This is a genomic window from Paraburkholderia caledonica NBRC 102488 (assembly GCF_000685095.1).
GTDB lineage: Bacteria > Pseudomonadota > Gammaproteobacteria > Burkholderiales > Burkholderiaceae > Paraburkholderia > Paraburkholderia caledonica.
On the sequence record NZ_BAYE01000002.1, the window covers coordinates 56889 to 170132 of the forward strand.

Sequence of the window (113244 nt, forward strand, 5' to 3'; positions counted from 1 at the left end):
ATCCACGCATCAGCCAATACCATGCAACCGACCCGCAAGCCGCGCAGCGTTTGATGCGTATGGCAATGCTTGCCGTGTTCTCGACTTCGATCAGCCTCTTTATCGGTATCGAATTGCTCGCGGCGTGGGGCATCGAAACGTGGATTGGGCCGCAGTTTCACGCGTCGATTCCTCTGCTGAGGCTCGAGGCCGTGTTGCCGCCGATCATCAGCGTGGCAGTCGTATTCGGCGACCTGGGACTGCTCGCTCAAGGACGGGCGCGCTCACTGACCAATGTGTTTGTCGGCGCAACGGTTCTGCATCTTCTCTATGTCGTGCCACTCACTCGCTACGGCGGCGCCAAAGGGACGATCGTGGCCGTGATCGTGACCGAAGTGGTCGGCGCAGTGGCCTTCGTGTGGCTGTATTTTCGCGGCGTCGCTCCCACTTCGCGCGGTGCGGGTCTGTTGCCCGGTGCGCCGTCAGCGGGCCAGGAGCCACGCGGCGCAGATGCGGGTTGAGTGCGGTTCTGGTTCATCAAACAAACAAGGTGCCCTATGTCAGCTTTTTCCATCATCGTGCCGGCTTATAACGTGCAGGCCTATCTCGACGATGCGCTCGCAAGCATCGCCGGCCAGTCCTTCACGGATTTCGAAGCGATCATCGTGGATGACGGCTCCACGGATGGCACCGCCGCGATTGCGCAGCGCTATTGCGATAGCGACCCGCGTTTCACCTATGTCTATCAGCCCAACCGTGGGCAATCCGCGGCGCGCAATCTGGGCACCTCGCTCGCGACCGGCTCCTATGTGTACTACATGGACAGCGACGACATTATCGACACCGACACGTTGAGCGTGTGCCATCGGGAATTCAGCAATCCCCAGATCGACGCCGTCATGTTCGAGGCTGCTGTGTTCCCGAACGACGCGCCCATGTACAAGCAGGAAGTGAATGGTTACCGGCGGCCGCTGGGAACCGCGACGTTCTGGTCGGATGAGTTCGTCGTCGAGTCGTTGCGGCAAGGACGCTATTTCGTATCGCCATGCTGCTTCATTACGCGACGTTCGGCGATCGGAAGCCTCCGCTTTCTGGAAGGCATCGTGTACGAAGACAATCACTTCTTCGCGGCATTGCTGCTGCAACAACGGATCAAGCTGGCCGTGCTGAATCAGGCGCTATTCAAAAGACGCCTGCGAATGGATTCGACAATGTTCACGACGAAAACGCTGCACCATTACAACAGCATGTACCGGCTGCTTCACGAAATGTCGGAGCTGTCGTTCATTGCGCTCGATCCGCCGGCGCGCGCGAGGATCAAGCAGGAGATCATCGGCAAGACGCTGGGCGATCTGCATTTCGCAAGCGCGATGGTCGGCCCCGATTTCAAACTGCGAAGCATGAACGTGGCAGCGACATGGTACGTCGCCACTCATATCTCGCCGCGCCTCTTCTCCGCGAAGCGTCTTTTGCTCGCGCTCGTGCCGGAGCTATATCGGCTGAAGCCGGAACTTTGATCGATCGTGGATTGGTGTGCGCCGCAATTGCCTTAACGGCGCACAGCCAGACGCCCCGAGAAAAACATGTTGTGATGCCTGTTGATGGCGAATGCCTGCGTTAAAGTCTGAATCGTTGCCGCAGCGTGGTTGCGAGGAGTTCCATTGCCTCCGTTGTGCGGCCCCTATCGCCGCGCATCAGGACCACGTCGTGGTCTTCAATCTGCGGCAGGCCGTCGAGCACCCGCATATCGGCGCTGACCCGTGCACGGTCGAGAAGCGTCACGGCCAGACCGGATTCGACACAAGCCTTGATCACCTGTGTCGACCCGCTATCAAGGATCACCCGCCACTTCCGTCCTGCTGACTGCAGTGAGCCCGTCATCGCTGCACGATAAGGACACGGCTCCGCATAAAGCGCCAATGGAAGCGGACGGGTGTCGTCGACCACATAGCTCGGGCTGCCGACCCAAACCGGCGTTGTCACGGTCAGTACATCCGCAGACCTGCTTTCCTTTGCTGGCTGAACGACTATCGCCAGATCGAGCTTGCCGCGACTGATCTGATCGCGAAGCTTGAAGCTCGGAGCAGTCTTGACTTCGAGAACCACGTTGGGCCAACTGGTCGCGAAGCCCGGCAAGATATCGCGGATCACATGCGCAGCGTATTCATCCGGTATGCCGAATATGACCCGGCCGGCCAGTCTCTTTCCTTTGATGTCTTCGACAACGCGATCGTGCGCCGCAAGCACCTCGCCCGTACTGGACAGAAGCCGCTTGCCGAGCGCCGTCAACGTGACCGACTGATTGTCCCGCTCGAGGAGCCTCCCGCCCGCGATAGCCTCGAGGCGCTGGATCTGGATGCTCACGGCCGCGGGGCTCCTGTTGACCAGCTCTGCCGCCGCGCGGAAGCGTCCTAGCCGGGCGACAGCGTGAAATGTGCGCAGCAGATCGATGTCGAGAACGGTGGTCATGGTTTAACTTCGTTAAATGACTGAGTCAGTATATTTCAATTTTCGAATCTATCCCGGCAGACTAATCTGCATGAATGGAGAGCACATCGACACACAATCCAAGCTTGCCCCCCGATTCGCGCGGCGCGAACCGCGTGCCGCTGCCCATACTCGAGGCGGGTATGGTCCTGACGTGGAGTTCCGGCTTTGTCGGAATGCGGTTCTCCGCAGATTACGCTCCAGTACTTCTGGTGCTGCTGTGGCGGTTCATAACACTTTCGGTCTGTCTTTTTCCCTTCGTCGCTCGCGAGATTCGGAGAACGCCTTTGCCCGTATTGATCCGGCAGTCGATCATCGGGGTATTCGCGACGGCGGGTTATCTCGCCGGGGTCGCGCGAGGAATCGAGCTCGGTGTTCCGACCGGTCTCGCCGCCCTCATTGCAGACCTGCTACCAGTGGGCGTAGTGATCATTTCGACCTGCGTCTTCCGTGAGCGCAGCCCGAAGAGTGTGTGGGCCGGATTGGCGCTTGGCCTTGCGGGGATGCTGATTGTCTGTCGCGACGCGGTCACGCTCGGAACAGCGCCGGCATGGGCATACGCTCTACCGGTTGCAGGTATGGTTTCACTCGCAGCGGCTACGGTTTGGCAGCAACGATCAACGGCTCGCGCGGGAAGTTTGAGTCCGCTGGGCATGCTTTGGCTGCAAAGCGTTGTCTCCTGCCCGGTCTTTCTATGGCTGCAGGCATCGCACGGCAACGTCATGCCGATCGCAACCGTGGGGTTTGCCGCCAGCGTCGCCTGGACTGCCATTCTGGCGACGCTTGGCGGATGGGGGCTTTACTGGACGTGTCTACGGCGCTCCTCGTCTGCTCGTGTCACGAGCGTACTCTTTCTGAGTCCTCCGATCACCCTGATCTGGGCATGGGCGATGTTTCGCGAGCCACTGTCATGGCCCATGGCCATCGGAACGGGGATTTCCGGCCTTGGAGTCCTGCTCGTTGTGCGACGCGACCGTGCCGAAGGCAGACGGTTCGACGACAGACTTCGGTGAGCCGAACGATTGCAGCCGCGCCGGCCACGCTTCGGGTTGTATCGATTGCGACCAGTACAGCGCGAACCCAACGCCGTTCGCTAGGCCGCGAAGAGACGGCGATGCACGTTGCGCAAATGCGCCCGCATCGCGGTCTTCGCGGCGCGTGCATCGCGATTGAGAATGGCCTCGCCTATCCTGCGGTGATCCGCGTTCATCGCCAGCGTAATCTGCTTGTCGGCGTAAAAGGCTTCGAGGTGCGTGAACACGGGGCTATAGCGCTTGTCCCATAGCATTGTCATCACCTCGGTGAGTAGCGGGTTGCCAGTCATCTCGCTGATGAGAAGATGGAAGCGCCTGTCTTCTTCGAGAAACGCGGCGTCATTCACCGACTGCGCCTCCAGATTGCCGATGATGCGTGTGAGCAAGCGCCGATGCTTGCCGGTGCCGTTCTTTGCCGCAAGCGCCGCGATCTCGCCTTCTATCATCGCGCGTGCGGAAAGCAGATCGGCAACGCTGAACGCTGCGTCTTGCACGGGCGCCTGCTCGCGTGACGCGTCGAGCTGTCGCACGAAAACGCCGGTACCCGTGCGTATCTCCACTCGCCCCGCGATTTCGAGCGCAATCAATGCCTCGCGCACGGAAGAACGCCCCACGCCGAGCTGCCGGGCCAAATCCCGTTCGGCAGGCAACGCCTGTCCCGGCTCGTAAGTTCCGTCTTCGATGAGCCCGATGATCAGGCTCGAGATTCTCTGATACAGACGCTCGGGTTTGAGAGTGGGCAGGTCCATTGGCAGGTTCATTCGCGCTCCTCTACCCGTTTCGTTGATCGAATTGCATCACTCAAAGACAGTCGCTATACTGCCTCGGCGGTCCGGTGGCCTGACCACTCGTATGGCCTGACCGCAATGAAATTGAAGGCAGTCCCTGGAAGCAACCGTTTGAAAGCATAGCATCGGCGATTTCGCGGATGCGCTCAAAAAAGGCGTGCTCATGACGATGTCATTTCAGTGCTTCAGCACCGGCGCTTGCCGCCTTGCCCGCATGCGGTCCGCTCGCGTCACGCGTGTACCCGCCTCTTCCCGCTTTTCGTCCACCTTTCAATCAGCGCCGCCTTCAAGGCCCTTGCGCGCGCATTGAATCGACGAAGCCGACCCGAGCAGTCCGAGCAGTCAGCACAACAACAAGGAGACATCATGTTCCGCTCAGCAAAGCAGGCGACGATGACGCTCGCCGCAGCGTCATGCATGTTCGCGGGCGCAGTGCACGCGCAAGTCGCCACCGGCGATACGTCGCAAAAGAAGATCGCGCTGTCGAATAGCTTCGCGGGCAACTCCTGGCGGCAGTCGATGTTGAAGAGCTGGAACGCGGTCTCGCAACAGGCCGTTGCGGACAAGAAAATCGGCGCGGCTCCCGCATTTACCACTGCCGAAAACCAGGTGACGGAGCAGGCGCAGCAGGTGCAGAACCTGATCCTGCAAGGCTATAACGCGATCGTCATCGACGCAGTGTCGCCAACCGCGCTCAACGGCACCATCAAGAAGGCTTGCGCAGCGGGTGTGGTCGTCGTGTCTTTCGACGGTATCGTCGACGAGCCGTGTGCGTATCGAGTGAACTTCGATTTCAAGGGCTGGGCTGAGCAGGGTGTGGACTATCTCGCGCAACGGCTGAACGGCAAGGGGAACATTCTCGAAGTGCGGGGCGTGGCGGGCATTTCCGTCGACAACCTCATGCATGAAGGTGTGCTCGATGCGATGAAAAAGCATCCGGGCATGAAGCTCGTGGGATCGGTGAACGGCGACTGGACGCAATCGGTCGCGCAAAAAGCCGTTGCGGGCATCTTGCCGACGCTGCCGCAAGTCGATGGTGTCGCGACAGAGGGCGAGATGTCGTTCGGCATCGCGCAGGCTTTCAAGGCCGCCAATCGCACCACGCCGCCGATGATCATTGGCAGCACGTATCCCGAACTCAACTGGTGGAACGAGCAGACGAAGAGCGGCTATCAGTCGCGGTCGCTGTCCAATCCGCCAGGCGCCGTCACATTCGCGTTCTGGGTCGCGCAGCAGGTTCTCGCAGGAAAGAAAATCCCGAAGGACGTGACCATCAACGTGCCGCTGCTCGAAATTTCGCAGCAGGAGTTGCCGGCAAAGCTGGCGGCGACACCGCCGGGCGGCATCTGCGACGTCACCTATACGCTGCCTCAGACGGTCGCGCTTCTGGACAAGAAGAAATAAATCTTTGAATCGAAGTATCGCCACGCATGGAGCATGTGAATGGGCGGAACAGGAGACACGATTGCCCGACGTGAGGCGCTGATTCGCTTCGAAGGCATTGGTAAGAACTTCGGGCGCGTGCGCGCGCTCAACGACATAGACTTCACCTTCATGCAGGGCGAATGCGTCGGCATCGCCGGACATAACGGCGCGGGAAAATCCACGCTGACGGCCGTGCTGGCGGGCGTCCATGCCCCGACGCAAGGGCGCATCGAAGTCGAAGGCAAAGACGCGCCGCATTACGACGCCAACGCCGCACGCGATGCCGGCGTACGCTGCGTGTTTCAGGAGTTGTCGCTATGCGCAAACCTGACGGTCGCCGAGAACATGTGCATCGTGCATCCGCAACTGCGTGGGCGCGGATGGCGCCGCACGGCCACGAAGCTGATGCGCGAGAAGCTCGATGAGATCTTCCCGCACAACGGGTTGAAGGGCAACGAACTGGTCTCCGACCTCACGCTGACGCAACAGCAGATGGTCGAGATCGCGCGCGGCTTTACCGTCACCGACACGCCCGTGCGTCTCGTGATTCTCGACGAGCCGACGTCATCGCTCGATGCGCATACCGCCGAACAGTTGCTCGCGTTCGTGCGCAAGGCGGCGGCAAGCGGCGTCACTTGCCTGCTCATCACGCATATGCTCGGCGAGATCGAGCGCGTGGCCGACCGCGTGATGGTAATGCGTGACGGCAGCATCGTCAGCGTGCTTTCGCGTGAACAGTCGAGCCGCGAGTCGATCATCCAGGCGATGGGGCAGCATCTCGAAGCCGACAAGGCGTCTGTCGTAACTCGCGTCCAGGCGGATCGCGGACGGGAGCGGCACTTCATATGGAACGTCGGCGCAAAGCGCCATACGTCGATTGAAGCGTCGCGCGGTGAAGTGATCGGCTTTGCGGGACTGGCGGGTCAGGGGCAAACCGAGGCGCTTATTGCGATCTACGAAGCCGCGACGAGGCGCGGAGCGAGCCGCGCGAAAGTGGCTTTCGTCGCCGGCGATCGCGGGCGCGACGGCGTCTTCCCGATCTGGTCCATCGCTCAGAATCTCGACTTGCGCTGGCTCGCAGGCGGTGCGCCGCGCAAGCGCGGTCTCGTCGATTTCGCGGCGGCGCGGGCCATCGTCGAGGAGTGGCGCGCGAAGATCGGCATACGCGGCGCGGCGATGAGCGCGGGTATTCTGTCGCTCTCGGGCGGCAATCAGCAAAAGGTACTCTTCGCGCGCGCGCTTGCATCGGACGCGGATCTGATCCTGATGGACGATCCCACGCGCGGCGTCGATGTCGGCACCAAGCGCGATATCTATCAACTGGTTCACGACGAAGCCGCGAAGGGCCGCACGTTCATCTGGTACACCACGGAAAACGAGGAGTTGTCGCACTGCGACCGCACTTACGTGTTTCGCTCGGCCGCCGTCACGCGCATGCTTCATGCCGACGAATGCACGGAAGAAGCATTGCTCGCGGCCAGCTTCGAGGAGCAGGCCGCATGACACTCGCCATCACGCAAGCGCGTTTGCGCGCGATGCTTCCCGCCATATCGCTCGTCGCGGTGCTGATACCGATCCTCGTCATGCAGCCCGCGGTAATGAGCTACTTCGGTTCGAGCCTGCTGCTGAATCTTGCGGTGCCGATCGTCCTCGCGACGCTCGCGCAACTCGCGATCATCACCGTCAACGATCTCGATCTGTCGATTGGGCCGTTCGTGAGTCTCGTCGCATGCATTGGCGCGACGCTGCTCGTGAAGACACCCTGGCTCGGCGCCCTCGCGCTCGTCGGCTGCGTGCTCACTTATGCGGCCGTCGGCGCGTTGATCGAGTTGCGCCAGATTCCGTCGATCGTCGTGACGCTCGGGCTGTCGTTCGTGTGGAGCGGCCTCGCCATTGTGCTGCTCCCTTCTCCGGGCGGCACGAGCCCGACGTGGCTCGGCACGGCGATGAACTATCAGACGCCGTTCATCGCGGCGCCCATCGTGTGGTCGGTGCTGATTGCGATCGTCGGGCATCTGCTCCTGATGCGCTCGTCGGCGGGCGTGCGCGTGCGCGGTGCAGGCGGCAATCCGCGCGCGATGCGCCGCTTCGGCTGGTCGCTCGTGCGCAGCAAGGCGACGCTCTATGGCGTCGCGGGCGTGTTCGGCGTGCTATCGGGTTTATCGCTGCTCGGCCTCACCACATCCGCCGATGCAAACCTCGCGTTGCGCTACACCCTGCTCTCGATTGCCGCCGTGATACTGGGCGGCGGGGAATTCATGGGCGGTCGCGTGTCGGTGATCGGCGCGGTGCTCGGCGCGATCACGCTGACGCTCGCGGCATCGTTCCTTGCGTTTCTGAATATTTCGTCGGACTGGCAGGTCGGCATGCAGGGCGCGATTCTGATCGTGGTCTTGTCACTACGCGTGCTGTTGCAACGCGGAGAGCGCCGATGAATACCCTCGCTGAAAACAATACGAGTGCATGGTCGCGCATCAAGGCCATTCAGGCGCCGTGGGTCTGGTCCTTTATCGGTGCGGTGCTGGTATGGCTTGCCATCGTCGCGATCTTCGGCTTCGGCATCGCGAGCAATGTCGCGCAAACGGCGCTCACATATGGCGTATTCATGGTGCTGGTGGGTCTGGGGCAAATGCTCGTCATCACATCGGGCGTGGGCAACATCGACTTGTCGGTGCCGTCGACGATCGCGCTTGCCGGCGTGGTCGGCATGCATACGATGGGCGGCGCGAACGGTCAGATCGCGGCGGGTATCGCGGCGGCGCTCGGCGTGGGCGTCGCGATCGGGCTCTTGAATTACGCGCTCATTCGCATGCTACGCATTCCGCCGATCATCGCGACGCTGTCTTCGAGTTTCATTATTCAGTCGATCGCAATCACGCAAGGCAGACAGCTTCCGCCGCCACCGCCCGCTCTCGGTGCATTCGCGACCGGCCGCTTGCTGAGCGTGCCGTACATCGCGCTGCTCGCGCTCGCGTTGTCGATCGCGCTCGCCGTGCTGCTGCATCGCGCGGTCTATGGACGCAGGCTGTCGGCCATCGGACAGAATGCGCGGGCCGCCTGGCTTGCGGGCGTGGACGTGCATCGCACGCGATGCCTCGCGTATGTCATGTCGTCGATGATCGCATCGCTGACTGCGTTGCTCATATCGGCGACGTCCGGCGGGGCATCGCTCGACATGGGCGTCGAATACATGCTGATTTCGATTGCGGTCGTCGTGATCGGCGGCACCCTCGTAGCCGGCGGGAAGGCGACGATCGCGGGCGTCTGGGGCGCATCGATGTTCCTCTTTCTCACCAACGCCGTGCTCAACGCGGTCGGCGCAGACGCGGGCGTGCGCTCCATCGTATATGGCGCGCTCATCATCGCCGTGACGGTGGCGGCGGGCGGCAAGGTTGTGCGCTGAGTCCAAACAGCAAAAAGGAAAAGGAGACATGAAAAACAACGAATACGAAGTGCATGATCCACGCTTCAGGCTGCTGCTTCAGCCGAACGCGTCGATGGACAAGCTAACCGGCGAATGCCTGTGGGCCGAAGGTCCCGTGTATTTTCCGGCGACCGATCTGCTCATCTGGAGCGACATTCCGAACAACCGCATGCTGCGCTGGGCGCCGGGAATGGGCGTCGGCGTGTACCGCGCGCCGTCGAACTACAGCAACGGCAATACGCGCGATCGCGAAGGCAGGCTCGTGAGTTGCGAGCACGGCACTCGGCGTGTCACACGCACCGAGCATGACGGCAGCATCACCGTCATCGCCTCGCATTTCGAAGGCAAGCAGTTGAACTCGCCAAACGACGTGATCGTCGATTCGGAAGGTGCGATCTGGTTCACCGATCCCGACTACGGAATTATTAGCGACTACGAAGGATATCGCGCGGACAGCGAGGTCGGGCGATGCAACGTGTATCGCGTGTCGCCCGGCGATACGCAGGTGCGTCTCGTTTCTGACGACTTTGTGAAGCCGAACGGCCTCGCGTTTTCGCCGGATGAATCCAAGCTTTATATCGCCGACTCGGCCGCATCGCACGACGACAATGCGCCACGTCACATACGCGTATTCGATGTCGCAAGCAACGGCGAATTGCGCAATGGCCGCGTGTTCGTGGAGATGCAAAGCGGCGTGCCCGACGGCATGCGCGTCGACGATCACGGCAACGTATGGACGAGCGCCGAAGACGGCGTGCATTGCTATGCGCCGGACGGTGCGCTGCTCGGCAAGATCCTGATTCCCGAAGTCGTTGCGAACCTGACCTTCGGCGGGCCGCGGCGCAATCGGCTTTTCATAACCGCGACTTCATCCGTATATGCGCTGCATGTAGGCGTGCGGGGCGCGGCGCGCTGATCAATAACAAAGGAGACGGTACGTGCAGACTTTCATCAAGGTAGTGACGGCGGCATGCATGGCATTGGCGGCTGCATCGGCATCGGCGCAAATCGCAACCGGCGATACATCGTCGACGAAGATAGCGCTGTCGAACAATTACGCCGGCAATAGCTGGCGTCAGCAGATGCTCAAGAGCTGGTCCAACGTCGCGGACGCCGCGGTCAAACAGAAGGTCGTCGCGGCTGCGCCCAGCTTCACGACCGCGGAAAGCCAGGCGACCGAGCAGGTCCAGCAGATACAAAACCTCATCCTGCAAGGCTTCAAGGCGATTGCCGTCGACGCCGTATCGCCGACCGCGCTCAACGGCGTCATCAAGCAGGCGTGCGGCGCAGGCGTGACCGTCGTATCGTTCGATGGCATCGCCACCGAACCGTGCGCGTATCGCATTGCGGTGGACTTTCAGGGCATGGGCAGGATGCAGGTCGACTATCTGGCGAAGCGCCTGAACGGCAAGGGTAATCTGCTGGAGATTCGCGGGCTTGCAGGCGTCTCTGTCGATGACGAGATTCATCAGGGCATCGTCGACGAAATGAAAAAGTATCCGGGCATGAAGATCGTCGGCTCGGTGCATGGCGACTGGACGCAGACCGTTGCGCAAAAACAGGTCGCGGGCATCCTGCCGACACTGCCGAAGATCGATGGCGTCGTCACGCAAGGCGGCGATGGCTACGGTGCCGCGCAGGCAATCAAGGCGGCTGGGCGGCCTACGCCGATCATCATCCTCGGCAATCGTCAGGAAGAGCTAGCGTGGTGGGCGGAGCAGCGCAAGAGCGGCTATGAAACGATGTCGGTGACGATTCCGCCAGGCGCGTCGTCGCTCGCGTTCTGGGTCACGCAGCAAGTTCTCGCGGGCAAGAAGGTGCCGCACGACATTCGCATGCCGGTGCTGGAAGTGAAGCCCGACGAGCTCGATGCGGTTCTCGCGAAAACGCCGAGCGGCGCACTTGCGAACAAGGAGTACACGCGCGACGAAGTGGTCGCAATAGTGGACGGCAAAAAATAGCGCGCTCCGACAGTTGCGTCCGGCTCTCCGTGCGGGGGCCGCGCGGTCTTCGTAACGAGCGGCCGCCCCGATCGGCTCACCACCGAACGGCGCGGCCGCGATAATCGAGAAATTCCAGGCCGGGGCGTCCACGTTTGGCCAGCAGTACATCCACGACCCCGGGAACGCTCTCTTCGACCGACAACCGCCCCTCGGGCCCACCGAGGTCTGTGCGTACCCAGCCCGGCGCCATCAGCACCATCGCACGCGGCGGTTCCGCGCGACGCGCTGCAAAGCTGCGCATGAACTGGTTCAGCGCCGATTTGCTGCCGCGATAAACCTCGCGCTGACCCGACTCATTGTCGGCGATGCTGCCCTGCCCCGACGACATCACACCGATCAGGCCCGTTGCATCAACGAGGTCGCACAAGGTTTCGACTACCCGCATGGGACTGAGCGCATTCGTGATCATCAAATTCACAAAATCCTCGGTCGACACCTCGCCGATTGTTTGAGTCGGATCCGGATTGGTCGTGCCGGCATTCACGAACAGCGCGTCGAACGTGCGGCCCGCGAGGCGCTCGCGCAGCGCCCGAATCTGGTCTGGCCGGGTGATGTCCAGCGTTTCGATCTCGACCTGGCCCGGATGCGCATCGGCTAGTTCATGCAGCAACGTACGCCCGCCACGTACAGTGCCCATGACGTGCCAGCCTCGTTTGAGAAATTCCGCGGCCATTGCGTAACCGAGGCCACGAGAGGCGCCGATCAGCAGGATGGAGGGAGCATGAGCAGGTGGGGCGGCTTGAGGCATAGCGCTTTCCTTCTTCGTCGGTTGGTCTCAGGAATTGTGATCGCGGCGTCAGCTTTGCAAATCGAAGCTTCGTCGTGCGCGCGGGCGACGGTTTCATCGACCTGCTCGGCGCGGCCTTGATGGACAGGATTCACCGGGCAGCGCCCGGTGTGCAGCTTCGATTCACGTCCAAGCCGAACTGGGCTGCGCAGCCGCTGCGGGAAGGCGCGATCAATCTGAAGATCGGCACGGTGAGCCTTCGCTCCAGACCGTTGACGCTTTGGCTGACGAACGGTTGGCTCCCTCCTAACATGTTTGCCTCAGCGGTGAAGCCCCCGGCCTCCACGACCGCCTCGAAGACGCGCGTCTCCAGCAAGCTTTCATCTTTCATGTGTCGGACCCCTGTGCAGCAGTGGGCTCTGCAGCTCACCCGGATTGGCATCGATCCCTTCCGCGCCTGCCTGCTCCGCTCGTTCCGTAATGTTGCTCTTCACAATGGCCGCCTCTGTTGCCAGGCCGCCGTTGCAGTCATGGCGAATGTAAGGCAGCTTGTGGCCCGACCTCTGCCTCACGCCTCCGGCTGAGTATGGCGCGAGGGCGAATCTCAGCGCGCAACAACGAACGATGTGTGCATGCCCATCTCATAGTGCCCCGGCCGGTTGCAAATCAGCACATAGCGTCCTGGCGCAAGTTTCAATGACAAGCGCTTGGTCGAACCCTGCGCAAGGTCCTCCACCTCGCCCATCTTCCTGAACCGGCTTTCCGTGACCAGGCCTTTATCAACAGGCAGATGCGCGTCGTCCAGGTCTGTCCTCAGTACCACGAACTCATGTTCCGTTTTGCCGTTCGCTGCGTTGTTCACCTCGAACGTGACGCGCCCGGCCTTCGCTGTGCCGGGATCGAGTTGAATCATGTTGTCCGAGAGTTTGACGTGGATCGTTTGGTCCGCATAACTGCTCAGCGGCACAACGCCGAGCGCAACCGCCGCCAGAACAAAAACGGTATGGCTTCTGTCGTTCATGATGTTTCTCCGCGAAAGGGCCGCGTTGCCGCGAGACGCGTCGACCCACGGCGCCGGGTCCGACGGCCCCGAAGGCTAGTCCATCAAGTGTTCTCTCGATGATCGTCGCGCGTCAGACACGTTCGCCCATATGCATCGTTAGGAACCCTCGCCGTCGTGACCGCTGGAGACCACTTTCGCGGCGCACATCGCTTCGCCTTCACGCCACGGCGCAAGCAGGTTTGCACGCGTTGCGCGCGTGAATTGATCGCGGATGAGGACCGTGCTCGCCAGTGCAGGCGAACCTCGGTAGTAGAACGTGAGCGGGCTTCGAAATATTCCGTCCGATGTCGCGCGCGAAGCCGCTTTCTGGCGCGCGCCGTGCCGGAGACGCGAGGCGGCGAGCTTTACCGCCGTTCCGCGAAGCCTCGCTGCAGCGCTCGCGCCCACCCTTTCGGGGATATTGCTGGACCTTGAATGGCTTGGCGCTCCGCTAGTCGCGTGCGGTGTGCTGAGAATTGCCTATGATCTCTCGGTACTCGCCGCATTTCGTCATGCCAGGCCCGGCGGAGATTCGTAATGAAAGATCGTATCCTCTCGAACCGTCGCTGCATTGCGAAGTTGCTCGGCGTTCTTTTGATGATCGGACTTGCGGCAATGGCCATCCATGACAGCGCGACCGCCGCTGGCACTCCACTCACGGTCGAACTACCCTTGACGCACGTCGCCGACATCCCGCTGCCAGGTCGCGCCACCCGGCTCGACTACGAAAGCTACGATCCTGATAGACATCTGCTGTTCATCGCGCACCTGGGCGACAGGAAGTAATCGTTTTCGACACGCAAAACTCACGTGTTGTCGCCCGAATTGGCAACATCGCCGCAGTTCACGGCGTCCTCGTAGTACGTGAGCAGTCGCGCGTGTACGCGTCCGCGACCGGCACGAACGAAGTAGTTGCCATCGACGAGACCACCCTGAAAATCACAGCACGTATGCCGGGAGGCGTCTATCCGGACGGAATGGCATATGCACCGGACACCCGAAAACTCTATGTATCGGACGAGACAGGTGGGACTGAAACTGTAATCGATACCCAATCCAATCGCCGCACCAACTCGATCCAGTTGGGCGGCGAAGTCGGCAACACCCAGTACGATCCAGTGTCCCGTCATATCTTCGTCAATGTCCAGTCACGAGGACAACTCGTCGAGATCGATCCATCGACCGACGCAATCGTCGCGCGGATCGATCTGCCGGGCGCGCGAGGCAACCACGGCCTCTATATTGTTGCGCAGCCAAACTTCGCGTTCGTCGCGTGCGAAGGCAACGACAGACTGCTGACGGTGAACCTGCTCACCAGGCAGGTCGTCCAGTCATTCGACGTTGGCGGTGATCCCGATGTTCTCGCATTCGATCCCGGTGCCGGCACGCTTTATATCGCCGGCGAGGCAGGCATCGTGTCGATGTTTGCCGTCGGGTACTCAAGCGTGTCGAAAATCGGCGAAGGCCGTATCGGACCCAATGCGCATGTGGTTGCTGTCGATCCATCAACCCACCGTGCGTATTTCCCGCTGAAGAACGTCGACGGACGTCCGGTGCTGCGCGTCATGGTGCCCCGGGGGATTCTGCCGTCTCCGTGAAACGATGACCCACAGGAAGCTGGACACGAAAGCGCTCTTGATAATCGCGGGACTTCTGACAACGAGGACCTCGGCCCTCGCTGCTGCCCCGGCGTAGGCGAGCGCATGCTGGGCGACCACAGACCATGACGTTATATGTGTCAGACCGAAAGGGATGCCTGACCCACCCCTGATGAGTTATAGATTTGAACGTAAGAGGCTATCAGTCCAGCGGGTACGGTCGCCATCAGATGCGTCAGTGCGCCGCCAGGCGTTCTGTCGTATGACCTTAAAGGCGCACCAATCCCCGCGGTCATCGGCAAACATGAGCGGCACTACGTCATCGACCATCACCATTGGCCTTGGCGAGGTTGCGCTCGCAGTAATCGATGCACTGCTGATTACCCGCATGCTGACGCGTGCGCTTGGGGCGGAACCTCGCGATCTCAGCGAGGTCACGCGCCGCGTTGCAGCCGGCGACCTGAGCAGCGTGCCCGGCGCAGCAGAGGCCCCGCGGGGCAGCGTGCTGGCCTCCATGGGCGACATGCAAACGAGCCTCGTGCGCCTCATCGCGCAGGTCCGCACGGCAGCGGACAGACCTGCGTAACGCCGAGTGGCGCATTGCAGGGCAAGCGTCCGGGACATAGACATGCTGTGCCTCCCCCGCCGTGACGGCTCGCACTGCGATGGCGCAAACACCGGCGACGACCACGGCAGCCGCCCTCGAGGCAGCGCGAGACTGGGAGAGATTCGGAATTACCCCTCCAGATATTTGACAAACTATCTTTAGATATATATCTTACGACACATCTTAAGACACAAATGGAGTGTGCGAGATGCGTCATCATCATCGTTCAGGCCGCCCGCACGGCGGGGACTATCCCTCCGGCGCGGGTTTCGAGCGCCGGTTGCTGCACGCATGGTGGCATGCGTTCGGCCATCATCGTGAAGCTCACGACAAGGGTCCCGGCGAACACGCCGATGCGGGCCATCGTTTCTCGCCCCATGCGCTCTGGCATGCGATTGGACGCCACCATGACCACCGCGGCGGGCGCGGTCATTTCGGCGGCGGGCCGGGCGGCTTCGGCGGCGAAGGCGACGGGTTTCCGCGCGGCCGTAAATTCAGCTCCGACGATCTGCAACTGCTGTTGCTCTCGCTGATCGACGCGCAACCGAGCCACGGCTACGAACTCATCAAGGCGCTGGAAACACGCTCGAACGGCTTCTACAGTCCGAGCCCCGGCATGGTCTATCCGGCGCTCACGTATCTGGAAGAACTCGGCTACGTCACCGTGCAGCTCGAAGGCAATCGCAAGCGCTATGAACTGGCGCAAGCGGGGCGCGACTATCTCGCGGCCAACCGCGACCGCGTCGAGCTGATGTTTGCGAAGCTAAGCCACATCGCGCGCAAGATGGATTCGGTGCGCCGCGCGTTTGCCGGCGAAGAGCCGGCCGACATCAGCGAAGGCGGTTGGGCGCCCGAGTTGAACGAAGCGCGCCGCGCGCTGAAAAATGCGCTGCTGCGTCGTGACAATGCGCCGGCCGACGAACAGCGCCGCATTGCCGCGATCCTGATGCGCGCGGTGAAGGCGATCGAAGGCGAGCGCAATCCGGGCAGCGGTCATAGCGACGACGCATCCACCGCGTGACATCGCAAACGCCGGCGCCTCACGCCCGGCTCTTCACTGCACGCACGCCGCGCTAACGCGCACTACGCGGCTCACCGAACCTACCGCTTTGCATCGGACCAGCTCAATGACGACTTCAGAAAACCGACCCGACCTCGCCGTGCATCGCGTGCGGCACCCGCTCAAATTCCGCCTGCTGCAAGTCAGCAAAGTGCAGGCGCGGACACCGCATCTCATCCGCGTGACCTTTACCGGCGAAGACTTGCACGACTTCGTGTCCGCTTCGTTCGACGATCACATCAAGGTGTTCTTCCCCGAACCTGGCGCGGACAAACCCGTGCTGCCGCAAGCCGGCCCCGACGGCCCGGTCTTTCCCGAAGGACGGCGCCCCACCGCACGCGACTTCACGCCGCGCCGCTTCGATCGCGAAGCACGCGAACTCGACATCGAATTCGCCATGCACGAAGCCGGTCCGGCAGCCACATGGGCTGCGCAAGCGCAGGTCGGGCAGTATCTGGACATCGGCGGGCCGCGTGGCTCACTCGTGATTGCCGCCGCTTTCGACTGGCATTTTCTGATCGGCGACGACACCGCGCTGCCCGCAATCGCGCGCCGACTCCAGGAACTGCCGGCGGGCAAGCGCGTGGCCGCCGTGATCGAAGTGGCCGACCCGTCGGCTCGCATCGAGTTCGAGACTCAAGCCGAGTTGCATCTGGTGTGGCGTTATCGCAGCGAAGCCGGCGTGCGCGGCGAGGCTTTGCTGCAAGCGGTCCGCGAAACGTATCTGCCCGAAGACGGCGAAGGTTATGTGTGGGCTGCGGGCGAGTCGGCGACCATCCGCGCGATTCGTCATCACCTGTGCACGGAACGTGGCCTCGACAAAGCGCGTATTCGCGCGGCGAGCTACTGGAAGCAGGGCGCGGCGGCCGTGCATGAAACGATAGACGACTGAGCGCCTAGCGAGCATCCGGCTTATGCGATGAGCGGCCAGACGCGTGCAAGCGGCGCGTTTATAACAACAACAAGGAACCTTGCCAATGTATTCAATTGACGCAAAGCACGAGCGCCGTTTGCTCTGGCTGCTTGCGCTGACCCAGTTCACCATCATCATGGACTTCATGGTGATGATGCCGCTCGGTCCACAGATCATGCACGCGTTCGGCATTGCGCCGGCCGGTTTTGCCACCGCGGTGTCGGCGTATTCGTGGTGCTCGGGCCTGTCCGGACTTTTCGCGGCCACCTACATCGACCGCTTCGACAGGCGCCGTCTGCTGCTCACCATGTATGCGCTGTTCGCGATGTCGAATCTCGCGTGCGCGCTGGCGAGCAGCTTCGCGTTGCTGCTGGCCGCGCGGGCTTTCGCAGGGATAACGGGGGGCGTGCTGGCATCGGTGATCATGGCGATCGTCGCCGACGTGATTCCCGTGCAACGACGTGGCGCCGCAACCGGCACGATCATGACGGCCTTCTCTCTCGCCGCAATCGCCGGCGTGCCGGCCGGCGTGATGCTGGGCGCGCATTTCAGTTGGGCCGCGCCATTCTTCCTGCTGGTCGGACTGTCGTTCGCCGTGTGGGTGGCGGGCTGGCAACTGGTGCCGTCGCTGGCCGGACATCTCAGCCGGCGCCAACCGCCGCTCGCCGAAATACTGCCCGATCTGATGCGGCTTCTCGGCAACCCGCGGCATATGGCGGCCTTTGCACTGACCTTCGTGATGATGGTCGCGCATATGCTGGTCATTCCGTTCATTTCGCCGGTGCTGGTTGCCAATCATGGCGTGTCGCCCGAGCAACTGTCGTGGCTATATATGGCCGGTGGAGCAGCAACGTTCTTCACCTCGCGGCGGGTCGGCAGACTCGCAGACCGGTTCGGTGCACGGCGCGTCTTCCGTATCACGGCGCTGCTTGCCTGTCTGCCAGTCCTTTTCGTCACTCACCTGCCGGACCTGCCGTTCTTTGCGCTGCTTCTGTTCTTCCCGGTTTTCATGGTGCTGATGTCGGGGCGAATGGTGCCGATGCAGGCCCTCTTGACCACCGTGCCGCAGCCCGATCGGCGCGGCGCCTTTCTCAGCGCAAACAGCGCGCTCCAGGCGCTCGGCACAGGATGCGGCGCGTGGATCGGCGGTCTCATGCTCGGCAGTTCGTCCGCCGGCCAGATAGTCGGCTATGGAACCGTCGGATGGGTGTCGGTTGCGGTCGCGCTCACCGGCATTCTGTGGGTTTCGCGAGTTCGAGGCGCTCAGAGCGATAGCGCCACAGCGGCACCCGCGGTCGTGCATGGTGAGGTCGTCGGCGAAAGCTGAGACTCACGGCCCCGACCGCACGGCCTCGTCGCGATCATCAGACCGGTTCCGCGCCGAGATCCGCCAACGGATGCGCCTCCTGCTTCCACGGCGAACTCAGAAAGTGCCTGACACGCTCGGGCCGCACTTCTGCGAGCGTGGCAGGCGCCCAGCGTCCTTTGCGATCTTTATCGATCAACTGCGCGCGCACGCCTTCGCAGAAGTCGCCCTCCTCGATTGCGCGCTTGACGATGCCCAGTTCCATCCGGAAACACTCGGCGAGCGTCATCTGCCGGCCACGCAACAGCGCCTCACGTGTGACGTAAAGCATGGTGGGTGAATGCGCGGCGAGCGCATCGCAAGTGGACTGCAGCCACTGCCTGACTTCGCGCGGCGGGTCGCGTTCGAGATCGTGCCGCAACGTCGCCATGATTCTGTCGACGCCCGAACGCCGGTCGAAGTGCCGCTGGATCAGTTGCGCAAATGGCGTGATCGCGGCGTGCGGCACGATGTTGCACGGCGGCTCGACGACCCCGCGCAATGCGCTCAGCAGATCGCCCTCGTGCGACATGTGCTGCAATCGCTGTTCGCAAGAAGCCAGCCAGTCGGCAGGAACACATTGATCAGCCAGTTGCAGCCGCAACGCATCGGCACCGGACAATGTCGCGCCCGTCAGGCCCAAGTACAACTCGAGCTCCGCGGGCATCACGCTCAGAAAACGCGTTGCGCCGACGTCCGGCAGGAAGCCGATGCGCGTCTCCGGCATCGCAATCTTGCTGCGCTCGGTGACGACGCGCAAACGCGCCGCCTGTCCGAGGCCCATGCCGCCGCCCATCGCGATACCGTCGAGTATCGCCACCACCGGCTTCGGAAACGTGTGCAATGCGTAGTCGAGCCGGTATTCGTCGACGAAAAACGCGAGCCAGCGGCTGTCGCCGTTTGTGGCGAGCCGGTGCACTTCGCGCACATCGCCGCCCGCACAAAAGCCCTTGTTTCCAGCCCCTTTCAATGCGATCGCGACAATGCTGTCGTCATTGCGGCAATGCTCGACGAGCACGGCGAGCTCGCGAATCATCGCGTGCGACAGTGCATTGAGCGCTGCCGGCCGGTTCAGCGTGATGACCGCGACACGGTTGATCACACGAAACTGGATTTCTCGTTGAGCTTCGCCGACTGTAACGGACGCGTGCTCGGGCACGACGCTCTGCAAGGCGCTCATCGTTGCGTCTCCCCGTGAGCGTGTGCTGCTTGCGTCGAGCTCGTTGTGTGTTCACCTTGCGCGATCTGCCAGCGCGGCGTGCGTTTTTCGAGGAACGCATTGACGCCCTCGCGCTGATCGGCGCCGTCAAACAGATCGACAAAACGCTCGCGCTCCAGTGCAAGCGCGGCTGAGCGCGGCACGCCATTGCGCGCCTGATGAATCAGCGTCTTGCTGAAGCCGACAGCCTGCGGGCTCAGTGCCGCGACGCGCGCCGCCATGCTCAACGCAGCCTCGCGCGCGGCGCCCTTCTCCACGACTTCTTCAACGAGACCGATGCGCAGCGCGGTCGCCGCATCCACGCGTTCGCCGGTGAGAATCATGCGCTTCGCCCAGCCTTCGCCAACGAGCCACGGCAGCGTTTGCGTTCCGCAACCGCAAGGCAGCAAGCCAACTGCGGTTTCGGGCAGCGCCATCACCGCGTGCTGTTCGGCGATCCGTATGTCGCACGCCAACGCGCATTCCAGCCCGCCGCCCATCGCAAAGCCGTTGATCGCAGCGATCACCACGGGCCGCGCATTCTGCAACGCTTCAAAGGCCGCGCCGAAGCGCGCTGCCGCGACGCGCGCCATTTCGCGATTGCCGTCGGCGAAAGCGTTGAGGTCGGCGCCCGCACTGAAGAACTTCGGACCTTCGCCGGTAATGACTATTGCCCGGACACGAGTCTCGCCGTTCAGGCGCTCCACCGTCTGCTGCAATTGCAACAGACCGTCCGGTGTGAATGCGTTCGCAGGGGGACGCTTCAGCGTGAGTTGCGCGACGGCGCCCTCATGTGCGTAGTCGAGTTCGATCATCGCGCATCTCCATTGCCGGTGGCTTTGGCGGTGTTTCCCGCGGTCTCGTGACGATAGAGCTTGATGACTGCGGAAAAGTCCAGACGACCCGCGCCCTTTGCGCTCATCGTTTGATAAAGCTGCTGCGCGAGCGCGCCGAGGTAGACCGGTTGACGCGCGAACCTGGCGGCGTCGGCGGCTAGCCCGAGATCTTTCAGCATCAGATCCGTGCCGAAGCCGCCGCTGTATTCCCGCGACGACGGCGCACTATCGATTACGCCGGGCATCGGGTTATACGTGTCGGAACTCCAGCAGCGCCCCGTCGACGTATTGATAATGCCGGCCAGCACTTTCACGTCGATGCCGAGCGCTTCACCCAGCGACATGGCTTCCGCCACGCCCGCCATCGTGATGCCGAGCACGAGGTTGTTGCAGATCTTCGCGACCTGGCCGGTGCCGGTATCGCCGCAATGCACGATATTCCTGCCCATCGCCGACAACACCGGCTTGACCTTCTCGTACGCACTGGCACTGCCGCCGACCATGAACGTCAACGTGCCCGCAGCCGCACCGCCGGTTCCGCCCGACACGGGCGCATCGACAAACGTGTTGCCCCGTTGCTGCGCAAGTTCGGCAAACGCCTTCACGCTGGCCGGATCGATCGTGCTCGAATCGACGATGGTCACGCCTTGCGGGATGCCGGCCAACACGCCGTCGTCCGCGGTCAGCACGCTGCGCACATGTGCTGCCGCAGGCAACATCGTGATCACGCATTCGACGTCGGCCACCGCCGCTTTCGGCGAAGCGGCAGCGTGAGCGCCCGCGTTGACGAGCGCCTGCACCGCTTGCGCATTGAGGTCGAATACATTGACCGCGTGGCCGGCCTTCAGCAGGTTGTGCGCCATCGGCGCGCCCATGTTGCCGAGCCCGATAAAGCCTATTTTCATGATGTCGTCTCCGTTCTCGCGGCGTCGTTCAGCGCAGGCCGATGGTCGTGTTCACGCCGTCGTTGACCGTGTCGTCGTCGAACCAGCGCGCGGTGACGGTCTTGGTTTGCGTGTAGAACTGCACGACCTGCTTGCCATAGGGTCCGAGGTCGCCGAGCTTCGAGCCGCGCGAACCCGTAAAGCTGAAGAACGGCACGGGAACCGGAATCGGAATGTTGATGCCGACCTGGCCCACGTCGATTTCGCTCTGGAACTTGCGCGCCGCCGCGCCGCTCTGCGTGAAGAGGCCGACGCCATTGCCGAACGGATTGCGGTTGACGAGCGCGATTGCGTCGTCGAGCGTCGCCGCGTTCAGCACGAGCAGGACCGGCCCGAAAATCTCCGTGCGATAGATCTCCATCTCCGTGCTGACGTCCGAGAAAATCGTCGGGCCAATGAAATTGCCTTGCTCATAACCGGGCACCGTCACGCCGCGGCCGTCGAGTGCGAGCGTAGCGCCTTCTTTCACACCGGCTTCGATCAAGCCGAGAATGCGCTCTTTCGCCGCGCGCGAGACAACGGGGCCGATATCGGTGTTCGGCTCGTTACCCGCGTTCACCTTCAGCGTCTTCGCCTTGGCGACGATGTCCGGCAGCCATTGCTGCGCGGCGCCCACCAGCACCACGACCGAAGTCGCCATGCAGCGCTGCCCAGCCGCGCCAAAGCCCGCACCCGCAAGCGCGTTCAAGGTCTGCTCGCGGTTTGCGTCGGGCAGCACGACGGCATGATTCTTTGCGCCCATCATCGATTGCACGCGTTTGCCGTGCTCGCTGCCGAGGCGGTACACATGTGTGCCGACCGCCGTCGAGCCAACGAACGAGACCGCTTTTACCAGTTCATGCGTGCAGAGTGCATCGACCACGTCCTTGCCGCCGTGCACCACGTTCAGCACGCCTTTCGGCACGCCCGCCTCCAGCGCGAGTTCGACCAGCTGCATTGTCGACATGGGATCCTGCTCAGAAGGCTTCAGCACGAACGTATTGCCGCATACGATCGCCATCGGGAACATCCATAGCGGGATCATCGCGGGGAAGTTGAACGGCGTGATGCCGGCGCACACGCCGAGCGGCTGGCGCAGCGTGTAGGTGTCGACTCCACCGGCGACGTTCTCCGCGAATTCGCCTTGTTGCAAGGTGCCGATAGAACAGGCATGTTCGACCACTTCGAGTCCGCGGAAGATGTCGCCTTCTGCATCGGGAATCGTTTTGCCCTGCTCCGCGCTCAGCGTCTTCGCGATGCGCGGCATGTGTTCGCGGATCAACGCCTGGTACTTGAGCATGATGCGCATGCGCGCGCCGATCGGCGTGTCCTTCCACGTTGTGAACGCGGCATGCGCCGAGCGGATGGCTTCGTCGACTTCACCGGCGGTAGCGAACGGCACGCGCGCCAGCACCTGTTGCGTCGCCGGGTTGACGACGTCGCGCCATTCGGTCGTCCTGGATTCGACGAACTCGCCGTTGATCAGCAGCTTGACGGTATTCGAAGCAATTGCGCTCATGCTGAAACTCCTGTGCGTTGGCCGCGTGACGGCCGGACAGTGACTGGAAACAGAAAATGTTCGGTAACGCTCTGCGCGACTCAGCGCAGGTCCGGGAAATCTTCTTCCCAGTATTCGTCCGGCAAGCGCGCCGGTTCCGCCTGGCGCTCCATTTCACGGCGCCGCAACTCGACGCGGCGAATCTTTCCGGAGATGGTCTTCGGCAACTCGCTGAATTGCAGACGGCGAATACGCTTATACGGTGCGAGTTTTTCGCGCGAGAACGCGAACACGGCGCGCGCGAGCTCGGGCCCCGCCTGATAGCCGTGGCGCACCGTGACGAATGCCTTGGGCACCGACAGGCGCAGCGCATCGGCGCTCGGCACAACAGCCGCCTCGCCGATGGCCTCGTGTTCGATCAGTACGCTTTCGAGTTCGAACGGGCTGAGCCGGTAATCGGACGATTTGAAGACGTCGTCTGCACGACCGACATACACGTAGTAGCCGTCCTCGCGGCGCAGCGCCACGTCTGACGTGCGGTAAAAGCCGTTGCGCATCGCCTGGGCAGTCGCTTTCTCGCTGTTCGCATAGCCTGTCATCAGACCGAGGGGCCGCTGCTTGCCATCGGGTCCAATCGGCAACGCGATCTCGCCTTCGGTCACGGGCTGATCGTCGGCGTCGAGCAGCTCGATTCTGTAGCCCGGCAGCGGACGGCCCATCGAACCGGCAACGACCGGTTGCCCCGGCGAATTGCCGATCTGGCAAGTGGTCTCGGTCTGCCCGAAACCGTCGCGAATCGTAATGCCCCAAGCGTGCTTCACGCGCTCGATGATCTCCGGATTCAACGGCTCGCCCGCGCCGACGATCTCGCGCAGCTTCACCGGATAATCGGTAAGGTGCTCCTGCACGAGCATGCGCCACACAGTGGGCGGCGCGCACACCGTGGTGACGTTGAAGCGCACCAGCACATCCAGCGTGTCTTTCGGCACGAAGCGCGCAAAGTTGAAAACGAATACACAGGCCTGCGCATTCCACGGCGCGAAGAAGCAGCTCCAAGCGTGCTTGGCCCAGCCAGGGGAACTGATATTCCAATGGATGTCGCCCGGTTGCAGACCGATCCAGTACATCGTCGACAGGTGGCCAACTGGATAGCTTTGATGCGTATGCTCCACGAGCTTCGGCTTGGAGGTCGTGCCGGACGTGAAGTAAAGCAGCAGCGGATCGGTGGCGCGCGTCACGCCGTCGGGCGTGAATTGCGGCGATGCGTCATATGCCGCCGCAAGATCGGTCCAGCCGTCGCGCGGTGTGCCCACTGAAAGACGCGTCAACGGCACGTCGAGCGAATCGAACTTGGATAGCTCTGCGCTGTCGACCAACACGAAGTTCGCGCCGCCGATCTGCACGCGGTCGCGCACGTCGTCGGCGGAAAGCTGGGTCGTGGCCGGCAGGACGATCGCGCCGAGCTTCATCGCGGCGAGCATCACGTCCCACAGTTCGACGCGATTGGGCAGCATCAGCAGCACGCGGTCACCGCGTTTCACCCCGACGCTGCGCAGGAAGTTCGCCATGCGCGCGGAGCGCTCCGACATTTGCGCATACGAGAGACGCAGCCCTTCGCTGGCCGGGTCGTCGACGATCCACAACGCGGTGTTGTGGTTGTCGCGTGCGATGACGTCGAAGTAGTCTAGCGCCCAATTGAACTGGTCCAACGCGGGCCATGCGAATTCGCGGTAAGCGCGCTCGTAATCGGTTCGATGGCGCAATAACAGGTCACGCGCGTCGAAAAAGGCTTTCGCTGCAGTCATGGTCGTCTCCTGATGGGCGCGGTATGAATCCGCGTTTGCTCGGGTTTAATTTTTGTCCGCAAGCTATTTTGCACTCAAACGCCGTTCGCGCAGCGTTCAAACGTGACGCGCGATCACCATGCGCTGCACTTCGCTGGTGCCTTCATAAATCTGCGTGATGCGGGCGTCGCGGTAGTGGCGCTCCACCGCGTAATCCTCCAGATAGCCATAGCCGCCGTGAATCTGGATCGCGTCCGAGCAGACCTCTTCTGCGACCTCGGACGCGAACAGTTTCGCCTGCGATGCCTCCGACAAGCACGGCTCGCCCGCCGAGCGCAGGCGCGCCGCGTGGTGCACGAGCAGACGCGCGGCGTTCAGGCGCGTGGCCATGTCGGCAAGCATGTTCGCGATGGTCTGGTGGTCTTTCAGCGCCTTGCCGAATTGCATGCGCTCGCTCGCATAGGCCCGCGCGGCGTCGAACGCGGCTCGTGCAATACCCACGGCCTGCGCGGCGATACCGATGCGCCCGCCTTCGAGATTCGACAGCGCGATGCGCAAGCCCTCGCCCGGTTCGCCGAGCAGATTCGCTTGCGGCACCGCGCAGTCGTCGAGGGAAATCGGACACGTGTCGGAGGCGCGAATGCCGAGCTTGTGTTCGGGCTTGCCGACGTTGAAACCCGGCGTATCCGTCGGCACGATGAACGCGGACAGGCCACGCTTGCCGCGGTCGGGGTCCGTGACCGCGAATACGATCGCGATGTCGGCTCGCGCGCCGTTGGTCACGAACTGCTTGCTGCCGTTGAGTATCCATTTGTCGTCGCGTAGAACCGCACGCGAGCGCAGATTGTTCGCTTCGGAGCCCGCCTGCGGCTCGGTCAGGCAGAACGCGCCGATGCGCCGTCCGGTCGCAAGGTCGTGCAAATAGCGGTCTTTTTGCGCGTCGCTGCCGAAGTTCAGGATCGGCCCACAGCCGACCGAGTTATGCACGCTCATCAGCGTCGCACACGCGGCGCAGCCCGCGGCGATTTCCTCCAGGGCGAGCGCGTAGGCCACGTAGTCGGTGTACGAGCCGCCCCACTGCGACGGCACGATCATGCCGAGAAAGCCTAGATCGCCCATTTGCCTGACCACGTCCGCCGGCAGTTGCGCGTCGCGATCCCATTGGGCAGCGTTCGGCGCGAGGCGCTCGGTCGCGAAGTCGCGCGCGGCGTCGCGGATCATGCGTTGTTCTTCGGTGTAGAAGCTGTCCATGGGTCCGAGTCCTTTGCTTGCGTTCGAGGCCAAGTGTAGGCAAGCCGCCCGCCGGCTTCGATGCTCAGCCCGATCATTGTGTGTGAGCGCGTTTGCCATACTGGTACGATGCAGTATTGCTCACGCGGCCACTCTCTCGTCCCATGTCGAGTCACCATAGGGAAAACGTTGAGCGCGATTGCCACTCTGCCACGCTTGCGAACAAACGCCGATGAAGACCGATAAAGGCACGATCTCCGTGAGTCTCGTCGAGGAAACACTCGCGCTTGCCAGGGCCCGCGGTTTCGACGCGCTCCCGCTCGCCGAAGCCGCGGGCATCGCTGCGCCCATGCTGGCATCGCCGAAAAGCCGCGTGTCGTCCGCGCAATACGGCGCGCTGTGGGCGGGCATAGCACGCGCGCTCGACGACGAGTTCTTCGGTCAGGACTCGCATCGCATGAAATGCGGCAGCTTCATCGCGATGACGCAGACGGCGCTCACGGCGCGCAACGGCGCGCAGGCGCTGGCGCGAGCGGTCGGCTTTATGCGGCTCGTGCTGGACGACCTGGGCGCGTGCATCGAGACGGACGCCCAGCGCGTGCGGCTGCGCTTCGTCGAACGCAAAGGCGCAAAGCCGCCGACAATGTTCGCTTACGCGACGTATTTCATCGTCGTCTACGGGCTCCTGTGCTGGCTCGTCGGACGCCGCATACCGTTGATCGAGGCGCGCTTTCGCTGCGCGGAGCCTCCCGCCGCGCACGAGTACCGGCTCATGTTCTGCGACGACATGGCATTCGGGCAACCGGAGTCGTACGTGGATCTCTCACCGGTGTTCGCCGAGCTACCCGTGATCCAGACGGCGAAGTCGGCCAAGCCGTTCCTGCGGGACGCGCCGGCAAGCTTCATCGTCAAGTACCGTAATCCCGGCTCGTTCGCCGCGCGCGTTCGCAAGACGCTGCGCGCGCTGCCCATGATGAACTGGCCCGCGGCTGACCAGATGGCCGCGCGCCTGCACGTCGCCGAGGCGACGATGCGGCGGCGGCTGAAACAGGAGGGTCATACCTATCAGTCGATCAAGGACGACCTGCGGCGCGACATTGCAATCGGCGAACTGCAGCAATCCGGGCGCACGATCGCGGACATCGCCGCCTCGGTAGGCTTCGCCGAGCCCAGCGCATTTCATCGCGCATTCCGCAAATGGACAGGCATGCGGCCCACCGACTACCGGCCAGTGCGTGCGGAGTTCACGCGGCGCGCGGAATCGGACTAAGCTGTAAGCAGCAGGCCAGTCTTACTGGAGTGTCGGCCCGCGCCGGTCGATACCCGTCGACGGCGCGCGGCGCCCTTAGCGATGAGCACGTATCCGCGTCGCCCGTTCCGGCAATCCGGCGCGCATCGGCCGTTTATCCACGGCGGTGTTGTGCGCCGGCTCATGCGCGGCATGACCGCGCGAGGGATGCTTTTGACGTTCGTATTCGGGGGCGCGGTTGCGTTCGTATGCGGCTTGCTGTTCGCGTCGTGCGAATACCCGTTGGCGCCCGCGGCCCAGGCGGCGCCAGTCACTACACAGGCCGCCACCGGGCATGCGTCCAATAGCGTCGTTGTGATTCCTGTGAGCGGCGCGATCGGTCCGGCAAGCGCCGACTTCATCGTGCGCAGCCTGCAGCGCGCCGCCGACGATCACGCCCAGCTCGCGGTGCTGCAACTGGATACGCCGGGCGGGCTCGATACGTCCATGCGGCAGATCATCAAGGCAATACTCGGCTCGCCGGTTCCGGTCGCGACGTTCATCGCCCCGAGCGGCGCGCGGGCGGCGAGCGCTGGCACCTACATCGTCTATGCGAGCCACATTGCGGCGATGGCGCCGGGCACCAATCTCGGTGCGGCGACGCCGATCCAGATGGGCATTGGCGGCGCGGAGCCGCCAGGCCGCGAAAAGCCGGGCTTGCCCGGTTTGCCCGGCACGGACGACCGGGAGCCGAAGGCGCCGGCCGGTTCAGCGGGCGCTGCTTCTGGGGCTGCATCCGCCGGCGCTTCCGGCAACGCTTCGCGCGGCGCGGCGAGTGACGCCGCTACCAGCGCCGCAAGCGCGCTCCCGCTCGACACTCAATCGACAGAATTGCGCAAGCAGGTCCACGACGCGGCTGCCTACATCCGCGGCCTCGCGCAAATGCGCGGGCGCAACGCCGATTGGGCCGAACGCGCGGTGCGCGAAGCGGTGAGCCTGAGCGCAAGCGACGCGCTGGCGCAACATGTCGTGGATCTGAACGCGCGCGATGTGCCTGACCTGCTGCGCCAGCTCAATGGCCGCACGGTCACGACGAGCACGGGCAACGTCAAGCTCGCGACAGCCCAAGCCCCCGTCGTGATGCTCGAAGCCGACTGGCGCAGCCATTTCCTCGCGGTGATCACCGATCCGAACGTCGCGCTGATGTTGCTGATGCTGGGCATGTACGGCCTCTTCTTCGAGTTTGCCAATCCTGGCTTCGTGCTGCCGGGCGTAGTCGGCGCAATCAGCTTGCTGATCGGCCTGTTTGCCATGCAGATGCTGCCGATCAGCTACGTCGGCCTCGGTTTGATCTTTCTCGGCATTGCGTTTCTGATCGGCGAGGCGTTCCTGCCGACGTTCGGTTCGCTTGGCTTCGGCGGCATTGTCGCGTTCGTGATCGGCGCGTTGATGCTGATGGACACCGATGTGCCCGGTTACGGCATCCCGTTGCCGATGATTGCCGCCGTCGTCGTATTCAGCGTGCTGTTCGTGCTGGGCGTGTCGAGGCTCGCGCTGCGCGCGCGGCGCAGGCCGGTCGTGACCGGTTCGGAAGGGTTGATCGGCAGCGTGGGCGTGGTGCTCGAAGGCGGTCTGCCCGCCGGCGCCGCCGCGGCCAACGGCATGCTGGGCGGCTGGGCGCAGGTCAAAGGCGAGCGCTGGCAGGTGTCGAGCGCTGTTCCCGTCGCGGCGGGCCAGGCGGTGCGCGTTACCGCGCGCAACGGGCTCACGCTAACGGTTGTGCCCGTGGCGCCAGTCGAGGGCATGGTGGAGCAAAGGGTGGGACCAGAGTAAGCGCTGAAGCGCCAACTCTGGTCGACCGCTTTGCATGGGACCAGAGTAAGCGCTGAAGCGCCAACTCTGGTCGACCGCTTTGCATGGGACCAGAGTAAGCGCTGAAGCGCCAACTCTGGTCGACAGGAGACAATTCATGATTGGGTTTACTTTTGGTTTCACCAGCATCCTGATCCTGATGGCGGCCGCGCTCATCGCTTCGTCAATCAGGATCTTTCGCGAGTACGAACGCGGCGTCGTGTTCATGCTCGGGCGCTTCTGGAAGGTCAAGGGGCCGGGGCTCGTGCTCATCATTCCGGTCGTCCAGCAGGTTGTGCGCATGGATCTACGCACCGTCGTATTCGACGTGCCACCGCAGGATGTCATCACGCGCGACAACGTCTCGGTGAAGGTCAACGCCGTCGTGTACTTCCGCGTCGTCGATCCGGAAAAAGCCGTGATCCAGGTGGCGCGCTATTTCGAGGCGACCAGCCAGCTATCGCAAACAACGCTACGCGCAGTGCTCGGCAAACATGAACTCGATGAACTGCTCGCGGACCGCGAGCAACTGAACGCCGACATCCAGAAAGTGCTCGACACGCAGACCGATGCGTGGGGCATCAAGGTCGCGATCGTCGAAATCAAACATGTCGACATCAACGAAACCATGATCCGCGCGATTGCCCGTCAAGCCGAAGCGGAGCGCGAACGGCGCGCCAAGGTGATTCACGCGGAAGGCGAGTTGCAGGCCTCGCAGCATCTGCTGCAAGCAGCGCAGACGCTCGCGCGCGAGCCGCAGGCGATGCAGTTGCGCTATCTGCAAACCCTCACGACGATCGCCGCCGACAAGAACTCGACAATCGTATTCCCGTTACCGGTCGATCTGCTGAACGCGGTGGTCGAGCGTCTCACCAGACCGCCGTCACCTTGATCCCGGACACCGCTTTCGCTCGCCGGATGAAACGGTGCATTGCCTCGCAACGCCTTATTCCGGATACCTGCGAAATTTAAAATGTTTGAATCGTCTATCACCGCTCCCAGGGAGCCTGTCATGAAAGTGTTCTTTCGATTTGTACTCGGCGCGCTATTGGCCGCTGCCAGCATGAGCGCCGCGTTTGCGCAGTCGTCAACACGGCCTTACGACCCCTCCGCGCCGAAGACGCGCGCCGAGGTCAAGGCCGATCTGGTCGAGTGGCTCGCCGCCGGCTACGACCCGCTCGACTGGATCAGTTACCCGTACAACGCGCAGCGCGCCGCGCGCATCGTCGCCGAACGGCGCGCGCAGCAACCGGCGCCGAGCGTCACGCAATAAGCGTCTTGCTGCCGAACGGCAGGCTGCACTGTCCGCGCCCGCGATTGCAACGGTCGCGAGCGCTGGCGGCTCGAACGCGGTCTGCCGCTTTTCGTTTGACTCCGGCTTCGGCCATCTCGGCGCGACATCGTAAATTCGCTTGCGGCTGCGACGGGGGCGCTGGCAAGGTATCATCTCGCCCCTACGACGAGAGACCCGCCATATGGATTCCATAAAACGCTACTTTGGCCTCGACGCGGCCGGCACAAACCTGCGCACGGAAGTGCTGGCCGGCCTGACGACTTTTCTGACCATGGCTTACATCATCTTCGTCAACCCGGCAATTCTGGGCGACGCGGGGATGCCGAAAGACGCCGTGTTCGTTGCGACCTGTCTGGTCGCGGCGCTGGCCTCGCTGATCATGGGCCTTTATGCGAACTACCCAATAGCGCTCGCACCCGGCATGGGCCTGAACGCGTACTTCGCGTACACCGTGGTCAAGGGCATGGGTTTCACGTGGCAAGCCGCGCTCGGCGCAGTATTCATTTCCGGTTGCCTGTTCCTCGTGGTCACGCTGTTTCGCGTGCGCGAAGTGATCGTCACCGGCATTCCGCACTCCATACGCATTGCCATTACCGGCGGCATCGGCCTCTTTCTCGCGATCATTTCGCTGAAGACGGCGGGCGTGGTGGTCGGCAATCCGGCCACGCTCGTCACGCTCGGCGATCTGCATAACCCGCATGTGGTGCTCGCGGTCATCGGCTTCTTTGCCATCGTCACGCTCGACTATCTGCGCGTGCGCGGCGCAATTCTGATCGGCATTGTCGGCGTGACGGTGCTGAGCTTTTTCTTTGGCGGCAACCAGTTTCACGGCATCGTCTCGGCGCCGCCGTCAATTTCGCCGACACTCTTTCAGCTCGACATTCGCGGCGCATTGTCTACGGGTGTGCTGAACGTGATTCTGGTGTTCTTCCTCGTCGAACTGTTCGATGCAACCGGCACGCTAATGGGCGTGGCCAATCGCGCGGGCTTGCTGGTGGAAGGCAAGATGCACCGCCTGAACCGCGCGCTGCTCGCTGACAGCACTGCCATTCTGGCCGGCTCGATGCTGGGCACATCGTCCACCACTGCTTACATCGAGAGCGCGTCGGGCGTCCAGGCAGGCGGGCGCACCGGCATCACCGCCATTACCGTGGCCGTGCTGTTCCTCGCGGCGCTCTTTTTCGCGCCGCTCGCGGGCGTGGTGCCCGGTTACGCGACGGCGCCAGCGCTGCTCTATGTGTCGTGCCTGATGCTGCGCGAAATGCTCGACCTGCCGTGGGACGACGCAACCGAAGTCGTACCGGCCGCGCTCACCGCATTGCTGATGCCGTTCACCTATTCCATCGCCAATGGCGTCGCGTTCGGTTTCATCTCGTATGCGGGGCTGAAGCTGCTCACGGGCCGCGCGCGTCAGGTGAAGCTGGTGGTGTGGATCATCGCCGCGATTTTTCTGTTCCGCTATTTCTATCTCGGCAGCGAGTAAGCTCACACCGGGCCCGGCGTGCCGCTCGCCTCAGCCACGCCAGTTCGCTTCATAAAAGCGCACATAGCCGCTTCGCAGCACGACGCACTGCGCGCTCGTTTCCGACAGGAGACGCCGCGTGGCTGCTTCGATCCGCTCACGGTGCGTGTCGAAAGCGCCCACCATGTCTTCGAGACGCGGTGAGGCGGCGCCAAAATGATCTTCCAGCGCTTCCGCAGTGATCATGCACTCGACCCTCTGCCCATCGACCAGCGCCGGAAACGCCAGGGTGAGTTCGCGACCTGAATATTCAGGACTTTCGTTCGGGAAAAGGATCTGCATGGGAGTCACCTGGAAGTTGGGCACTGCGCATGATTCGCATGGGTAATGCGCACGCCGGTTGCAGCTGGTCGCGCCTTCAGCTTTTTCCTCCTTGTCTAATGCTGGCGACGCGGGCTCGTCATCCGTTGCATGCGGACGCAGTTCGCGCCCCGCGAGGATGATTTGATTCACTTTAGACGAGTTCGCGCGCGGCGCAAGTTTTCATTTTTGTTTGCGTGATCGCGGTGCGGCGCGCGCACAGATTGTGCACGGTGCGTCGTGCCGCCGCGGTATTTTCCCTGCCGCGCACAACCGTTGACGTCCTGTACTATCGGTGTTGGGCCGCAAGCGCGCATGCTGCGCTGCGGCATCGAAAGGCTGGCAATGTACCCGCCTGTCCGATTACCGGAGACATGCCTTGACCCATCGCACTGCAACGCCGCCCACCGTGGGTCGGCCCGACGTCATCGCGCAAGCTCACGCGCGCTCGGTCGAACTCGGGTTGCGCGCATCGGAAACGCCGGATTTTCATCCGCTGAACCGGCTTGCACTGCGCGAACTGGTGGATCGCAATCAGTCGCTTTATACGCACGCATTGCCGGTCATGGAAACGCTGCACGCGCAGATTGTCGATACGCAAAGCATGGTGCTGCTTACCGACAGCCGCGGCGTGATCCTGCACAGTCTCGGCGACAGCGACTTCGTCGAGAAGGCGAACCGTGTCGCGCTCTGTCCGGGTGTGTCGTGGGCGGAGGCCGATCGCGGCACGAATGCTATCGGCACTGCGCTCGTCGACGCGCAGCCGACCGTCGTTCACGCAGATGAACACTTTCTGCACGCTAACCGTATTCTCACCTGTTCTTGCGCGCCAATTGTGGATCCGTTCGGGCACACCATCGGCGCACTCGACGTCAGCGGCGACACGCGCGGCTTTCACAAACACACGCTCGCGCTCGTGCGCATGTCCGCGCAGATGATCGAGAATCATCTGTTCTCCAATCAATTCGCCGATGCGGTCCGCGTGCACTTCCACGCGCGCGCCGAATTCATCGGTACGCTCTTCGAAGGACTTGCCGCGTTCGGCGCGGACGGTACATTCCTCTCGGCAAACAGGAGCGCGCTGTTCCAGTTCGGCCAGCCGCTCGCCGCTTTGCAGAGACAACCGTTCCACGCGCTTTTCGGCGTCCCATTCGCCCACTTGCTGCAGCAGATCGCTCGCGCGCCCGGCGAGAATACCGTGCTCACGTTGCCGAGCGGCGTGCGGGTCGTCGCGCGCGGCGAATATTCCGCGCAGCGTTATGTGACGCCGTCAATCGGCGAGACGCAAGGGTCGCGCAGCGTTGCGTCGAAAAGTGCGCGTGGTGTGCCGCATACCGCCGATCCGGCGCCGCTCGCTACGCTTGAAACGCTCGACACCGGCGACGCGAAAGTGGCCGCGATTCTGGCCCGCGTGGCCAAGGTTCGCGGCCGCGACATTCCGATCCTGATCCTCGGGAAAACAGGCACCGGCAAGGAGTGGCTCGCGCGCGCGATCCATCACGATTCACCGCGGCGCGCGGCGCCGTTCGTCGCGTTGAATTGCGCATCGCTGCCCGATACGTTGATCGAAGCGGAATTGTTCGGCTATGAGGACGGCGCGTTCACCGGCGCTAAAAAGCGGGGCAGCGTCGGCAAGATCGTGCAGGCCGACGGCGGGACGCTGTTTCTCGACGAAATCGGCGATATGCCTCTCGCCCAGCAAGTGCGGCTGATGCGCGTGCTGCAGGAACGCACGGTGCTGCCGCTCGGCGGTACTCGCGCGATTCCGGTGGACCTGCGGATCGTGTGCGCGACGCACCGCAATCTGCGCGCAATGATCGCCGAAGGCACCTTCCGCGAAGATCTGTACTACCGGATCAATGGACTCGTAGTGACCTTGCCCGCACTGGGCGAGCGCACGGATCTCGCCGCGCTGGTCGAGCGGATGCTCGAACTCCAGCCCGAGGCCGACGGCTTGCCGCGCCGCGTTTCTGCGGCGGTTCTCGAGCGCTTCATGCAATGCCGCTGGCCCGGCAATCTGCGGCAACTGGCAAATGTACTGCGCACCGCAAGCATCATGGCAGAGGGCACGGATAAGATCGAGCTCGACGATCTACCCGAAGACTTTCTGCACGATTGCGACGATGCGGCGGCCGACGACAACGCGCCGTCAACTGTCGAGGCCGTCGATGATGGGACAGGCGATGCAGGTAGCGGGCATACGCCTCAGCCTTCGCGAATGGACGACTGGCAAGCCGCGCTGATCGCGCAGACGTTGGCGCGCCTCGACGGCAACGTGTCGGCCGCGGCACGAGAACTGGGGCTCGCGCGCAATACGGTGTACCGGTATTTGCGGCGCGGTGGGGCGGCTCATTAGGTGTTGTTGCTGCGGTGTTGTTGGTAAGTGCTTTCGCTGCGACTGTGTCACCTCGTGCCACCAGCCGCGTGCTGCTAGCCGAGTGCTCGCCTCATTCACCACCGCACTGCGGTCGGCAACCGCGTGGCGGCCGGTTCACGGCGCCGCCCGCCTATTGGCCCCGCGCATTATCCATCCGCCGTGTAAAGTGTGACGCGTCCAGCCCCACATTCTCACGATGTCCGATCACAACCGCCCGCCTCTCGTTCGCGTGGAGCCGCTCGGCTGCAGCTTCGAAGCACCCGATACGCTGACGATTCTCGAAGCCGCCGGCTTTGCGAACCTGCGTCTGCCCCGCTCGTGCCGCAACGGTACTTGCCGCACATGTCTGTGCAAAATGACGGCCGGACGCGTGCGCTATACGATTGAATGGCCTGGACTGAGCCGTGACGAAAAACAGGAAGGCTACATCTTGCCGTGCGTTGCGATCGCCGAAACTGACGTAGTGATTGAAGCGCCGGAAGCGATAGAAGCCCCGCCATCACGCTAAACAGTGCGGCGAGAGGTCGCCGATGCGGGTGCGTCCGGTGTGCGCGCGTTCACTCTATCGCAGCAAAGCGCGGCACCTTCGCGCCCTCATGCTCCACATGCTCGAAGAACACCGATGCCGGGCGCGTCCAGATCGTGCCGTTGGCCGCCCTGTAGACGATCATCGTGACAGCCGGATCCGACTCCAGCGTCGCCTCGCATATCAACTCGTAAATACCGCCTTTGTAATGCCGGTAACGTGTGGTCTGCACCATTGAATAGTCCTTGTGAGGAAGCGGCAGATTCAGCCGCCCTCTTTCATCTGCTTCAGAATTTTATAGACGGTCGCGCGCCCCATCGTCAACACGGCGGCTACGTAATTCGCCGAACTGCGTCCGCGAAACGCGCCCTGCGCATGCAGCGCCTCGACGATTTCACGTTTATGCTCGCGCGTGAGCGCGTTGATGCCGATTTGCCGCTCGCGCAGCCACGTGTGCAGGTAAGTATTGATCCGGTCCTGCCAGTCGTCGCGAAAGAGGTCCTCGGCAGGAGCATCGGTCAGATTGCCACCGCGGATAAAGAGATCGAGCGTGGAGCGCACGTCCTCGAACACCGCAATATTGAAGTTGATGCACAGCATGCCGGCAGGCTTGCCGTTGTCGTCGAACAGAATGTTGCTCACGCAACGCATGCGCCGGCCGTCCCAATTGAGCTTCTCGTAAGGGCCGATGGTGCGGCCGCGCGCCGCATAGTGCACTTCGTCCAGCACCGAGGGGCCGCCTACTTCCAGCTTCGACAGATTGTTCACGAGGTAGGCGATGGTCTGATCCCGCAAGTCGTGAATCACAACCTCCGCGCACGGGTAGAAAAGCGCCGCGATGCCGTCGGCGATGGGAGCGTAACGCTCGAGCAGCAGGTCTTTCACAGGAGACACGGTTGTCTGGCGCATTGAAAATGGCAGCGGTCGAGGGCGCTGTGTTGAAGGCGAATGATCGAAAATCGGGCAGTTCCAGCGATGTGCGGCCCGCCCGGCAACTCGCCATTGTAGCCACCCGCATGGCCGGCGGAGCGCGGCGAATTTTGTCCTCGTGGCAAGCGCTATTTTTTCGTGCGATAAAAGGCGATCTACTTCACGGAGCAGCAGATGGCAACGCTCGAAGCATTTCGCGCCGTGCTCGACGACAAGAGAACGCCGGAAATCATTCGCAACCACATCATCGATTCGCTGCAATACGCGCTGCGCAATCACGGACAGATTTTTACGTCGAAGGAAGTCGAATGGCTCGCCGCGTGGGACGACGCGCGCATTCCGCTCGCGGCGTCCCGCGAATTACAGAAACGCATTGCCGAAACCTCCGGCTAACTGGCTTTCCGGTCTTTCCCGGCCTTTTCCGCTCTTTCGAGCTTTCTGACGTCCCGCCGGATGCCCGCCGACCGGGCGGTCGGTTCGTGCGGGGAACTTTTTGCTATCCAATTAGCCCTATTTAGTGCATCATATTGGAATAGTCGTATTCCGCATTTGCAGCACTGGCAGTCTCAACCCGGCATTTTTCGCGGCATCTCCGCAACATCCCCGACTGTTCGGCCGCCGCCCGCCGGCGATCCCGTCACTCCGGCAATGCGCCGCCTGCATTAGCCGTCGCGAGTTGTGCAGCTGTGTTGTTCAACGGGTTTCCGCTTCCCGCCCGCTGTCCGCGCGACATCAGCGTGTTTTTTCTCCATCGAATCCGCGACTTTGCGCGGCGCGCTCAAGCCCTTCCCATTGGGCCTGTGCCAACCTTTTTCCATGGCGGCGCGCCTCAAGGTGCTGCGCTGCCCGGCCAGTGGTGCCGCGCGTAACACGCGTGACACACCGGCCACGTAATACAGGATACTTATATGCTTATGAACTCAGCAGTCAAGACGTACAAGGGTTATGAGATTCACCCGCTCGTCTATCCGCGCCGTCCGACAGACGGTCAGACGAGCCGCAACCCGGACGCAGGCTACGACGCGTCGGTGCGCATCTGCCGTGTCGGCGCCAATGCGGCGGCCGAGGGCCGGGTGTTCCGCCTGCAGTATCTGTTTCCGTTCGACGGCACGGGCAAGGCGCGCATTGCGTGCATGGCTCACGCCGAACAACTGATCGACGGCCGCGTGGATGGCCAGTCGGTCGCCGATCTTTGAGCGGCACGAGCCGCGGCAACACGCGCGGCACTAGTATCGGCGCATAAATCGGCGCATAAGCCGGTGCCGCAGGCAGCGGGCCTGAACCCGCTGGCAACCGTATCAGATGCAGCGCCGCCACAAGGCGTCGCGCAACCCATATCCCATCGACCAGGAGTTATGCATGGCGAAAGAAGAACTGCTTGAACTTGACGGTATCGTCGACGAAGTACTTCCGGACAGTCGTTACCGCGTGACGCTCGACAACGGCGTCGTAGTTGGCGCTTACGCGTCCGGACGCATGCGCAAGAACCATATTCGTATTCTCGCGGGCGACCGCGTGACGCTGGAACTGTCGGTCTACGACCTGACCAAAGGACGGATCAACTTCCGTCACAAAGACGAGCGCGCAGGCGGTGGCGGCGCTGCCCGTAGCAACTCGCAATTCCGTCGCCGTTAAGGCGAACGGCACGCGGCCCCATTCGGGCTAGCTGGCGTGCCACTGCAGCAACGTTGTTCGCGAAGCCTTTCGCGCGCCTTCTCCGGTTCGGCTCCAGTCAAATCTGAGCGGCGCGCAGCGGCGGCGCTTTATCTCAGCAGTTCGTCGCGACGATCGTTGCGATGTCAATCGCGCTTCATGCGCTCTCGCCGTTCGGCTGTACTCACATGATCGCTCTTTCTCGCGCCGCTTCGGTGCATGGGTCGTGCACGCCCTTTCATGGTGCATGACTTCAGTCATCAAGCTTGCGTTGAGTCCCCGAGTGCCCGCAGACAAAGGCTTAGCGGTTATTGGCATAGACTTTGCTTCAACAATGGTCAGTCGTCGATTGCCACTACTCCATGCTGCGTGTTCTCCTCGTCACCGATACCGACAAGCCAATAGGCGACCTGCGTGACGCGCTCGCCCGCCTCGGCTACGAGATGCTCGCCAGCACCGCGACGCCGCACGCGTTGCATAGTGTGGTTCAGAGCGAGCGGCCGGACGTCATCATCATCGATACCGACTCGCCTTCGCGCGATACGCTCGAACAGCTCGCGGTGATGAACGCGACCGCGCCGCGCCCGGTCCTGATGTTCAGTCACGACGCCAACCAGCAGTTGATCCGCGACGCCGTCGGCGCGGGCGTGACCGCCTATCTCGTCGAAGGGCTCGAAACCGAAAGGCTTGCGCCGATTCTCGAAGTCGCGCTTGCGCGGTTCGCGCAGGAATCGCAGCTGCGCGAACGCCTTGCGCAAGTCGAGAACGAACTTGCGGAGCGCAAGCTGATCGACCGCGCCAAACGCCTGCTGATGGATCAGCAGAAAATCACCGAGCACGCCGCCTACGCCACGCTGCGCAAACGCGCGATGAATCAGGGCGTCAAGCTCGCCGAGGTCGCGCGCGCGGTCGTCGCGTCGGCTGAATCGCTCAAGTGAAGCACGTCCATGAACACTCCCAGTCACCTCGCATCGTCAGCATTAGCGCCGTTGGAGAAGACCCACTTGCGGCTTGGCTTCGTGGCGCTCGCCGATGCCGCGCCGCTCGTCGCCGCGAAGCTGCTTGAATTCGGTCACGCGCACGGTCTCACGCTCGAACTGTCGCGCCAGCCTTCGTGGGCTGCCGTGCGCGACAAGCTGCTATCCGGCGATCTCGACGCGGCGCACACGCTTTATGGCCTCGTCTACGGGGTGCAACTCGGGCTGGGCGGTCCGCAAACCAACATGGCTGTGTTGATGGTACTCAACCGCAACGGCCAGGCGGTCACACTGTCGAGCCGTCTCGCGGATGCACTCGCCGAACATGGCAACTTGCCCAAGGCGCTCGCTACACTCGGGCGCAAGCCGGTATTCGCGCAGACGTTTCCGACCGGTACGCACGCGATGTGGCTGTACTACTGGCTCGCTGCGCAAGGTGTGCACCCGTTGCGCGACATCGAAAGCGTGGTGATTCCGCCGCCGCAAATGGTCGCAGCGCTCGCGGAAGACAAGCTCGACGGCCTGTGTGTCGGCGAGCCGTGGAACGCGATGGCCGAAGCGGAAGGCGTCGGCAGAACGGTCGCGTATACGAGCGAGGTGTGGCCCGACCACCCAGAGAAAGTGCTCGCGTGCCGGCGCGATTTTGTGAGCGCGTATCCGAATACGGCGCGCGCGCTCGTACAGACGATGCTCGAAGCGTGCCGCTGGCTCGACGGCCCCGGTCATCGCACTGAAATCGCGCGCTGGCTTGCCCGGCCGGACTATATCGGCATCGACGAGGCCCTGATCGCCGCGCGCTTCGGCGACAGGATTCCGGCCTCCGTGCCGCGCGGTTTGCCGATGCGCTTCTTCGACAACGGAGAGGTGAACTACCCACACGCATTCGAAGGCGCGTGGTTCCTGACGCAGTTCGAGCGCTGGGGCATGATCGACGCACGCAGCGATTACACGCAGATCGCAGAGAGCATCAACCAGACGCAGCTTTATCGCGAAGCCGCCGCGAAGGTGAAGGTGGCGGTGCCCGCGCAAGAGAACGCGCGAACGTTCATGGACGGCAAGGTGTGGGACAGCGCGACGCCGTCCGCTGGTTTTGCTCGTGCATTCGAGGTTCGACGATAAGCTTGCATGTGCCGGGCTCGGACTTCGCTCCGGGGCAAGGTGAAGGCGATAGACGCGGATGCTCAGGTCGGAGTCATCAAACAATGCGCGAGGCGCACCAGCGGTGTATCGCACCGCGCCCTGCGCACCTCGCCCTTCGCCCGAACGCCGCGCCCCAGGAGCGCAGCCCCGCGCTCAGAAATTAAACTTGTCGATATTGCTCGCATCGAACGTTGTCGGCGGTCCGAGAATGATCTCGCCTTGCGGACCGATGGTGCGCTTGCCGAGCTTACCTGCATCGAACGATTCGCCCTCCTTACCGTTGATCGTTCCCGACGCGAGCGCTGCCGCCGCGTAGCCGGCGAGATAGCCTAACTCGTTCGGATCCCACAACTGGAATGCCTTGACCGTGCCGTTTTTCACGAACGCGCGCATCTGATTCGGCGTACCGAGACCCGTTACCGCGACCTTGCCCTTGCTCGACGACGACGAGATGTAACGCGCCGCCGCCGCAATGCCGACCGTGGTGGGCGCGACAATAGCCTTCAGGTTCGGATATGCCTGCAGCAAACCCTGCGTTTCGACAAACGACTTCTGATCGTCGTCGTTGCCGTAAGCGATCTTTACCAGTTTGATCTTCGAGTACTCAGGCTTTTTCAACTCCTCCTGCATCCACTTGATCCACGTGTTCTGATTAGTCGCGTTCGGCGTCGCGGACAGCACCGCGAATTCGCCCTCGCCGCCCATCAGTTTCGACACGAGTTGAATCTGACCACGGCCGATGCCTTCCGCGTTCGCCTGATTCACGAACAGTTGACGACCCTCGGGTGCCGTGTCCGAATCGAAGGTGACGACCTTGATGCCTTGCGACATCGCCTTCTTCAGATACGGCACGACCGCGTTGGCGTCGTTGGCGGCAATCACGATTGCATCCTGACGCTGGGTGATCAGCGTGTTGATGTACTGCACCTGCGACGACGCCCCGGCATCCGACGGCCCCACCACCTTGCCCACGCCTCCGAATTCCTTGATTGCGGCGAGGCCGCCGTCGTCGGCAATCACTTCGTATGGGTTGTTGATCTGCTTCGGCACGAATGCGATCTTCAGGCCGTTTTTCAGGCCCGCAGCGGGCGCCGCGCAACTGATCGCGAGCAACGCAACGCAGAGCGCCGCCGCGCCGGTGTGACGTAGTGGTTTGAACATGAAGTGTCTCCTGCCGTGTAGTTGGACGTTGTACTGTCCGGGTTTGATGATGACGTTATTGAGAAGAAGCGGACCTCGCGATGAAGCGCCGGTCACGCGCCGCGCGCCAGCGCGCAACCAGGTTGGGTATCAGCACCGATGCAAGCAGCAATACGCCGGTGACGATGGTGAGCGTCTCGCTCGAAACGTCGTCGAGCGTCAATGCGTTCTTGAGCACACCGATAATCAGCAGCGACAGCAGCACGCCGATCATCGAGCCTCGCCCACCGAAAATGCTCACCCCGCCGAACAGCACCGCTGCGATCACCGACAACTCGAAGCCCTCGCCGTTGTCGCCTCGCGCGCTGGTGAAACGCAGCGTGTAGACCACGCCCGCGAGCGCGCTCATCAGACCGGACAGCACGAACAGGCGCAACCTGATCTTCGTGACTTCGATGCCGGAGAACGCGGCGGCAGTTGGATTGGCGCCGATTGCGTAAAGGCTGCGGCCAAACGCGGTGGATTGCAGCAATACGGTGAACAGCACTGCGCCGACAATCACGATCGCAAACGGCAACGGGATAAATGTCCCGCCGAGCGTATCCATGCCGAACGCCGTATAGGCCGGGGGAAAATCGGCGACGGCCTGGTCGCCGAGAAGCACGTAGGCGAGCCCGCGAAAGAGCGCGAGCGTGCCGATGGTTACCGCGAGCGAAGGCAGGTTCAGCTTGACGATCACGAGCCCGTTCAGCAGGCCCGCCAAGGCGCCGGCAACCAGTACGAGCGCGATCACTACGGGCATCGGCAAGCCTGTGTGCCACAGCACACCCATCAATGCACTGGAGGCACCGAGTACCGAAGCCACCGACAGATCGATTTCAGCGGCAACGATAATCAACGTCATCGGCAGTGCCATCAACGCGATCTCGGTCAGATCCGCCAGCACGTTGCTGAGGTTCGCACCGGTCAGAAAGACCGGCGACAGCACTCGCCCGAGCGCGATCGACAGAATCAGCACGATCACGAGCAATACTTCCCATTGCAGCGGCGTTTCGCGTTTGCGCGTGAGCAGCGCGGAATCGGGTTTAGCCATGATCGCGTTTCCTCATCATGCGTTTGGCGACGGAGCGGGCGAGCAACGTATCGGCGGTAATGGCCGCGACGATCAGCGCGCCTTCGATCGCCTGTTCCCAGAAAGGAGAGACGTGCAGCACGACTAGCGCAATGCTGATCACGCCCAGCACGAGCGCGCCGAGCGTCGCGCCGAGTATCGTGCCGACGCCGCCCGTGATCGCGACGCTGCCGACCACGGCAGCCGCGACGACCTGTAGTTCGATGCCCTTTGCGGTGCTGGCGTCGACGGTGCCGAAACGCGCAAGCCACAGTGCGCCCGCGAAACCCGCAATCGCACCGGACAGCAGAAAACCCGCCATGACCCGCCGTTCGACGTTGACGCCCGCGAGACGCGCCGCCTCGGGATTCGAGCCGATCGCGTAATGCTCACGGCCGCCGCGAAACTGCTTCAGGTAAATAGCGAGAGCAAGCAGCACGACGAGCGCGATGAGCGCAAGCGTCGGTATGCCGAAGAAGGTGCCGGTCGCAAGCCGCGAAAAGGTATCGGGCAGACTGGTGGCGTTGATCTGTCCGCCGTGCACCCACGCATAATCTGCACCTCGAAATATATAGAGTGTGGACAGCGTCGCAACGAGCGAAGGCACGCGCCCCACCGCCACGAGCAGCGCGTTGATGCCGCCCGCCACGAGACCGATGCCGAGCCCCGCCGCGAGCGCGAGGACCACCGGCATCTGCGGAAACGCGACGTACAGGCTGCCCACTGCATAGGCGCTGATGCCGACCGTCGAGCCCACCGACAGATCGATATGACGCATGAGGATAACCACCGTCATGCCCGCGGTCAGCAGGCTGATGATCGACACATTGAGCAACACGTCGCGCAGATTCTGCAGATTCAGGAACTGCGGCCTCGCGAGAGCGGTGCCCACGATCAATAGAATCAGCACGACGAAAAGCGTCGTTTCGCGGCTCTTTGCGAGGTTCGCTGCGAAGCCGCCCGCTGTGGCCGGCGGGCGCTTCGAAGGCGGCGGCGCCTGGACCGGCGCGGGATGAGTCGAAGAATGGCGCATCATGCCGCGTTCCCTAACGGTGGAATCGGTTGTCCCAGCGCCGCGGCCATGATGCGTTCTTCGTCGGCCCCGGCACGTGCAATGTCCGCACTGATACGCCCCTCGTGCATGACCAGTACCCGGTCGGCCATGCCCAGTACCTCCGGCAATTCGCTCGAAATCATCAGCACTGCCATGCCGTCGCGCACCAGCTCGGCAAGCGCGCTATATACCTCCGCTTTCGCGCCGACGTCTATACCGCGAGTGGGTTCGTCGATGATCAAAACTTTCGGGTTGGTGGCGAGCCACTTGCCCAGCACGACTTTCTGCTGATTGCCGCCCGACAGCGTGCCGACCGGCGCGTTGGAATCGCCCGCTTTCAGCCGTAGACGCGTGCCCCAGTGGTTCGCGAGTTGCGTCTCGCTGCGCGTCGTGATGAGACCGTGTCTGACGAGACGGCCGAGCACTGTCATCGACGCGTTGCGCGCAATGCTCAACTCCAGCGCGAGCCCTTGCTGCCGGCGGTCTTCCGGTACGAGCGCGAGTCCTGCGCGCACGGCGGCAGCAGGACTGCCAGCCGCGAGCGGTTTGCCGCCTATCTGGATGTGGCCGTCGTCGAGCGGGTCGATGCCGAAAATCGCACGCGCGACTTCGCTGCGACCCGCGCCGACCAGCCCCGCCAGCGCCACGATTTCGCCTGCCCGCACGTCGAAAGAAATGTCCTTGAAAACGCCCACGCGCGTGAGCCCTCGCACCGACAGACGCACTTCGCCAGGCGGCCTCTCCGCTTTCGGATAGAACGTCTCCAGATCGCGGCCGACCATTTTTGACACGATGGCGTCGGTGTTCAGATCGGCGGTCATACCGTCGAACACCTTCGCGCCGTCGCGCATGATGGTGACGCGTTGCGTCAGCGCGAAGACTTCGTCGAGACGGTGCGTGATGAAGAGTATCGCCACGTCGCGCTCGCGCAGCTTGCGCACGATTGCAAAAAGACGTTCCACTTCCGTCAGCGACAAGGCCGCTGTCGGTTCGTCCATGATCAGTACATTGGCGTTCAGCGACAACGCCTTTGCGATTTCGATGACTTGCTGATCTGCAATGGACAAGCCGCGCACCAGTTGATCCGCGCGCAGATCCACGCCGAGCGAGGCGAGCAGTCCGTCTACCTCACGGCGCATCGCGTCGTATTGAATGCGCCCGAACCGGTCGACCGGTTGCCGTCCCATGAAAATGTTTTCGGCGATCGAGAGGTCGAAGAACAGTGTCGGTTCCTGATAGATCACCGCGAGCCCGGCATCGCGCGCTTGAGCAGGCGTGGCGAAACGGCGCGACACGCCGTCCACCAGAAGTTCGCCGCTATCCGGCTGATGCACGCCTGCAAGGATCTTCACGAGAGTCGACTTACCCGCGCCGTTCTCGCCGAGCAGCGCATGCACTTCACCCGGCCACAGCGAGAGATCGCCGTCCGATAGCGCGCGGACCCGGCCGAACGATTTGCTCGCATGCCGCAATTCGAGCCTCGGCACAGCGGATATAGGTTGCTGCACTGCGTGTCTCCCTCTTTTACGTTACGGCGTGCGCGGCCTGCTTGTGTCCACGCGACCCGCTTCAGATGCGATAGAAACGCTCGGCGTTACCGCAAAAGAGCGCCTCTTTCTCTGCAGCGCTCGCACCTTCGACAATCGTTGCATACGCATGCCACAAACCCGCGTAGGAGCCGAACAAACGATCGACGGGAAAGTTCGACGCGAACATTGCGCGCTCGACTCCGAACGTGTCGATCGTTTCGAGCACGTAGGGCCGCAAGCTTTCCACAGTCCACTGATGATCGAACATCGCAAGTCCGCTGATCTTCACGCAGACGTTCTCGCAATCCGCCAGCATGCGCATGCCGTCGCGCCATGCCCGATAGCCGGCGACGCTGTCGCGATCGACGAACATGCCTGCGTGGTTGACGGCGAAGCGCGTGTCGCGATGCGCGCGCGCCAACGCCGCGGCCTCTTCCATTTGCGACGGATAAAGTTGGAGGTCGAACGACATGTCGTAACGGCGCAGCAACGCAAAGTTCTCACGCCATTGCGGCTCGCGCATGAAATGGCGGCCCACATAGTCGAACAGCCTGTTCTCGTGCACGTTGAGAATCTGCCGGACGCCACGCGTATTGGCGAACGACGCATGCGCTTCGAGCAACGCGGGCGCATCCGCTGAAGACAGATCCAGCGCGGCGACAATCGCGTTCGGCATGCCGCGCGATTCTTGACGATCCGCAATGCCTTGCAGCCAGCGCGTTTCCTCGACGGGGTCGGCGGGATCGTGATTCGCTTCCACATGCACGACTTTCTTCACATCGATATCCCCGGCTTCGCCGAGCAGATCGGCGAGCAGATAGTCGTGCTTCAGGTCGCGCGCATCGCCAACAAACGACACGCCAGGATTTTCCAGCCACAGATAGCGATGCGTCTTCAGGTCCCACAAGTGAATATGCGAATCGACAACCTGCATGCGATGCCTCCGTCGTTTCAAGCGTGGAATTCAGCGCGAACGTCAGCCCGAATGTCGGCCCGAACTTCAGCCGAGCGAACTCAGACGAAACACCTGCTCGAGCGGTTGCTGATGCGGCGTGTGGTCCGGCGCTGTATGCATGATGTCGGCCATGTAATCCCACCATTTGCGCATGACTTCGAGTTCAGAGAGCGCGTCCATCGTGTGATGCGTGGTTCGCGTGAGCACGGCGAATAGATGATCGGTGCCTGGATCGAAGAAAATCCGGTACTCGCGCACGCCCGCGTTGTGCAACGCGTCAACGAGTTCTGGCCAGATCTGGGCGTGACGGCGCTCGTACTCCTCGCGCATGCCGGGGTTGAGCACCATCCGGAAAGCGATTGTCTCCATTGCGGCTGTCTCGTCGTTATTGGCGCCTTCGCGGCGAAGCGCCTGCAAAGACTATAATTCGTGCGTCGATAGCATCTCAATCCGTAGTTGGGATTGGGCGATCCACAAACCGAATCGCACGGCAACCATGAGCCCACTCTCAGCAACCGTCGCACTCGTCAATCGGCTCAAGTTCAAGCACCTCGCGCTGCTCGTCGCGCTCGACGACGCGCGCAACCTCCACCAGGCTGCCGAAGCGGTGAACGTTGCACAGCCGAGCGCCAGCCGCATGTTGGGCGATATCGAAGAAGCGTTCGGCTTTCTGCTGTTCGAGCGCAACGCGCGCGGCATGACGCCCACGCCGCTTGGCGTCGTCACGTTGGCCTACGCACGGCGTGCGCTCGCCGAACTCACGCGTTTCGCCGAAGACCTGGAAGTCAAACGGCGCGGCGGACATGGACAGTTGACCGTTGGCGCGATCATGGGCGCGGCGCCCGACCTGATGGCAATGGCCGTCGCCGCGTTGAAAACCGAAAGCCCGTTGCTGAACGTCCGCATTCTCGGCGAAACCAGCGACCAGGTCGTGCAATTGCTGCATCGCCGCGAAGTCGACCTTGCGCTTGGACGACTGACGAGTCCGTTGCAACACAACGATTTCAGTTTCGAGCCGCTCGCGCGCGAGACCTTGCTGCTCGTCGTGCGCTCGGTGCATCCACTTGCGAGCCGCGCGCGCATGACGTTGCGCGAACTGATCGACTGGCCTTGGGTTGCGCAGCCGGTGAGCAGTCCGGCGCGCGTGCTGTTCGAGGAAGAACTCGCGCGCGCGGGACTTGCCACGCCGGTCAATCTCACCGAATGCGCGTCGATCTTCGCCACACTGCAGTTGCTGGAAAATTACGATGCGGTGGCAATGCTGCCCGAGTCGGTAGTGCGCGATCATTTGCGCGGCAAGCTGCTCGTCGCGCTGCCGCTCGAGATCGGCAAGAGCCTTGCGGGCTTCGGCATTCTCACGCGCAAGGAAGAAACGCTCGCCGAACCCGCGCTGCGCTTCATCGAACTGCTGCGCGGCTTCTCGCGGCTTCTCGCACGCGAAGATACCGCTGCGTCCGCGCAAGCCGCTGTTGCTTCCGCTCCGGTCAGTTAATGTCAGCATCGCGCGTCATTGCAGATTGACGAACAGGCCGCCGTCCACCAATAACGCCGCGCCCGTCACATAACGCGCGCGGTCGGACGCGAGGAACACCACGCATTCGGCCACGTCTTCGGGACGGCCCAGCCGGCCCAGCGGAATGCGCTTTTCGAAGTAGGCCTTCTTCGCTTCGTCGGCGAGATCTTCGGCGTTCAAGTCTGTTGCGATCGTGCCGGGCATGACCGAATTGCAGCGGATGCCGTACGGTCCTAACGCAACCGCGCATGACTGCATCAGCGAATGAACGCCTGCTTTGGTCGGCGTGTAATGGGTCTGCATGCCGCCGCCCACCAGCGCGCTGATCGAACTGGTCGCCACAATCGCCCCGCCGGTGCCTTGCGCTTTCATCTGCTGCGCGGCCGCTTGCGTGATGTAGAACGCGCCGTTCAGATTGACCGCGACTGTGGACTCCAGCACCTCCGCCGGCATGTCCAGAAACGCATGGAACGGACAAATACCTGCGTTGCTCGCGAGCACGTCGACCTTGCCGAATGCTTCGACGGTCTGACGCACGAGTAGCTGACCCGTTTCGCGCGCGGCAACGTTGCCTTCCACTGCGATCACGCGCCGGCCGAGCGCTTCGATCTGCTCGACCACTTCCGCGACCGCGGAACGCCGTCCGTACGACGCGTCGTTATCGCCCCAGTAGTTGATTGCCACATCCGCGCCTTCCGTTGCGCACGCGACGGCAATCGCGCGGCCAATGCCGCGTGAGCCGCCGGTGACGATCACGACCTTGTCCTTGAGAAGCACGTCACTCTCCTTTGCTGGGTGATCCTGACTACGGCAGCCATTAACGCGGATATGGCCGCACCAGCGCACATTCCGGATTGAGCCTCACGCCAAAGCCCGGTGTGTCCGGCACCTTCATTCGTCCATTGACGGGCACGGGTTCGTCGAGCAGAAGCGGCGTGAACATGGGCACCACTTCGTCGGCCTTGGGAGCCATCATCAGGAACTCGGAGAAAGGCGAGTTATGACGCGTGACGACAAAATGGTAGCTATACACGGACGAACCATGCGGCACCACCATCACGTTATGAGCATCCGCAAGTGCCGATATCTTGATCAACTCGGTAATGCCGCCGCACCAGCCGACGTCCGGCTGGATCAGATCGCAGCATTGCATTTCGAGCAGCATGCGAAAGCCCCAACGCGTCGCCTCGTGTTCGCCCGTGGACACCATCATGCCGCGCGGCACGTTGCGGCGCAGTTCGGCGTAACCCCAGTAGTCGTCGGGCGACAGGCACTCTTCGATCCATTTGAGTCCGTACTCGTGCGCGGCTTGCGCAAGGCGCGTTGCATACGGCACGTCGAGACTCATCCAGCAGTCGTACATCAGCCAGAAGTCGTCGCCCACGCGACTGCGCATGTCCGCGAGCTTTTCGAGGTTGAGTTTGAGCCCGGCTTCCCCTTCGGCCGGGCTATGCTGCAACGGCAATTTTCCGCCGATAAAACCCATCTCCTTCGCAAGGTCGGGACGTGCGCCGGTCGCATAGAACACGAGTTCGTCGCGCACGGGACCGCCCAATAGCTGATACACAGGCTCCTTACGCACCTTCGCGAGCAGATCCCACAAGGCGAGATCGACGCCGGAGATCGTATTGAGAACCACGCCTTTGCGCCCGTAGTAAAGCGTGGCGTAGTACATCTGATCCCACATCTTCTCGATGTCGGTCACGAGCTGACCTTCAAGAAAACGCGCAAGGTGTTTCTCGACGATGAACGCGCCAATTTCGCCGCCCGTCGTCACTGCGAAGCCGACCGTGCCGTCGCTTGCTTCTATTTCGACCACGAGCGTGCCCAGCACATTGATGCCGAACGACTGGCGGCTCTGGCGATACTCGGGATAGCGCGCCATCGGCGTGGAGATGTGATCGTCGATCCAGTGTCCGCCGGGCTGATCGTGGTAGTCCGCGCCGCCGCCGCGGACGATGAAGGCACGCACGTGCCGGATGGTAGGCATGGCCATGAGAGAGGGGCTCCGTGATAGGCGTCGAACGTGTCGCCGGAAATGTGCCCTTAGCGGGCGCGGTGCAGCAAGTCGTGGGTTTTGCCGGGTGCCTGTGCGTGACCACGCAGCAGCGTGCCGATCAGCAGCGCGGCGATGAGACTCGACGCGCCCAGCACGACCAGTCCCGCAGATGTCGAGGAAAACGCGTGTTCCGCAGCCGTGCGCAAGCTGGGCGCAATAAAGCCGCCAAGGCTGCCCAGCGAGTTGATCAGCGCGATGCCGCCCGCGGCGGCCGCACCGGTGAGCAGGCGTGTCGGGAACGTCCAGAAGAGCGGTTGAGCCGCGATGAAGCCGCTCGCCGCGCAACACAACGCAACGAGCCCGATCGCGGGGTCATGAGCGAGGCCCGACACGCCGATGCCAAGACCCGCGACGACAAGCAATGCCGACGCCCAGAGGCGGTGTCCGCCCGTGCGATCCGCGCGGCGCGGCACGTACCAGGTCACCACGAGCGCGCACAGCCAGGGCAACGCCGCGACGAGGCCGACATGAAATCCCACCGTCGTGCCGAGCAGAGCCGCGACTTGTTGCGGCAGATAAAAGATCACGCCGTACACGCTCATTTGAATCAGCAGATAGATCAGCGAGAGCAGCAGCACGCGACGATCCACCAGTGCGGCGAGAAGGCGATGCGGCCCATGCACGGACGCCGCACGCGCGTCTTCGTCGAGAGCCGAGCGCAGGGTTGTGCGCTCCTGCTCGTTAAGCCAGCGGGCGTTTTCCGGACGATTGTCGAGATACCAGAACGCCCAGACGCCGACGAGCGTTGCCAGAATGCCTTCGACGAGAAAAAGCCACTGCCAGCCCGCGAGACCAAACGCGCCATTCAGTTCGAGCAGCAAGCCCGACAATGGACTGCCGAAAATAAACGCCAACGGTGCGCCGAAATAAAACATGCCGACGGCCCGGGCACGCGCACGCTGCGGAAACCAGTGCGTCAGGTAATAGATCACGCCGGGGAAAAAGCCTGCCTCCGCAACGCCCAGCAAGAAGCGCAGCGTGTAGAACGTGGTGGCGGTATGAGCGAGACACATTGCTGCCGATACGAGTCCCCATGTCACCATGATGCGGCACATCCACGCACGCGCGCCGACACGATGTAGCAGCAGATTACTTGGCACTTCGAACAATGCATAGCCAACAAAGAACACGCCCGCGCCGAATGCGAACGCCGCGTTCGAGAGCCCCGTGTCGTGTTGCAACGCTTTTTGCGCGAAGCCAATGTTCGCGCGGTCGAGAAACGCCAGCACGTACATCAGCAGCAGGAACGGCAACAGCCGGCGCATTACCTTGCTGTTGATCGCCTCGAGTGAAGCGCTCGGATGCGGGTCCATGTCGTCTCCTTCGCGCAACTCGCGTTAGCGGCTGCGCGGTTCTTGTATATCGTGCTGCTTGCGGCTCGTATATTCCGTGGCGCCGTATATCCACGCCACGCCCGCGCGAATGCTCAGTAAGTCGCGCGTCCGCCCGACAGGTCGAATACCGAGCCGGTGCTGAACGCGCAGTCTTCGGATGCGAGCCAAAGAATCAGCGACGCCGCTTCCTCGGGCAACAGGAAACGGTTCATCGGAATCTTCGAGAGCATGTAGTCGATGTGCTGCTGCGACATCGAATCGAAAATCTCGGTCTTGGCCGCAGCGGGCGTGACCGCGTTGACGAGAATGTTCTTCGTCGCAAGCTCTTTGCCGAGCGATTTCGTGAGGCCGATCAGCCCCGCCTTCGAAGCGCTGTAATGCGAGGCGTTCGGGTTGCCCTCCTTGCCCGCCACCGACGCGATGTTCACGATCCGTCCATAGCCCTGCTTCAGCATCTGCGGAACGACCGCGCGGCACGTGAGGTACGGGCCGATCAGATTTACGTCGATCACGCGGCGCCAGACGTCCGGCTCCAGTTCCCACGTGGTGCCGTTGCCGCCAGTAATGCCCGCACAGTTGACCAGTACGTCGATCGCGCCGTGATCGGCGAGGGTCCGTTCGACAGCTTGCGCCACCGCCGATTCCTGTGTGAGTTCGACGGTCACTGCCGTCACCTTGCCGAGTTCGCTGAGCTCGCGCTCACTGCGCGCGAGACGTTCGGCGTCGACGTCCCAAAGCGCGACCGACGCGCCCGATTGCAGCGCCCGTTGCGCTACCGCGTAGCCGATGCCGCGAGCGCCACCGGTAATGGCGACAACGCGTCCGTCCAGATCGATTCGATTCATTTGTGTCTCCTGTCGCACGGTTCACGCGCGCCCAAGTTGTTGTAGCCGTTAGCGTCCGTGTTGCGCTTCACGTCAATATACGAGCGACGCGATGCCTCGACAATCCGAGAATGGGAAAGGTCGATAACAAAAGCGGATCGGAGCGCGGCGTCGCAAAAGGCACCAATGCGAGAAGACTTCGGGGAACGGACTGCGAGAAGGGTTGCTGCAACTGCGATGCCTGGCCGCGACTAGCCTCGGTCCCGACCGTACATCAATAAGGCCACATTAGAGCGCTTCCTGGCAAAGCGCCATCATTCGCTGAACCATCGTGCTCGCTTCGTTCAGTTCCATTTCGCTAGTGAAGAGCGCCTGTACATTCGACAGTCGCACGGCAACGCCCGCGTCCCTCAGATCCCGGCTCGCGATCTTCAAAGCGAGTTGCCCGATGTTCACGCGCTCGAGCCAGTCCATGCTCATGTCGTTTTTCGCAAGCCACTGGCGGCAGCATTGGACGACGTGATCCACACGCCATTCCGCACTGAGTGCATAGGAGGCCGCTGCGATCGCTACGAGAAAGCACAGCAGTTCTGCGCGAGTGGCAGAGGGTTGTGTCGATTCCGTGTGTTTCATCCGCTTGTCTTTTGCGTGGGTGGCGTCGGGCTTTCGCCTGGCTTGCGGCTCGTGCTTCATTCATCAGCACTCGCCGGGCGTGTCAAATGTATAGATAGTCAGCAAACGAAATTGCGGGCGCGCGCCTGAAAATCAATACCGCGTCGACGCCCGCAGACCTGATTGCGTGACTAGTCTCCACACGCCGCACTGCACTCCGCGCAAGCTACCGCTTTCGGCGCGAGTTTGCCCGCGCCGCTTCGGCCGAAGCTCACGAGCGCCGCCAGGCCGAGCAACGCGAGGCCGCTGCCGAATAGAAAGTCGGTGGAAATGCCGACCTGATCGACCACGATACCGCCGACTAGCGAGCCCACCGCGATCGCCACCTGAATGATGCTCACAAAAAGCGCAGAGCCGGCTTCCGGCGAATCGGGCGTTGCCTGCTGAATCCAGATGCTGAAGCACAGCGGCAACGCGCCGAAAGAAACGCCCCATGCGAGCACGAGCGCGACGACGCCGATCGACGAATGCTGCAACATGGGCAGCAGGATGAGCGCGAACATCAGCAGCGAGATCATTGCGCCGAGCGAGATTTTCAGGTTGCGCGTGACCGTCGACGAAACCGCAAAGTTCGAGAAGAACCCGATGATGCCGAAGCCGAGCAACAGCCAGGTGACAGTCACCATCGAAAGATTCGCATTGCGCAGCAGGAACGGCGTGATGTACGTGTACGACGAGAAATGCGCGCCGAACACAAGACCGACCATCAACATGCTCCGGCGCGGATAGGGCCTGCGCAGCAGCGAGACCAGATCGTTCAGCCGCAATGCGGCGCTCGACGGCAACGACGGCACGAATAGGAACTGCGCGATGAGCGCCGCCGCGACGAGACCGCCCGTTGCCATAAACGACGCGCGCCACGACGCGAAGCTTGCAATGAAGGTTCCGAGCGGCACGCCGATCACCGTTGCACAGGTAACGCCGGTGAGAATGGTGGCCATTGCGCGGGCCGAATCTTTCGGCTGCACGAGACGCCCGGACGCCGCAGTCGCGAGTGTCCAGAAACCGCCCAGCGCGGCGCCGAGCAGTGCGCGGCCCACCAGCATCAAACCGAAGTTCGGCGCAAATGCGGAAATCAGATTTGACGCAAGCAATAAGGCCGTGAGTAACAGAAACACGAGCCGCCGATCCATTCGACCGGCGACCAGCATCAAGCCGGGCGCCGAGATCGCGGCGATAACGCCGGGCACCGTGACCATTAAACCGGCCGTACCGGCAGACACGCCGAGATCCGCGGCGATGCGCGGCAATAGGCCAACCGGCAAAAACTCCGTGGTGACGAACGCGAAGGCGCCGATCGCAACGGCCACGACTGCGAGCCACGAACGTAGCGACGACGATGGCGCATCGCCGGGCGCGACGGCGCTCGCCAGCAGATTATCTTCTCTTAACATAGTATTGTTTGCGAGTTATTAACAACGAATGGGATTGGAGCGACTGCACATTGCTAATCACCTTCGAAGATCGACTCGCAGGCTGTACGGCACGAGTAAAAAAGCAGGCCATATTGGCCTGCTCTGAAATTCGATCGACGAAGTGGTGGGTGCATGCTGGACGGAACACACCTTAACATCGTATTAAATCGTTCGCTGAGCCCTGCGAAAAATTGCAGTTGTTGGTGGGGTTATTCGAGCGATTCTGGCGTCGTTGTGCGCTCACCCTTCCTGCGACGGCGACGCACCGCAGCGTTGGGCATGGTGCTTGCTGAATGCGCGGACAGCATCCAGTGCACTCATCGCTCACTCAAAGGAATTCGAACATGGTTAGCACCCGCCCCTGCACCGCGACCTGCGTCATCGACGGCATGCCGGTCACCCTGACCTTTTATCCCGACAGCGGCATACTGCGGATCGCCGATCCGTCGGGTACATGTATCAAGGAGACGCGCTGGCATGCGTCGTGGCGTTCGCTGCTCGACGAATTCCGCCGCTTTGGCGAGCGGGCCGCGATGCAAGGGCCGGGAGTCGAGGCGATGGTGAGCCGCATCGTCGAAAGCGAAGACGCCAGCGCGCAACCCGCGCTGGCATGAACGGAAACGCGAGGCGGTGCGCCAGCTGAGAGCGCGCCACCTCGACGCATTGCGCGGATTACTGGCCGAAGTAAATCCTGCATTGCGGGCCGCCCGAACAGGGCATATTTTGCCGGGTTCCCGATTCTGATCGCCCTGCCGCCGTCCCGCCATAAGAGACATTCTGCACGGACTGCGAAGCCGTTCCCGCGGGTTCTATCAACGACATGTCGGTCGTTGCCTGTGCCGATTCGTTCGCGTGCTGCATCAGCCTGTGGCCGGACGTTGTGCCTGCGCCCGGCTGAGTTGGCGCGTCATCGGCGTTTGCGGCTCGCGGCGCGAGCATAAGAACGGCGCTTACCACCGCCATCAATAAACGAAGTTTCATGGTCCAGACTCCTTGAATCCGGCGCAGCAGTATCGTCCCTCCTCAATAATCGATCTGCGTAAAAACCTTCTGGCCGATGGAGGCCGACGCAAGTGCCAACAGCGACGCGGGCCCGCTGCGTCGACCCGTCGAATGCAACCGGCAACGGGTCGCCCGCGCCCTGGCCGGCACCGGATACGCGAGTACGATGCGGAATCAGGCGCCTCAGGCTGGAAAACACGGATTGTTCTCTCCGCTATTCTTTTATAGTTCGGCCGCCAAGGAATTCAAATTGGCGCACGGGACCCGTGAGCAATACTGGGGGCGGAGCGAACAACCTTCGCATGAGCGTTCAAATGCGACAAAATCAGTTAAAACGGTGCGTGCATTGCGCGCGCAGTGCGTTATGATGCTGTCATAACCACAAGAAAGGGCCGCGCGCGAAACGCCGTCGTAAGACAGTGCGTTGACGCGAGACCAGCCGCCCAAATCAGTGCATCGTCATCATCGTTGTTTCCAATTTCGATCAATAACCTCACCGCGGACCGGCGCCATTTAAATGGACTCGAAGCTCTCGCGGGTTTTCCTCGCAATCTGCATTTGACAGAACGCTGGACGCTTTAGAAGGACTAATATCTTATGGACGAAAGGAAGCGAGATAGCATGATTGCGTATCTCCGCCATCGCATGGAAGAGTTTGGCATCAAACCGGAAGACCTTGCCGCCCTGCTAGCATCCGAACCTGCCGCGCAAAAGAACGCCCGCTACCGCAGCGCGACAGGAGATAGCTGGGACGGCCAGGGAGAAATGCCCCAATGGCTCAAGCAGGCAATCAGCGCAGGCCAATCAATCGACCATTTTGAATTATCGGCTCCGCCCGCACCCGCGCCGCAGCCGAAAAAACGCGTCGACTGGAAAAACGATCCATTTGCAGGCAGTCCGCTCGCGCGCTCGAACGAGCACTGAGCGGCCGGCGCCGCGCTATCGCTAGACGTTACAGGTTGGGCAAACTGGCAGGAGCACGAGTGCGTGCACCGCGGGCCGACGTCGCTCGCGACAGCAGCGCATCTTGCGGCGCTTCAATAAAGGCGCTTAACTGACGCACGATTTGCCAGAACACCTTTTGAAACAGGCGAACGCGCTCTGACTCGGATATACCGTCGGCGAGCGGATCGGCGAAATGCCAGGCAGCGAATTCGGGGTCTCCCGGAAAGGCGGGCGCATGCGGAACCGCAACGCTCGCGTCGAGCGCGACCACAAGGTCCATGCGGGGCGCCCATTCGCCGGTGAATTCAAGCCAGCTTTTCGGGCATAGCACGCCGAGGTCCGACACGCCGGGCCGCAATTGCGCGACCGTCAATGGATGGACCCGCAAGGCCGGCTCCGGCCCTGCGCTGAATGCCTCAAACCGGTGCCCAGCCAGTTCCCGAAGCAAAGCTTCTGCCATGATGCTGCGTGCTGAATTCTCACGGCAGAGAAACAGCACTTTATATTTCCTCGTCACGCGTACCCCGTACTCTGTTTTTGTATCTTCTATGTGCGATTGTGCCCGCTGAGTCTTGCGCCCCCGTGACAGTACGATGTCTTTAATCCGCGCGCTACGGGAATTTGCCCCTGGAAACGCCCTGAAGTGGGCGAGCGAGGCCAGATACTCAGAACTTCAGCCCATTGAGGAACTGAAACCACAGCCCGCCCAAGCCTCCGGGCGGGTTCACTTCGCCTGCGGCTTCCTCGCGTTTGCCGTGGGCTGCGCGAGCGGCATGCGCGTCGCGATCGGCAGTTTCTTCCCTATGAGAGCCCGCCGTTGCCGGTTCAAATGACCTGTCGGCGCTCGCTTCGCCGGGCGCTGCCTGAGTAGCAGTTGCGTTCACTGCGGTCTCGCGCCGCGAAGCTTGCAACGCCGCCACGCTATCCGCGATCTGCGCGGCGCGCGCGGGATCGCATTCCCGCCCGAGCAGTACGCCGAACACGACATCGCGGTTATGGCCTTCGTCGGCGAAACGCATTGCAACTGCGACCATTCTGGCGTAAGCCGCCTCTTCTGCCGCACGTGCCGCCGCCTCGCGCTCCGCTTGTGCCTGTTGATGGCGCGAGCGCTGTCTCTCCCATTCCCGCATCTGCTCGGCGTAGACGGCGTCGTACACCTTGCGTTGCTGCGCGTCGGACAGAATCGCGTAGGCGTCGCTGATCTCCTGGAAGGTGGCGCGCGCAACTTCCTCGGAGCCCACGTTGCGGTCGGGATGCCACTTCATCGCGGCCTTGCGGTACGCGCGTTTGATTTCTTCGCCGGTGGCGTGCATGGGCACGCCGAGGGTGTCATAGAGGGTTGCCATTTGCCTGCTCGAGCTCGCCGGATAACGTGTCGCGAACCATCGTAGCACGCGATAAACGGCTGGACCGTGAACGCGCGGCGTCTGCATGTCGTGCAAACCGGCGCACAAAAAAAAGCCCCGCCACTAACGTGGCGAGGCCGAGTCCCATGTCAAGGAGTGTCATGGAGGAGACGCTTCGATCATAGCGGCCACCACTTGCGCTCCCAACCAATTGTTCGCCATATGCTTATCGGGCCCGGTCAAGTGCGGACAATCAGGCGCGATCGGCGCAAATCAACGCGGGCACAGCCACCCACGCCTCGCGGTTATATGGTTAGAACAAAAAGTCGCTTCGTGCGGGGCCTCGCGCTCATTAAGATGGTGCTTCAAAGTCCGGTTTAGCCGGGCCCGCCTCAGCGCGGACTCGCGCAAAAGCGCCGTGATCCGCTACAGAAGGAGCATTTCGTTGACCAGTTTCGACCAAAACCGCCGGCCGCTCGTTGTCGGCATTGGCGGCACGACGCGGGCCGCCTCGTCGACCGAGCGAGCGCTCGGCTTTGCGCTGCGCGGCGCTCAGGCGGCGGGTGCCACTACCCGGCTGTTCGGCGGCACGTTCCTGCATAGCCTGCCGCACTACGCGCCGGAACACAGCGAACGCACCGACGAACAACTCGAACTGATCGAAGCGGTGCGCCACGCCGACGCGCTGATCATCGCGACGCCGGGCTATCACGGCGGCGTGTCCGGCCTCGTCAAGAACGCGCTCGATACGCTGGAGGAACTACGCGCCGACGAGCGTCCGTATCTGGACGGCCGCGCGGTCGGCTGCATCGTGACCGCCTATGGCTGGCAAGCCGCGGGTTCTGTGCTGACTTCTCTGCGCTCGATCGTGCACGCGTTGCGCGGCTGGCCGACGCCATTCGGGGCCGGCATCAACACGCTCGAAACGCGCTTCGATAATGTCGACACCTGTTCCGACCCAAAGGTGGTCGATCAACTCGCTACTGTCGGCCAGCAAGCCGCGCAATTCGCGCTGGCCTTCAACCCGCATCGCACTGCCAGCCCGAATGCATCGGGCACCTCACAGCAGCACGCGCAACCCGCGCGTCTGCTGCACGCGGTTTAATCCCCTCGCCTACGACGCCCCCCGGCCGCATTCGCGGGCCGGGGCACTCGCGCTTGTACGAACCGTGCGCCACATAACAGACTAATAACGTTGCGCGCGGGATAGTGTGTCCGAACCCGGCAAACATGTCGTTACCCGGTCTTCTGACAAGCGTTCCGGACCTCCGCTAATTTGCTTTCGAAGAAAGATTGGTTCACGGGCCCTTCAGTGCGGCCTACGCTTGAGCCTGCCCGCCGACTCATCCGCCGCCTGATGCCTACGCAAACGCGTGGCGTCATATGCACCGGCTCCTTGCAACATAAGCGGGCATCTTCACTGCCACAACTATGAATTCACATATCCGCTACAAGGGCTACGAAGTTGCACCGGCCGTGCAACGTTTGCCCAATGGGCTGTTCGCCGCCAACCTGACCATCGAAAAAGCCAGCGCGAGCCACAGCCAGGCATATTGTTTCGACGCGCTCGATTATTTCTTCGACGAAGAACACGCGCTCGACTACGCGTTTCGCTGGGGACGCATGTGGGTCGATAATCAGCAGTGACCGTGCAGTGATCGCCCGGTGACCACGATCATCAGGCGCCGGCAGTGCAGCGCAGGCGCCGTATCCCGGGGCAATGTGACAGAATAGGCGACACATCGAGTTCGCTCTCTGTACGCTTGCCATGTCCGACACATTGATAGATGTAGCCGAAGACCACAGTCTGCGCCACTGGACGTTCACCGGCACCGCCCGCGTGAAGATCGGCTCGGAGGCGCACAAGCACATGTTCTGCCGCATGTTGCTCGAGACTCACGATCCTTATAAACCCGCCGTGATCGACTGGCCCGCGCTGTCGCCCGATGCGCTCGAGCGGCTGTGCTCGCTGCCCATCTGGGACATTGCGGTGCAGACCGAAGGCCGCGCGTCGATCAACGTTCACACTTACGCGGAGCGACTGAGCGACCCACTGCTTCGCGAAGCCATCACGATGGACGGCGACGAAGAGGCCCGTCACAAACGCGTGCTTGCAAAACTGATTGCGGCATACGGCATCGAGATCGCGCCCGAACCGCACTATCCGCCGCCGCGCGATCCCGAATGGGCATGGATGCGGACGGGCTACAGCGAGTGCATCGACAGCTTCTTCGCGTTCGGCCTGTTTCGCGCCGCGCAGCAGTCAGGCTATTTTCCCGAAGCGCTCGTCGAAACTTTCGAGCCCGTGATCCAGGAAGAAGCGCGCCACATTCTGTTCTTCGTCAACTGGGTCGCGTGGCATCGACATAATATGCCGCTGTGGCGCAGGCCGTGGCACGCGTTGCGTGTGGCCGCGATCTGGGCCGTGCTGATCTGGGAGCGCGTGGCGATCGCGAGAGGCATCGATGCGAACGGCGTCGCGCACGACTCGAACTTTCTGCCCGCCAACAGTAGTGTGATCGGCAAAGGGCTCGAAACGCCCGAACTCATCGAGCTATGCCTCGCGGAGAACGAGCGCCGCATGAGCGGCTACGACGTGCGGCTGCTGCGTCCGCGGCTCGTGCCCGCGCTCGCGCGATTCGCGTTGCGCTTCATCAAACGTTCGGCTCGAACAAACACTGCATGATAAGGAGCACGTCCATGGCATGGACCGTCGATGAACAGCTTGCGTTGAGTGCAACCGACGCAGTCGCCGCGATCCAGTCGGGCAGGCTCAAGGCAACAGATTACGTCGCGACGCTTCTCGCGCGAGCAGCGGCGCTCGGCACGCTCAACGCGCTGACCGTGATCGATCTCGACGGCGCGCTCGCCGCCGGCCGGCGCATCGACGCGCTGCCCGCGTCGGCGAGAGCGCAACTGCCGCTTGCCGGACTGCCGATCGTCGTCAAGGACAACATCAATACCGCGGGACTGCAGACCTCCGCAGGCACGCCTGCTCTGGAAGGTTTTGTCCCGGGCACCAACGCGCGTTCGGCGCAACGTCTCATCGACGCCGGGGCGATCATTCTCGGCAAGGCCAACATGCACGAGCTCGCGTTCGGCATCACGAGTACCAACCTCGCGACGCATGCCCGGCCGGTGCGCAATCCGTACGATCCCAAGCTGATTCCCGGAGGCTCGTCGGGCGGCACGGCGGTGGCAATCGCTGCACGCATCGCGCCCGCGGGCCTCGGCACCGACACCGGCGGCTCGACACGCATCCCCGCCGCGTTGACCGGTACCGCGGGCTTTCGTCCGTCGGTTGGCAATGGCGGCGCCGAGCGGCGCTATCACGACCCCGACGCCGTGGTGCCGATCAGCCATACCCGCGACACCGTCGGACCGATGGCGCGCAGCGTGGCCGATATCGCGCTGCTCGACGGCGTGATTACCGGCGAGGGTCCGTTGCCCACCGTCGCGCTGAACGGCTTGCGCATCGGCTTGCCGGCGCCGCTGTGGGAAGGTCTCGCGCAGCAGGTCGAGGACGTGGCGCGCGCCGCGTTGAAACGGCTCGAAGCAGCGGGCGTCGTTTTCGTGCCGGTGGCGATGAGCGAACTGAACGACCTGAACGGCATGGTCGGCGGCCCGATCGCTATTCACGAAGCGCGCGGCGATGTGAACGCCTGGCTCGTCGCCAACCAGGCGCCGGTGCAGACCGTCAGCGAACTGGCGGCTCGCATCGCGAGCCCCGATGTCCGTGCGATTTACGACGCGGTGATCGCGGGCTCGCTCGACGCGCACTACGAGGCGGCGCTGAATCACTGGCGGCCATTGCTGCAGGCCTATATCGCCGCGACTTTCGCCGATGAACGTCTCGATGCGCTGCTGTTTCCCACCACACGGCTCACTGCGGTGCCAATCGACGAGATCAACGGTTCATCGACCGTCTCCATCGATGGCGCGCCGCCCATCGATACGATGGAAGCGTTCCTGCGCAATACCGATCCGGCCAGCACGTCGGGCATTCCCGGACTGTCCTTGCCCGCGGGAATGAGCGCGCACGGTTTGCCGGTCGGTCTCGAACTGGATGGGCCGCTTGGCAGTGACAGGCGTCTGCTCGCAATCGGCGTGGCATTCGAACAGTTATTGGGCCCATTGCCACCGCCCGTGCTTTAAGCAAGATAAAACATGCCGATAGAAATAACCCGCGCTCAGGCTCATGCCCACATTCACCTTCACGCATCGATAAAAACGCCTCCAGACACGCCTCGACTTTCCGGATCCGATGGTCGCCGACCAACAGAGAAACGCACGCATTACTTCCGGCGCGTCGTCGCGGCGCTGGGCATCGCGCTTGCCGCCGCCGGATGCGCGCGTATTGCGGCCGTCGATTCCAATGCGTTATGGAAGATCGTCGATATGCGCTGCGTGCCTTCGCAACAGGCGACCGGCACGCCCGGTCAATGCACGTTCGTGGACCTCGATAAACGCTATGCAATCCTGAAGGATATCGTCGGCCGCTCGCAGTATCTGCTGATTCCAACGGACCGTATCACCGGCATTGAAAGTCCGCTCGTGCTCGCGCCACATGCGCAGGGCTATTGGGCCGACGCGTGGGGCTCACGCGACTACGTGAATCGCTCGGTCAAGCGGACGCTGCGCGACGATCAGTTGGGGCTCGAAATCAACTCTCAATTCCGCCGCTCGCAAAACCAGTTGCATATTCATATCGATTGCATGCGCCGCGATATCAGCGACGCGCTCGCGCGCCACGCGAAAGACGCGCCCGGCGAGTGGCATTGGGACACGCTCGACGGCAACCGTTACCGGGTCATGCGAATTACCGCGCTGAGCGGCACGAGCGATCCGTTTCGCCTCGTTTCGCGCGACAACCGTAACGCCGATGCAATGGCGATGCAAACCATCCTTGTGACGGGTGCGGGACCATCGGCAGAGAAAGACGGCTGGCTAGTCGTGAATAGCGGCCTCGATGCGGACAATGGCAGCGGCTCCGCCGAAGATCTACTCGATCACTCATGCCACGTCGCCGACGCCTCATAGCGGCAGCACATTCGAGAGGCGATCCCGTGCGCGCGCAGGATACGAGCGAGAACGACCTCACCATGGCCGGCGCACGGAGTCCTGATAGCGCGTCAGAATGAAATGCGCTACATCGTTCGAGTGATAGGCCGACACCAGTTGCGCGACCCACGGCTCGCCCCGCTCGGCCTCGCGCACCGCCAGCACGCCCGCGTACGGTGAGCGGGCGTCCTCAATGCCGATGCTGTCGCGTGCAGGATAAAGTCCCGCCCGTTGCGCGCTCTGGCTGTCGATCACGACAATCGTTGCCGCATTCAACGCCGCGATGAGCCGGTCGCGGGGCAGCGCACGCAGCGACAGATTCAGGCGATTACCCGTGACATCCCGCAACGTCGCGTGGAGGCCGGCGCGGTCGTCGAAAGTTAGCAGTGTGTAGTTCTGCAGCAGGACTAGCGCTCGCGCCATGCCTTCCCGGTCGTCAGGAATGACGACGCTCGCGCCACGCCGGATTTGCGCGAGGTTCGTCAGTTGGCGCGAATAGAGCGCCATGGGCAGGGTGACCGTCGTCGCCACCTCATAAAGCGGATAGCCGTGTTTTTTGCGCGACGCTTCAAAGCCTGGGCCGTCTTCGAAGCTCGCGGCGTCGATACGATGCGCGGCAAGCGCCGCGTCGATCTGCGCACCGCTATCGAACGTCACCACTTCGATGTCGAGTCCGCGAGCGGTTGCGACGCGCCGCACTTCGTTCATGATTTCGGCGTGCGTGCCGCGCGTGACGCCGACTTTCACACGCGGTTGCGCGGCATCCGCGAAAACTGTTGCTCCCCACATGGCCGCCGAGCCGATCAATATCGCGCTAATCGCTGCGTGCACAACACGTCGCGGATTCATCCTTTGGTGTCCCGCGAGATGGTCCTAAAACCGATATGCGATGCCGGCAGGTCCGCTTCCTGTTGCTCGCGCGACGACGCCCGGTAGCGCACGCAGTAATCTCGCGAGCAGAGGAAGGAGCCGCCCTTGATGACCATCGGCGTGTCGTGTCTGCGCGTGGGCGGTGCGATTGCCGCGGTATCGCCATTCGTATGCGATTGGTGTTCGCCCGTGTAGACGTCCCTCGTCCACTCCCATGCATTGCCGATCATGTCGTACAGCTTGAATCCGTTGGCCGCATAACAGCCGACGGGCGACAGACCCACATGCTTGTCCTCGTTGGTATTGAGAACGGGGAACACGCCTTGCCAGTAATTTGCGGCGGGCTTGCCGTGCGCATCGCGCGGTGCCGTGTCGAGGTCCGCGCCCTCCTGCCCGCCCTTCGCCGCGTATTCCCATTCGGCCTCGGTCGGCAAGTCGCGGCCGAGCCACCGTGCATACGCGAACGCATCGGCTTGGGTGACGAGCGTCACCGGTTGACTCATCTGCGCGTCGATGTTGCTGCGTTCGCCCGTCGGATGCCGCCACGATGCCCCCTTGACCCAGGTCCACCACGCAAGGTCGCGTGCGTTCATTTCTTCCCGCGTCGGAACGTGGAAGACTGCCGCGCCGCCCTGCTTTTCGGCGTCGGTGACGTAGCCGGTCGCGCGGACGAACGCGGCGAATTGCGCATTCGTCACGTCGGTCTGATCGATCCAGAAACCACCGACGCGCGTAAGGCCGTCGCCCGCAGGCCGCTCGTTTGCATAACCGCGTGTGCTGCCGAGCACGAAGGTGCCGCCGTGCAGATGCACCATGCCGGCCTTCGCGTCGTCGCGCCAGCCGGTGGGCAGACCCGCGTAGCGCTCGCACTGCGCTTCTGAGCCGAGCGGCGCAAGCGGGCGCGCGCGGTTCAGATCGTCGAAACCGGCCGTTCGCGCAGGCCACGCCGCGACCGCGAACGCCACGCAGAAAACGGCGGCGAACAGGCCGCCAAAGCCGGCAAGCGTTCTTGCTCCGATTCTCATGACAGTGGCAATTCCGCTCAGTAGTAGCCGCGCGGCCGCAGCGGTTCGACGCCGCCGACAGTGGACATGTATGCGTTCCACTGTTGCACGAGTCCGTCTATGATCGACGGATTCTGCGCCGCCACGTCTGTTGTCTCGCCTCTGTCCGACGTCATGTCGTACAGCTGCCAGTGGCCATCGACGGGACCGAGCGGCGGCTCCGTCCACAACGCCTTCCATTTGCCGTCGGCGCTGCGCAGATAGCCGCGGCCGTACGCTTCATCGCCGAACGACGCGGTATGCACGGCGCTATTCGACTGGTCGTTCAGAACCGCCAGCAACGACTGCCCCGTAACGGGATACACGTAGCGGTTGTTGTAAACGACCTTGCCCTTGTTCTGATCGACGCCCGTCAGAGAGTTGATCAGCGGCGGCGCCGGTTGCGTCGGCGGCGTGACACCCGCGACGGCGAGGAACGTGGCTGTGTTGTCGGTGACGTGCGTGAAGACACGCAAGGTCGGTTTCTGCACGGTCTGCCCGGGCAAATGCACGATCAACGGCGTCGATACGCCGCCCTCGCCGGAATAGCCCTTGGTCAGACGGAACGGCGCCGCGCTGACTTCGGCCCAGCGCAATCCGTACTGCAAGCGCTTCGCGTTCTGCAGCCCGTTGTCGGTGCCGAGAGTCGAATAGACCGGCTCCGCCGCGTTCGCCGTATCTGTCGCCGTCGGGTCCGCGCCGGAGTCGATCGGCCAGCCTTCGGCCCCGTTGTCCGACTGGAACATGATGAACGTGTTGTCGTACTCGCCGATGTCTTTCAGATGCTGGATCAGCAGGCCGATGTTGTGATCGAGGTTGTCGACCATGCCGGCATAGATTTCCATGTAGCGCGCCTGCGCTTTCTTTTCATCGGCTGACAAACTGGCCCACGACTTGTTCACATTGCCCGGACCGTAGTCGCTATAACCTTGCGCGGCGCTATGGACGGCACTGACGTATTTCGCGTTGACGGTGCCGTTGCCGGCGGTTGCCGGCGTAGCCGCGAGCGTTTCGGGCGCGCCCGCATACGGGTTGAAATCGGCGGGAATGATGCCGAGCGCCTTTTGCCGCGCGATGCGCGCCGCCCGAACCGCGTCGTAGCCGGCGTCGTATTTGCCTGCATACTTGTGCAGGTACGGTTCAGGCACCTGCAACGGCCAATGCGGCGACGTGTACGCCGCATACGCAAAAAACGGCTTGCCGTCGCCTCTGTGCGAATCGATGTACGAGATCAGTCTTTGCGTATAGAAATCGGTCGAATAGAACACGGCCGGGCTGCCGCCCGCGCCGCCCGGTTGTCCCGGCTGACCGGGTTGAACGTACTGCCCGTCTTCGGTGTAGTTCTTCGAGCCGGCAGGCTCGTGTGCAAAGTGATTCGTCGCCGCGCCGCCGAGCAGCGCGTAACTATGCTCGAAGCCCCATTGGTCCGGCGTCTGTCCACTGCCCGTCGCGCTGCCCACAATGCCCGAGCCGATATGCCACTTGCCCGCCATGTACGTGTGATAGCCGGCGTCCTTGAGTAGTTGTGCGACCGATAGCGCGCGATCGTTCAGATAGCCTTCGTAGCCGGGCAGACCTTTGCGTTCGTCCGTGGGCGCACCCATCGTGCCCTCGCCGACCAGGTGGTGGTCGGTGCCGGAAATCAGCATCGCTCGCGTGATCGCGCAAACCGTGCCCGTGTGATGGTTCGTCAGAATGCGCCCGGATTGCACGAGCGCATCGAGATTCGGCGTGTCGACGTCGCCGCCGAACGCATGGATGTCCGAGTAGCCCAGATCGTCCGCCATGATGTACAAAATATTCGGGCGTTTCGCGGCGACCGGCGTGACAGCCGGCGGTGTTGGAGAAACCTCGCCGGAACACGATGCAAACGCAACGATACTGGCAACGGCGGCACCGAGTGCCCGCAGCCTGGGAATGGTGGTGAACGCCGCCGGATGCGAACTCGAGCTTTTCATTGTTGTATCGGCCGTGGTTGTCTGAGCGCGAGATGGTAGCAACCGGTAATTCGCCGTCCAACCAAGGTTTAGTGAAAAGCTAGAGACGTTCTGTGCTAAAGGATCGTTGTGTGTTTGCGGCTGTGTATAGCGGCTGTGTTGCTTGCGACTGCGGGTATCAGTGGTAAGTAGTCGTGGACGACTGCAGTTTCGTCAGCACGCCGCGTCTGAACGCGAACCAGCCTTGTGAACCTTGCATCACGACTTCCTCGCCTTGCCAGAACACGCGTTTGACCGTCATACGCGCGGCAACGCGCTGCACAAGTGCAGGACGGTGGCGAAAGTCGTATAGCACCGGACCCGAATCGGTCTGCACGAGCATGCGTCTGACCGCATCATTTGCGTTGCCCACGTCGTCGAAATGCGTGAGCGTATTCGCGCCGAAACGATCGAACACTTCGGTGTCGAGCATCGCCGTGAAATCATGCCCTGCGCGAACGAATTGCAGTTTGCCCGACGGCGTATCGAGCGGACCCGAATCGTTGCTTTGCGCATGAACGCCAGTCGCTAAAGAGGTGGCTGCGAGCGCAGCAACTAGTAGTCGTCTCATGTTGCCTTTGTCCAGAGTGACAGCACTCATCGGTCAGCCAGATCGCCAACCGCGCTATCGCCGCTGCGGATGTTCAAGAAAGAATCGCAGCATTTCCGCGCTCGCGTCGGGACCCGCGGGATCTGTATAGCTGCCCCGCGCATTGCCGCCGGCCCATGCGTGCGGGGCGCCGTGAATGGTCCACAGTTCTGCGTCGATACCGTCCGCTGACACGAGTCGCGAGACGGTACACGCGCGTCCGCCTGCATCGGTCCGACGCTGTTCGCCGTCGCCATGCGGCCGCGCGGAGAAGCCGTCGACGAGTTGCGCCGCATTGCGTATGTTAACCGTGGAGTCGGCGTCTCCATGAAAGACGATCAGCGGCCGCTTCGGTAACGAGGCGGTACCGTGCGCGGCGCGCCGTGCCTGTACCGGACGCTTGCCGCCTTTCATCGCTGCGAGTGCGGACGGAAGATCGTGCGCGCATCGTGCCGGAAGACCTGAATGCACGCCGGCCGCCGCATAGAGTTCCGGATATTCGGCAACCATGATCGCCGCCATTGCGCCACCGGCCGAGAGCCCCGCAACGTACACGCGCGCGGGATCGACGTTCTGCTCCGCAATGATCTCGCGCGTGATGCCAGCGATCAACGAGGGCTCGCCGCGTTCGCATTGCTGGTCAGCAGGCTTGAACCAGTTCCAGCATTTCGACGGATTGGCCTGCTGCGGCTGCTCCGGATAAGCGACCAAAAATCGATGCCGCTCCGCAAGAGCGTTCATCTGTGTGCCCGCGGCGAAGTCGTCGGCGTTCTGTGTGCAACCGTGCAGCATGACGATCAACGGAAGCGGCTCGCCCTGGCTTTCCGCCGGCACATACAGCCGATATTGCCGGCGACCGGCGGCGTTCGAAAACGCGTGCGTGCTGAAGTGTCCCCGGTCCTGGATATCGGCGCGGGCTTCGCGCGCATTGAACGTCTCGGCGTGCTTTGTCGCCGGTCGCTCGAACGGAACGGTGAACGCTTCCGGCGTGGCATGCCAGGGCGCTGATCCATGCGTAGAGCCCTCGGCGTTGCCGCCCAGAGCACGTTGTATTGCTTCAGTAGCTTCGGCGGGTCCACGGGTGCGCAGCAAGGTCATTGCTTCGCGCATCGAGGTCAAAAAACCTTCATCGAGTTTCATTTGTTTTGTCCGGTAATCGTGTTTGAGTGTCGTGCGTCGGGCAGTTAGCGGATTCTGCCGGCGAGCGCCGTCTTGACCGCAGCGGATGCGTGAAACGCTCCGAGCACGACAACGCTGTCAATGGTGGCGAGCGCGAGTTCGGGGGTGACATCGGCAGCAATGCTCGCCAGTCCGAGCACCTGGATCGTGAGACGCTGATGCGCCGCACGCACCGCCTCGAGATCCTCTCGCGAAAAATGCTGTAGCCCGAGCACCAGCGCGCGGCGGCTCACGGTCTCCTGAACAACCTGCGCGTGCAGCGCAAGCTGGTTGCGGATAGCCGTGCGGATCAGGTCGGTCCGGTTGGAATAGAAGCCTTCCTGCACCAGCAGGTCGATTTGCCCCAAGTCAACGGGGCCGAGGTTGATCGTGATTTTTTCCGACTCGCCGCCCTTCGGGCGACTCGCGAGATTCGCTACAGAGTTTTCCATGTTTCCATCCCTTCACCATCCAATGGGATGGTTATAGACTTCTTTTAAGTGCGCCGCAACATGAAAATTGGGGGCCATTACGTTCGTGGCGGCCACGCGCGGTCGTTGCGCGGCGCTGTGTAGACCAGCGTTACGCGCCGCGTTTAGATGATCAGTGGGGAATTTGCTTCGACGTCTTACCCTGCGAAACACGCAGGCCGTGCACGGGTCAACTGAAAAACCGCGCCCAAGCCGCGCGGATGCGCCGCCCGCGATCTTCGAAGAGATATGAGCCGCCCAGCGCGAACAGACCCGAGACGACGCCCGTCAACACGTGCTCGACGACGGGGATGCGGTAACGACTCGGATGCGAATACGCGTCGCCGATCGCTGTCAGGCAGCCGACGACCAGTGCATTGCCGTATCGGTGCGCATAGAGTTTCCTCGCCGGTGTGAAAGTCAGCAGTACGGCGAGCACGCCGGTGAATAGTCCCGTCTGCAGTGCAATCGCCCAATGCGCGAGGCTCAGCAGATTGCCCAAACTCCCGGGCATGCACGTCATACATGCGCTGGTCGGCTGCCAGAATCGCCGGACGAAGAGCCTGAGTCGTTGCTTCCATTCGACTAACATGATGTGTTTCCGATCGATGCCCCGTCGCGGACGCTAGCTGCCTATCATCGGCACTCTCTTCACACGTTTTGGCTCCGCCCATTCGCCGGATGAGCAGCAGGCGGCGTACCGCTCATGACGATTCGCTTGCCTGCCGCCGAACTGACACAGTAACCAGAATACGGCCGAAAGAATATGCCGGGAGGCGGGGGCTCGGTGGCGAACGCGTGTCCATCACATAACGATATGCGCTGTGCGACCGGTTCGCTAACGCGTTTCGCCACTACCCGCCCCTTCACCGTTCCGCCGCCCACGCATCACTCTCCGTCAACCGCCGACTACTGACTCAAGCCAAGCATCTCGTGCACGGCATCACGATAGGTCCGCAACGGCCGTCCCAGCATCTTCGAGAGCTCGTCCACTGCATTGTCGCCCGCGCGCATACCGTGGCGCTGGATGCCAGCCATCATCAGGCGCATGTCGTAGGCCAGCCAGTCGGGCCCATTTCCCGCCAGTTGCTGCTCGAAACCGTCCAGGTCGTCGCCCGCGTAGCGGATTTCGCGCTGCAACGCTTCGCTCCAGATGCGCGCGACCGAGTCGCCGGTCAACGCTTCAGGGCCGACAACTTCGAGCGTGCGGCCGGGCAGTGCATCGGGTGCGCGGTGCCGCGCCAGCAGTTCGGCGGCGGCGGTGTCGGCGATGTCCCGCACGTCGACCATGTTCACGCCAGCGTGGCCGATAGGCATCGGATAAATGCCGTGGCTCTCGACGACGGATTTGATGCGCTCGTCGTTCTGTATGAAGTAGGCGGGACGCAGGATGGTCGCGGGCATGTCGAGGCTTTGGATCATCCGCTCGACGGTGTGCTTGCCTGTGAAATGAGGCACATTGGTATAGAGGTCGGCGTGAATCACTGACAGATAGACGATGCGCTCGATGCCCGCATCTCGCGCCAGGTTCAACGTGACGAGTGCCTGCGTGACTTCATCCGGGACGACCGCGTTGAGCAGAAACAGCGTGCGCACCGACGACAAGGCCGCGCGCATCGAACTCACACTGCTCATGTCCCCGACGACTTCCGCCACGCCCGACGGAAGCGCCGTCTTACCCGGCGCTCGAACCAGCGCTTTGACTTCGACGCCGCTTGAAGCGAGGCGCTGGACGATCTGCATACCTACGGTGCCCGATGCACCGGTGACGAGAATACTCATGATTTGCTCCAATTCTGGAAAGTCGATTTAAAGGAAAAAATCCGCCACGGCTTTGCCGACCTGTGGCTGGGTCCGATTGCGTTCGATCGCCGTGGGAAGTTCTTCGAAGCGCACGACGGCGCCGACCTTCGACTGCAAACGCCCGTGCGTCACGTCGTCGGCGATCTCTTGCAGCCGCGCGGCATCCGGCGTGTTCACGAACCACAAGCCGCGACGGCCGGCCGGTGTGCTCGCCAGAATGTCCGGCGACGCGGTGCTCACGACGACCCCATCTGCCGCAAGCACGGACCACGAGCGGGCAAGCACGTCGCCGCCGACATAGTCGAGAACAAGGTCGACGCTGCTTACCGCAGTTTCGAACTGCTGCTGGTCGTAGGCGATTACGCGGTCCGCGCCGAGGCTACGGACGTAGTCCACATCGCTGTTCAGGGCGGTCGCAAACACCTCGGCGCCGGCCTGATGCGCGTACTGCACCGCGAATCCGCCCAGACCGCCGGCCGCGCCCTGAATCAGGATGCGCTGTCCGGCACGTATCGGTCCGGCGAAGTTAAGGCTTTGCCACGCGGCCACCGCTGCGACCGGTAACGCTGCCGCCTCCACGAAGCTCATCGAGTCGGGCATCGTGGCGAGGTTGGCCGCGTTCACCGCCACCAGTTCGGCGTAGGCGCCCAGCGCGCCCGGCGCACCCATTACGCGGTCGCCTTTGCGCAACCGGGTGACGCCGGGGCCCACTTCTTCCACGACGCCCGCCAGTTCAATGCCGAGAACGGTCGGCAACTCCAGCGGAAAAGCGTCCCTCACATAACCCTCCCGAACCTTCCAATCCAGTCCATTGACACCGGCCGCATGCACGCGGACGAGAACCTGGCCCGCTTCCGCCAGCGGTGCGGCGACGGAAGAAATCGTGATGGCGTCGGGGCCGCCGTATCCAGTCAGGACGACTGCGCGAACGTTGTTCATAAGAAACTCCTTTGAGCGTTTGGTTGGCTACACCCCAACAATAAGGAGTTTCACATTCAAAACAAAGATCATAAAATAGAGACTAGCCGCATCACTATTGAGACACTATGGACCTGAACGCGCTGGACGACTTTCAACTCGTGGCCGCTCACGGCGGTTTTGGCAAAGCGAGCCGCGCCAGCGGCCGTTCCAAAGCCACGCTGTCGCGCCGCGTCGCCGATCTCGAAGAAGCGTTGGGCGTTCGGCTCATCGAGCGAGGCACTCGTAGTCTGGAGTTGACCGAGGCCGGCCAGTTGCTGCTGACCCGAACCGAAGGGCCGATGCACGAGGTAGCCGAAGCAGTCGCGGCGGCACGAGACGGGCTCGCCACGCCGCGAGGCCGCCTACGCGTCGCGGCACCGCTACTGTTTTCGCAGATGGCGCTCGGGCGGCTCGCCGCTCAGTTCCTTGCCAGCTATCCCGAAGTGCAGCTCGAAGTGGTCGCAGACGACCGCCCCGTCGATCTCGTCGACGAACATTTCGACGCGGCCATCCGCATCAATCCACATAGCGACAGCACATTGGTCGGCAGGTGCTTCGCCAAGGACCGGCTGGTACTTGCCGCCGCGCCATCGGTTCAAATGCCGCAGGGCAGCGGCGATAAACCGTTTCCGGTTCCCGCCGTCGTCATGCCGAGCTATCGCGACGGAGATGTCTGGTCTGTCCGCAATGGTCAATTCACTGTCGAGCCGCAACCTGTTCTACGGCTGTCTTCACTGTTGATGGTTCGCGACGCCATAGCCGCCGGAGCCGGGGCGGCCATGTTGCCGGAGTCGATCATCGGCGGTCTGCTTGAGGACGGCAAACTGGTGACATGGGGAATCGCGGGCAACGACGTCGAGCTTTGGGTCCTGCACACGTCCCGTCGTTTGCAGAGCCCCAAAGTGCGGGCCTTCGTGGAGTTCATGTGCAGCCAGTATCCAGAAGGATCGTTCACCATTCCGACAACGTGAATTTGCCCGGGTCGTTGCCCCGTCGCAGTTAGGCCGGATCCTGGCCGCCCTTACCCGTTGCGGCGAAAATGCAATCCTGAACAAATTGGTTCTGACGCGGCGCATGGCTCGGTAGGATCGCTTCAAACATGCATCCGACCGACTCAGCCGATGGCGATATACCTCGACGACACGCAACGCAAAGCCATCGCAAGGCTGGCAACGAGTTGGACCTGGCGCACGCAATGGCCAACGTGGCTACTGATCGTCGCGATTTACGGCGGATGGTTCGGCGTTGCAACCCACGCGCGCGTGCTCGGCATGCCGCTGACCGCAGCCCTGCTCGCGTTGGTGAGCGCGTGGTACATGTCGCTGCAACACGAACTGCTCCACGGCCACCCGACAGGCTCACCGCGCGTGAACGCATTGTTTGGCTTCGCGCCGCTGGCCGTGTGGTTTCCGTATCGCGTCTATCGCGAGTCGCATCTTCAGCATCATGACGACCCGCATTTGACGCAGCCCGGGCGCGATCCGGAGAGCTATTTCGTCGATGCTCGTGTGTGGCACCGCGCAGGCTGGGCAATGCGCGCGCTGCTTACCTGGCGCAATACGTTTGTAGGCCGCCTGGTGGTGGGACCGGCGTTTGCGATTGCGGCGACCGGCGTCGATGCATTACGCAAGGTGAAGCTCGGCGACTGGCGCGACGTGCCCGCCTGGCTCGCGCACTTGATCGCATTGGCCGCGCTCACCGCGTGGCTGCACTACGTGTGCTCTATTCCGGCGTGGGTATTCATCGTCGGCGTGGGGTATGGGTCGATGTCGCTCGGCTCGATTCGTTCATTCCGCGAGCACCGCACCGCCGACGATTCCGAACATCGCACGGTTTTGAACGAGGCGGCCCTCTTCTGGCGGCTGCTCTTTTTGAATAACAATTTCCATCTGGTTCATCACGACTTGCCGCATGTGCCGTGGTTCGCGCTGAAAACTGTCTATCAAGCATCCCGCGAACAATACATCGAGCGATCCGGGGGTTTTCTGGTCGCCGGTTATGGCGAATGGCTCACGCTCCACGCGTTCGCGCCGGCCGAGAACCCGGTGCATGAGGCATCGCGCCGCTTCGAGCCTGTATCGACGGAAGCCGAACTTACGTAGGCAACACGCGGTTCGAAACTCCCAGTCGCTGCTTTGCCCGAGCGCGCGGGGCGCCGCTGCGCGCCGGCGGCACAACATCCGCGAGCAGTTCGTCATGCAGGCCACGCAAGACTTCCACGAACGCCAAAGCTAGGCGCTCCCGCGGCCTGTGCGGCGGAAACAGCAGATAGGTCTGAAAGCGCGTGGCCGGCACGAACGGGCGAATGGCGATGTCCGGCCCGGCATAGTCGCGCGCGACGATTGGATGCGCGAGCGTCACGCCCATGCCGTGACGTACCATCTCGCAGCACATTGCCGTGTATTGCGCCTCGATTGCCAGCACGCGCTGCACGCCCGCGCGCAGGAACACTTCGTCCATCAACGCGCGCGTGCCGTCACCGTGACAAAGCGAGATGAACGACTCGCCCTCCAGGTCCTCCGGCTTGATGATGCGTTTTGCCGCGAGCCGATGCGCAGCCGGCATCACGCAAACGGCGGCCACGTCCGATAGCTGCTCGACCTCGCAATCGGATGCCTCGCTCACGTATACCGCTACGCCCAGGTCGCAAAACTGCGAAGCCGTCCAATGGTTGACCGTGGCCGACGTGTTCACATGGAGCGACACGGTCACGTCGGGAAATAGCTCGACAAAGCGTTTGATCGCATGCGGCACCAGCGTCATGCCCGCCGAAGGCATGGCTGCGATGCGCAAACGTCCGCTGCCGAGGTTGCGAATCTGCGCGGCCGCATTCGCCAACCCCTGCAAGCCGACGAAAGCGCGTTCGACTTCGCGAAAGAACGCCTCGCCCTCGCTCGTCGGAATCAGGCGCACGCCGCTGCGCTGAAAAAGTTGCAAACCGGTATCGCGCTCCAGTTGCGCGATGAGGCGGCTCACGTTCGGCTGCGAGGTGAATAGAGCCTTGGCTGCGGCGGTCATCGACCCCGACACCATCACCGCGCGAAACGCCTCGATGTGCTTGAGATTCATACGTGTTTTCCCCAGGCTAGTACGCGCCAATCCATATCATCCATGCATGGATAGGTATTTTATTCGTATTGGACGACATGACCAGCCGGCGCGACACTGCTTTTCACCGACGGGCAGCGAAGCCCGCCCCCACACATCGGAACTGGAGATCGTCGTCATGAAAAGAGCGTTGCATCGCCGTCTGTCCGCCCCGTCCCACACCGCAATCGCGGCCGTTTCCTTCGCCTTGAGCCTCGCCGCGCCGCTTCTCGCGCAAGCCGAGACCACTCTTTATGTCGCCAACGTAGGTGGTTCGAACGAGCAGGTCTACCGGCAAAAAATCATTCCGGCGTTCGAAAAGGCACATAACGTCAAGATCGTCTACGTCGCGGGTAATTCGAGCGATACGCTCGCCAAACTCCAGGCGCAGAAAGGTCACCAGCAAATCAACGTCGCGGTGATGGACGACGGCCCCATGTATCAGGCGATGCAATTGAATCTGTGCGCAAAGCTCGACGACGCGCCCGTGATGCAGGACGTCTACCCGCTCGCGAGGCTCGGCCCCACGGCGATAGGCGTCGGCATGGTCGCAACGGGCATTGGCTACAACGAAGAAGCATTCAAAAAGGCTGGCTTGCCGCCGCCCGACTCGTGGAAGTCGCTCACGGACAGTCGTATCAAAGGCAAGCTTGGCGTACCGCCGATCACCAACACGTACGGCCTGCACACGCTCGTGATGCTCGCGCGTCTGTCCGGCGGCGGCGAGAAAAATATCGATCCGGGCTTTGCCGCAATGACGAAACAGGTCGCGCCGAACGTGCTGTCCTGGGCGCCGACGCCCGGCGAGATGGACGGCCATATGCAATCCGGCGACGTGATTCTCGCGCCGTATGGCAGTGGCCGCGCGGTGGCGTTGCAGAACACCGGCTTTCCGCTGAAATTCATCTACCCGAAGGAAGGCGCGGTCGCGTTGCAGGTAGCGGCGTGCGTCGTCGCCGAGAATGCGCAGCCGCAGTTGTCGCAGCAGTTCGTGCAATACCTGTTGAGCCCGGAAGTGCAAACCGTTCAGGCGCAAGGCATCGGTCTCGGCCCGGTCAACAAGACGGTGAAGCTGACGCCGGAAATCGCCGCCCGCGTGCCCTATGGTCCCGATCAGATCTCGAAGCTGACCTCGATGGACTGGGCGACCATCAACCAGCATCGCACGGAATGGACGGAGCGCTGGAACCGTTCGGTCGAGCGCTGATGCGCGGCACCGGCAAGTCCCTCGCGCGGCGCGCGATCTGATGAAGGAGCGAGGCGTATGGCCTTCCTGACTCTGCAAGGCATATCGAAACGCTACGGCGATTTCACCGCGATCGAGCACATCGATCTGGACGTCGAACGCGGCGAGCTGCTTGCGCTGCTCGGCCCGTCCGGCTGCGGCAAGACCACCACGCTGCAGATGGTCGCCGGGTTCGTCTCGCCGACCACCGGCCGCATTCTGCTCGATGGCCGCGACATCACGAACGAGCGTCCTGAGAAGCGCGGCATCGGCGTCGTGTTCCAGAGCTACGCCCTGTTTCCGCACATGACGGTGGCAGGCAACGTCGGCTTCGGGCTGGAGATGCGCAAGGTCAGGCGCAAGGAGCGCGAAGAGCGTGTTGCCGAAGCGCTCTCTCTAGTGCGCCTCAAAGGCCTCGGGCATCGCTATCCGAAGGAACTGTCGGGCGGCCAGCGCCAACGCGTCGCGATTGCACGCGCCATTGCCATGGAACCCGAACTGCTGCTGCTCGACGAGCCGATGTCCAATCTCGACGCCAAGCTGCGCGAAGAGATGCACATCGAACTACGCGCGATCCAGAAGCGCCTCGGCATCACGACGATTCTGGTCACGCACGACCAGGTCGAGGCGATGACGATGAGCGATCGGATCGCCGTCATGCATCGCGGCGTCATTGCGCAACTGAGCACGCCCTACGACGCCTACGAGCGCCCCGCCACGCCCTTCGCGTCCACGTTCCTCGGCCGCACCAACGCGTTCTCCGGCGAGGTGTTGCGCCGTAATCCACGTTGCGCCGAGGTCGACGTCGCGGGCACGACACTGCATGTGCCGCACGAAGGCCGCCATGTGGACGGCGCAGTGCATGTGTATATCCGGCCGGAGAAAGTACACCTTGCCAACGGCGATGCCCGGCTGCGCGGGCGCATCGCGACGCGTGTGTTCGTCGGCAATCAGTGGCTGCTCGAGGTAGACACCGAGCTCGGCAAGCTGCGGGTCGCGCAGCCGAACCACGGTGCGCCGCCACCCGAGGAAGGTCATGAAGTGGGCCTCGCATGGACCGACGACGACCTGCGCGTGCTGACGCAAGACAGTTCGGAGGGCGCTCATGGCCACGCTTGACGACGATCGCCCCGGCGCCGCGCCGTGGTTGCTGTCGGGGCCGGCGCTGCTGCTCTTTGTCGGTCTCCTGCTGGTGCCGCTGCTGCTCACACTGATGCTGTCGTTCCGCGTGTTCAGCGATACGGCCGGCGTCACCGCAGCCTATACGCTCACGAACTACTGGGAAGTGGTCAGCGACCCGTACTACGGCACGATCTTCCTGCGCACCGCGGGTTTGGCCTTCGCCGTCACGCTGCTGTCCATCGTGCTCGGCGTGCCCGAGACCATCGTGCTCGCACGGATGAAGCGTCCGTGGCAGTCGCTGTGTCTGCTGGTCGTACTGGGTCCTCTGCTCATTTCGGTGGTGGTGCGCACGCTCGGCTGGCAGATTCTGCTCGGTAATAACGGTGTGCTCAACAATGTGCTCCAGTCGCTGCACGTCACCAGCGAGCCGATCCGTCTGGTATTCACCATGACGGGCATGATCATCGCGCTCACTCACGTGCTCGTGCCGTTCATGGTGATGTCGGTCTGGGCAACCATGCAGAAGCTCGACCCGCAAGTGGAATGGGCAGGCCGCTCGCTCGGCGGCTCGCCGTTCGCGGTATTTCGCCGCGTGGTGCTGCCGCAGATCATGCCGGGCGTGCTGTCGGGCTCGATCATCGTGTTCGCGCTGTCGGCATCCGCTTTCGCCACGCCTGCGCTGATCGGCGGGCGACGCCTGAAGGTAGTCGCCACCGCCGCCTACGACGAATTCCTGGGCACGCTCAACTGGCCCCTCGGCGCGAGCATCGCCGTGCTGCTGCTGATCGCCAACGTGGCCATCGTGATGGGCTGCAGTCGAGTCGCCGAACGCCGTTTCCGGCACATCTTCGATTGAGCGAAGGAGAGCGATCATGAAACAGAACGGCATTCTCGGGCTCGTCTACAACGCATTTTTCCTGAGCTTCATTCTTGCGCCCCTCGTCGTGGTGATGCTCGTCGCTTTCACTGACAAGGGCTTTATCTCGATGCCGTTCGACGGCGCGTCGCTGCGCTGGTTTCGCGCGATCATCGAGAACGGCGACATTGTCTCGGCCTTCTGGCTATCGGTGCGGCTTGCGTTCGCGGCCGCGACCATCGGCGTGCTGCTCGCGGTGCCCGCCGCGCTCGCCATCGCGCGCTATCGCTTTCCTGGCCGCGCCGCGCTCACGAGCTTCTTTCTTTCACCGATGATGATTCCCGCCGTCGTGCTCGGCATCGCGTTTCTGCGCTTTCTGTCGCTGCTGCATCTGTCCGGCTCGTTCTGGTCGCTGGTGTGCGCGCATGTGGTCATCGTGCTGCCGTATGCGCTGCGTCTCGCGTTGTCGTCGGCAGTCGGGCTCGATCGCGATGCACAACGCGCCGCGCTCTCCTGCGGGGCAAGCCGCTTCACCGCGTTTCGCCGCGTGGTCCTGCCGATGATCCGCACCGGCGTAGCGGGCGGTTGGGTGCTCTCGTTCATCCAGAGTTTCGACGAACTCACGATGACCATCTTCGTCGCAACACCGGGCACAACCACCCTGCCCGTCGCCATGTACAACCAGATCGCGCAGACGATCGATCCGCTCGTCGCTTCGGTGTCGGCGGTGCTGATCGTGGGCACGGTCCTGCTGATGGTCCTGCTCGATCGCATGGTCGGACTGGACCGCATTCTGATCGGAGAAGCGCAATGACATTGACAAGCACCGCCGCGAGTCCCGATATGCTCGCGGACGTGGTCGTCATAGGCGGCGGCCTCGTGGGTTCGGCCGTGGCCTACGGACTCGCTCGCGAAGGCGCGCGCGTAACCGTGCTGGACGAGGACGACGGCGGCTTTCGCGCGTCACGCGGCAATTTCGGCCTTGTCTGGATCCAGGGCAAGGGTTATGGCCTGTCTCCATATGCACGCTGGTCGCGCAGTTCGGCCACGCGCTGGCCGCAACTCGCGCTGGCGCTGCGGGACGAGAGCGGCATAGACGTCGCGCTAAAGCAGCCGGGCGGCTTCCATTTCTGCTTCAACGACGAAGAACTCGCCGAACGCGACAAGCGCCTCTCTACCCTGCAAGCCGAACTGGGCGATTACCCGTATCAGATGCTCGATGCCGCCGAAGTCCGCGCGCGCATTCCGCAAGTCGGGCCTGCAGTAATCGGCGCGAGTTACACGCCGATGGACGGCCACGTGAACCCGCTCAAGCTGTTGCGCGCGCTGCATACCGCAATGCAGGCTCGTGGCGTGCGCCTCGTGTCGAGCGAGCGGGCGCAGCGCATCGAGCCGCAAGCGCACGGCTTCGTCGTGCACGGGAAACGCGGGACCTATCGAGCTGCAAAGGTCGTGCTTGCGGCGGGACTCGGCAATCGCGCGCTCGCGCCGTTCGTCGGGCTCGACGCGCCGGTCGCGCCCAATCGCGGCCAGGTGCTGGTGAGCGAGCGTGTTGCGCCGTTTCTCCACTATCCGACGCTCAACGTGCGCCAGACCGACGAGGGCAGCCTGCAGTTCGGCGATTCGATGGAAGAAGTCGGCTTCGACGATTTCACGACTACGCATGTGCTTGCCGACATCGCCCGGCGTGGCGTGCGTGCATTCCCGATGCTGCAACACGTGCGGCTTGTGCGCATGTGGGCCGCGTTGCGCGTCTACAGTCCCGACGGCTTTCCGATCTACGACCAGTCCCAGGCGCATCCCGGCGCGTTCGTCGTCACTTGCCATAGCGGCGTGACGCTGGCGGCCGCGCATGCGCTGCGCGTCGCGCCGTGGATCATGGGCGCGCCGATGCCCGGCGAACTGCCCACCTTCTCCGCGCGACGCTTCGAGCACGCGCGAGAGCTGATTCCCGCACATTGAATTCGACATGACTACTCAATCGACTCATATGCCGACTCACGCCCTTTTCAAGCCGCTGGACGGCGCGCAAGGTGCGGCCGCCACCCCCGTCGCAATCTGGTTCAACGATCAGCCGCTAACCGTGCCAGATGGCCGCTCCGTCGCGGCAGCGCTGCTCGCCGCGGGCGTTTCGCGGTTTCGCGCGACGCCGGTTTCGGGCGCTCCGCGCGCACCGTTCTGCATGATGGGCGCGTGCTTCGAATGCCTCGTCGAGATAGACGGCGTGCCGAGCCGCCAGGCCTGCATGGTCGAGGTCAAGGCGGGCATGCGAATCCGCTCGCAGGAAGGCGCGCGCGATCTGCCGCCTGCGGACCTGACAGATGTACCTTTGGAGAACGCCCATGGCCGCTGATTTTGTTTCTGAAGCAGTGGACGTCGTCGTGATCGGCGCCGGTCCCGCAGGCATGAGCGCGGCCACGCGCACGGCGCGCGCCGGGCTAAAGACGGTGCTGATCGACGAACAGGACGCCGTGGGCGGCCAGATCTATCGCGGCATCGGCCGCGCCGACGCGCGCCGCAAGGAGATTCTCGGAGCCGATTACGCGGCGGGCGCGGCAATCGCCGATGCATTCGCCGCCTCCGGCGCGCGTCACGTGACCAACGCAACTGTGTGGCAAGTCACGCGCGAGCGGGGCATCAATTATCTGAAAGACGGCAAGATCGGCAGCTTTGACGCACAGCGCGTGATTCTCGCGAGCGGCGCACTCGAGCGCCCGTTTCCGATCCCCGGCTGGACGCTGCCTGGTGTGCTGACCGCGGGCGCAGCGCAGATCCTGTTGAAGAGCGCGGGCGAAGTGCCTGCCGCACCGCCGGTGCTGGCGGGCTGCGGACCGCTGCTGTACCTGCTCGGCTGGCAATACGTCCGCGCTGGCGTTCCGATCCGCGCGCTCGTCGATACCACACGCCACGAGGATCGCTGGCGCGCGAAACGTCACATGCTTTCGGCGCTGCGCGCGTGGCCGTTCCTGAGCAAAGGCCTGCAACTGATCCGAACGCTGCGCAATGCCGGCGTGCCCATTTTCGAGGCGGCCGACGACTTGCGCGTGGAAGCGCGCGTCGGCGCCGATCATGTGGAGCGCGCCGCCGCGCTTCACTTCACGACCCAAGGCAGCGCGCATCGTCTTGAAGCCGATGTGATTCTTCTGCATCAGGGCGTGGTGCCGAACACGCAATTCACGCAGGCGTTGCGCGCGTCGCACCGCTGGGACAACGACCAACTCTGCTTCGCCCCGAAAGTGGACGCGTGGGGCGAGCTGGACGTGCCCGGCATTTTCATCGCCGGCGATGGTGCGGGCATTGGCGGCGCGCAGGCGGCGGCCTTGCAGGGCGCACTCGCCGGCCTCGCGGCAGCCGCGCAACTCGGCGCGATTACCGCCACCGCACGCGATGCGCAAGCCGTCGAGCACCGCCGCGACCTCGCGGGCGTCATGCGTATCCGGCCGTTTCTCGACAGCCTTTACCGCCCTCGCGACATCAACCGCATTCCGCGCGACGAGACGATTGTGTGCCGTTGCGAGGAAGTCACTGCGGGCGAATTGCGCAAGTTCGTCGAGTTGGGCTGCGTCGGGCCGAATCAGGCCAAGTCGTTCGGACGCTGCGGCATGGGTCCGTGTCAGGGGCGCATGTGCGGGCTGACGGTGACGGAGGTGATCGCCGACGCGCGCCGCGTCTCGCCCGCCGAAGTCGGCTACTACCGCATCCGTCCGCCGATCAAGCCCCTCACGCTTGGAGAACTGGCCGGTGAATGACACGACCGTCATCCAGGAAGCCGACGCGCTCGTGGTCGGCGGCGGGCTGCACGGTACGAGCAGCGCGCTTCATCTCGCGCGCCGCGGCGCGAAGGTGATCGTGCTCGAAGCCGATTACGTCGCGCGTCATTCGTCGGGTGTCAACGCAGGCGGCGTGCGAACGCTGGGCCGTCCGTTGCCCGAAATCCCGCTTGCGCTGATGTCGCGTGAAATCTGGCATGGCATGACCGACCTGCTCGGCGAGGATGGCGGCTTCGTGCCTTCAGGCCAGTTGAAGATCGCCGAGACCGACGACGAACTGCAAGCATGCCGCGAGCGCGTTGCGCTGCTCGAATCGCACGGTTTCACACACGAGAAAGTGATCGACCGCGACACCGTGCTCGAACTCGAACCGGCGCTCGCGCGGCACGTCACAGGCGGAATCTGGGTCGAGCGCGACGGCTATGCACTGCCCTTTCGAACCACGACGGCGTTCCGCCTCGCGGCCCAGCGCCTTGGCGCCCGTTTTCTGGAAGGCACGGCCGTGCACCGCATCGAACAACGCGGCACCCGCTGGCTCGCCTTCACGCCGCGCGGCACCTTCGGCGCGGAGAAGCTGCTCGTCACCGCGGGCGCGTGGTCCGGCGACCTGGCGAAGCAGGTGGGCGAGCCCGTGCCGGTGCACCCTGAAGGTCTGATGCTGATGGTCACGCATCGCGTCGCGCCGTTCTGTCATGCCACGCTCGGTGCAACCGGCCGTCCGTTGTCGTTCAAGCAGTTCGACAACGGCACCGTGGTGATCGGCGGCAAGCTGATCGGTCTCGCCGATCTGTCGAGCCGTCACGGCGAAGTCGACTTCGCACGGCTAGTGCGCAGTGCACGGACGGTGACCGACCTCTTTCCTCATCTGCGCAATCTCGGCGTGAACCGTGCGTGGGCCGGCGTGGAGGCCTTCACCGAAGACGAACTGCCAGTCATCTCCGCAAGCCGCAAGGCGTCGAACCTGTACTACTCGTTCGGCTATTGCGGCAGCGGCTTTCAGCTCGGACCCGGTTGCGGCAAGCTCGTGTCCGAGCTGATGCTCGACGGCACGCCGTCCATTTCGCTGGATGCCTTCGGAATCGACCGGTTCGAGCGCGGCGCGGCTTCTTCTTCGTCTGCGGCTTCGTCTGCGAGCGCGGCGCATCTCGTCACGCAATAAGCGGTTCCCTTTTTGCTCCGTCGCGCGTTTCATGAGCGCGCGCGGCGGCTTCGTTCGACCTCAACCAGAGACATTGTCATGACCGATATTGTTCGCATCGAAACCAATCAACGCATGAGCCGCGTCGTCAAGGCTGCCGGCCTCGTATTCATCGGCGGCCAGACTTCCGCAGATCACACGCCGGACGTGAAAGTGCAGACCGCGAAGGTGCTGGAGAAGATCGACGGCTTCCTGGAGAAGGCCGGGATCGACAAGACGAGACTCGTTTCTGCCCAGGTATGGCTCGCGGATATTGCGCGCGACTTCGGCGGCATGAACGAGGTGTGGGACGCGTGGGTTCCGCAAGGTTGCGCGCCCACGCGCGCCACCGTGCAAGCGCAGCTTGCCGCGCCGGAATTGCTGGTGGAGATCGCCGTGGTAGCGCTCGGCTGAGACTGGTCGAGAGGCGGCACGTGAGCGCGACTGCCGTTTCGCTCATGCGCCGGAGTCCGATCCTGCCCGGATTACCGTCGAGCCGACCCGACGTTTAGGACTGTCGCTCGCAAGACAGATCGTCCATGGCAATATTCGGTTGCCGGCCCGCTCTTCGAGCGAGGCCTGTATCAACGCAACAGGAAACCTCCATGGACGACGACGTCAGCGCCTTCAACGGCCTGCGCCCGCGCTTGCAGAAAATCGCTTATCGGATGCTCGGCTCCGTAGCGGAAGCCGAAGACATCGTGCAGGACGTCTGGCTGCGCTGGCATGCGGCCGCCCGCGAAAAAATCGACAACGCGGAAGCATGGCTCGTCGCGGTCACGACCCGCGTGTCCATCGACCGCTTGCGCGCTGCCAAAACGCAGCGCGAGCACTATAAGGGCATCTGGTTGCCCGAACCCCAAATGACCGGCTCGCCCGCTACGCCCGAGGAGGCGGTCGAACGCAGCGACGACGTTTCCGTCGCGTTCCTGATGCTGCTGGAACGGCTGACGCCCGAAGCGCGCGCCGCCTTCCTGTTACGCGAAGTTTTCGATGCCGACTACGACGAAGTGGCCCGCGCGATCGGCAAGAGCGAGGCGGCCTGCCGGCAGCTCGTGAGCCGTGCCAAAGGCCAACTTCGCGATGAGCGTGCGCGCAATGCCGTGCCGCAGGAGACGCATCATCGTCTTTTGCGGATGTTCGCGCAGGCTGTCGAGCGTGGCGACTTCCCCGCGATCAACGCGTTACTCGCCGAAGACGCCATGCTGATCGGCGACGGCGGCGGCAAAGTGCCGAGCGCGCCCCAGCCGATGCTCGGCGGCCGCAGAATCGCGCAGCTGTTCTACGCGTCATCGCGCCGCTATGGCAGCGAACTCAGTATCAGGCTCGTGGTACTCAACGGTGAGTGGGCGCTGCTGCGCTTTTTCGAAGGCAAGCTCGAATCGGCACAAGCGGTCGAAACGGACAATGAGCGCATTGTCCGCATCCTCGTGCAGCGCAATCCCGAGAAGCTCGCGCGCCTTGCCGCGGCCTGTTCGAACGGTTGAATCCAGATGCGGCGCGCGGCGCCGGCCACGCAAAACCGCGGACGATGTCACAAACGGCGCGACTGATACGTCTAGCCGGTTTTAGACCTCACGAGTCGCGCCGCATGTCAGATTACCGATCACCTCGCCCTGTAGCCGGCAGCCAGGACCCGTTCGCGAGCAGCTTTGCGACCACCTATGCCGGCGTCGTTTCATTCCTGGCCGTCGCCAATGAAGGCAGTTTCGCCCGCGCGGGCGATCGCCTCGGCATCGGCCGCTCCTCCGTTAGCCGCAATGTGCAGAAGCTCGAAGCGCAACTCGAAGTGCGGCTGTTCCTGCGCACGACCCGCAGCACATCGCTCACACGCGAGGGCGAACTCTTCTATGAGAGCTGCCAGCCCGGCATCGAGCGTATCGTGGCGGCGCTCGACGGCATGCGCGATCTGCGCAGCGGGCCGCCGCGCGGGCATTTGCGCATTGCGTCGACGTCGGGCTTCGGCCGCAAGATCGTCGCGCCGCTATTGCGAGACTTTCACTCGCGCTATCCCGGCATCACGCTCGAACTGCTGCTGAACGATCGCCCGGCCGACTTCACCGCCGACCGCGTGGACGTGTCGTTCCGCGACGGGCGCATGGAAGACAGCGGGATCGTCGCGCGGCAGCTCACTGCGATGCAGATGATCGTCTGCGCATCGCCCGCCTATGCGCGCCAGCACGGTCTGCCGCGCCACGTCGACGAGCTTGCGGGTCATCGCTGCATCAACCTGCGCAACGCCTCTGGCCGCGTCAAGGACTGGCAGTTCAAGGTGGACGGCAGCCCCCTGCGGCATCAGCCCGCCGCACAGCACACGTACAACGACCCTGACCTGATCCTGCAGGCGGTGCTCGACGGTCTCGGCATCGCACAATTGCCGGCTTATCAGGTGCGTGACCTGCTTCGCGAGCGGCAGTTGCTGAGTTGCCTCGCGCAGTTTGCGCCCGACGACGAAGGTCACTACATCTGCTATCTGAGCCGCCAGCACCTTCCGGCCCGCATCCGCGTTTTCGTCGACTATATGATCGAGCAAACGCGCGCGATGAATCCGCCATGCGACACGACGGTGACGTCGGCGCCGGCTTTATCGACGGTCGAGTGAACCGCGAGTTCTTCAGACGGATGCGCACGGTGCCGGATCGCGATTGGTGCAGTAAGGACAACACCGTGAGTGCCTGCACGGGCCTCGCGTCACGCCCGGCGTCCGCCTACCATGAAGCTATGCGGCGTCTTGCCGTTAATTACGAGAGGTCTCGATCATGAAGATCGTTATTATCGGCGGGACCGGCCTGATCGGCTCGAAGACCGTCACGATTCTGCGCGGCGCCGGTCACGACGTGCTTGCTGCGTCGCCAAGAAGCGGTATCAACACGCTCACAGGAGAAGGCCTTCAGGAAGCGCTCCAGGGCGCGCAAGTGGTAATCGACCTGGCCAATTCGCCGTCGTTCGAAGACAGCGCAGTGCTCCAATTCTTCGAGACTTCCGGTCGCAACCTTCACGCAGCAGAGGCCGCTGCCGGCGTCGGCCATCATGTCGCCCTATCCATCGTGGGAACCGACAGGACGCCGGAGAACGGCTATTTCCGCGCCAAGGTCGCACAGGAAAAGCTGATCGAGGCTTCGGGCATTCCCTACACCATCATTCGCTCCACGCAGTTCCTGGAATTTCTGGGCGGCATTGCCGCGTCGAGCGCCGAGGGCAACGCGGTCAGGCTTTCGCCCGGACTCTTCCAGCCCATTGCATCCGACGACGTCGCGGCCTTTGTTGCCGATGTCGCGCTTGCTGCGCCGCGCAACGGCATTGTCGAGATCGCGGGTCCGCAACGAGCCCCATTCGACGAAATCATCGCGAGCTACCTGAAGGCGATCGGAGATCCGCGCGAAGTGGTGCGCGATCCGGAGGCGCGCTACTTCGGCGGTCGCGTCGAGGAGCTTTCGCTGGTGCCATTGGGTGAAGCGCGCCTCGGCCGTATCGGGCTGGAAGAATGGCTCAGCCGATCAAAGGCGGCAGGCTGACCGGGCGTCGGTGGAAGGACCTCCTGCTCGATGAAACGCAGGTTGCCGTTGGGGAAAGATCGCTATCTAACCACTCTCAGGCGCGCGGCATTCTGTGCCGATTCGAGCCGGTTGCCACCCAACGATTTGGCGCGGTAGAGCGCCTCGTCGGCTGCGGCCAGCAGTTCGGCAAGCGACTGCACCGCGTCGCCGGAATGCGCGAGGCCGATGCTCACCGTAGCCTGGATATCAACGCCGTCCACCCTGTGCGACACAGTCTGTGCAAAACGCCTGACGATAGCCTCGCCCACGTCGTGCGCGCGGCGTTCGTCATGGCGCGGCAACAGCACAGCGAACTCTTCTCCGCCGATTCTGGCAAGCACCGCCTCGCGTCCCACCACGCTGCGCGCGACTTTCGCGAATGATTTGAGCACTTCATCGCCGGTCTTGTGACCGTAGCGATCGTTGAGCTTCTTGAAGTGGTCGAGGTCGAGCGCAAGCAGCGACACGGGACCGCTTTCACAACCCTCACCGAGCACACGCATCCCTTCCTCGAAGAACCATCTGCGATTCCCGAGACTGGTCAGGTAGTCAGTTTGCGATTCCTGCAGGAGTTGGCCATGCGTTTCCTCGCGGATCATCTTCAGCACGGTCATCGGCAGAATGACCGAATACAGGACGCCCTCGTACATCGTGATTGCGCCGATGGTGGGCAGCAGGCCCATTCCGTACCGCGTCACGAGCCAGGGTAGAACGAGAGCCCGAAAGGCATAGAAAAGCGCGTGGATAGCCGTCACCGCCACCGCGATACGCCGTGACTGGAAGGCTTTGAAGTCGTCGCTTCGAAGGAACTCGCGGGACGTCATGCCGCTCGCCGCCGCGATTGCGACCGCGCTCACGTACGCCCAAACGGTGCTCTCCCAGCGCGCACCGCCCACTGCCCATGTCAGTGCCATGAGAAGGAGCAACGCGAGCGAACCGGCCGGGTATCGACGCTCGCTTAGCAACGCGACACCGTGCAGGACCAGCAGGTAGCCCGTCAGAATGACCAGATTGCTCAGCGCGGAGCCCCACGGCCCGGGCAGATTGTGACGAAACACGGCTGCCGCGCAACCGGTTGCGAGCGTCGCATATCCCGCTGCCAGTACTCGCAACTCCCGGCTTCGCCGCGGATGGCTTTGGTGTTCCCAAAGCGTCATTCCGGAACTGGCGAATAGCGTTCCGATTAAAAGCAGGTAAAGGGTGAGGAGATCGACATGCATCGCTGACCGGACAGTTCCACGCCGGCAGGATGCGGCGACTGCGGCATTCTACTTGTATCGGAACGAAGTGCTCCGCTAATGGAGGCATGCACTCTTTTCTGCGAGCTTGCCGATACCTCAATGCGCCATTAACCACTGCGCCTAAAAAGCACTCAACGAAGTGCCGCTGAACCATAAGTGCATTTCAATTGAATCGCATCGATGCCTCGCCCGACACCCCTAAATGCGACAGAAATAGTCGCAAAACGTTGTGATTCATCGGGTTCGTTTTTGAACCGCATCTGCTACCCTGAACCTGCCGATTTCGTGCGGGCCCGCGCGCATGCGCCGGCTTCATTGCCACATTTTCTTTGCAGTCGGTCTACGCAGCGAAGCGAATCCGCGAAGTCTGCGCTACATCTGCTTCTACATATTCATCTTTAACCACCGCATGGAGTACGCGATGTTGGAACGGCTGGGCTCACGGTTTGTCGCCATTGGTGTTTTGCTGATCGTCGCGGGTTGCGGCGGCGGAGGCGGTGGAGGTGGAGGTGCCTCCAACACGGGCGCCGCTGCACCGGCATCCGGCGCATCGGGCACGAGCGCGACCACACCGACGCTGGCCGCCGCTACTCCTGTGATCGACGGCACGACGCTTGGCGATGCCAACTGGCCCACGGGCTCCACATCGTCGGGCGGACTCGGCCAGCCTGTCGGCGGGCTGAACTGCGGGTTGCGCAGCAATGCCTATACCTACACGCATCTGTCGATCTATCAGAACGGCCGCCTGCTCACGGTGCCCGCCAACATCGGCACGGTCGGGCCGACCATGACGGCGCAAACAGGTTGCGCGTATCCGCTGCACACCGTCGACGCGAGCGGCAAAATTCGCATGGATACGACCACCGGCGCTTCGTACACACTCGGCCAGTTCTTTGCGATATGGGGCGAAACGCTCGGTGCGTCGAACGTCGCGGGCCTGAGCGGATCACCCGTTACGATCTATGTGAACGACGGCGGCGCGCTTTCGCAATACAAGGGCGATCCTGCCAGTCTCGTGCTTCCGCCGCATGGCGAAGTCACCATCATGACCGGCACGCCGTTGACCCAGATTCCCACCTACACATGGACCGATCCGCCGCCCTTCGACCCGAATCCGATCACCCTCGCCTATCTGGGCGTGGTGGGAAGCCAGTACTGGCCGGCAGGCAATACGGCGACCGGCGGGAACGGCGCCACGGTCGACGGTTTGATCTGTGCCGCCGGGATGAGCGAGCTGTACCACGTGCATGCGCATCTCGCGATCATCAAGGACGGCCAATGGCTCGCTATGCCGGCGAACGTGGGCATACTGTCGCAGTGCAACTATGAAATGCACACGCACGACCAGACCGGCATCATTCATATCGAAACGCCGACCCTCAAGACATTCACGCTGGGTCAGTTCTTCGACATCTGGGGTCAGCCGCTCTCCAGCACGAACGTCGCGGGCATCAGCGGAAACGTAGTGGCGTATATCAACGACAACGGGGATTCGCGCCGTTACATGGGCGATCTGCGCAATATCGAGTTGACCTCATTGCGCGACGTCACATTGCAGATCGGCACGCCGCCAATCAGCTCGCTTGCGACATACTCGTGGTACGAGTCGCAATAACTGGACAGTTCGCGGCATGCGCGATATGCGGACAATAGCGGCGACGGCGGTGACGCTCAACGCGTCCAGCCAACGCCGCAGGACCGCAAACATCATTACTGTCGCCACCTGCGACGGGCCGTGAAACCGCGGCATGTCACTGACATGCGTCAGGCAAACCGCGGCTCAAGCATGCATCAACTACACGAAAAGCTCGCTGCTGAATTCACATCGCCGCCCTTATAACGCGCGACTTTCGGATACGGACACAGCGGCCGTGTGCGGCCCGCGCCCCACTGCGCAGGCACTTCGCTATTCGGGATCGCATTGCTCGCATCGCGAGCGGTCGCGATGACGCTATCCGGGGCCTTGCCCTGCTCCACCCACGCGATCATTGGCGTCAGCATGTCGAACTGATCGGCTGCGGGGCCGCCCGAGCAATGGTTCATTCCCGCGACCGTGAAGAGCCGCGCGAAGCTGCTCGCATCGCCGCCATTGGCCGCCATCACGCGTTGATACCAGTCGGTCGTATCGTTCGACGAAAACACCGGGTCGCTCGTGCCGTGATACACCATCAGCTTCGCGCCGCGTTGCCTGAGCCCGCTGAGATTGGCCTCGTCGGGCGGCGTCATGAACGACCACGACGATTCCGTGTACGCGCCGCTCGTCGCAAAGATCTTCGGTGCATCGGTGTCCATGCTGAAGTTCAATGCATACGATGACAACTGGCTCAGCAGCGAAGCGCTTTGCGGCGGCGTCGTGAATGTAAATGCAGCGGCGGCGGGATCGAGCGTGATGGAGTTGCTCTGCTTCCATGCCGCCCAGCCCGCGCCGCTCACGCCGGCATCGTAGGGAAAGCTCGCGTACAACGCGGTGCCGGCGCTGTTGCGTGCGCCCGAGAATACGTTGCCGATCGCGTCTTTTTGCGCGGTAGTCAGGCACGTTCCGTCACGCACGTTGCCCGAGCAGGTCGGCAAGTCAGCGGACAGGTTGAAATTCGCCTGGCATGCCTTAATGTCCTGCACCATGCCGTCGGCGACGCCATCCAGTGCATCGCACTTTGCAATGATCCGCGACGCCACCAGTTGGCGTTCAGCGGCAGTAAAGCCGGTCTTGATGTCGGGCAGGCCATTCGCGGTTGTCGCAGTCGCAACCTTCGCGAATTGCTGCGCGCCCCACATTTCGCCGATGGCCGCCTTCGGCAAATGAAAGCCCGGATCGCCCGCAATGATCCCGTCGTATTCGGCCGACGATCTCGCCGCCGCCACCATCGCGTGGCGGCCGCCGTTCGAGCAACCGTCGAAATAACTGCGATCCGGCGCCTTGCCGTAGGCGGTGCGAATCACCTGCTTGGCCATCGGCGTGAGCGTCGCTACCGCGTTATAGCCGTAGTCGATACGCGCCTGCGGGTCGAGACCAAATAGCGGATTCTGCGACGACGAGTGTCCCGCGTCGGAACTGATCACGGCAAACCCCATGTTCAGCGCATCGTTGAGCGGCCCGCCTCCGCCGATCTCGCCGGTTGCCGTCACCACGTTGCCGTCGAGCCCGCCGTTGGCCTGATAGAAAAACCTTCCGTTCCATGCAACGGGCAGACGCATCTCGAAGCCGATTGCGTAGGGTTTTCCGTCGACAGCGCTGACGCGCTGATTCATCTGCCCTTGAACGACACAATGCTCGGCAATGGGCTTGCCCGCCACTGTCAGCGTTCCGGCCGGTACGTCCTGCACGGAATTGAACGTAGTGTTGGCGAAGGACAACTTGCTCGCCAGCGTCGCGCAGCTTCCAACGAGCGTTGCCGGTGTGGCCGCGCTCAGGTGCGGCAACGTCAATGTGTTATCGGAAGAGCCGCCGCATGCTCCAAGCGTCGCGCACACGGATACCGCAATCACAGACTTTCTCATTCAATCTCTCCTAGAACGCGTGCTTGATACCGACCATCACACCTGTCTGACCGATGCCGGCGGCGGGCGTCGTGCCGCCACCGCCGCCGCTCACCGAATAGCGCGCCTTCGCACTGTTGGCCAGATAGGCTGCCTGCGCATACACGGACGAGCGCTTGCTCAACAGATACGTGGTGCGCAGCGCGCCCATCGTCGCGCGGGAGTCGTGCACACTATTGACGATGCGGAACACTTCTCCGTCGACCAGAAACGCAGGCGTCACGAAGTACGACGCGCCGACGAAGAACAGATCCGAGCGCACGTTCGGCACCGCCGGCGAGTCCGTCACGACGCGCCGGCCAAGCCAGCCCGCGCCGAGCCTCGCGCCCGCGTACTGCGCATAGGCGCTCACATGCGTGCGGGCGTCCTTGTCAGCGGCGTTGCCAAGCGGCGTGGGAGCGACGCCGTCGAAGAAGTTCGCTTGCGCGTTTGTGCCGCCGCGTTCCTCTTCATATGAAGCTGCGACGCCGAAGTTCGGCGCGTCGTATTTGAGCATTACCGACCAGTCGCGACATTCGGTCGGATGGCCCGCTACCGAACCTGCGCAGGTGCCCTGCCCTGGCGAGTTGCCGGTGCCGGCCGAATCGCGGCCGAACGAATACCCGGCGCCGAGCGTGAATCCCTTGTACGTGCCCATGTACGTCACCGAATTATCGGCACGCGCGTTGGGCACATACGCGTCGAGCGAACCCATGCCGTAGATGTCCGGGCCGATGATGTCGGCGCCTTGCAGCGCCAGATACGTCATCGTGTATTGCCGGCCGAATGCCATGGTCCCGTATGGACCCTTGAGGCCGACGAATGCCTGCCGTCCAAACAGGCGTCCACCCTGGCCGGAACTGCCGTCGCGAACGTTGAACCCGCTTTCCAGTGTGAAGACGGCGCTATAGCCGCCGCCGAGATCCTCGGCACCACGCAGGCCCCAACGCGAAGGCAACTCGCCCGTTACTGCCGGCATGCGAAACACATGGCCGCCTGCGGCGTTCGCATGCGATACGTATTCCACACCGGTATCGATGATCCCGTACAGCGTGACGCTCGACTGCGCGAGCGCGGTCGTACTCAGCGCGCACAGGGCACCGGATATAAAAAGGCGGGTCGTGACTGTTTGCATCGTTGTCGTCTCCAAACGTTGTGTTCTCTTTTTCGGTTTATTTGATAAGGATGTCTGATCAGTCGTTAGCGCGCGGACGGCGGATCAGCATCAGAGCCGCCGCCGCGGCAATCAGCGTGACCGGAATGCTCGCGCCGATCACCGTCGACGAACTGCGGCCCATGGCCAGCAACTGGCCGGCCGCAAGCGGCCCGACCACCGAACCGACCCGACCCACCGCGACCGCTGCACCGACACCCGTGCCTCGCATCGCTGTCGGATAGAACGCAGCGGAGAGCGCATACAGCACTGATTGGCCGCCGATCACGAACATCCCGGCGAAGAACGCGGATACCGTCAGCGCCGCGAAACCCGGCGCGATCGACAACGCCGCGAGCGACGCGATAATGCCCATGTACATGCCTGACACCACCACACCGCCGCGCAAACGGTCCATCAACATGCCGATGAAAAGCGCGCCCAGGCCGCCGCCGATGTTGAAGAAGATCTGCACATAACCGACTTCCGCGCGCGCGAGTCCGCGTGCCGCCATCAACGAGGGCAACCAGTTCAGCAGGAAGTACAGAACGATCAGCGTGCAAAAGTAGCTGATCCAGATTTCCAGCGTGGAGAGCCCCCGGCTCCCGCCGAACAGCACTTCGCCGACGGGCGCTGGCTTCGTGTTCATGCCGTGTGACGCGCGGCGAAACGCGGACGACTCCGGCAGGAATGCGAGCAGAAGCGGCACCAGAATGAGTGGCCCCGCGCCGCCCACATAGAAGATGTGTCGCCATTGCGTATCGCCGATGCTGACAATGCCGACAATCGAGGCGATCACTCCGCCGAAAGGAATACCGCAATACATCACGCTAACGGCGGTATTGCGCGACTTCGGCGAGACCGCCTCCGACGATAGCGCGATCAGGTTCGGCAAAGCGCCGCCCAGCCCGATACCCGTCAGCACGCGGACAAAGACAAGCATGCCGAAGCTGCTGACGAACGCAGTCGCGATGGACAGCAGACCAAACAGACACGCGGACAGAATTAGTATCCGCTTGCGTCCGATCCGGTCGGCGAGCCTTCCGCCCAACATCGCGCCCGGCAATAGCCCGAAGGTGCCCGCGCTGAACGCAAGCCCCATTTGCGCGACGCTGAGGCCGAACTCGCGCGCCATGCGCGGCGCCGCGACGCCCACCGATTGAAGGTCGAGCCCTTCGAGCAACGCAACCGCAAAACAAAGACTCAACGTGACGGCGGCGCCCGTTCGCGCGGTGGCTTGCGCCATGCCGTCTGCCGGCAGTGCTGTTCTGGTGGATTTCATGTCTGTCTCCTGTCGGCCGGAGCCGACGCTTTCGCGTCTTGTTCCGGTCACTGCAAGTTGATTGCTGTTTATTGTGTCGATGGCCGCCGGTGCATCCTTATCGCCTCCAAATATCAGGCTGCCTGACATCATGGGTGAACAAAAGCGCGTTCACGAGAACGCGCCACGGTCAGTTGCGATGGAGCATATTAAATATCAGGCGACCTGACAAAACAAGGTACGCGTCTTTGGTGAATACCCCAGGTGCATCCAACGCAAGGGTTTTCACCGATCACGTGGCGATTGTGTCCAAAGCTGCTTGATAATAGACTTGTATCAGGCTACCTGATACGGCGTGTGCATTGAAGCTTTGACGCAAACGCTATCGGGTGCTCGCACATCACCACAAACATCGATACGCGCACAGGCGCGCTGGAGCTACGAAATGACAAGTTATGAGGGTCGCTGGAAAACGGTGGACGTGAAGGTCCAGGAAAGCATCGCATGGGTGACGTTCAATCGCCCCGAGAAACGCAATGCAATGAGTCCCACGCTCAACAGCGAAATGATCCAGGTACTGGAGACGCTGGAACTGGACGCAGACGCAAAGGTACTGGTGCTGACAGGCGCCGGCGACGCATGGACGGCGGGCATGGACTTGAAGGAGTACTTCCGCGAAGTCGATGCCGGTCCGGAAATCCTGCAAGAAAAGATTCGCCGCGACGCATGCCAATGGCAATGGAAACTGCTTCGCATGTACTCGAAGCCGACTATTGCCATGGTCAACGGCTGGTGTTTCGGCGGCGGCTTTTCACCGCTTGTCGCATGCGACCTGGCTATCGCGGCCGACGAAGCCGTGTTCGGCCTCTCTGAAATCAACTGGGGCATTCCGCCTGGCAATCTGGTCAGCAAGGCAATGGCGGATACGGTCGGACATCGTCAGGCGCTGTACTACATCATGACGGGCGACACGTTCGACGGGAAAGAAGCCGCTGCAATGGGACTCGTCAACAGCAGCGTGCCGCTCGAACAACTGCGTGCGAAAACGGTCGCGTTGGCCGCGAAGCTGCTGGAGAAAAACCCTGTCGTTCTGCGCGCCGCCAAGCATGGTTTCAAACGCTCGCGCGAACTGACCTGGGAGCAGAACGAAGACTATCTGTATGCGAAGCTCGACCAGGCGCAATTGCGCGATCCCGAGAAAGGACGGGAAGAAGGCTTGCGGCAATTCCTCGATCAGAAATCGATCAAGCCTGGCCTTCAGACGTACAAGCGCACTGAGTGACGAACAGGTAAACATTGATCCCGTAGCCTGCCCGCACCAGCGCGCAGCACGGGAAAAAGCATGCAAAGGAGACAGCCATCGTGAACCAAGTAAGTATGTTGATCGGGGGCAAGGACTGTCCGGCGTCGGGTGGCGCCACCTTCGAGCGGATTGATCCGGTTACCGGCGGCGTGGCTTCGCGTGCGCCTGCTGCCACGCTCGCCGATGCGGACGCCGCTGTCGAAGCCGCCGCCGCCGCGTTTCCCGCGTGGTCCGCGCTACGGCCGACAGAACGCCGTGCGCGTCTGCTGAAAGCCGCCGACATCATGGACGCGAGAGCGGGCGCGTTCATCGAATGCGGCATGGCGGAAACCGGCGCGATGGCCAACTGGTACGGCTTCAACGTGCATCTCGCAGCCAACATGTTGCGCGAAGCGGCGGCCATGACTACGCAGATCGACGGCAGCGTGATTCCGACCGACACGCCCGACAACATTGCTCTCGCGGTGCGCCAGCCGTGCGGCGTCGTGCTCGGCATCGCGCCGTGGAATGCGCCGGTGATTCTCGGCACGCGCGCTGTCGCGATGCCGCTCGCGTGCGGTAACACCGTCGTGCTGAAGGCATCGGAAGCGTGTCCGGCCGTGCACAGAATGATCGGCAGCGTGCTGCATGATGCGGGACTCGGCGACGGCGTCATCAACGTGGTGACGAACGCGCCAAACGACGCGCCTGCCATCGTCGAACGGCTGATCGCGCACCCTGCCGTGCGTCGCGTGAACTTCACGGGATCGACCCACGTGGGCCGCATCATCGCGATGCACGCGGCCAGGCATCTCAAGCCCGCACTGCTCGAACTCGGCGGCAAAGCGCCCGTCCTCGTGCTCGAAGACGCGGATCTCGACGCGGCCGTGGACGCCATTGCGTTCGGCGCCTTCTTCAATCAAGGGCAGATCTGCATGTCGACGGAACGCGTGATCGCGCATCGCAGCGTGGCCGATGCGCTCGTCGACAAGCTCGCTGAGAAAGCGCGCACGCTGGTTGCCGGCGCACCCACCGCGAAGGACGCCAAGCTCGGCGCGATGGTCAGCGCACAAGCCGCGCAACGCGCAACGGCGCTCGTGCAGGACGCACGCGAACACGGCGCGAAAATACTCGGCGGCGGCACGCTGACTGGCGCAATCATGCAGCCGACCATCGTCGACGGCGTCCTCCCGGCCATGAAGCTCTACGCCGAAGAATCGTTTGCGCCGGTGGTCACCGTGCTGCGCGTCGACACCGACGACGAAGCCGTGAAAGTGGCGAACGATAGCGAGTTCGGCCTGTCCGCCGCTGTCTTCAGCCGCGATATCGCACGCGCGATGAGCGTCGCAAAACGTGTGGAGTCGGGCATATGCCACATCAATGGACCGACCGTTCACGATGAAGCGCAGATGCCGTTCGGAGGCGTGAAGGGAAGCGGCTACGGCCGTTTCGGCAGTAAGGCGTCGATCGCCGAGTTCACGGACCTGCGTTGGATTACGATCCAGACGGGTCCGCGTCACTATCCGATCTAGGCCGCCCGATCAGAACGCTTCGATCGGAAACACCCAGATCTGACACGCATGCCGTTCAGCGGCATCATTCGAATCCCGCATGCTTCGCAGCAGACGGAGACGGCGGGAAGGAGACAATAAGTGAATTTGCAGCCGACGCAATCCAGTGTCGATAGAGAAACGCCCGTGCGCTATCGCGAAGTGCGGATCGGTTCGGCGCCCGCACGCGTTCGCCGTGACGGCGACGTGTGGTACATGGAGTCTGCCGCGATGCCCGGCAACTATCCGCAGCGCCTGACCGACCGGCTCGCGAGCGGCGCGCGCGCGCATCCGGACCGCTGGCTCGTCGCGCGCCGCGGCGCGAACGGGGAATGGCAAGGCATCAGCTACGCGCAAATGCTGCAACGTGCGCGTGCCATCGGCCAGGCGCTGCTCGAGCGCAACCTGTCGGCCGAGCGGCCCGTCGCGATCCTCTCCGGCAACGATCTCGAACACATGATGATCGCGCTCGGCGCAATGTGGGCCGGCGTACCGTACGCGCCCATTTCGCCGGCGTACTCCCTCGTTTCCAGCGATTTTGGCAAGCTGAGGCATACGCTTGATCTGCTCACGCCCGGTCTCGTCTTCGCAACCGATGCCTCTGCATTTGCCGCTGCAATCGACGCAACCGTTGCGGCCGATGTCGAAGTCGTGGCATCCACGGGCTCCTGTGCCCGCCCCGTCACGACGTTGTCGGCGCTGCTCGACACCACGCCCACTACGGTCGATGCCGCGCACGAAGCGATCGACCCGGACAGCATAGCCAAATTTCTCTTCACGTCAGGCTCGACGACGCTGCCGAAGGCCGTTCCGACGACGCATCGCATGCTATGCAGCAACCAGCAGATGCTGCGCGAAACGTTTCCGGAGTTCGCCGACGAGCCGCCGGTACTCGTCGACTGGTTGCCGTGGAATCACACGTTCGGCGGCAGTCACAACGCGGGCATCGCGCTCTATAACGGCGGCACGCTTTATATCGACGACGGCAAGCCGGTCGGCAAGAAGTTCGAAGAAACGCTGCGCAATCTTCGCGAGATCGCTCCGACGATCTACTTCAATGTGCCCAAGGGCTGGGAAGAACTGACGAGCGCGCTTGAAACCGACGCCAAGCTGCGCGAGACATTTTTCTCACGTGTGAAGGTGTATTTCTTTGCGGGAGCGGGACTCTCGCAAGCCGCGTGGGATCGGCTGCAACACGTTACGGAGCGCTTTTGCGGCGAGCGTATCCGCATCATGGCGGGTCTCGGCATGACGGAGACTTCACCGTCGTGCCTCTTTACGACGCTGCCCGCGACAGCCGCCGGTTATGTGGGCGTACCCGCGCCGGGCTGCGAAGTGAAGCTCGTGCCCATCGGGGACAAGCTGGAGGCGCGCTTTCGCGGTCCACACGTCATGCGCGGCTATTGGCGAATGGACGGTGCTGCCACTGGTAAATCATTCGACGACGATGGCTATTACTGCAGTGGCGACGCACTGAAATTCGTCGACCCGCAACAGCCCGAACTGGGTTTGATGTTCGACGGCCGCATTGCCGAAGACTTCAAGCTCAGCTCCGGCACCTTTGTCAGCGTCGGTCCGATGCGCGCGCGTGTTATTTCGGCGGGCGCGCCGTATGTGCAGGACGTGGTCGTCTCCGGGCTGAATTGCGACGACGTGGGCTTACTCGTGTTCCCGCGACTCGACGACTGCCGGCGGCTCGCGCAACTGCCTTCGTCGGCGAGCGCGTCCGAAGTCGTGAGTGCGCCCGCCGTGCGGCAGCTCTTTGTCGAATTGCTCGATCGGCTCAATCGCGAGTCGACAGGCGGCGCGACCACGATCGCACGGATGCGTCTGCTCGACGTCGCGCCGTCGCTCGATCTCGGTGAAATAACCGACAAAGGCTCGATCAATCAGCGCGCCGTGCTCACGCATCGCGCTGAACTCGTGCGAGCGCTGCATGACCCGATCAAGCGGGATGCGGCCGTGATTTACGCGCCGCATGTCCGGACCTGAAGCCGGGCAATGCGACGCGCCGGCCGCAGCGTGCTGCCTGAGCGCTTACTTGCGTGCAGGCACGGGCGCTAGAACTTCGTGCGTTCCGGCCGCGCGCTGCGCCGACTTGTGGACCATCGTGTACGCGTAGTCGACACCCATGCCGTACGCGCCGGAATGTTCCTTGACGATGCCCATGACTGCGTCGTACGTCTCTTTGTGAGCCCAGTCGCGTTGCCATTCGAGCAGCACCTGTTGCCACGTCACCGGAACAACGCCGGCCTGGATCATGCGCTGCATCGAATATTCATGCGCTTCCTTGGAGGTGCCGCCCGACGCGTCAGCCACCATGTAAATCTCGTAGTCGCCTTCGTCCATTGCGCACAGCGAGAAGGTGTTGTTGCAGACCTCGGTCCACAGACCCGCCACCACCACTTTCTTGCGGCCGTTGGCGGCGAGCGAGTCGCGAACCTTCTGGTCGTCCCACGAATTCATCGACGTGCGTTCCAGCACTTTGTGACCGGGGAACACGTCCAGCAACTCCGGATACGTATAGCCGGAGAAGCTTTCCGATTCCACCGTCGTGATGGTCGTGGGAATGTTGAACACGCGTGCGGCCTTGGCAAGGCCAACAACGTTGTTCTTCAGCACCTGCCGGTCGATCGACTGGACGCCGAAAGCCATTTGCGGCTGGTGATCGATAAAGATGATCTGCGAGTTCGCAGGCGTGAGGACTTGCAGTTTCGGATTAGCCATGGCTTTGTACGTCCTAAGTGTCGATAAGGGTTTGCTGAACAGGGAAAACATGCCGCACTCGCTTCACAAGCGAGGAAAAACTGGAATGCAGTCTATCGGCGGCCTTGCGGCGAGTCCTTGTCCAAGTCCTTAATCGTTCTTAAAAATAACAAACCGAAAGGTTTCATCCTTAAGGACCAGCACACCGCAAGGCGCGGAGTAACGTGCAGCCACATCCTTTCGGTTTGGAAACATCTCCGCGCACAATCGGCCGCCTTCATGGGATTGGGACAAAACACCTTCGTTTAGCGACGCTGTCAATTCGCGCGACTTCCGTACGTTAACCTCGCATCGTGATACATCGGCAGGCCTGGCCGAGCCCCTGATGTAGCGCGAATAACTTACGGGAATTCGAAAAATGACGACGACCAATTCAGTCCAGTTTCCGGGTGAATCCGGCCCCTCTGCGCCTCAACAAAAAGCGCCATCGTCCACAAGTACCGCCCCACTGCGCCGCCAATCGACAGTTCGCAGCATAAAAGAAGCGGCCAAGTCACTATTGCCGGCGCCACTGTTCTTGAGCTTGCTGCATCACAAGGAAATTGGCCGCTATCCGAGCCTGCTGCGCCCTACTACCTTCAATGAGAAGATCTTGCGCAAAAGCCTGCGGCCCGATCCGTGGTTCGCGGAGTTGACCGACAAGCTTACGGTTAGAAAATATGTAGCGAGAATGCTGGGCGAGGAGCACGTGATTCCGCTGCTCGCAGCGCCGGACACCTTTTCGAAAGAAGTATTCGATGCGCTGCCGGACTCGTTCGTGATGAAAGCCAATCACGGCAGCAGCTACGTAGAAGTGGTGAGAGACAAGTCCACACGCTCTTTCGAAGAACTGCGAGAGCTTGCCGATCACTGGTTGACACTCGACTTCTACAAGATCGCGCGCGAGAAACACTATCGCCAGATCGAGCCACGCGTTTTCTTCGAACACCTGTTGCTCGACAAGAGCGGCCAGATTCCCGCCGACTACAAACTGCACTGCTTCGGCGGCCGAAGTGGAAGGCCTACCATTTACATTCTGGTGATCTCGGACCGGTTCGGCTCGAACACGCGTGGCGACATATACGACGCGAACTGGAACCATCTGGACATGGCGATTGGCGCCTACAAACCCAGTGCAGAGCCGTCGCCTCGCCCGGAGAACCTCGAAGCCATTCTGAACGCCGCCACCAAGCTATGCAGCGATTTCGACTATGTTCGCGTGGACCTGTACGCGCCGGATAACCGGATTTACTTCGGCGAATTGACGTTTACGCCCGGCGCGGGCGTACTGCCATTCACGCCTGACAAGGTCGACTACGAGTGGGGAAAACTCGTGCCCGACGCGTTCCTTTCAGCGAGGCCACCTTTACCGATCCCGTCGACGCAACCGGCGTAACGTTTGCCGGTTTGTTTCGGCAACTTTTGTCACGTGACGCGGGCCGCATGAGGGCATGTTCCCCGCTTTACCGAAGCTCACGCGAGCCGCGTCCAGTTGTGTTATCGACCGCACATATCGCACTACCGCCCATTGGCGGGGCAACGAACGGAAAGGTAAATTGATTCGTGCTGGATCCAGAGGTAAACGCGAGCGGAACCCAAGGCGGGCGGTAGTCGCCGGTACGCTGCGCTCCCGGTTTATGACAGGTGGTGAATAAATATGCAAAACGTGACAATCGTCATCTGCAATTACAACTATGGCCGCTTTCTCGCCAAGGCCATCGACTCAGCCCTCGAACAGGATTATCCGGCCACTCAGGTACTCGTAATCGACGACGGATCAACCGACGGTTCGCGCGAAATCATAGAAAGTTACGGCGGCCGCGTGAAAGCGCTTTACAAGCAGAATGGCGGCCAGGTATCCGCCTATAACGATGCGGTGAACATAATAGAGACGGAATTTGTGATTCTGCTCGATTCCGACGACCTGCTGTATTCTCAAGCGGTGTCGAAAGTGATGCGCGTGTTCGATCGCGGCAACTTCGTCAAGGTCCAGTTCCGGCTCGACGTAATCGATCCCGCAGGCAATCCGTCGGGCACATATGTACCGCACTCCGCGGCTCCCAGCGACTGCGGCAGCCCTTTGCGCCAAGGCTGGCTGTATCCATCGCCGCCTGCATCGGGCAACGCTTACCGCACAAGCGCATTAAAGAAGATATTTCCCGTTCCGGAGGCTGATATCAATCGTTACGGAGCGGACTTCTATGCGATCTACGGCGTCGCCTTGTTAGGAGCCGTCGCAACGATTCCAGAATCGCTCGGTGCTTACCGCGTGCACCGCACCGAAAACTCGGGGATCGATTTCGCAAACTCCGAAAGCAACGACAAAGCGCCCAAGGCGCTGACCAAACGCTGGGCCATCCTGCGGCAAATGGCGCGCGCGCGCCTGGGGATCGAACTTCCGCTGTCGTTTTATGACTTCTCGCTTGAGAAGGCCCATTTCTGCTCTGCCGTTTATCAGGCGCCGTTCACGAAACGCTGGCGATGGGTCAGCCGCCAGTCGCATAGTTACTTCCGCTCTATCGTGGGAAACCCGTTCTGGAGCTACAAGAAAAAGATTGGCACGCTCGCGTTGTCCAGTCTCTGTTTGCTGCCTTTCTCGGCGCTCTCGGATTTCGCCGTTCGTTACATTGCGAATCCCCTTGCCCGGCGTCGCCTTTAGTCTTCCGAAACAAGTTCAATTATTGTTTGCGGTTCGTTTCAACCTTTAAAAAGCGTGCCCGGCGCGTTGCACCTGATGCCACCGCAACAATTTGCATGGAAGTGATGATGAACAAGTTCGTTGGCCTGGATGTACTGCGTTTCGCACTGGCCGTGTATCTGATGGTGTTTCATTCGATACATCAGTATCCGCAATACGTGACGCTTCCGTTCGTTGAGTTGGCCAACCTGGGTGGGTTCGCCACGAGTTCATTCTTCATTCTGTCGGGCTTCATTCTCGCCCACGTCTATTTCGGGCGGAGCACTGAGTTGCGAGGCGGCACGCGCGAGTTCTTCGTGAAGCGCCTTTCCAATCTTTATCCCGTGCATCTCATTGCGCTTGTACTGGTGCTTCTCGTCTCGGCGGCAGGCACGCGCGGATACCAGCAGTTCGCGATCATGTCGCTCGACGACGCAGAGCACTACATTACGCTCGGCCCCACCGACACCGCTATAAATTTTGTGCTGAACCTGTTCTTGCTGCAGGTGTGGAATCCGCTATACGGGTCGGTCAATCCGCCATCATGGTCGCTGGCGACATTGTTTTTCTTCTATCTCGCGTTTCCGTTTTTCGCGCCGCGGCTTCTCAAAGCCCGAAACAAACACCGGCTGTTACTGATTTTGTGGGTGCTTTACCTCGTCCCGCCTGTACTTGCGACGCTGATGCACTGGTACGGTCCCGCCGCGGTCGGCATAGTCACCCGCAACCCGGTGCTGCGACTACCCGAATTTCTGGTCGGTATCGTCCTGTATGGACTGTTTCGCGAGGGACATCTGACCGCCATTCACCGCAGCGGCATGAAGCTCGCCGCAGCGTTGCTGGTGTTCGCAGGCTCGTTCGCAGCGGCGGCGTGGCTCGAGTCGCATGGATCCATCAATACACGTTATCTCGTTCATAACGGCGCATTGATGCCTGCAGAGTTGTTGCTCGTCGCCGTATTCGCCGGCCTTTCGGTTCCTTCCCGATTCGCGGCGCTATCGACTCGTTTAGGGAACTCGGCACTCTCGCTCTTTGCGATTCATGTGCCGGTCTTCCTCGTCATGATGAAGGTGTTGAAACTGCTGTCTATCGGCAAATCGCCGCTATGGTGCGCTTCGCACTTTTCCGAATGCGTCGCGGCTTCGAAAGAAGTCATACCCAGTATGGCGACTTATCCGCTGTATCTGATCGGGACGGTGATTGCGGCCGTGTATTTCCAGGAGCGGCTGGTCGCTCCGTTGAGGGACTGGATTCGCGGCCGGTTCCTCAAAGTGAGGACGAGGGTTCCGGCAGCAGAGCCGGGAAGTGTTTGAGGATTGACGCCGCCGCGAGGCGTTTCAGCGCAAGGCGGCCGGATTTAGAAGCACCTTCAAAAGCTCGCAAACGAATGCACGAGCCGATTGAAAGCTCCGGCGTTCGATACATTCATTCCGTGCGACGCGCCCGCAATGGTCTGCTTGTCCGCGTAGTCGATCCAGTCCGCGAGTTTTTCGACGTTGTTGCGGAACATGCGAGGGCTGCGTTGCCCTTCGATCAACAGCGTCCTGCATTTCACACCGCGCGCCGCGTCGCGTGAATATGCGGGCAGCGGATCGCGCAGCTGTTTCGGCAACGTGGCCGCATTATCCGTGGCCATCGTGCGAAAGGCGGCAGAACTCTTGCGCCATGAGCCCGGCGCGCTGACCGAGTCCACGAACAGTTCAAGACCCGCGTCGATCTCGCCTGCTTCTATCAAGTCCACAACGCGTGCGCGCAGCGCGTTCGTCGCGGTCGGCAGCGACGCGTCGGGCATGCCGTCTATCTGTAACGGACCGCCTGGGTCCGCAAGCGTAAGCGTCTTCACGAGTCGCGGGTACTCGCGCGCCAGGTTGAACGCGACGCAACCGCCGCGCGAGTGGCCGACCAGATGCACAGGCGCGATGCCGAGCGCCTCGATGAATTCGGCCAGTTCGGCAACATGCGTCTGCCAGCCGAACTCGCCCTGAATGCACGCGTAGGCTGCGGGCCAGTAGTGGCTCAAGCTCACCGAGATGCAGCGGAAATGCCCGGACAGCGCGGCTGTCTGCGCACTCCAGTAGCGGTAGTCGCACAGCGAGCCATGCACGAAAACGAGCGGCTCTCCCGTTCCGCACTCGACATACGGCACGCTAATGCCCGATGCGATGGTCGCAAACGAGAGTTCGGGCGCGGCAAGCAGGGAGAAATCGGTTCGGGCGTTCATACACTGGCTCCTTTGGCTGCACTATGCCGCACGTCAACATTTAAGAAAATCGCGTAATATTGATGGAATCTATTTGATTTTCTGATACCAGACCTTGAAAGCACTCGATCTCGATGTGATGACGATGATTGTCGCCGTCGCGGACACCGGCAATATCAGCCGCGCGGCGGAAGTCGTGCACCGCTCGCAATCGGCGGTGAGCATGCAGATCAAGACGCTCGAAACCGCGCTCGGCAAGCCGCTTTTCGTGCGCAAGCCGAGGAACGTCATACCGACACAGGACGGCGAAGTGCTGCTTGCTTACGCGCGGCGCATGCTGGCGCTGCGCGACGAAGCCTGGGCCGCCGTGGTTCGGCCCGACGTCACCGGCCGCGTAAGTATCGGCGTGCCGGACGATTACGCGTCCTCCCTACTGCCGCCAATCCTCAAAAAATTCTCCGCAACTTATCCGAAGGTCGAAATCCGGGTGGTCGGCCTGCCAAGCGTCGCGCTCGCGCCCATGGTGAAGGACGGTTCCGTCGATCTCGTGTGCGCGACGCGGGTCAAAGGATTGTCGGGCGAGTTTTTGCGGCTCGAGCCGATGGTCTGGGCGGCGTCGCCGAGCGCACACGATATCTGGCGCGAAAGGCCGTTGCCGATAGCCGTGTTTTTGCCCGGCAGCGTCGCGCGTGAGAATGCGATCCGCAGCCTCGAACACGCGAAGATCAGCTACCGGACCTCGTATGAAAGTCCGAGTCTGATGGGCCTCGTGTCGATGGCCGAAGCCGGCCTCGCGATCGTTCCGCTCGCACAATGCGCCGTACCCGCGCATTTCGCGCTGCTCGGTCATGCGCAGGGACTGCCCGAAATCGCGGCGCTCGAAGTCGTGCTCGCGCGAAGCACGGCATCGAAACGGCCGCCGTGCGATTTTCTCGCGGAGAAGATCATTGCGGAACTGAGGCGCTAGCTCGCCGCCAAGAACGGAACGGTGACAGGCGGCACCTTCTCCGCGCGAGGCAGGTCGGCCGAGTGTATAAAGGAAGCTGCATGTCGTCCAAACAGGGCTTGCCTCTTTCGATGAACACGTCCCCTCCCGATCCAGCCGGCGCGTTATGGCCGGCCATCGTCCGCCAAACCGCGCATGCGCTCGATTGCGGCGCGCTGCTTCCGATACAAACGACCCGCACTACCATCGATGACGGCGGCATGCGTTTTGTGGTCCGGCAAATCTCCAGCCTCGCCCGCAAAGAAAAGGACGAGCAGCAGCGCAAAGCCGGGTCGACCAGCTCTCGCGCGTCCAACCCTTTCCTGCCCTACGACCCGGATCTGTTCGTCGCAGACCTTTCCGATACGCATCTCGTCCTGCTCAATAAATTCAACGTTATCGATCACCATGTGCTGATCGTTACGCGTCGCTTCGAGCTACAGCAAGCCCTGTTGAATCTTGCGGACTTCTGCGCGCTCTTCACTTGCATGACGCAGTTCGACAGTCTCGGCTTTTACAACGGCGGCCCCGAAGCCGGCGCAAGTCAGCCTCATAAGCATTTACAGATCGCGCCCTTGCCGCTCGACGACATTACGCCACAACTGCCGATAGAACCGCTGCTGGCGTCGGCATGCATGGACGGCTCCGTCGGCACAGTGCCGGGACTCGGCTTTGCGCATGCTTTTGTCGGCTTCGATCCGGCGCTTGTATCGCATCCGCTGGAACTGGCACGCAGTGCATTCGAGCGGTACATGTCGTTGCTCGCCGCGACCGGACTGCACGCTGTCGATGTGGACGGTGAACCGCTGCAATCGGCACCTTATAACCTGCTCGTCGCTACGCGATGGATGATGCTCGTGCCTCGCCGCGCCGAACACAGCGAGGGCGTTTCGATCAACGCGTTGGGATTCGCCGGATCGCTTTTCGTGCGCAACGAAACACAAATGGACATCATCAGGACGCGCGGTCCGATGAGCATGCTGAAACAAGTCGCGGGGACCATCTGACGCGTCGGCATCTGTATCCGTAACCCATCAGCGGTGACGAATGCGGCGCATCTTTCATGGATACGTCGTGATCGATTCCTCGCTTCGGGTGGCCGCTGTCCGCACATTGCCAGCAAGCGGTGGGCTCTCTGCGCGAGCGCCTCGCGCAGGACGGAAAAGGCTCGCGCCGGCGCGCATCCAGGCGGAGACAACGGCAGTATCCGGCAGGAAGCGCCAGACGAGCAGCAGCAACGCGAGCACTGCGGGACACCAGCGCAAATCAGTCGGCACCCTTTCCCGGTGAGCGAGCCGTGCATCTAGCAGCGCGTCGCGCAATGACGCGGCGTCGATGAGGCGCCCATAGCCGAAACCGACTTGCCCCGCCACCGACGACAGATAGTGCCCCTGCAACGCCGACAATTCCTCGCGACTCGCGGCATGAGTCGCGGACGCGTGCATCTGCGGGACCTGTACCACCTGATCCGCCTGCCAGTAGCCGATGCGATTTCCGTGGACATCGCTGCGCGGAATAGGCGCTGGTTGATCGCCGCCGACGCCGATCAGCCAGCCCTTCACGTGAGCGGGATTGATGTCCTGCTTGAGCGCATCGGAGGGCAGCAGCGGCGGCGCCTCCTGACCATCAGTCATGAACACGACGGCCGTGCTGTCGTCGATCTCCTGCGCCACGCGAACCGCCGAATACACACCGCCTTCGGCAATACGGCTGTAGTTTGTCCAGCGCATGCGCCCGTCGATCCGATCGAGCGACGACAGCAGCGCGTCATAGTTGCCGCAGACTTCGACCGGCGCCACGAGCAGAAAACTTCGCTGCCCGGTGAACGCACTCCAGCCGACCTTCGAGCCGCACGGCAATTGACCGAGTGCATCGCGCATCGCGGCGCGCGCGAACGCGAGCCGGCTCGCCGGCGCGCCGTTCAGCACGACGTCTTCGACATACATGCTCTGCGTGATATCGAATGTGACGACATAGCTCGATGTGTCGCGCGGCAACGCCACCGGCGGCAAGGTGAGCGCGAGAATCAGCAGCACGAGCGCGGCTGGCATCGCCCAATGACGCCCTGCGAGGAAACCACGTGTTTGTGCCCCGAGGCTCACGGCAAATCCTTGCTCTCGGGATCGCGCACCTTGACGTCGTGCTGCTCCTTGACGTCCGGCGCGCCCGACGCGGAACGCGTTTCGGGGGCGAGCCACAACGCCCGTTCCAGGTTGTAGCGCGCATCCCAATCGTCCGGTGCAATGCGTAGCAGGCTCCGGTAGCGCGCCTTGGCTTCCTCGACCATTGCAAGCGATTCGATCGCGCCGGAAGGGCTATGACCGATGCCCTGCCGCAGGTACAGGTTGCCGAGATCGAACAGCGCCGCGCGTCCGACCTCGCCCTCGGGCTGCTCCCGAATCAGCGACTCGAAGAGTGGGCCCGCCGCATCGTAAGCGCCGTCTTTCGACAAAGCCACTGCGCGCGCGAGCCTGACTTGGGGTGCATCGTCGGTGCTGGCAACGCTGCGCTTCGCATCTTTGGGCCCCGCTTTGGTCGCAACGACGGTCGCCGCAACGGTCCGATTTACCTGCTCTGCCCTCTGCAATTCGATCCAGTTGTAAGCCGCTACTGCCGCGCAGCACAGCGCCACGGCCCCGAAGATCACATGTACCGACGCGCGCTTCACGACCACACCCGAACCTGAAAGAACCGCAGCGCCATCAGCAGGACGCAACTTGCGAGCGCGACGGCGAAGCAGTACGGACTGAAGTCCTCGCGCGGCAAACGCTCGATAAACGTAGTCAGCGCATTTTGCTGGCGGTTGATCTCGGCCATCGCGTCCCTCATTGCTTTTGCGTTACCGGTCTGGAACAAACGATAAGGTGTCTTGAGCGACAGGAAATAACGGTGCAACTCAGCTTCGGCGGAAGACTCGCTCGCAGGTACGGCCGCATTCAGATCGGGGCTGTAAACGCTGCTGCGCAGATAGATGAAGTAAAGCGCAATCTGGTTGCGCAGCAGGCCGTCCTCGATCAACTGCCGCTCGCGCGCGTCGAGCTTCGCGCCGCCGTCCGAGACGAGCACGATCGCGCGGCGGCTCGACGAATGCTGCTGATTGAACTCACCGATTGCCGTGAGCAGCCCGAGATCGAGTTGCGTATCGGGCATGCCGCGGCCCACCGCAGTACCGGCGATAGCGGCGTCGATCGCGCGATGGTCGTAGGTGAACGGCATTGCGAGCAGCGGGCTCGTGCCGAACATCATGAATGCGAGCCGGTCATTCGGCCTTTGCGCGACGAACTGCGTCAACGAAGCGCGCGCCACTCTGTTCTTCGATTCGCCGGCGCTCACCTCGACACCTTTGCTGTTCATCGGCTCGTCCATGCTGGCACTGCGATCCATCAGAATCAGAATCTGCGCGCCGCTGCCCGTGCGCACCACCTCCCGGGGCGAACGCCCAGGACCGGCCAGACCGACGACGATCGCGAGCATCGCCAGCACCGCACTGCCCTGCGCGACGGCGCCGATCCATCGCCCGGCGCGATCGTCGGGCAGCCATGCGATCCACGAGAACGGGAGCGTGTCGGCGCGGCGAGGCAATAGCGGCAGCAACATGAGCGGCAGCAGCGCAAGCAGCCAGGGGTGAGCCAGGTCGAGCGCCATATCGTTCATCGCTGGTGGCGCTGCTCCGCGCGATACAGCGCCTCGCACAGAGTCCGCAACGGATAGGCATCGCCCTTGGGCGCAGGCGTGAAAAAGCGCTCGGCCGATTGCCGATAGAACTGCTCCAGTTGCGCCCGCAACGGTTGCAGATAGGGCGCTTGAACGAAGAGATGCGACAGCGCGCCCACATGCACTACGTGGCCCGCCGTTTCGTTCACCGCGCGATGCAGGCAAAGCCATGCCTGCGCAGATGCGTCCGCAGGCGACTCGCTCGCTCGTGGCTTTCGCTGCATGTGCCGCAATTCCCGCCAGGCGCGTGCAAACGGCAGACGCGCCGACTCACGCGCGTTGCGCCAGAACCACCAGCCTGCCCACGACAACAAGGTCAGCACGAGCAAGCCAAGCGCGAAGCCCGCCTGCCGTCGAAGCGGCGCCGTGGGCACCGCAGGCGCCTGGCGGTCTGGACGCAGCGCTTGCAGGTCGCCGACGTTGAACGGATTCGCGGGCGTTGCCGGACCGATGCTGAGCGGCCATTCGCCAACCTGGAGCGTCGCGCCGGACGACGTCGTCAGCGACAACGCAGGCAACGCAACCTGCATGAGTGTCGTCGGCACGTTGACGACCTGGTAGTCGATTGCCATCCACCGGCGACCGTCGGCGTCGGTCTCGCCACGAACCCGCCGGCGTTCGAGCCACGCATCGGTGCGACCGAGCGAAGGCGGCGTTACGGCGCCGATATCGTAGCCGTCGTCTTTGAGCAGAATGCGTTGCGTGAGGACGTCGCCGAGCAGATAGCCGAATGCACGCGGTTCCTGCACCGTCGGCTGGAAGGCCGCGCCGCTCGCCGCTGCAGTGCCGGTGGACGGCATCATCGCCGGCATCAGCGAGACAGCTAGTACGAGGGCGAACCGGAGGCGGCGCGACGAACCATCTGCTCTCATGCGACCGCCTCCAGAAAATAGCGTGACATCGCTTCCGGGTCGAACGCGCCTTCGATGTAGAACGGCTGCATCGCGCGTTTGCCGAACATCTGCGAGAGTTCCGCGCGGCGCCGTGCAACGCCTTCGTGCCAGCGTTCACGCGCGCCGGCGCTTAACCAGAGCGTGCGCCGCGCACCGGACTCGGCGTCCCTCACTGCAAGCAGCGGACCGCCCGCGGGCGGCGCAATCTCGGCAGCATCCCACACGACGATGGGCACCACGTACGCATGCACCAGCAGATCGAGCACCGCCGGCAACGCTGTAAGCGGCCAATGGAAATCGGAGACGAGAAAGACCAGCGCCTGACGGCCCGCAAGCGTCGACGCAATGCGCTGCAACGCGCCGACGCTGCCGCTGCCGTTGACGCCGCCGCTGCCCTTGCCCGAGACCGCTGTCGCAGCGAAGCTCGCGCCCGTGCCCTCGCCCGCGCCCACACCTGCGCTCTCGCGCAACATCCCCGCGAGCAGGTTGCCGATGCCGCGCCCGGAGCGTGGCGGCATGAAGAGGTCGTCGCGCGCGCCGCTATCGAACGCAAGCATCCCCAACGGATCGCCGACGCGAAACGCGCTGTACCCCAGTGCTTCGACGAAATCCGCAGCCACCTGCAACTTGCTGCGGCGCGTGCCGAAGCGCATCGACGCTGATACATCCACAAGCACCTGCACGGGCACCGCGGCGCGCTGCAAATGCACTCTCACGAGCCATTCCGAACGGGCCGCGCGCACGCTTGCCCGCAGATCGATGCGACGTGGATCCGGATAGTCGAACAGGCGGCCATGCATTGCGAATTCCTGGCCGGCACCAAAACTCGATCCGCGATGCGAGCCGGGCCGAAATCCCGACGAGCGCATCGGCAAACGGTAATGAAATTCCGCGATTTCTTTCATGGTTCAGGGCACTGCGAGCCTGTCGACGATCTGCGCGGTCAGCGCCTCCGCGAGTTCCTGACGGCGCAACTCGTAGATCGGCGTGAAGAACACGCGGTGGCCGAGCGCCGGCAGCAACACGGCATGAATGTCCTCGGGAATCAGATGCGTGCGTCCCGCGAGCCACGCAACCACGCGCGCCGCGCGCAACAGCGCGCTCATACCGCGCGGGCTCGCGCCTGCCAGAATGAGCCGATCCATGTCCACGCCGTCGAGTGCGATACCGAAACGCTGCGGCGTTTCGGTTGCCTGCCAGATGTCCAGCACATAACGTTCGATCGTTTCGCTCGACTGCACGCTGTGCTGAATGGCCGCGCCAGCCTGGTTCAGCTGCTCCCACGGCACGATAGCCGCAGAAAGCCGTGCCAGCAGCCGGTCGACGTCGTGATAATCCGCGTCGAACACCAACGCGCGCCGCACGTCGGTGTCGTCCGGTGTCGGCATGCTCAGTTCGAACAGGAAACGATCGCGCGCCGCCGAGGCGAGCTCGAAGGTTTCCTCTTTCTCGACCTTGTTGCGATCGGCGAACACCGTCATGTGCGGGAAGCGGTATTCGCGGTCGAACGCCCAGACGGAGCGCTCGGCCATCGCGCGCAACAAGAGCGACTGAACCTGCGGACGCGCACGATTGATTTCGTTGAAGAAGAATGTCGTGAGGCCTTCGCCGTGTCGCAGAAGCGGCCCCGGATCGATACGCGGTCTACCCTCGGCATCGACATACGTGTGATACACGAGATCTCCCGGCATCAGGTCGATCGTGCCTTCCACGCGCTCGAAATCGCCGCCTACTACACGCGCAAACGCGCGCAGCACCGTCGTCTTGCCGACGCCCACGCCGCCTTCGAGCAGCACATGCCCGCGCGCGAACAAAGCAACGGTGATGAGCCGGATCACCTCCGCCTGGCCGATCACGGCGCTCGCGACTTCCTCCTCGATCTGCAGCGCATGCAGACGCCAGTCCTGAAGCTGTTCGCTGGATCCCATCGGTGCAATCTCCTATGGCCGGCACATGCTGCGCCGCCGGCAAAATTGCGAGTCACGCGGAAGCATCGTCGACTGCCGGTATGAGGACCTTCGGCTTGCTGGGCGGCCGTACGAATACCGCATACTCGCGCTCCAGATAAGCCGCGGCCTGTTCCAGCAGAAACTGCCGGAACATCATGCAGGTCGGTGAAAGCTGCTTGGCGCGCAAATGCACGATCTGCCATGTGCGCTCGATCGGCGTGCCGTTCACATCGAGCAATGCGAGTTCTTTCGTACGCAATTCCAGCAGTAGCGTATGCAGCGAAATGAGGCTCACGCCCATTCCGGCGATCACTGCCTGCTTGATCGTTTCGTTGCTGCCGAGCGTGACGACTTTCGCGGGCGTGAAAAGATGCTGCCGGAACATTTCCTCCGCGGCCATGCGGGTGCCCGAGCCGGGTTCTCGCAGAAGAAACGTGTCGCCGCGCAACTCCTGCAAGTCGAAGCGCCGCGCGCCCGCGAGCGGATGGTCAACCGGCGCGATCACCACTTGCGGATGCCACGCGAGCGGCTCCGTTGTGGTATCCAGTTCCGGCGGCGGGCGTCCCATGATCGCGAGGTCGATCGCGTTGTCCTGAAGCAGGCGCAACAGCGCATCCCGGTTGCCGACCGAGAAGTGCACGTCGACTTTCGGGTAGAGATGCGAATACATCGCGAGCAACTTGGGCGCGAAATACGTTGCGGAACTGACGATGCCCACTGCAATAGAGCCGCTATCGGCCTGCTTGAGCGAGCTCATCGCGTCCTCCGCGTCCTTGATCTCACCGAGAATCCGGCTCGCGTGATGGCTGAACTTCTCGCCGGCTTCGGTGAGCGCGAGCTTACGCGCGATCCGCTCGAAGAGACGCAGGCCGACCGCCTCCTCCAACTGGTGGATCTGCATCGACACGGCCGGCTGCGTCAGATGCAATTCTTCGGCGGCTCGCGCAAAACTCGTATAGCGGCACGCCACGACGAAGATCTGCAATTGACGCAGCGTGAGCGAGCGGATGAAGTTCACGGCCGCGCGTCCGCTACCGGCTCGCGCGCGGCGCGTTCGTCGGCTTGACGGGCGCGCTCGGCGAATGCGGCACGTTAGGTGTGTTCGGTACGTTCGGGGCATTCCCCGGCGGCGGCAGCTTGCGCAACGCAGCCTGGAAGCTGAGGGTGCGGCTATGCAACGGATGCGCGAAGTCGTTATTCGCGCCGGGCACCTCCGTGCGAATCAGCGCGACCTCGCCCGGTACTGTACTGGCGATCAGAAACGTGTAGCGCTTCGCGGTGTACTGCGCGAAACGTTCGGCATTGGGATCGTCGAGATAGGGCTGCACGACGATCTGCTGAGCCTTCACCTGCTTGCCGTCTATCTGGCTCGTCACCGTTTCGATCTTCGGCCCGGCGGCAAGCGCGAGCCGCAAGCGCTGCTGGAAATAGCGCCGTTGTCCGCCCGTCAACTGCTCCATCTCGGCGATGTCGCGCTCAAGGAAATAGATGATCACCGGGTTGCACTGCAAGCCGCCGTTCGGCAACGATACGGCTCCGCTGTGATCGGACACCTGGGCGTCGCCCTTCGCGTTGTCCGGGCTCGTCACGAGCACCTTGACGATGTCGGTGCCGCGCGCGGGCGGGTCGGAACTGAGCAGCGCGTAGTCGAGTTCGGTTTGCTGCGCGACGCCATGCAGATGATCGGTCGTGAAGATCAGCCGCTCGGCCGACGATATCTCGCTGCTGCCCGCGGCAGGCGCGGCCGCGTGCGCGTCGCCGATCAAGCACGCGAAGCACGTAAAGCACGCGATGCTCGCGGCGCCTGCCGCGAGCATGCGCCGCCATTCACGTCGCACACCGGCTCGCGCCGCCGTCATGGCGATGCGTCCGCGGGCTTGCCGGACGGCGCATCGACGGGCTTCAGAAGCGGTACTTCATAACTGGTGAGGATGCTGTCGATCTTGTCGTGGTTCGCGCCGATCCATTGATCGACCTTGTCTTTCCACGCCTTCTCGCCGTAGCGCACGCCCATCGAGATCGTATAGTCGAAACGGATGCCCGGCGTGGCCGGAAAAGGCACGAGCTTCACCGAATCGCCGGAACGTTTCGCGAAGTAGCCGGCAATCGGCCCCCACAGAAACACGACGTCCACGTTGCCCGCCTGCAGATCCTTTTCGATCATCTGGCCGGGATACTCCTGCGGATCGCCGCTTTGCACCTGATACGACACAGCCTGATCGATCAGGTTATGACCGAGCAGCCAGTCGACCGCGGGCGTCTGCGAGAAGATGCCGAAGCGCAGCTTGTGCAATTGATCCGGCGGCAGCTTGAGCAGATCGTCCGGCGTATTGATGCCGGCCAGTTCGGGCCGCTTCTTGAACACCATTGCATAGGTGGAGCGCAGATACGGCTGCGTCGTCGAAGTCATGTCGTAGCCTTTCGGCACGCCAATGATCAGATCGCATTTGTAGCGCTCGCTGTCGGCCACCTTCTCGCGCAGCGTGTGTCGCACGAAGCCCATACGCTGCGGAAAATACGTGTATTCGAGCTTGTAGCCGAAGTCGCTCGCCATCTGGCTCGCAATGCGGTTCTCGTAACCCTCGCCCTTGTTGTTCGACAGGGGCATGTTGTTCGGGTCCGCGCACACTCGCAGAACGCCGTCGGCGCCGTCGTTGTTCGGCAGCGCCGCCTCGCCCTGGGCGCGTACCGCGCCGCTTGCGAGCGCCGCATAGCACAGCGCGCCTGCCACGAGCGCGGCATGCGCGTGCATGAGTTTGCGATGACGCATCGATTAC

At 62.6% G+C, this 113244-nt stretch carries 109 protein-coding genes and 3 pseudogenes (1 of these 112 cut by a window edge); 58 read left to right on the top strand and 54 right to left on the bottom strand.

The window, feature by feature from the left end; genetic code table 11:
* Positions 1-500: the 3' portion of a flippase gene (locus BCA01S_RS04060; protein ID WP_027775809.1), read on the top strand. 805 nt of this gene lie to the left of the window's left edge; 500 of the gene's 1305 nt are visible here — the last part of the coding sequence; its start codon lies beyond the left edge, outside the window; the stop codon is at positions 498-500.
* 36 nt (positions 501-536) lie between these two features.
* The gene (locus BCA01S_RS04065) at positions 537-1496 is read left to right on the top strand and encodes a glycosyltransferase family 2 protein (protein WP_027775810.1); all 960 of its coding nucleotides are present in this window, start codon (positions 537-539) and stop codon (positions 1494-1496) included.
* A 100-nt stretch (positions 1497-1596) separates the two neighbouring features.
* Here BCA01S_RS04065 and BCA01S_RS04070 read toward each other — a convergent pair whose 3' ends face one another.
* Positions 1597-2448 carry a LysR substrate-binding domain-containing protein gene (locus tag BCA01S_RS04070; protein WP_027775811.1) on the bottom strand — a complete coding sequence of 284 codons (852 nt, stop codon included), beginning with the start codon at positions 2446-2448 and terminating at the stop codon, positions 1597-1599.
* A 161-nt stretch (positions 2449-2609) separates the two neighbouring features.
* Between BCA01S_RS04070 and BCA01S_RS04075 the strand changes: the two genes are divergently transcribed.
* Positions 2610-3479, top strand: coding sequence for a DMT family transporter (locus tag BCA01S_RS04075; RefSeq protein WP_341807719.1), 870 nt, complete (start codon positions 2610-2612; stop codon positions 3477-3479).
* Positions 3480-3559: 80 nt separating this feature from the next.
* Here BCA01S_RS04075 and BCA01S_RS04080 read toward each other — a convergent pair whose 3' ends face one another.
* Positions 3560-4261: a FadR/GntR family transcriptional regulator gene (locus BCA01S_RS04080; RefSeq protein WP_208459218.1), complete on the bottom strand. Its 702-nt coding sequence runs from the start codon at positions 4259-4261 to the stop codon at positions 3560-3562.
* A 393-nt stretch (positions 4262-4654) separates the two neighbouring features.
* Between BCA01S_RS04080 and BCA01S_RS04085 the strand changes: the two genes are divergently transcribed.
* The 6 genes from BCA01S_RS04085 to BCA01S_RS04110 are packed head-to-tail and all read left to right on the top strand — an operon-like array spanning position 4655 to position 11098.
* A complete protein-coding gene (locus tag BCA01S_RS04085; RefSeq protein ID WP_027775814.1) occupies positions 4655-5692 on the top strand; it encodes an ABC transporter substrate-binding protein in 1038 nt (345 codons plus the stop codon).
* A gap of 39 nt (positions 5693-5731) precedes the next feature.
* Entirely contained in the window at positions 5732-7216 is a 1485-nt protein-coding gene (locus tag BCA01S_RS04090; protein WP_027775815.1) for a sugar ABC transporter ATP-binding protein, read from the top strand.
* A complete protein-coding gene (locus BCA01S_RS04095) occupies positions 7213-8148 on the top strand; it encodes an ABC transporter permease (protein ID WP_027775816.1) in 936 nt (311 codons plus the stop codon). Before BCA01S_RS04090 ends, BCA01S_RS04095 begins: the two co-directional genes overlap by 4 nt.
* Entirely contained in the window at positions 8145-9116 is a 972-nt protein-coding gene (locus BCA01S_RS04100) for an ABC transporter permease (protein WP_027775817.1), read from the top strand. The genes BCA01S_RS04095 and BCA01S_RS04100 overlap by 4 nt, the downstream gene beginning before the upstream one ends.
* 28 nt (positions 9117-9144) lie before the next feature.
* Positions 9145-10053, top strand: coding sequence for an SMP-30/gluconolactonase/LRE family protein (locus tag BCA01S_RS04105; protein ID WP_027775818.1), 909 nt, complete (start codon positions 9145-9147; stop codon positions 10051-10053).
* Positions 10054-10111: 58 nt separating this feature from the next.
* Positions 10112-11098 (top strand): ABC transporter substrate-binding protein, encoded by a 987-nt coding sequence (locus BCA01S_RS04110; RefSeq protein ID WP_042318076.1) that lies wholly within the window; start codon positions 10112-10114, stop codon positions 11096-11098.
* Positions 11099-11174: 76 nt separating this feature from the next.
* Here the strand turns inward: BCA01S_RS04110 and BCA01S_RS04115 are convergent, their stop codons facing one another.
* From BCA01S_RS04115 to BCA01S_RS04125, 3 genes are all read right to left on the bottom strand, one after another.
* Positions 11175-11888: an SDR family NAD(P)-dependent oxidoreductase gene (locus tag BCA01S_RS04115; protein WP_027775820.1), complete on the bottom strand. Its 714-nt coding sequence runs from the start codon at positions 11886-11888 to the stop codon at positions 11175-11177.
* Between the two features lie 130 nt (positions 11889-12018).
* Positions 12019-12258, bottom strand: coding sequence for a helix-turn-helix domain-containing protein (locus BCA01S_RS38895; RefSeq protein ID WP_084166754.1), 240 nt, complete (start codon positions 12256-12258; stop codon positions 12019-12021).
* A gap of 213 nt (positions 12259-12471) precedes the next feature.
* Positions 12472-12888: a cupredoxin domain-containing protein gene (locus BCA01S_RS04125; protein ID WP_027775822.1), complete on the bottom strand. Its 417-nt coding sequence runs from the start codon at positions 12886-12888 to the stop codon at positions 12472-12474.
* Between the two features lie 325 nt (positions 12889-13213).
* Here BCA01S_RS04125 and BCA01S_RS38900 point away from each other — a divergent pair.
* The 6 genes and pseudogenes from BCA01S_RS38900 to BCA01S_RS04155 form a co-directional block, all read left to right on the top strand.
* Positions 13214-13447: pseudogene (locus BCA01S_RS38900) on the top strand (MFS transporter); the annotation flags it as partial.
* Positions 13447-14507 (top strand): annotated as a pseudogene (locus tag BCA01S_RS34445) (YncE family protein). The pseudogenes BCA01S_RS38900 and BCA01S_RS34445, both read left to right, overlap by 1 nt.
* A gap of 349 nt (positions 14508-14856) precedes the next feature.
* Positions 14857-15081, top strand: a pseudogene (locus BCA01S_RS04140) (methyl-accepting chemotaxis protein); the annotation flags it as partial.
* 241 nt (positions 15082-15322) lie between these two features.
* The gene (locus BCA01S_RS04145; RefSeq protein WP_027775825.1) at positions 15323-16135 is read left to right on the top strand and encodes a PadR family transcriptional regulator; all 813 of its coding nucleotides are present in this window, start codon (positions 15323-15325) and stop codon (positions 16133-16135) included.
* Positions 16136-16241: 106 nt separating this feature from the next.
* Positions 16242-17066 (top strand): siderophore-interacting protein, encoded by an 825-nt coding sequence (locus BCA01S_RS04150; protein ID WP_027775826.1) that lies wholly within the window; start codon positions 16242-16244, stop codon positions 17064-17066.
* Positions 17067-17151: 85 nt separating this feature from the next.
* Positions 17152-18414 (top strand): MFS transporter, encoded by a 1263-nt coding sequence (locus tag BCA01S_RS04155; protein WP_027775827.1) that lies wholly within the window; start codon positions 17152-17154, stop codon positions 18412-18414.
* A 37-nt stretch (positions 18415-18451) separates the two neighbouring features.
* Here BCA01S_RS04155 and BCA01S_RS04160 read toward each other — a convergent pair whose 3' ends face one another.
* The 6 genes from BCA01S_RS04160 to BCA01S_RS04185 all read right to left on the bottom strand — a co-directional run bounded on the left by BCA01S_RS04160 (position 18452) and on the right by BCA01S_RS04185 (position 25922).
* Positions 18452-19612, bottom strand: coding sequence for an enoyl-CoA hydratase/isomerase family protein (locus BCA01S_RS04160; RefSeq protein ID WP_027775828.1), 1161 nt, complete (start codon positions 19610-19612; stop codon positions 18452-18454).
* Positions 19609-20445 carry an enoyl-CoA hydratase gene (locus BCA01S_RS04165; RefSeq protein ID WP_027775829.1) on the bottom strand — a complete coding sequence of 279 codons (837 nt, stop codon included), beginning with the start codon at positions 20443-20445 and terminating at the stop codon, positions 19609-19611. Before BCA01S_RS04165 ends, BCA01S_RS04160 begins: the two co-directional genes overlap by 4 nt.
* Entirely contained in the window at positions 20442-21371 is a 930-nt protein-coding gene (mmsB, locus tag BCA01S_RS04170; RefSeq protein WP_027775830.1) for a 3-hydroxyisobutyrate dehydrogenase, read from the bottom strand. The genes BCA01S_RS04165 and mmsB overlap by 4 nt, the downstream gene beginning before the upstream one ends.
* Before the next feature lie 28 nt (positions 21372-21399).
* On the bottom strand, positions 21400-22908 hold the full coding sequence (locus BCA01S_RS04175; protein ID WP_027775831.1) for a CoA-acylating methylmalonate-semialdehyde dehydrogenase: 1509 nt from the start codon (positions 22906-22908) through the stop codon (positions 21400-21402).
* A gap of 80 nt (positions 22909-22988) precedes the next feature.
* Entirely contained in the window at positions 22989-24692 is a 1704-nt protein-coding gene (locus BCA01S_RS04180) for an AMP-binding protein (RefSeq protein WP_027775832.1), read from the bottom strand.
* Positions 24693-24788: 96 nt separating this feature from the next.
* On the bottom strand, positions 24789-25922 hold the full coding sequence (locus BCA01S_RS04185; RefSeq protein ID WP_027775833.1) for an acyl-CoA dehydrogenase family protein: 1134 nt from the start codon (positions 25920-25922) through the stop codon (positions 24789-24791).
* A 211-nt stretch (positions 25923-26133) separates the two neighbouring features.
* On the opposite strand from BCA01S_RS04185, the gene BCA01S_RS04190 reads away from it, so the two are divergent.
* From BCA01S_RS04190 to BCA01S_RS04210, 5 genes are all read left to right on the top strand, one after another.
* Positions 26134-27171, top strand: coding sequence for an AraC family transcriptional regulator (locus tag BCA01S_RS04190; RefSeq protein ID WP_027775834.1), 1038 nt, complete (start codon positions 26134-26136; stop codon positions 27169-27171).
* An 81-nt stretch (positions 27172-27252) separates the two neighbouring features.
* The gene (locus BCA01S_RS04195) at positions 27253-28962 is read left to right on the top strand and encodes an NfeD family protein (RefSeq protein ID WP_027775835.1); all 1710 of its coding nucleotides are present in this window, start codon (positions 27253-27255) and stop codon (positions 28960-28962) included.
* A 136-nt stretch (positions 28963-29098) separates the two neighbouring features.
* The gene (locus BCA01S_RS04200) at positions 29099-29872 is read left to right on the top strand and encodes a slipin family protein (RefSeq protein WP_027775836.1); all 774 of its coding nucleotides are present in this window, start codon (positions 29099-29101) and stop codon (positions 29870-29872) included.
* Between the two features lie 120 nt (positions 29873-29992).
* Entirely contained in the window at positions 29993-30253 is a 261-nt protein-coding gene (locus tag BCA01S_RS04205) for a DUF4148 domain-containing protein (protein WP_027775837.1), read from the top strand.
* A gap of 202 nt (positions 30254-30455) precedes the next feature.
* Positions 30456-31757, top strand: coding sequence for an NCS2 family permease (locus BCA01S_RS04210; protein WP_027775838.1), 1302 nt, complete (start codon positions 30456-30458; stop codon positions 31755-31757).
* A 30-nt stretch (positions 31758-31787) separates the two neighbouring features.
* On the opposite strand, the gene BCA01S_RS04215 is transcribed toward BCA01S_RS04210, so the two are convergent.
* Complete coding sequence (locus BCA01S_RS04215; protein ID WP_027775839.1) at positions 31788-32078, bottom strand: DUF1488 family protein; 291 nt, start codon at positions 32076-32078, stop codon at positions 31788-31790.
* 397 nt (positions 32079-32475) lie between these two features.
* On the opposite strand from BCA01S_RS04215, the gene BCA01S_RS04225 reads away from it, so the two are divergent.
* Complete coding sequence (locus BCA01S_RS04225) at positions 32476-34452, top strand: sigma-54-dependent Fis family transcriptional regulator (protein ID WP_027775840.1); 1977 nt, start codon at positions 32476-32478, stop codon at positions 34450-34452.
* Between the two features lie 217 nt (positions 34453-34669).
* Positions 34670-34981, top strand: coding sequence for a 2Fe-2S iron-sulfur cluster-binding protein (locus BCA01S_RS04230; RefSeq protein WP_027775841.1), 312 nt, complete (start codon positions 34670-34672; stop codon positions 34979-34981).
* 49 nt (positions 34982-35030) lie between these two features.
* Here BCA01S_RS04230 and BCA01S_RS04235 read toward each other — a convergent pair whose 3' ends face one another.
* Positions 35031-35234, bottom strand: coding sequence for a DUF1653 domain-containing protein (locus tag BCA01S_RS04235; protein ID WP_027775842.1), 204 nt, complete (start codon positions 35232-35234; stop codon positions 35031-35033).
* A gap of 29 nt (positions 35235-35263) precedes the next feature.
* On the bottom strand, positions 35264-35908 hold the full coding sequence (locus tag BCA01S_RS04240) for a helix-turn-helix transcriptional regulator (RefSeq protein WP_020066237.1): 645 nt from the start codon (positions 35906-35908) through the stop codon (positions 35264-35266).
* Positions 35909-36103: 195 nt separating this feature from the next.
* Here BCA01S_RS04240 and BCA01S_RS04245 point away from each other — a divergent pair, with 195 nt between their 5' ends.
* The 5 genes from BCA01S_RS04245 (at position 36104) to BCA01S_RS04265 (ending at position 39678) form a co-directional block, all read left to right on the top strand.
* Positions 36104-36322 carry a hypothetical protein gene (locus BCA01S_RS04245; RefSeq protein WP_020066239.1) on the top strand — a complete coding sequence of 73 codons (219 nt, stop codon included), beginning with the start codon at positions 36104-36106 and terminating at the stop codon, positions 36320-36322.
* 521 nt (positions 36323-36843) lie between these two features.
* A complete protein-coding gene (locus BCA01S_RS04250; protein ID WP_027775843.1) occupies positions 36844-37125 on the top strand; it encodes a hypothetical protein in 282 nt (93 codons plus the stop codon).
* 163 nt (positions 37126-37288) lie between these two features.
* Positions 37289-37564, top strand: coding sequence for a translation initiation factor IF-1 (infA, locus tag BCA01S_RS04255; RefSeq protein ID WP_013343004.1), 276 nt, complete (start codon positions 37289-37291; stop codon positions 37562-37564).
* A 380-nt stretch (positions 37565-37944) separates the two neighbouring features.
* Positions 37945-38520 carry an ANTAR domain-containing response regulator gene (locus BCA01S_RS04260; RefSeq protein WP_027775844.1) on the top strand — a complete coding sequence of 192 codons (576 nt, stop codon included), beginning with the start codon at positions 37945-37947 and terminating at the stop codon, positions 38518-38520.
* A gap of 9 nt (positions 38521-38529) precedes the next feature.
* Positions 38530-39678 (top strand): CmpA/NrtA family ABC transporter substrate-binding protein, encoded by a 1149-nt coding sequence (locus BCA01S_RS04265; RefSeq protein ID WP_027775845.1) that lies wholly within the window; start codon positions 38530-38532, stop codon positions 39676-39678.
* Between the two features lie 174 nt (positions 39679-39852).
* On the opposite strand, the gene rhaS is transcribed toward BCA01S_RS04265, so the two are convergent.
* The 6 genes from rhaS to rhaM all read right to left on the bottom strand — a co-directional run bounded on the left by rhaS (position 39853) and on the right by rhaM (position 45857).
* Positions 39853-40860, bottom strand: coding sequence for a rhamnose ABC transporter substrate-binding protein (gene rhaS / locus BCA01S_RS04270; protein ID WP_027775846.1), 1008 nt, complete (start codon positions 40858-40860; stop codon positions 39853-39855).
* A 55-nt stretch (positions 40861-40915) separates the two neighbouring features.
* Positions 40916-41932 (bottom strand): ABC transporter permease, encoded by a 1017-nt coding sequence (locus BCA01S_RS04275; RefSeq protein WP_027775847.1) that lies wholly within the window; start codon positions 41930-41932, stop codon positions 40916-40918.
* A complete protein-coding gene (locus tag BCA01S_RS04280) occupies positions 41925-42986 on the bottom strand; it encodes an ABC transporter permease (protein ID WP_027775848.1) in 1062 nt (353 codons plus the stop codon). Before BCA01S_RS04280 ends, BCA01S_RS04275 begins: the two co-directional genes overlap by 8 nt.
* Complete coding sequence (locus BCA01S_RS04285) at positions 42983-44512, bottom strand: sugar ABC transporter ATP-binding protein (protein WP_027775849.1); 1530 nt, start codon at positions 44510-44512, stop codon at positions 42983-42985. The genes BCA01S_RS04280 and BCA01S_RS04285 overlap by 4 nt, the downstream gene beginning before the upstream one ends.
* 61 nt (positions 44513-44573) lie before the next feature.
* Complete coding sequence (locus BCA01S_RS04290; RefSeq protein ID WP_027775850.1) at positions 44574-45467, bottom strand: amidohydrolase family protein; 894 nt, start codon at positions 45465-45467, stop codon at positions 44574-44576.
* 66 nt (positions 45468-45533) lie between these two features.
* Positions 45534-45857 carry an L-rhamnose mutarotase gene (gene rhaM, locus BCA01S_RS04295; protein ID WP_027775851.1) on the bottom strand — a complete coding sequence of 108 codons (324 nt, stop codon included), beginning with the start codon at positions 45855-45857 and terminating at the stop codon, positions 45534-45536.
* A gap of 127 nt (positions 45858-45984) precedes the next feature.
* Between rhaM and BCA01S_RS04300 the strand changes: the two genes are divergently transcribed.
* On the top strand, positions 45985-46980 hold the full coding sequence (locus tag BCA01S_RS04300; RefSeq protein ID WP_027775852.1) for a LysR family transcriptional regulator: 996 nt from the start codon (positions 45985-45987) through the stop codon (positions 46978-46980).
* 15 nt (positions 46981-46995) lie between these two features.
* On the opposite strand, the gene lra1 is transcribed toward BCA01S_RS04300, so the two are convergent.
* From lra1 to BCA01S_RS04330, 6 genes are all read right to left on the bottom strand, one after another.
* A complete protein-coding gene (gene lra1, locus BCA01S_RS04305; protein WP_027775853.1) occupies positions 46996-47778 on the bottom strand; it encodes an L-rhamnose 1-dehydrogenase Lra1 in 783 nt (260 codons plus the stop codon).
* A gap of 40 nt (positions 47779-47818) precedes the next feature.
* Positions 47819-48997 (bottom strand): L-rhamnonate dehydratase, encoded by a 1179-nt coding sequence (gene rhmD, locus BCA01S_RS04310; protein ID WP_027775854.1) that lies wholly within the window; start codon positions 48995-48997, stop codon positions 47819-47821.
* Between the two features lie 50 nt (positions 48998-49047).
* Complete coding sequence (locus BCA01S_RS04315; RefSeq protein WP_027775855.1) at positions 49048-50373, bottom strand: MFS transporter; 1326 nt, start codon at positions 50371-50373, stop codon at positions 49048-49050.
* 113 nt (positions 50374-50486) lie between these two features.
* Positions 50487-51239 carry an SDR family NAD(P)-dependent oxidoreductase gene (locus tag BCA01S_RS04320; protein WP_027775856.1) on the bottom strand — a complete coding sequence of 251 codons (753 nt, stop codon included), beginning with the start codon at positions 51237-51239 and terminating at the stop codon, positions 50487-50489.
* Positions 51240-51506: 267 nt separating this feature from the next.
* Complete coding sequence (locus BCA01S_RS04325) at positions 51507-51851, bottom strand: hypothetical protein (RefSeq protein ID WP_027775857.1); 345 nt, start codon at positions 51849-51851, stop codon at positions 51507-51509.
* A 170-nt stretch (positions 51852-52021) separates the two neighbouring features.
* Positions 52022-53284, bottom strand: coding sequence for an MFS transporter (locus BCA01S_RS04330; protein ID WP_027775858.1), 1263 nt, complete (start codon positions 53282-53284; stop codon positions 52022-52024).
* A 365-nt stretch (positions 53285-53649) separates the two neighbouring features.
* Here BCA01S_RS04330 and BCA01S_RS04335 point away from each other — a divergent pair, with 365 nt between their 5' ends.
* The gene (locus BCA01S_RS04335; protein WP_027775859.1) at positions 53650-53919 is read left to right on the top strand and encodes a hypothetical protein; all 270 of its coding nucleotides are present in this window, start codon (positions 53650-53652) and stop codon (positions 53917-53919) included.
* Positions 53920-53977: 58 nt separating this feature from the next.
* On the opposite strand, the gene BCA01S_RS38905 is transcribed toward BCA01S_RS04335, so the two are convergent.
* Positions 53978-54286, bottom strand: coding sequence for a hypothetical protein (locus BCA01S_RS38905; RefSeq protein ID WP_027775860.1), 309 nt, complete (start codon positions 54284-54286; stop codon positions 53978-53980).
* A 618-nt stretch (positions 54287-54904) separates the two neighbouring features.
* On the opposite strand from BCA01S_RS38905, the gene BCA01S_RS04345 reads away from it, so the two are divergent.
* The gene (locus BCA01S_RS04345) at positions 54905-55231 is read left to right on the top strand and encodes an H-NS histone family protein (RefSeq protein WP_027775861.1); all 327 of its coding nucleotides are present in this window, start codon (positions 54905-54907) and stop codon (positions 55229-55231) included.
* Positions 55232-55259: 28 nt separating this feature from the next.
* Here BCA01S_RS04345 and BCA01S_RS04350 read toward each other — a convergent pair whose 3' ends face one another.
* Together BCA01S_RS04350 and BCA01S_RS04355 are read right to left on the bottom strand one after the other, a co-directional pair.
* On the bottom strand, positions 55260-55712 hold the full coding sequence (locus BCA01S_RS04350; RefSeq protein ID WP_052369431.1) for a low molecular weight phosphatase family protein: 453 nt from the start codon (positions 55710-55712) through the stop codon (positions 55260-55262).
* A 205-nt stretch (positions 55713-55917) separates the two neighbouring features.
* Positions 55918-56598, bottom strand: a complete 681-nt coding sequence (locus tag BCA01S_RS04355) for a J domain-containing protein (RefSeq protein WP_027775863.1) — start codon at positions 56596-56598, stop codon at positions 55918-55920.
* A gap of 445 nt (positions 56599-57043) precedes the next feature.
* Here BCA01S_RS04355 and BCA01S_RS04360 point away from each other — a divergent pair, with 445 nt between their 5' ends.
* From BCA01S_RS04360 to BCA01S_RS04380, 5 genes are all read left to right on the top strand, one after another.
* Complete coding sequence (locus tag BCA01S_RS04360) at positions 57044-57703, top strand: NADPH-dependent FMN reductase (RefSeq protein ID WP_027775864.1); 660 nt, start codon at positions 57044-57046, stop codon at positions 57701-57703.
* Between the two features lie 326 nt (positions 57704-58029).
* The gene (locus BCA01S_RS04365; RefSeq protein ID WP_027775865.1) at positions 58030-58245 is read left to right on the top strand and encodes a hypothetical protein; all 216 of its coding nucleotides are present in this window, start codon (positions 58030-58032) and stop codon (positions 58243-58245) included.
* Positions 58246-58366: 121 nt separating this feature from the next.
* Positions 58367-59284, top strand: coding sequence for a hypothetical protein (locus BCA01S_RS04370; protein ID WP_027775866.1), 918 nt, complete (start codon positions 58367-58369; stop codon positions 59282-59284).
* A 14-nt stretch (positions 59285-59298) separates the two neighbouring features.
* The gene (iaaH, locus tag BCA01S_RS04375; RefSeq protein ID WP_027775867.1) at positions 59299-60753 is read left to right on the top strand and encodes an indoleacetamide hydrolase; all 1455 of its coding nucleotides are present in this window, start codon (positions 59299-59301) and stop codon (positions 60751-60753) included.
* 12 nt (positions 60754-60765) lie between these two features.
* Positions 60766-61638: a CDP-diacylglycerol diphosphatase gene (locus tag BCA01S_RS04380; RefSeq protein ID WP_244145956.1), complete on the top strand. Its 873-nt coding sequence runs from the start codon at positions 60766-60768 to the stop codon at positions 61636-61638.
* A gap of 57 nt (positions 61639-61695) precedes the next feature.
* Here the strand turns inward: BCA01S_RS04380 and BCA01S_RS04385 are convergent, their stop codons facing one another.
* From BCA01S_RS04385 to BCA01S_RS04425, 9 genes are all read right to left on the bottom strand, one after another.
* Positions 61696-62508 carry a MetQ/NlpA family lipoprotein gene (locus BCA01S_RS04385; RefSeq protein WP_027775869.1) on the bottom strand — a complete coding sequence of 271 codons (813 nt, stop codon included), beginning with the start codon at positions 62506-62508 and terminating at the stop codon, positions 61696-61698.
* A complete protein-coding gene (locus BCA01S_RS04390) occupies positions 62505-63554 on the bottom strand; it encodes a formylglycine-generating enzyme family protein (protein WP_027775870.1) in 1050 nt (349 codons plus the stop codon). The genes BCA01S_RS04385 and BCA01S_RS04390 overlap by 4 nt, the downstream gene beginning before the upstream one ends.
* Before the next feature lie 17 nt (positions 63555-63571).
* Positions 63572-65530: an arylsulfatase gene (locus BCA01S_RS04395; RefSeq protein ID WP_027775871.1), complete on the bottom strand. Its 1959-nt coding sequence runs from the start codon at positions 65528-65530 to the stop codon at positions 63572-63574.
* 157 nt (positions 65531-65687) lie between these two features.
* Positions 65688-66119 (bottom strand): hypothetical protein, encoded by a 432-nt coding sequence (locus BCA01S_RS04400; RefSeq protein ID WP_027775872.1) that lies wholly within the window; start codon positions 66117-66119, stop codon positions 65688-65690.
* A 54-nt stretch (positions 66120-66173) separates the two neighbouring features.
* Entirely contained in the window at positions 66174-67277 is a 1104-nt protein-coding gene (locus BCA01S_RS04405) for an extracellular catalytic domain type 1 short-chain-length polyhydroxyalkanoate depolymerase (RefSeq protein WP_027775873.1), read from the bottom strand.
* Positions 67278-67321: 44 nt separating this feature from the next.
* Positions 67322-67747, bottom strand: a complete 426-nt coding sequence (locus BCA01S_RS04410) for a ribbon-helix-helix domain-containing protein (RefSeq protein ID WP_027775874.1) — start codon at positions 67745-67747, stop codon at positions 67322-67324.
* Between the two features lie 208 nt (positions 67748-67955).
* On the bottom strand, positions 67956-68357 hold the full coding sequence (locus BCA01S_RS04415; protein WP_027775875.1) for a hypothetical protein: 402 nt from the start codon (positions 68355-68357) through the stop codon (positions 67956-67958).
* 317 nt (positions 68358-68674) lie between these two features.
* Entirely contained in the window at positions 68675-69547 is an 873-nt protein-coding gene (locus tag BCA01S_RS04420; protein WP_027775876.1) for an SDR family oxidoreductase, read from the bottom strand.
* Between the two features lie 27 nt (positions 69548-69574).
* Positions 69575-70507, bottom strand: coding sequence for an NADP-dependent oxidoreductase (locus tag BCA01S_RS04425; protein ID WP_027775877.1), 933 nt, complete (start codon positions 70505-70507; stop codon positions 69575-69577).
* 107 nt (positions 70508-70614) lie between these two features.
* Between BCA01S_RS04425 and BCA01S_RS04430 the strand changes: the two genes are divergently transcribed.
* Positions 70615-71499 carry a LysR family transcriptional regulator gene (locus BCA01S_RS04430; protein ID WP_027775878.1) on the top strand — a complete coding sequence of 295 codons (885 nt, stop codon included), beginning with the start codon at positions 70615-70617 and terminating at the stop codon, positions 71497-71499.
* Between the two features lie 150 nt (positions 71500-71649).
* Complete coding sequence (locus BCA01S_RS34450) at positions 71650-72630, top strand: fatty acid desaturase (protein ID WP_042317962.1); 981 nt, start codon at positions 71650-71652, stop codon at positions 72628-72630.
* Here BCA01S_RS34450 and BCA01S_RS04440 read toward each other — a convergent pair.
* On the bottom strand, positions 72623-73597 hold the full coding sequence (locus BCA01S_RS04440) for a LysR substrate-binding domain-containing protein (RefSeq protein ID WP_027775879.1): 975 nt from the start codon (positions 73595-73597) through the stop codon (positions 72623-72625). The genes BCA01S_RS34450 and BCA01S_RS04440 overlap by 8 nt on opposite strands.
* Positions 73598-73754: 157 nt before the next feature.
* On the opposite strand from BCA01S_RS04440, the gene BCA01S_RS04445 reads away from it, so the two are divergent.
* The 12 genes from BCA01S_RS04445 (at position 73755) to BCA01S_RS04500 (ending at position 85280) form a co-directional block, all read left to right on the top strand.
* Entirely contained in the window at positions 73755-74822 is a 1068-nt protein-coding gene (locus BCA01S_RS04445) for an ABC transporter substrate-binding protein (protein WP_020066283.1), read from the top strand.
* 57 nt (positions 74823-74879) lie between these two features.
* Entirely contained in the window at positions 74880-75959 is a 1080-nt protein-coding gene (locus BCA01S_RS04450; protein WP_027775880.1) for an ABC transporter ATP-binding protein, read from the top strand.
* The gene (locus BCA01S_RS04455; protein ID WP_027775881.1) at positions 75946-76818 is read left to right on the top strand and encodes an ABC transporter permease; all 873 of its coding nucleotides are present in this window, start codon (positions 75946-75948) and stop codon (positions 76816-76818) included. Before BCA01S_RS04450 ends, BCA01S_RS04455 begins: the two co-directional genes overlap by 14 nt.
* A 16-nt stretch (positions 76819-76834) precedes the next feature.
* Positions 76835-77632 carry an ABC transporter permease gene (locus BCA01S_RS04460; RefSeq protein WP_020066286.1) on the top strand — a complete coding sequence of 266 codons (798 nt, stop codon included), beginning with the start codon at positions 76835-76837 and terminating at the stop codon, positions 77630-77632.
* Positions 77629-78780: an NAD(P)/FAD-dependent oxidoreductase gene (locus BCA01S_RS04465; protein WP_027775882.1), complete on the top strand. Its 1152-nt coding sequence runs from the start codon at positions 77629-77631 to the stop codon at positions 78778-78780. The genes BCA01S_RS04460 and BCA01S_RS04465 overlap by 4 nt, the downstream gene beginning before the upstream one ends.
* Positions 78781-78787: 7 nt before the next feature.
* The gene (locus BCA01S_RS04470; protein ID WP_027775883.1) at positions 78788-79171 is read left to right on the top strand and encodes a (2Fe-2S)-binding protein; all 384 of its coding nucleotides are present in this window, start codon (positions 78788-78790) and stop codon (positions 79169-79171) included.
* Positions 79161-80567, top strand: a complete 1407-nt coding sequence (locus BCA01S_RS04475) for an NAD(P)/FAD-dependent oxidoreductase (RefSeq protein ID WP_027775884.1) — start codon at positions 79161-79163, stop codon at positions 80565-80567. Before BCA01S_RS04470 ends, BCA01S_RS04475 begins: the two co-directional genes overlap by 11 nt.
* Positions 80560-81747, top strand: coding sequence for an NAD(P)/FAD-dependent oxidoreductase (locus BCA01S_RS04480; protein ID WP_027775885.1), 1188 nt, complete (start codon positions 80560-80562; stop codon positions 81745-81747). The genes BCA01S_RS04475 and BCA01S_RS04480 overlap by 8 nt, the downstream gene beginning before the upstream one ends.
* Positions 81748-81825: 78 nt before the next feature.
* Positions 81826-82179 (top strand): RidA family protein, encoded by a 354-nt coding sequence (locus BCA01S_RS04485; RefSeq protein ID WP_027775886.1) that lies wholly within the window; start codon positions 81826-81828, stop codon positions 82177-82179.
* A 191-nt stretch (positions 82180-82370) separates the two neighbouring features.
* Complete coding sequence (locus BCA01S_RS04490) at positions 82371-83252, top strand: RNA polymerase sigma-70 factor (protein ID WP_027775887.1); 882 nt, start codon at positions 82371-82373, stop codon at positions 83250-83252.
* Positions 83253-83356: 104 nt separating this feature from the next.
* On the top strand, positions 83357-84367 hold the full coding sequence (locus BCA01S_RS04495; RefSeq protein WP_027775888.1) for a LysR family transcriptional regulator: 1011 nt from the start codon (positions 83357-83359) through the stop codon (positions 84365-84367).
* Positions 84368-84524: 157 nt separating this feature from the next.
* On the top strand, positions 84525-85280 hold the full coding sequence (locus BCA01S_RS04500; RefSeq protein ID WP_027775889.1) for an SDR family oxidoreductase: 756 nt from the start codon (positions 84525-84527) through the stop codon (positions 85278-85280).
* A gap of 62 nt (positions 85281-85342) precedes the next feature.
* Here BCA01S_RS04500 and BCA01S_RS04505 read toward each other — a convergent pair whose 3' ends face one another.
* A complete protein-coding gene (locus BCA01S_RS04505) occupies positions 85343-86521 on the bottom strand; it encodes a GGDEF domain-containing protein (protein WP_027775890.1) in 1179 nt (392 codons plus the stop codon).
* A 442-nt stretch (positions 86522-86963) separates the two neighbouring features.
* On the opposite strand from BCA01S_RS04505, the gene BCA01S_RS34455 reads away from it, so the two are divergent.
* The gene (locus BCA01S_RS34455) at positions 86964-88157 is read left to right on the top strand and encodes a hypothetical protein (protein ID WP_027775891.1); all 1194 of its coding nucleotides are present in this window, start codon (positions 86964-86966) and stop codon (positions 88155-88157) included.
* A gap of 176 nt (positions 88158-88333) precedes the next feature.
* Here the strand turns inward: BCA01S_RS34455 and BCA01S_RS04515 are convergent, their stop codons facing one another.
* From BCA01S_RS04515 to mhpT, 3 genes are read right to left on the bottom strand one after another with little or no spacing between them, the layout of a single operon-like run.
* Entirely contained in the window at positions 88334-90040 is a 1707-nt protein-coding gene (locus BCA01S_RS04515) for a tannase/feruloyl esterase family alpha/beta hydrolase (RefSeq protein WP_027775892.1), read from the bottom strand.
* A gap of 10 nt (positions 90041-90050) precedes the next feature.
* Positions 90051-91193, bottom strand: coding sequence for a porin (locus BCA01S_RS04520; RefSeq protein ID WP_027775893.1), 1143 nt, complete (start codon positions 91191-91193; stop codon positions 90051-90053).
* Positions 91194-91251: 58 nt separating this feature from the next.
* A complete protein-coding gene (gene mhpT / locus BCA01S_RS04525) occupies positions 91252-92493 on the bottom strand; it encodes a 3-(3-hydroxy-phenyl)propionate transporter MhpT (RefSeq protein ID WP_027775894.1) in 1242 nt (413 codons plus the stop codon).
* Positions 92494-92917: 424 nt separating this feature from the next.
* Between mhpT and BCA01S_RS04530 the strand changes: the two genes are divergently transcribed.
* The 3 genes from BCA01S_RS04530 (at position 92918) to BCA01S_RS04540 (ending at position 97296) form a co-directional block, all read left to right on the top strand.
* Positions 92918-93754: a p-hydroxycinnamoyl CoA hydratase/lyase gene (locus BCA01S_RS04530; protein ID WP_027775895.1), complete on the top strand. Its 837-nt coding sequence runs from the start codon at positions 92918-92920 to the stop codon at positions 93752-93754.
* An 80-nt stretch (positions 93755-93834) separates the two neighbouring features.
* Entirely contained in the window at positions 93835-95286 is a 1452-nt protein-coding gene (locus tag BCA01S_RS04535; protein WP_027775896.1) for an aldehyde dehydrogenase, read from the top strand.
* Positions 95287-95406: 120 nt separating this feature from the next.
* On the top strand, positions 95407-97296 hold the full coding sequence (locus BCA01S_RS04540; RefSeq protein ID WP_027775897.1) for a feruloyl-CoA synthase: 1890 nt from the start codon (positions 95407-95409) through the stop codon (positions 97294-97296).
* Positions 97297-97341: 45 nt separating this feature from the next.
* On the opposite strand, the gene BCA01S_RS04545 is transcribed toward BCA01S_RS04540, so the two are convergent.
* On the bottom strand, positions 97342-98031 hold the full coding sequence (locus BCA01S_RS04545) for a hydrolase (protein ID WP_020066304.1): 690 nt from the start codon (positions 98029-98031) through the stop codon (positions 97342-97344).
* 397 nt (positions 98032-98428) lie between these two features.
* Here BCA01S_RS04545 and BCA01S_RS04550 point away from each other — a divergent pair, with 397 nt between their 5' ends.
* From BCA01S_RS04550 to BCA01S_RS04560, 3 genes are all read left to right on the top strand, one after another.
* Entirely contained in the window at positions 98429-99445 is a 1017-nt protein-coding gene (locus BCA01S_RS04550) for an ATP-grasp fold amidoligase family protein (RefSeq protein WP_027775898.1), read from the top strand.
* A gap of 261 nt (positions 99446-99706) precedes the next feature.
* Positions 99707-100708 carry a glycosyltransferase family 2 protein gene (locus BCA01S_RS04555; protein ID WP_027775899.1) on the top strand — a complete coding sequence of 334 codons (1002 nt, stop codon included), beginning with the start codon at positions 99707-99709 and terminating at the stop codon, positions 100706-100708.
* Between the two features lie 107 nt (positions 100709-100815).
* Positions 100816-102039, top strand: coding sequence for an acyltransferase family protein (locus BCA01S_RS04560; RefSeq protein ID WP_027775900.1), 1224 nt, complete (start codon positions 100816-100818; stop codon positions 102037-102039).
* Between the two features lie 56 nt (positions 102040-102095).
* Here BCA01S_RS04560 and BCA01S_RS04565 read toward each other — a convergent pair whose 3' ends face one another.
* Complete coding sequence (locus BCA01S_RS04565) at positions 102096-102947, bottom strand: alpha/beta fold hydrolase (protein ID WP_027775901.1); 852 nt, start codon at positions 102945-102947, stop codon at positions 102096-102098.
* 124 nt (positions 102948-103071) lie between these two features.
* Between BCA01S_RS04565 and BCA01S_RS04570 the strand changes: the two genes are divergently transcribed.
* Entirely contained in the window at positions 103072-103893 is an 822-nt protein-coding gene (locus tag BCA01S_RS04570) for a LysR substrate-binding domain-containing protein (protein ID WP_174447015.1), read from the top strand.
* A gap of 80 nt (positions 103894-103973) precedes the next feature.
* Positions 103974-104918: an ATP adenylyltransferase family protein gene (locus BCA01S_RS04575; protein ID WP_084166756.1), complete on the top strand. Its 945-nt coding sequence runs from the start codon at positions 103974-103976 to the stop codon at positions 104916-104918.
* A gap of 54 nt (positions 104919-104972) precedes the next feature.
* Here the strand turns inward: BCA01S_RS04575 and BCA01S_RS04580 are convergent, their stop codons facing one another.
* Genes BCA01S_RS04580 through BCA01S_RS04620 form a run of 9 tightly spaced genes read right to left on the bottom strand, consistent with a single transcriptional unit; the run spans position 104973 to position 113237 of the window.
* Positions 104973-106013: a vWA domain-containing protein gene (locus tag BCA01S_RS04580; RefSeq protein WP_425176097.1), complete on the bottom strand. Its 1041-nt coding sequence runs from the start codon at positions 106011-106013 to the stop codon at positions 104973-104975.
* A complete protein-coding gene (locus tag BCA01S_RS04585) occupies positions 106010-106579 on the bottom strand; it encodes a hypothetical protein (protein WP_027775904.1) in 570 nt (189 codons plus the stop codon). The genes BCA01S_RS04580 and BCA01S_RS04585 overlap by 4 nt, the downstream gene beginning before the upstream one ends.
* Positions 106576-107565 carry a vWA domain-containing protein gene (locus tag BCA01S_RS04590; protein ID WP_027775905.1) on the bottom strand — a complete coding sequence of 330 codons (990 nt, stop codon included), beginning with the start codon at positions 107563-107565 and terminating at the stop codon, positions 106576-106578. The genes BCA01S_RS04585 and BCA01S_RS04590 overlap by 4 nt, the downstream gene beginning before the upstream one ends.
* Positions 107562-108497 carry a hypothetical protein gene (locus BCA01S_RS04595; protein WP_027775906.1) on the bottom strand — a complete coding sequence of 312 codons (936 nt, stop codon included), beginning with the start codon at positions 108495-108497 and terminating at the stop codon, positions 107562-107564. Before BCA01S_RS04595 ends, BCA01S_RS04590 begins: the two co-directional genes overlap by 4 nt.
* A complete protein-coding gene (locus tag BCA01S_RS04600; protein ID WP_027775907.1) occupies positions 108494-109423 on the bottom strand; it encodes a DUF58 domain-containing protein in 930 nt (309 codons plus the stop codon). The genes BCA01S_RS04595 and BCA01S_RS04600 overlap by 4 nt, the downstream gene beginning before the upstream one ends.
* Positions 109424-109426: 3 nt before the next feature.
* On the bottom strand, positions 109427-110446 hold the full coding sequence (locus BCA01S_RS04605) for an AAA family ATPase (RefSeq protein ID WP_027775908.1): 1020 nt from the start codon (positions 110444-110446) through the stop codon (positions 109427-109429).
* A gap of 52 nt (positions 110447-110498) precedes the next feature.
* Complete coding sequence (locus tag BCA01S_RS04610; RefSeq protein ID WP_027775909.1) at positions 110499-111485, bottom strand: LysR family transcriptional regulator; 987 nt, start codon at positions 111483-111485, stop codon at positions 110499-110501.
* A 13-nt stretch (positions 111486-111498) separates the two neighbouring features.
* Complete coding sequence (locus tag BCA01S_RS04615) at positions 111499-112326, bottom strand: hypothetical protein (protein WP_027775910.1); 828 nt, start codon at positions 112324-112326, stop codon at positions 111499-111501.
* Complete coding sequence (locus BCA01S_RS04620; protein ID WP_020066319.1) at positions 112323-113237, bottom strand: substrate-binding domain-containing protein; 915 nt, start codon at positions 113235-113237, stop codon at positions 112323-112325. Before BCA01S_RS04620 ends, BCA01S_RS04615 begins: the two co-directional genes overlap by 4 nt.
* Positions 113238-113244: the final 7 nt, after the last annotated feature.

What these genes read in the sequence shown, in the direction of transcription:
- BCA01S_RS04065 (WP_027775810.1), top strand. Translation starts at nt 537, where the DNA reads ATGTCAGCTTTTTCCATCATCGTGCCGGCTTATAACGTGCAGGCCTAT.
- BCA01S_RS04070 (WP_027775811.1), bottom strand. Translation starts at nt 2,448, where the DNA reads ATGACCACCGTTCTCGACATCGATCTGCTGCGCACATTTCACGCTGTC.
- BCA01S_RS04075 (WP_341807719.1), top strand. Translation starts at nt 2,610, where the DNA reads ATGGTCCTGACGTGGAGTTCCGGCTTTGTCGGAATGCGGTTCTCCGCA.
- BCA01S_RS04080 (WP_208459218.1), bottom strand. Translation starts at nt 4,261, where the DNA reads ATGAACCTGCCAATGGACCTGCCCACTCTCAAACCCGAGCGTCTGTAT.
- BCA01S_RS04085 (WP_027775814.1), top strand. Translation starts at nt 4,655, where the DNA reads ATGTTCCGCTCAGCAAAGCAGGCGACGATGACGCTCGCCGCAGCGTCA.
- BCA01S_RS04090 (WP_027775815.1), top strand. Translation starts at nt 5,732, where the DNA reads ATGGGCGGAACAGGAGACACGATTGCCCGACGTGAGGCGCTGATTCGC.
- BCA01S_RS04095 (WP_027775816.1), top strand. Translation starts at nt 7,213, where the DNA reads ATGACACTCGCCATCACGCAAGCGCGTTTGCGCGCGATGCTTCCCGCC.
- BCA01S_RS04100 (WP_027775817.1), top strand. Translation starts at nt 8,145, where the DNA reads ATGAATACCCTCGCTGAAAACAATACGAGTGCATGGTCGCGCATCAAG.
- BCA01S_RS04105 (WP_027775818.1), top strand. Translation starts at nt 9,145, where the DNA reads ATGAAAAACAACGAATACGAAGTGCATGATCCACGCTTCAGGCTGCTG.
- BCA01S_RS04110 (WP_042318076.1), top strand. Translation starts at nt 10,112, where the DNA reads ATGGCATTGGCGGCTGCATCGGCATCGGCGCAAATCGCAACCGGCGAT.
- BCA01S_RS04115 (WP_027775820.1), bottom strand. Translation starts at nt 11,888, where the DNA reads ATGCCTCAAGCCGCCCCACCTGCTCATGCTCCCTCCATCCTGCTGATC.
- BCA01S_RS38895 (WP_084166754.1), bottom strand. Translation starts at nt 12,258, where the DNA reads ATGAAAGATGAAAGCTTGCTGGAGACGCGCGTCTTCGAGGCGGTCGTG.
- BCA01S_RS04125 (WP_027775822.1), bottom strand. Translation starts at nt 12,888, where the DNA reads ATGAACGACAGAAGCCATACCGTTTTTGTTCTGGCGGCGGTTGCGCTC.
- BCA01S_RS04145 (WP_027775825.1), top strand. Translation starts at nt 15,323, where the DNA reads ATGCGTCATCATCATCGTTCAGGCCGCCCGCACGGCGGGGACTATCCC.
- BCA01S_RS04150 (WP_027775826.1), top strand. Translation starts at nt 16,242, where the DNA reads ATGACGACTTCAGAAAACCGACCCGACCTCGCCGTGCATCGCGTGCGG.
- BCA01S_RS04155 (WP_027775827.1), top strand. Translation starts at nt 17,152, where the DNA reads ATGTATTCAATTGACGCAAAGCACGAGCGCCGTTTGCTCTGGCTGCTT.
- BCA01S_RS04160 (WP_027775828.1), bottom strand. Translation starts at nt 19,612, where the DNA reads ATGAGCGCCTTGCAGAGCGTCGTGCCCGAGCACGCGTCCGTTACAGTC.
- BCA01S_RS04165 (WP_027775829.1), bottom strand. Translation starts at nt 20,445, where the DNA reads ATGATCGAACTCGACTACGCACATGAGGGCGCCGTCGCGCAACTCACG.
- mmsB (WP_027775830.1), bottom strand. Translation starts at nt 21,371, where the DNA reads ATGAAAATAGGCTTTATCGGGCTCGGCAACATGGGCGCGCCGATGGCG.
- BCA01S_RS04175 (WP_027775831.1), bottom strand. Translation starts at nt 22,908, where the DNA reads ATGAGCGCAATTGCTTCGAATACCGTCAAGCTGCTGATCAACGGCGAG.
- BCA01S_RS04180 (WP_027775832.1), bottom strand. Translation starts at nt 24,692, where the DNA reads ATGACTGCAGCGAAAGCCTTTTTCGACGCGCGTGACCTGTTATTGCGC.
- BCA01S_RS04185 (WP_027775833.1), bottom strand. Translation starts at nt 25,922, where the DNA reads ATGGACAGCTTCTACACCGAAGAACAACGCATGATCCGCGACGCCGCG.
- BCA01S_RS04190 (WP_027775834.1), top strand. Translation starts at nt 26,134, where the DNA reads ATGAAGACCGATAAAGGCACGATCTCCGTGAGTCTCGTCGAGGAAACA.
- BCA01S_RS04195 (WP_027775835.1), top strand. Translation starts at nt 27,253, where the DNA reads ATGAGCACGTATCCGCGTCGCCCGTTCCGGCAATCCGGCGCGCATCGG.
- BCA01S_RS04200 (WP_027775836.1), top strand. Translation starts at nt 29,099, where the DNA reads ATGATTGGGTTTACTTTTGGTTTCACCAGCATCCTGATCCTGATGGCG.
- BCA01S_RS04205 (WP_027775837.1), top strand. Translation starts at nt 29,993, where the DNA reads ATGAAAGTGTTCTTTCGATTTGTACTCGGCGCGCTATTGGCCGCTGCC.
- BCA01S_RS04210 (WP_027775838.1), top strand. Translation starts at nt 30,456, where the DNA reads ATGGATTCCATAAAACGCTACTTTGGCCTCGACGCGGCCGGCACAAAC.
- BCA01S_RS04215 (WP_027775839.1), bottom strand. Translation starts at nt 32,078, where the DNA reads ATGCAGATCCTTTTCCCGAACGAAAGTCCTGAATATTCAGGTCGCGAA.
- BCA01S_RS04230 (WP_027775841.1), top strand. Translation starts at nt 34,670, where the DNA reads ATGTCCGATCACAACCGCCCGCCTCTCGTTCGCGTGGAGCCGCTCGGC.
- BCA01S_RS04235 (WP_027775842.1), bottom strand. Translation starts at nt 35,234, where the DNA reads ATGGTGCAGACCACACGTTACCGGCATTACAAAGGCGGTATTTACGAG.
- BCA01S_RS04240 (WP_020066237.1), bottom strand. Translation starts at nt 35,908, where the DNA reads ATGCGCCAGACAACCGTGTCTCCTGTGAAAGACCTGCTGCTCGAGCGT.
- BCA01S_RS04245 (WP_020066239.1), top strand. Translation starts at nt 36,104, where the DNA reads ATGGCAACGCTCGAAGCATTTCGCGCCGTGCTCGACGACAAGAGAACG.
- BCA01S_RS04250 (WP_027775843.1), top strand. Translation starts at nt 36,844, where the DNA reads ATGAACTCAGCAGTCAAGACGTACAAGGGTTATGAGATTCACCCGCTC.
- infA (WP_013343004.1), top strand. Translation starts at nt 37,289, where the DNA reads ATGGCGAAAGAAGAACTGCTTGAACTTGACGGTATCGTCGACGAAGTA.
- BCA01S_RS04260 (WP_027775844.1), top strand. Translation starts at nt 37,945, where the DNA reads ATGCTGCGTGTTCTCCTCGTCACCGATACCGACAAGCCAATAGGCGAC.
- BCA01S_RS04265 (WP_027775845.1), top strand. Translation starts at nt 38,530, where the DNA reads ATGAACACTCCCAGTCACCTCGCATCGTCAGCATTAGCGCCGTTGGAG.
- rhaS (WP_027775846.1), bottom strand. Translation starts at nt 40,860, where the DNA reads ATGTTCAAACCACTACGTCACACCGGCGCGGCGGCGCTCTGCGTTGCG.
- BCA01S_RS04275 (WP_027775847.1), bottom strand. Translation starts at nt 41,932, where the DNA reads ATGGCTAAACCCGATTCCGCGCTGCTCACGCGCAAACGCGAAACGCCG.
- BCA01S_RS04280 (WP_027775848.1), bottom strand. Translation starts at nt 42,986, where the DNA reads ATGATGCGCCATTCTTCGACTCATCCCGCGCCGGTCCAGGCGCCGCCG.
- BCA01S_RS04290 (WP_027775850.1), bottom strand. Translation starts at nt 45,467, where the DNA reads ATGCAGGTTGTCGATTCGCATATTCACTTGTGGGACCTGAAGACGCAT.
- rhaM (WP_027775851.1), bottom strand. Translation starts at nt 45,857, where the DNA reads ATGGAGACAATCGCTTTCCGGATGGTGCTCAACCCCGGCATGCGCGAG.
- BCA01S_RS04300 (WP_027775852.1), top strand. Translation starts at nt 45,985, where the DNA reads ATGAGCCCACTCTCAGCAACCGTCGCACTCGTCAATCGGCTCAAGTTC.
- rhmD (WP_027775854.1), bottom strand. Translation starts at nt 48,997, where the DNA reads ATGGCCATGCCTACCATCCGGCACGTGCGTGCCTTCATCGTCCGCGGC.
- BCA01S_RS04315 (WP_027775855.1), bottom strand. Translation starts at nt 50,373, where the DNA reads ATGGACCCGCATCCGAGCGCTTCACTCGAGGCGATCAACAGCAAGGTA.
- BCA01S_RS04320 (WP_027775856.1), bottom strand. Translation starts at nt 51,239, where the DNA reads ATGAATCGAATCGATCTGGACGGACGCGTTGTCGCCATTACCGGTGGC.
- BCA01S_RS04325 (WP_027775857.1), bottom strand. Translation starts at nt 51,851, where the DNA reads ATGAAACACACGGAATCGACACAACCCTCTGCCACTCGCGCAGAACTG.
- BCA01S_RS04330 (WP_027775858.1), bottom strand. Translation starts at nt 53,284, where the DNA reads ATGTTAAGAGAAGATAATCTGCTGGCGAGCGCCGTCGCGCCCGGCGAT.
- BCA01S_RS04335 (WP_027775859.1), top strand. Translation starts at nt 53,650, where the DNA reads ATGGTTAGCACCCGCCCCTGCACCGCGACCTGCGTCATCGACGGCATG.
- BCA01S_RS38905 (WP_027775860.1), bottom strand. Translation starts at nt 54,286, where the DNA reads ATGAAACTTCGTTTATTGATGGCGGTGGTAAGCGCCGTTCTTATGCTC.
- BCA01S_RS04345 (WP_027775861.1), top strand. Translation starts at nt 54,905, where the DNA reads ATGGACGAAAGGAAGCGAGATAGCATGATTGCGTATCTCCGCCATCGC.
- BCA01S_RS04350 (WP_052369431.1), bottom strand. Translation starts at nt 55,712, where the DNA reads ATGGCAGAAGCTTTGCTTCGGGAACTGGCTGGGCACCGGTTTGAGGCA.
- BCA01S_RS04355 (WP_027775863.1), bottom strand. Translation starts at nt 56,598, where the DNA reads ATGGCAACCCTCTATGACACCCTCGGCGTGCCCATGCACGCCACCGGC.
- BCA01S_RS04365 (WP_027775865.1), top strand. Translation starts at nt 58,030, where the DNA reads ATGAATTCACATATCCGCTACAAGGGCTACGAAGTTGCACCGGCCGTG.
- BCA01S_RS04370 (WP_027775866.1), top strand. Translation starts at nt 58,367, where the DNA reads ATGTCCGACACATTGATAGATGTAGCCGAAGACCACAGTCTGCGCCAC.
- iaaH (WP_027775867.1), top strand. Translation starts at nt 59,299, where the DNA reads ATGGCATGGACCGTCGATGAACAGCTTGCGTTGAGTGCAACCGACGCA.
- BCA01S_RS04380 (WP_244145956.1), top strand. Translation starts at nt 60,766, where the DNA reads ATGCCGATAGAAATAACCCGCGCTCAGGCTCATGCCCACATTCACCTT.
- BCA01S_RS04385 (WP_027775869.1), bottom strand. Translation starts at nt 62,508, where the DNA reads ATGAATCCGCGACGTGTTGTGCACGCAGCGATTAGCGCGATATTGATC.
- BCA01S_RS04390 (WP_027775870.1), bottom strand. Translation starts at nt 63,554, where the DNA reads ATGAGAATCGGAGCAAGAACGCTTGCCGGCTTTGGCGGCCTGTTCGCC.
- BCA01S_RS04395 (WP_027775871.1), bottom strand. Translation starts at nt 65,530, where the DNA reads ATGAAAAGCTCGAGTTCGCATCCGGCGGCGTTCACCACCATTCCCAGG.
- BCA01S_RS04400 (WP_027775872.1), bottom strand. Translation starts at nt 66,119, where the DNA reads ATGAGACGACTACTAGTTGCTGCGCTCGCAGCCACCTCTTTAGCGACT.
- BCA01S_RS04405 (WP_027775873.1), bottom strand. Translation starts at nt 67,277, where the DNA reads ATGAAACTCGATGAAGGTTTTTTGACCTCGATGCGCGAAGCAATGACC.
- BCA01S_RS04410 (WP_027775874.1), bottom strand. Translation starts at nt 67,747, where the DNA reads ATGGAAAACTCTGTAGCGAATCTCGCGAGTCGCCCGAAGGGCGGCGAG.
- BCA01S_RS04415 (WP_027775875.1), bottom strand. Translation starts at nt 68,357, where the DNA reads ATGTTAGTCGAATGGAAGCAACGACTCAGGCTCTTCGTCCGGCGATTC.
- BCA01S_RS04420 (WP_027775876.1), bottom strand. Translation starts at nt 69,547, where the DNA reads ATGAGTATTCTCGTCACCGGTGCATCGGGCACCGTAGGTATGCAGATC.
- BCA01S_RS04425 (WP_027775877.1), bottom strand. Translation starts at nt 70,507, where the DNA reads ATGAACAACGTTCGCGCAGTCGTCCTGACTGGATACGGCGGCCCCGAC.
- BCA01S_RS04430 (WP_027775878.1), top strand. Translation starts at nt 70,615, where the DNA reads ATGGACCTGAACGCGCTGGACGACTTTCAACTCGTGGCCGCTCACGGC.
- BCA01S_RS34450 (WP_042317962.1), top strand. Translation starts at nt 71,650, where the DNA reads ATGGCGATATACCTCGACGACACGCAACGCAAAGCCATCGCAAGGCTG.
- BCA01S_RS04440 (WP_027775879.1), bottom strand. Translation starts at nt 73,597, where the DNA reads ATGAATCTCAAGCACATCGAGGCGTTTCGCGCGGTGATGGTGTCGGGG.
- BCA01S_RS04445 (WP_020066283.1), top strand. Translation starts at nt 73,755, where the DNA reads ATGAAAAGAGCGTTGCATCGCCGTCTGTCCGCCCCGTCCCACACCGCA.
- BCA01S_RS04450 (WP_027775880.1), top strand. Translation starts at nt 74,880, where the DNA reads ATGGCCTTCCTGACTCTGCAAGGCATATCGAAACGCTACGGCGATTTC.
- BCA01S_RS04455 (WP_027775881.1), top strand. Translation starts at nt 75,946, where the DNA reads ATGGCCACGCTTGACGACGATCGCCCCGGCGCCGCGCCGTGGTTGCTG.
- BCA01S_RS04460 (WP_020066286.1), top strand. Translation starts at nt 76,835, where the DNA reads ATGAAACAGAACGGCATTCTCGGGCTCGTCTACAACGCATTTTTCCTG.
- BCA01S_RS04465 (WP_027775882.1), top strand. Translation starts at nt 77,629, where the DNA reads ATGACATTGACAAGCACCGCCGCGAGTCCCGATATGCTCGCGGACGTG.
- BCA01S_RS04470 (WP_027775883.1), top strand. Translation starts at nt 78,788, where the DNA reads ATGACTACTCAATCGACTCATATGCCGACTCACGCCCTTTTCAAGCCG.
- BCA01S_RS04475 (WP_027775884.1), top strand. Translation starts at nt 79,161, where the DNA reads ATGGCCGCTGATTTTGTTTCTGAAGCAGTGGACGTCGTCGTGATCGGC.
- BCA01S_RS04485 (WP_027775886.1), top strand. Translation starts at nt 81,826, where the DNA reads ATGACCGATATTGTTCGCATCGAAACCAATCAACGCATGAGCCGCGTC.
- BCA01S_RS04490 (WP_027775887.1), top strand. Translation starts at nt 82,371, where the DNA reads ATGGACGACGACGTCAGCGCCTTCAACGGCCTGCGCCCGCGCTTGCAG.
- BCA01S_RS04495 (WP_027775888.1), top strand. Translation starts at nt 83,357, where the DNA reads ATGTCAGATTACCGATCACCTCGCCCTGTAGCCGGCAGCCAGGACCCG.
- BCA01S_RS04500 (WP_027775889.1), top strand. Translation starts at nt 84,525, where the DNA reads ATGAAGATCGTTATTATCGGCGGGACCGGCCTGATCGGCTCGAAGACC.
- BCA01S_RS04505 (WP_027775890.1), bottom strand. Translation starts at nt 86,521, where the DNA reads ATGCATGTCGATCTCCTCACCCTTTACCTGCTTTTAATCGGAACGCTA.
- BCA01S_RS34455 (WP_027775891.1), top strand. Translation starts at nt 86,964, where the DNA reads ATGTTGGAACGGCTGGGCTCACGGTTTGTCGCCATTGGTGTTTTGCTG.
- BCA01S_RS04515 (WP_027775892.1), bottom strand. Translation starts at nt 90,040, where the DNA reads ATGAGAAAGTCTGTGATTGCGGTATCCGTGTGCGCGACGCTTGGAGCA.
- BCA01S_RS04520 (WP_027775893.1), bottom strand. Translation starts at nt 91,193, where the DNA reads ATGCAAACAGTCACGACCCGCCTTTTTATATCCGGTGCCCTGTGCGCG.
- mhpT (WP_027775894.1), bottom strand. Translation starts at nt 92,493, where the DNA reads ATGAAATCCACCAGAACAGCACTGCCGGCAGACGGCATGGCGCAAGCC.
- BCA01S_RS04530 (WP_027775895.1), top strand. Translation starts at nt 92,918, where the DNA reads ATGACAAGTTATGAGGGTCGCTGGAAAACGGTGGACGTGAAGGTCCAG.
- BCA01S_RS04545 (WP_020066304.1), bottom strand. Translation starts at nt 98,031, where the DNA reads ATGGCTAATCCGAAACTGCAAGTCCTCACGCCTGCGAACTCGCAGATC.
- BCA01S_RS04550 (WP_027775898.1), top strand. Translation starts at nt 98,429, where the DNA reads ATGACGACGACCAATTCAGTCCAGTTTCCGGGTGAATCCGGCCCCTCT.
- BCA01S_RS04555 (WP_027775899.1), top strand. Translation starts at nt 99,707, where the DNA reads ATGCAAAACGTGACAATCGTCATCTGCAATTACAACTATGGCCGCTTT.
- BCA01S_RS04560 (WP_027775900.1), top strand. Translation starts at nt 100,816, where the DNA reads ATGAACAAGTTCGTTGGCCTGGATGTACTGCGTTTCGCACTGGCCGTG.
- BCA01S_RS04565 (WP_027775901.1), bottom strand. Translation starts at nt 102,947, where the DNA reads ATGAACGCCCGAACCGATTTCTCCCTGCTTGCCGCGCCCGAACTCTCG.
- BCA01S_RS04570 (WP_174447015.1), top strand. Translation starts at nt 103,072, where the DNA reads ATGATTGTCGCCGTCGCGGACACCGGCAATATCAGCCGCGCGGCGGAA.
- BCA01S_RS04575 (WP_084166756.1), top strand. Translation starts at nt 103,974, where the DNA reads ATGTCGTCCAAACAGGGCTTGCCTCTTTCGATGAACACGTCCCCTCCC.
- BCA01S_RS04590 (WP_027775905.1), bottom strand. Translation starts at nt 107,565, where the DNA reads ATGAACGATATGGCGCTCGACCTGGCTCACCCCTGGCTGCTTGCGCTG.
- BCA01S_RS04595 (WP_027775906.1), bottom strand. Translation starts at nt 108,497, where the DNA reads ATGAGAGCAGATGGTTCGTCGCGCCGCCTCCGGTTCGCCCTCGTACTA.
- BCA01S_RS04600 (WP_027775907.1), bottom strand. Translation starts at nt 109,423, where the DNA reads ATGAAAGAAATCGCGGAATTTCATTACCGTTTGCCGATGCGCTCGTCG.
- BCA01S_RS04605 (WP_027775908.1), bottom strand. Translation starts at nt 110,446, where the DNA reads ATGGGATCCAGCGAACAGCTTCAGGACTGGCGTCTGCATGCGCTGCAG.
- BCA01S_RS04615 (WP_027775910.1), bottom strand. Translation starts at nt 112,326, where the DNA reads ATGACGGCGGCGCGAGCCGGTGTGCGACGTGAATGGCGGCGCATGCTC.
- BCA01S_RS04620 (WP_020066319.1), bottom strand. Translation starts at nt 113,237, where the DNA reads ATGCGTCATCGCAAACTCATGCACGCGCATGCCGCGCTCGTGGCAGGC.